This is a genomic window from Mangrovibacterium lignilyticum (assembly GCF_010882175.1).
GTDB lineage: Bacteria > Bacteroidota > Bacteroidia > Bacteroidales > Prolixibacteraceae > Mangrovibacterium > Mangrovibacterium lignilyticum.
On the sequence record NZ_WKLH01000002.1, the window covers coordinates 1,711,132 to 1,796,172 of the forward strand.

Consider the following 85,041-nt stretch of genomic DNA (forward strand, 5'->3'; position numbering starts at 1 on the left):
AATACCCCGGCCTGTGTTTTTGCAGCTGGAAATTCAACTCAGCCAAGGTAACTTATTTTGTCACCGCTCACGAAATCGGGCACAACTGGTTCCCCATGATTGTGGGATCGAACGAACGTCGCCATGCTTTTATCGACGAAGGCTTCAACACTTTCATCGACATTTATGCGCAGGATGATTTTAACAACGGCGAATTTGCCCCCAAACGAGATGGCGAATACGACCCGGAAGGTAAGAACCCGGCTCGCGACATTGTCCCGTACATGATTCGCCCGGATGCTGAAAGCCTGGCTAACCTTCCCGATGTGCTGCAACAGAAATATTCGCACACGCTCAGTTATTATAAATCGGCTCTGGGATTGGTGATTGCCCGCGAATACATTTTAGACACCGACCGTTTTGATTATGCTTTCCGCGAGTTTATCCGCCAATGGGCTTTTAAACACCCGGCTCCAAATGACTTTTTCCGACTCATGAATAATGCTGCCGGTGAAGATCTGAACTGGTTTTGGAATGCCTGGTATTACCAAACATGGACACTCGATCAGGCAGTGACCAAGGTCGAATATACGGAAGATGCACCAGCGAAAGGCGCAAAAATAACGCTGAAAAACCTGCAACAAATGGTGATGCCGGTCAAACTGAAGATCAAAGAGGAAAACGGAACGGAAACGGTTGTTGAACTGCCGGTTGAAGTTTGGCAAAAAGGAAGTCCTTATGTGTATCCGTTCGCCTCGAAAAGCAAAATTATTTCGGTTGATGTTGATCCCGACATGCAACTACCCGACATTGATGATAGTAACAACCACTGGCGCGCCGATGGACATTCACTAAGTAAAAAATAGATCGCAACAATCCATTCGAAATAGATAGAGGTAGCTTCCAAACGAGGCTGCCTCTTTTCATTTAATCGTTAGTTGTTCCGCTCAATGTATCTCTGAAACCAATACCGGATTTAATTTCAGTCGATTGCGCTCAACACCACGAGTTTCAAAAACCGCTGTAAACGAAGCATCACGCCCGTCGAAATAACGAGTGGCAAAAGCCTGCGCTGAATCTGCATTGGTGAAATATTCAACCGTCGCTTTCACGCCAATATCGTGATCGGAGAAAAACAGGAAACGAGCGGTCTGCTTGGGTCCGCTCATACGACTGACTATCGCATATTCAGAGACCAGCCCTTCAGTCGACAGGTTAAATTCCTGTTGTGGCTGAATGGAATCACCTGAAAACTGCAGTCGATTGCCCTGAAGGTTGAAGGCCCGATTGCCTTCATTAAAAAGACGAATAAACTTATTCTCGTTTTTCAGCGGCCCCACATAAATTGAGTTGCCCTCAATAATATCTGAGTAGCTTGAATTCGATGAGAAACGAATGGTAAAATCAGCTTCATTTCGCTGAAAAAGCGCGGCTAATTCTTTGGTTGCAAAGGCAGCCATGCCGGTTGTATAAAAATAATTGGCGGGCTCAACCTGATTCTTTAGCTCGGGATGTTTTTCCAGGAAAGCATACACTTCATCCAGACTGTTAATGTTGTAATCGCGAAACCAGCCGTGTGTTCCCGTTGCCAATTCGCCCATCAATCCATACGAGTCACCGATAACCAAACTGGTGGAAGCATCGTTATCGAAGAAGCCTTTCCAAAAAAATGGTGCCGGTTCCGGCCTGTTCACCAAGAAAAATATCAGCCACGAAAGCAATAAAGCAGAGAGCAAGATTGGCACTAAAAAACGCCTGCGATTCCGAACCGGTTTTTCAATTTTGTTTGGCACAAAATCCACCCGGTACTGCCCTTTTTCAATCACCATCCGCCAGGCATCTTCGGCCCCTTCATCCTCATAGTAATTGTCGAGCTTCTTGCGCAAATTGTAAATATTTACCCGAATACGCGCATTCCCACTTTCCGCGTCAAACTTATCACCAAGCAGATCAACCCCAATGCTGGTCTCCTTCAAATCGGCTCCGGCCAAGGTCGAATTAACCAGGTATTCGAGCAAAACACTACTTGTCGGCGACTTGGCAAAAGTGCTGGTCGACAAGACATGCTCCAGCAGCCTTTTTTTCGCTATATGATCAAGATCGTTCATTTCAAAAGAGTTGACTATCGAATTTAACCGTTTCAAGTACCGTTAAACGGACGTTAAAAGTACGATTCTGCGTTAAATTTACTTGCTTTAATCTAGAATTTGAGAACATTCATTTGTAAAAACCTGCATTGAAGCAGAAAACCAGTCAAACCGATTCTCAAAAACTCAAATAGTCGTTCCTTATATAAAACTGATAAAATGAAAACAAAGCTCTTTTTCCTGATCTTGATGCTGGGCAGTTTACTGACACAAGCCCAACCGAACTTCATCACCAATGTCAACAGCCGGACCAATACCAGTCTCGGCGGCAAATGGAAATACATCATCGACCAGTACAGCACCGGCGCCATCGGCTTTTCGCCTTTGTATGAAAACAAGAAACCGAAAGACAAAACCGACCGGGTGGAATACAGTTTCGACGATGCACAAAGCCTTTGGGTGCCGGGATCGTGGAATGCACAGAAAGATGAATTGTACTATTACGAAGGAAGCATGTGGTACCGCAAAACCTTCGTCTTCCAACCGAAATTGAAAAACTCACGGGTGTTTATTTACGTGGGGGCAGCCAACTATAAAACGCAATACTCTTTTAACGGCAAAAGACTGGGCGAGCACGAAGGCGGGTTCACACCTTTCAGCTTCGAGGTAACAGACCTGATTAAAGAAAAGGACAACTTTGTGATTCTGGGTGTGAATAATCGCCGTGAACCCGATTACATTCCGGGCATGGTGACCGACTGGTACAATTACGGTGGAATTACCCGCGATGTAAAACTGGTAGAAGTTCCGCAAACATTTATTGACGATTTTACGGTGTCGCTAAAAAAAGAAACCGTTGCCGCGAAAGAAAAAGAGATTGAAGGCGAGCTGACTTTAAACGGAGACCAGCTACCGGCTGAAGCTCGTGTTTCCATTCCTGAACTGGGACTGGAGCAAATGGTTCAAATTGGTGACAACGGAAAAGGAACCTTCAGTTTCAAATCAAAAAAGCTGGATTTGTGGAGCCCCGAAAATCCCAAATTATACACCATCACGCTGTCTGCCGGCGAGGACGAGCTGTCGGATCAGGTTGGCTTCCGTACCATTGAAACCAAAGGCAAACAAATTTTGCTGAACGGCCAGCCAATCTTCCTGCGCGGTATCTCCATTCACGATGAAAACCCGATCCGTGCCGACCGAGCTCATTCGGTTGATGACGCCAAACTACTGTTGGGATGGGCCAAAGAACTGGGATGTAATTTTGCCCGTCTGGCACATTACCCACATCAGGAAAACATTGTTCGCATGGCGGACCAACTGGGAATTCTGCTTTGGGAAGAGCTGCCGCTGTATTGGGGAATTAACTGGCAAAGCGAGTCGGTACTCGAAAATGCCAAGCGCCAGTATGCCGAAGTCATTCGCCGTGATAAAAACCGGGCCGCGACTATTATCTGGAGTATTGCCAACGAAACCACTCCGGGCGACTCCCGCAACAAATTTCTGGGTTCGGTTGCCGACTATGTTCGTGAGCTCGATTCGACCCGCTTGCTGAGTGCGGCCTGCAAAAAAGATTTAGCTGTTGACGGACATCCCGACAACGATTACCTGGTGAGTGACCCAATCGCTGAGAAACTGGATATCGTCAGTTTCAACGAATACATTGGTTGGTACGGTGGTGCTCCGGAAGAAAGCCGCAAGAAGACTTTCATTATCGCCTACGACAAACCGGTTATCATCAGTGAATTTGGCGGCGGTGCGATCCAGGGTTTCCATGCTGACTCGACAACCCGCTGGAGCGAAGAATACCAGGCCTATATGTACAAAGAAAATATTGACATGTTTGAGCGTGTTCCGGGCTTATCGGGAATGACCCCCTGGATTTTGGCGGACTTCCAATCGCCATTGCGCCAGTTACCCAATGTACAGGATGGCTGGAATAGAAAAGGCCTGATATCGGAAACCGGCCAAAAGAAGAAAGCGTTCTTTGTGCTGCAGAAATACTACGAGCAAAAGAGAGAAGCCGTGAAATAAATAGATCTTCCGGTGAACTAAAATCACCGTTAGGAAGATACCCCATTTGATGGCTGGCACCTTATTAATTATGGTGTCAGCCATTTTTCATTCAAAACAGGAGACTAACAGGCCACACAAAACCTGTAACCCAATCCCCTATTCCAATTTTTTCAGACTGGCAAATAGCCCGTCATCAAGCGCTTCCGGGTCTTTGCTGTATTTGACGACAAATTTCTGCAATTCCTCCGTCGATGCCGTCAACAGGTAGTTTCCATCTTCCACCTCATATTTTATATCCAACTCCCCTTTTTTTGCCAGATCCTCCAACCATCCGGGATCGAACCAACGAATTACAGCCTGTTCACCTGTCAAGTCCAGGCAAGCAAAACTATGGACCGGCACCACATGCAGATCAAAAAAATCAGGTCCGTTATCAGCTGAGCTTCGGTATTCTTGCAGAAAGAAATCAAGGAAATACTGTCCTTCCAGCTTAATCAAGTGAACTTTGAAACTGGATGCTGACAGCTCCGTTTCTCCTTTTCCGCTCAGTCGCAACAAGTACGCCGTGCTGTCCACATTTTCGGGAACAGCTTCTCCTTTAAAGTCAAAGGAAAATTGCCAAACCGTACTGTCATCTTCAAGCCAACTCCCCAACAACAGGTCGTTCGCAAATAAATCCTTCTCCGTGTACAAGGGGTGGTATGAAACGACAATGCACGAACAGACCAGAAACAGTAAAAAAACAGCGGAATACTTCGAGATTGTTTTCATGGCAAAACGATTTTAGTTAATAAACAGAATGTATATCCGGTCGATATTCCGAAACAAAAATGTACAGAACAGCGACCATTTGTGAACTTTCGATTATAGAAATAAAATCCATCCCTTCGATCAATCATCTAATATACGATCTTATCAATTGAAAATTAAATTTTAACAATCAATTGCTTACGATTTAAATTAACGCTCTCCCGTTTCACCCGAATGAAAACCCAAACAAGTTACTTGCACATTATCGGCTTAACATTTGCACGATTATTGTTCTAATGAATAACAAATAACTTATCTTTATAGGAATCGACCTAGAAACGCTTTTTCAAGCATCGTCGATTAACATTAACAGGCATTTTCGTTGCGTAAAAAAAGCCAACGATCTATTTATTCACCCTAAAACAAATCTTATGATTAGAGATTACAGATTCTACGCATCAGCATCAAACAACTACAAGGCGCCAATTCCGCAACCAACAGATGATGACGAAGATCCGGACACGGATACTGGTGATGGCGGTAAAAATTAATCCAAAGATGTAGAAGGGGAGTTCGATGAACTCCTCTTCTATTTTATACTCACCAAAAATCACTTCCGGTCATCACACGATCTGAAGAATCATAAATCTTCTCCTTCGGCTATTGAACTGCTTAGATTTTTGTATATTCAATTTTCAAAACCGTTTTCAACAAGCAGCCCCAATGTTCAAGTATCCCCCTGTACTTATTTTTTTACTTTTAACAATGCTCAGTCTGGCTTCAAAAAGCCAGGATATTAGAGATACTGCAGACTACCGGGCATTAGTAGAACAAGCCAATTCCATTGCCAATTCCAAACTCGACAGCGCACTTATCCTTTATCTGAACATCGCTAAAGACACAGAAAAAGCCGGCTACCAACAGCTGAACTGGGAGGCTAAGATGAAAGCCGGGGCAACCTATTCCGATCTGGGAAAAAAAGACAGCGCACTGCTGATTCTTCAGGATACCTATCGTGAAATTGCAGCACAGCGAGACAGTGCCTACCAACTGAAGGTGTTAATTAAACTGGCCGATTACTATGCTGATAATTACGAATTCGAACGGGCAATCATTCACTTACTGGACGCACAAAAGCTGATGACCAATTCGACGCCTTTTCCCCTCCGGTTCGACGTATTAAACACGCTGGGGCAGGTGCACAAGAAAATGAAGGACTACACTTCTGCATTGAAGTATTACAGACTATTGGAAACAGATTTCTTTTACCAGCTGAATGATTTTGATCGGTTCCTGGTATTTATGAACATCGGGAATGTTTATTTGGAGACGAAAGATTATGCCAAAACCGAAGAGTTATATTTAAAGGCCTATGCCGAAATTCAAAAGATCGACGACAGTGCAAATCTCGCTCTTATTACCTACAACCTAGGCAATCTCTATTTCAAACAACGGAAGAACATTCAAGCCACAAAATTTGCAGAAAAAGCACTGAAGAGTTACACCGTCATTGGCAATAAAGTCTATATCGAGTTCTGTTACCGACTTTTGGGAGCCCTGCAATATCGTTTCCGAAATTTTCAGGCTGCTGAAAAATATTACCTTAAAGCACTTCAAATCGCAAACGAAATTGACAACCGAAACTCGTTGATCGGCAATTACCTTAACCTGGCCATGAACTACCGGGCCTGGGGCAAGTCGACCGCCGATACCGCGAAATACGAAAAGGCCTGGAAGTTCCACAAGATGTGGGCAAACCTGAAGGACAGCCTCTACCAGTCAAATCTGGCTAACCAAGCATTGGAACTGGAAAAAAAATACGAAACGGAAAAAAAGAATGCGAAAATTACCATGCTGGAGAAAGACAACCAGCTACAGGCCGACGAACTCATACTGGAACAACAACAGCGCAGATTTATGTGGATCGTTATTGCCCTGATGACCATTATCATCGGCGTGGTGGTCTATTTCATGGTGTACTTCCGACGCGTGAACGACCAGCTAAAACGTCAGAGCCGGTTAATTTTCGACCAGAAAGAGCAAATCACCGACCAAAACATACAGCTTCAAAAAGCGGTTAACACGCAAAACAAACTGTTTGGTATTATTGCCCACGACCTGCGAAGCCCGTTGGTTTCGGTTAACAACTTTGTGCGTCTGCTGAACTATTACATTGCAGACGGTCGTTACGATAAGATTACCAGGATGGCGAAGGAAATGGATCGAAAAAACGATCAGGTTCTGGAATTGACCGACAATTTGCTGAATTGGGCCAGAAGTCAATCCGGAGGGCTGACTCCAGTCCTGCAACATATTAGCCTGAATGAAATTTTAGACGAATGCTACGAACTGTATCTTCCGGTTGCCGAGCGAAAGGAAATCAGTCTTGAACTGGAGGCAGAGGGGAACTGCCTGCTTTGGGCCGACCGCGATATGGTGCGCACCATTTGCCGCAACCTGATTAACAATGCGCTAAAGTTTACGCCTCAAAAAGGAACCGTCCGTTTGAACTACAGTTGCACCAAAACAGAAGCCCGGGTTTCGGTAAGCGATACCGGGATGGGTATCAGCCCCGACCGGCAAAAGCGCTTGTTTAACGTGAGTAAAGAAGACGTGCGCAACGGAACAGACGGCGAAAGAAGCAGTGGCCTGGGACTGTCGGTTTGTAAAGAGTTCTGCGAAATCCTGCACGGAAAAATCAGTGTTCGAAGTCAGGAAAACACCGGCAGCACCTTTACGTTCACGATGCCCTTGTATGCCGACGAATTGAAGGAACTGGCTGCTTTGGACATTCCGGACTAAGCCCGAAAAAGGATCACCGATAACTGAAAACCGATTCTCCGAATTCCGCAACAAAGTATCGTTCACCAACTTTGAGTTTGGAAATTTTGATACATCCCCATCATATTTCATATAATTTAACAGGTTAAATACCGTTTATTCTTTTAACAAAGTTTAATTTTAAGCTCATTTATTAAATATTTATTTATGAAGACTTACAAACCTTATCTTGCCCTAACCAAGGGCACCAGTGGTAACTATACGCTCGATGCCGTATTTCAATGCCCAAAAACGCAAAACATTGTCAGCATCGACCAACAAGCAATTACTACAAACGGGAAAACATACTGGGGTGTTATCGTCAGCGTTTCAAGCGACATCCAGCTGATGTGCGGGCCGGAGCTGAATGTACTGTTTACCTCAGTTGCTATTGATGCTTCCGCCAGCAGCTATGGAACCGTTAAATGCATTGTCCAGCAAACTAAGTCAGGAGAATTCGGAGACCCTGAAGATGAGGAAACCGATATCGACTTCGGAGACGGAAACTAAAGCATTCTATTCAAAATAGAGGTAAAAGGGAATTCATCGAATTCCTTTTTTACTTTCTACTAAACAGATTAATTCTCCATTAAGCCAACATTCTCAGTTTCCGATAAAATGAACTTAATTTGTTTTTGTATCTTCATGCTTTCATAATCATTCAACACAGTGTAAGCTATGTTTAGGTTCGCCACGATGCTAATCTTCTTTTTGCTCTCGCTTTCCTCCCAAAATATTCGTGCACAAGAAAGTATGTCGCCTGATAGCAGCATTTTGAACCAGCTAATCAAGCAAGCTGAGACATTGGCAGATACTCAATTGGATAGTGCTCTGATTTTAAATCGGCAAATCAGTATAGAAGCGGCCAAAGCCAACCTCGACCAGTTGGTCTGGGAATCACGCTACGAAGAAAGCGATCTTCTGAACAAACTGGGACATAAAGACAGTGCCTTGATTATTTTGGATGACCTGAAACGCGAAGCCGAAGCACTGTCGGATTCAACGAGGCAAATCAAAGCCCTGACAAGAATTGCCTCCATAGAACAGCTATCCTACGACTTCAAACCAGCTATTGCCAATTTACTGGAGGCTCAGAAATTTTTAACAAGATCAACTCCTTTCGATCTACGTTTCAATCTCATTAATACACTCGGCCAGACACACCGAAAAATGAAGGATTATGACAGCGCCCTAAAATATTACCAAATTCTGGAACATGACTTCTTTTACCAGCTTTCCACTCGGCAAAAATACCTGGTCTACATGAACAACGGGAATGTGTTTGCGGACCAAAAAGACTACGCAAAAACTGAAGAGTATTTCCAGAAAGCCTATCAAGAATGTATCCAGCTGAATGAACCAGAACAACTGGCCCAACTAACTTATAATCTTGGAGCTCTGTACTACCGTCAACAAAGGTACAAAGAGGCCTCAAGCTATAGCAACGAGGCACTCGAGGCATATGTTGAAATAGGTGATCAACTGCGCATCGAACGCTGCTATCGCGTACTCGGTGCAATTCAATATGACCAGGGAAACTACTCGGTCGCCAACCAATTCTATCTAAAAGCATTGGAGATTGCTCAAAAGATAAATAACCCAAAATCAGTGCTGGGCAATTACAAAAATTTATATCTCAGTAATTATCTGAAAGCTAAATCGGAAAAAGACACAGTAGCTTACCGGGAATCAATAGTCTATGCTTCAAGGCTAATGAACCTAAAAGACAGCCTCTATCAAACCGATTTAACCAACCAATTATTGGAACTGGAAAAAAAATACGAGACAGAAAAGAAGAATGCTGAAATTGATCTGTTAAGCAAAGAAAACCAGTTGCAGGCCGACGAGTTGCTGCTGGAACGCCAGCGCCAGCAATTCATGTGGATGGCCATCGGCCTGTTAACCCTCGTGGTATCGGTGGTTATTTATTTCATGTTTTACTACCGCAAGGTGAGCGCCATGCTGCAACGCCAAAGCCGGTTGATCTTCGACCAAAAAGAACAGATCACCTCCCAGAATGTGCAATTACAAAAGGCTGTCAATACCCAGAACAAGCTCTTCAGCATTATCGCGCACGACCTGCGCAGCCCGCTGGTGTCGGTGTCAAACTTTGTGCAATTACTGAACTTCTACCTGCGCGATGGCCGCTACGAAGACATTACCCGAATGGCGAAGGACATGGACCGGAAAAACGAACAGGTACTCGAGCTAACCGACAATTTGCTGCACTGGGCACAAAGCCAGTCGGGCGGACTAAAACCTCAATTGCAGCGCATTAATCTGAATGAGATCCTGGATGAATGCTACGAGCTATACCTGCCGGTTGCCGAACAAAAAGGAATTAAGCTTGACTTGAACAACGATGGCAACTGCTTACTTTGGGCCGACCGCGATATGGTGCGTACCATTTGCCGCAACCTGATTAATAACGCGCTGAAGTTTACCCACCAGGAAGGTAAAGTTGTTATTGCCTATTGCTATAACGATACGGAAGCCCGTGTTTCGATCAGCGACACCGGGCTGGGCATCAGCCCCGGGCAACTAAAGCGACTGTTTAGTCTTGACCAGGACGATGTGCGCTATGGCACCGATGGTGAAAAAAGTAGCGGACTTGGCTTGTCTGTCTGCAAAGAGTTTTGTGATATCATGCGTGGCAAAATTGAAGTAAGCAGTACCGAAGGGCTGGGTTCTACCTTCAGTTTCACCCTCCCTAAGTATTCGGACGAACTTCAGGAACTGGCTGCCGTGAAAGCACAACAAGCTGCGGCTCAGTCTGACCTTTAGTCCTCACCCCTCAGGCCGGCGTGAGCTTTCCGGCTGTTCTAAATCTGCAGAACCAGGACTATCCCATCACACACCATCATTATTCCATTGTGCTGCAAGAACATTCCAGAGGGCAGATTCCCTATTCCCTTTGGAATAATCGATATTCTCTATGGAATAGCTCTTCTGCTGTTTGGAATATCTATGGTTCCATGTGTCAGCAAGGCGATTCCATAGCTCACCATAGTGATTCTCGATGGAATACAATTGCGGCCTTCGAGAATATCTATTATTCCACGTGGCGCCAAGCCTCGGCGCAAAGGCAGAATGATTATTCCCGAACACTATATGCTTCCAAACAAAGTCATTTCTGTTCCATGGCGCAAAGGAGCAACCATGATCAGGCATTCATCTGCGAAGCGTAATTACTTGACCAAAAATCCATATTTTTCGCTGTAATGCAACATTTGCGCGGAATAATCCGACTGGTACTCCACGGCAACATCAGCAACTTGTCCGTTGCTGCCGGTCACCAGTTTCAGTTCGGGGTTCAGGAAACCGGCGTAGGGGGCAATATTCAGCTTTTTGAAACGCTCAAGCACTTCGCCATGTAGCTGGGGGTCTATTTTTACGGCATAGGCCTCAACCAAGGCTTTTGCGGCTTCGTAGTCGCCTTCCGACTTAATGCGCTGCACTTCGTTCAACAATTGTCCGAACAGTTCGCGCAACCGGGCATAGTCGTTAATCTGCACAACGGTTTTGCCATCCTTTTTTATCAGCTCCACCACCCCATCGGCTTTGCCATGCTCAAAAGCCCACCGGGTAATCAACTGCCGATTCCGCATGTGCGATTCTTCCAAATCTTTGCCTAGCTCAATACGCGTTAGCTGGGTAATCAAACCATTGCGCAAATAGGCATCATACTCTGCCTTGCCCGATTCAGCCGATGGAACCAGCCCCAACTGAAGCAGCTTTTCGTCGGCAATATAGTAGAGGGCAAACAAATCGGCCCGTGTTTCTTCCAGAGTCGAATAGTAATTCTTCAGATCTTCCGGTTTCACACCGGGCTGCATACGGCCCGAACCGTGCCCCAGGCACTCGTGCAGGTCGGTGTGCAGGTTGCCGGCCAATTGCCCAAACTCCCTGGCCCTTTGAATCTCCGCTTCCGAAGCGGCGAACTCCTCGAGCATGCCATTGCCCAGCGAATCCTGAAAATAAGCCTGCGTAATATTGTCGATGGTAACCGATTTGGAACCGAATTCCTCGCGAATCCACTCCGAGTTCGGCAGGTTAATCCCGATTGGTGTCGCCGGGTAACAATCGCCTCCCAGCATGGCCACATGAATCACTTTGGCACTGACGCCTTTCACCTCGGCCTTTTTAAATTTCGGATCGACCGGCGAATTGGCTTCAAACCAACCGGCATTTTCCGATAAAACAATCGCCCGCTTCGTTCCTTCCAGGTCCTTGTAATTCACAATCGACTCCCAACTGGCTTTGATGCCCAGCGGGTCGCCGTATATCTCAATAAAACCGTTCACAAAATCGACCAGCCCCTCGTTCTCATTGGTCCAGGCAATGCTGTAATCGTCGAACTGTTTCAGATCGCCACTCTCGTAATAAGCCACCAATTTGGCAATCACCTCTTTCTGCAAGTCGTTTTCAGCAAAGGGAGCGGCTTTCTTCAACCAGCCAACAATTTGTTGAATGGCCTTGCCGTATTTGCCGCCACAGTGCCAAACATCTTCCTTCAGTTCCCCGCCGTCTTTAACCAAGGTTGAATTCAGGCCGAAAGAAGGTGCATGTTCGGGAACGCTTTTGCGCTTCGCCTCATAAAAGGCTTCAGCTTCCTGCTGCTCCACCCCCTGATAATAGTTCATGGCTGAAGCTTTCAACAGGTCGCTGTTGCTGTCGAGGCTGATGCCTTTCGCATCCAGTTCCGGATTGAAAATCACATCCAACACGTGCGGTAATTCATCCTGAAAACTCAGCTCACTCAAATCCGCTTGCGCCAACAGTTGCTGAAACGCCTCTCGGCTCAGCGTTGGTTTAAACTTTTCGGTTGAATAATGATGATGAATGCCGTTGCCAAACCATACCTGTTTCAGGTAAAGGTGAAGGGCTTTGAATTCGTCCGAGTCCCTGTTCCCTGTAAAGCTCTTGTAAACTGTTTCCAGCAACTGGCGAATCTTCAGGTTCCAGCGGTTATTCTGGTCGAACAGAATATCGCGGCCACACAGCGCAGCCTGACTCAGGTAATAGATGTATTGTTTTTGCTGCAGGCTCAGCTTTTCGAAGCCGGGCAGTTCATAACGCAATATTTTTATATCGGCAAATTTTTCAACAAATACACTCATAATCAAATTCCGGGTTTCAAATTAAAAATTCGGGCTTTCGGGTTTGCAAGCCCTGACAAATACCCCACTACTTTTTCTCCATCTCCTCTTTCTGACGAGCCTGGTACTTTTCCTCAATTAAGCCTGACGATTTAATGCTTCGGCGCAACCATTCCAGCTTTATTGCGGCTCGTTCTTCTTTCGTCAAATGCCAGTCAATTTCTGGATCGTTCCGCAACTTCCACGTCAAATGATGTAGAATAACGGCTGCAGACACGGAAATGTTGAAGCTTTCAGTAAATCCGTGCATCGGAATTTTCAAAAACTCGTCAGCCTCGTTTTTTACCACATCCGAAATTCCGGTCAGCTCCGTTCCAAAGAAGAAAGCTGCTTTGCCTTTGCGCAGATCAAAATCTTCGAGGTTGGTATCGCCTTCATGTGGTGTTGTTGCCACAATGCGGTAACCATTGTCCCGCAACGCCCGAATCGCATCGAGGCTGTTATCGTCCTTTTTGCTATATGTTTTTACATTCAACCATTTGGTAGCTCCCATCGCAACCTCCCGATCAACCTCGAAGGTGTTGCTGTTTTCAATCACATGCGCATCCTGCAAACCGAAGCAATCTACCGATCGCATCGCCGCGCTGGCATTTTGCGGCTGAAAGATATTCTCAAGTACAATGGTAAGGTAACGGGTACGCTGATCCAGAACGCGGTCAAACAGGTCGTTTCGCTCGGGAGTGATAAATTCGGAAAGGTATTCAATGAGTTGATAATCCATTTTTAAAGCCAAGTTTGATAACGGCACAAAATTAAAAAAGGGAAGCTAAAATGCCTCCCTTTCCAATCTCTTTCTATCTAGAAAATCTTAGATTGCGTCTTCTAATTCAGCGCCAGGCTTGAATTTAACCACTTTCTTTTCAGGAATTTCAATAGGAGCACCTGATTGTGGGTTTCTGCCAGTTCTGGCACTACGTGTTGATACTGAGAAAGATCCGAAACCGATTAGGGCAACACGATCACCATTTTTCAATGCATCAGTAGTGGAAGCAACAAATGCATCAAGCGCTTTTTTTGAGTCAGCTTTAGTCAAACCGGCCTTTTCAGCGATGGCGTCAATTAATTGAGCTTTGTTCATAGGAAAACATGTTTAGGGTTAAAAAAATAAACTGATTATTATTATTTGTCTATTGACATAGTTACCATTATTTCTTCTATTATGCAACCCCCTCTTCTAAAACCTCAGTAAAATCAATGCTTTCAGTTGCTTTAATTTTAAGTTTCATAAAATTCTAAAATAAGATTTAAATATGCAAACCAAAAGAGGATTTTTTTTTTTTGAAAATGATACATTTTTTTTGGTCCAAATTTTTGCAGTTTAAAAATTTCGTCTACTTTTGCCGCCACAACCACGGAGAGATGGCAGAGTGGTCGAATGCGGCGGTCTTGAAAACCGTTGATCTTCACGGATCCGGGGGTTCGAATCCCTCTCTCTCCGCGAAACGAAACCGAAGCAAATTGCTTCGGTTTTTTTTGTTTTATCCCATTTGCAAGTCATATCTCTGATTTTTCTAAAAACATAATATACAACAGGTATTCGCCAATTCAAGCGCTAAAACGCCCTGTAAACACAAAAACAGGCTCTTTCCCTACCTGTAAGTTCAACTTAACTTTTCATATTGATACGGGGTCAGCAATTGCCGATTTGACGACATCCACCAATATTTACCATAAACATTCAATTCTTTGATCAATTCTCTGTCCGGAGGCTTGTCCCTGCAAAACCGATCCGGTTCCCACGAGAGCTTGCCGTGAAGGACTAATTGCTGATCATACGACGAAGATCTATGTACGAAAGCACCATTCTCCAGTTAATGCCGACAACTTCCCTTATCTGCCCTCTGGGCTTCCTAAACCGGAAAGTATAGGTCCGCATTCAAAACACGGCAACAAAAAGAAAGGCTGCCCTTTTGGGACAGCCTTCTGTATCGTGTGTTAGTCTTTAATCTTACTGCAAAAACGGTTCTCCGTTTACCATGACATTCTTCACAACTAAATTCTGAATTAATGACGTGTCAAGCGCTGCGCTTCCTGCTTCAATTTTCATATCTTCCAGTGTAATGTTGACCAAACGGTCGTATTCAGTAATTCCTACTTCCATGAATTTTTCGCACTTCAGATTGAAGTTCCGGAAAGTAATATTTTCTGATGACGAGATGGGAGGCGTCTCGCGTCCCTGCAAGTCAAAAAACTGACGCCAAGGGCGGATATAGATGGCCGTACGTGCCGTTCCCGAAATATTCTCCATCGTAATATACTCATATTTCTGAGGCGTATCGGGGCGCATTTTTAGGAAAATGATTCGGCTCACACCTTCAACGGTACAATTACGCACCAACACGTTTTTGGTATGAACAGACTCACTACCGCAAGTAAATGTTGAATGACAAAAGCCATAGGTGTTATCCTCAATCAGGATATTCTCATTCGGACCGTTGTTTGGATCTTCATCCGCCCAGGGACCTTTGCCGCCTTTCATGGCAATGGCATCATCGTTAACCGACATATAGCATCCTTTAACCAACACGTTAGAACAAACATCCAAATCCAAGGCATCTGAGCTAGGCGCAGGAACTGGTTCCTTCGGTGCAAAAATATTTAAGTTAAGCAACTTGGCATAGTTACACTGGTAAAGATGGGTCGTCCAGAAACCGGAATTGTGCAATTTGACATCCTGTAATTGAATACTGTCGCAACCCCAGATAAACACCAGGCGAGGGCGAGATACCTCCAGGTTAGTACATTTAGGATTTTCTTTCCGACGTTGCCAGAAAGCTTCCCAGTATTTCAAACCATTACCGTCAATTGTACCTTCTCCGGTAATTGTAAATCCGTCGACCTCGTATGCATTCACGAGCGCCGGAAAATAATCCAGGTTTTGACCTTCCATGCGTGACGGCATAATCGGATAATCGGCTATATCATCCGATCCCTTCAGCATACCACCTTTTTCAACATGTAAGTGCGTTCCGGGCTTAAAGAAAATGGCGCCACTTCGGAACGTTCCTTCAGGAACAACGATCACACCTCCGCCATTGGCCGAGACAGAATCAATCAGTTGTTGAATCGCAGCTGTGTTCAGGGTTGAATCATCAGCAATCGCGCCAAAATCGGCAATCGAATACATTTTACCCAATGTTGAAGGATCAATCTTGGTCGTATCTGAAAACCATTCGGGGATTGGAGTTCCATCAGGGAATACATCAGCGCTTACTGATTTTTTCTCCTGACAAGAGGAAAGGGACAAAGTCAGGCCAATAGCTAAAAAGCCAAAAAATGACTTGAAAGTCGATTTTTTCAAAATTCTCATCGTTTAAGTAATTGTAGTTAATAAGTAGTATCGTTGATACGATAGAAGCAAAAATAACAATACTTCTCAGTCTTTGAAAGAATTGGAGCCAATATCGACTCAAATTGCATTTTTGCAGCGACTATGCTCCCAATGACCAAACCGACAAATCGGCATCCACTTTCTCCTCAAATATTTAAACAGCCTTAAAATAAAGCTTCCTTCGATTTCGAACTAAAGCTGAATAACTGAATCAAAAAAAAGTTTCCAAAAGATAAATTGACTCTCAAAAACTTAAGGAAACCATCGAGCAAAATCCGTGTGATTTGGAATTATTTCTTAGGTTGTTTAGAACTTATTATTATATTTGCACTCGCAATTGAGAAACGGGTGTAGCTCAGTTGGTAGAGCACTGGTCTCCAAAACCAGGTGTCGGGCGTTCGAGTCGCTCCTCCCGTGCAAAAGCTGCTTTTTTAAGGCGGCTTTTTTCATTTAATATCCTCGCCATTTCGCTACATTGTTTCACAACATTTTTTAATCTTTCATAAACTACGTTTGACCAAAATTCGCTATAATTGCATAAAAGTATTTTTTACTTTTATAACGACTTGATCATTCGCAAAATTCAAACTATGAAACGAAACCAAATGACAAAATCACTCCTTTGCCTGCTAATGGCCATCACCTTTCATCAATACTCAAAAGCACAAAACCCGGTCATTACCGACAAATACACCGCCGATCCCGCCGCAATGGTTTATAATGACACCGTTTACTTATATGCTGGTCACGACGAATGTCCACCCGAACGCAATTTTTACGAAATGCACGAGTGGCTGGTCTACACATCAACGGACATGGTCAACTGGACTGAGCACCCTGTACCTTTGAAAGTTTCAGACTTTTCATGGGCCAAAGATGACGCCTGGGCAGCACAAGTGATTGAGCGAAACGGAAAATTCTATTGGTACATTACAACAACACACGCAACTATTCATGGAAAAGCAATTGGAGTTGCCGTATCTGACAGCCCTACAGGCCCCTTTCATGATGCGCTGGGCAAAGCACTCATCACAAACGACATGACCAAAGCCGCAACAATTAGCTGGGATGATATTGACCCAACGGTTTGGATTGATGACGATGGACAAGCATATTTGTTTTGGGGAAATACCGCCTGCTACTACGCCAAACTGAAGGAAAATATGATTGAGCTGGACGGGCCGATTCATACAATTGATTTACCAAATTACACTGAAGCACCCTGGATTCATAAAAACGGTGATAATTTCTACCTTTCATACGCCTATGAATTCCCCGAAAAAACAGCCTATGCTATGAGCAAGAGCATTGAAGGCCCATGGGAGTTTAAGGGAATTCTAAATGAGCTTGCCGGAAATTGCAATACCAACCACCAGGCTATTATCGATTACAAAGGAAAAACCTATTTCATCTACCACAACGGCGGAATTCCAACGCAAGGACAAAGTTTTCGCAGGTCGGTGTGCATTGATGAGCTTTTCTACAATCCTGATGGTACCATCAAACGCATTGTCATGACAAGCGAAGGCGTTCAGCCAGCCAAATAAGAAATCGTTATTAAATATTGAAAAGTGATCGGTTGATCACTTTTTTTTTGACCGTATTTCACATTATATTTACGAAAATTTTGGTACTCATGACTGTCGACTTGTTTATCCCCTGCTTTATTGATCAATTCTATCCTCAAACAGCATTCAACGTGGTTAAAGTTTTGGAAAAGGCCGGTGCTAAGGCCAATTACAATCCGGAACAAACCTGCTGCGGACAACCATCATACAACAGTGGTTATTGGGATGAAACCAAGACCTTGGCCAAAAAGTTTATTAAGGATTTTGACGGTACTCGCACCATTGTTAGCCCTTCGGCGTCGTGCACCGGTTTTGTGAAGAATTATTACGGACACCTTTTTCAAAATGGAGATCAGGAATTCGACGCGCAAAACCAACTTAAAGCCCGACTTTTCGAGTTCAGCGACTTTCTGGTTAACCAACTAAAATATATCGATTTCGGAGCCAGCTTTCCACACAAAGTTTGCTACCACGATGCTTGCACGGCACTGCGTGAATACGGAATTAAATCAGAACCGCGTCTTTTACTTTCAAAAGTGAAAGGTTTGGAGCTAGTTGAAATGGCCGACACAGAAATCTGCTGCGGCTTTGGTGGAACCTTCTCTGCGAAGTTTCATTCAATATCGACAGCAATGACAGAACAAAAAGTTGAACAAGCGCTGGCAACGGGCGCTGAATATATCATTTCAACGGAGTCATCATGCCTGATGAATATTGAAGCCTACATTGTCAAAAATAATATACCGATCACCCCCATTCATATTGCCGATATTTTAGCAAGTGGTTGGTAATATCCACCTTGTCCTGTCCAAACTACACGCGACATACAGATGCCCTAATCATAATAACTGACTAGGTGAATTCATGTGCTGAAATACATCGCTATGGAGGAAAAGTTCGCGATCAAAAAACCTCTTTTTTTTTAACACTACGACAGAACTTACGTAAACAAAACTGTGAGCTTGATCAAAATAAGCAGGCCTAATTAATATATAGGATTCGATAATGTGGCTTAGAAGAATTTGAATTGACGAACCTCACGTCTATGTCACCTTGGTAATAAAACAGCTGTTTAACAAAGCCCCAAGCTTAGGAGGAAGAATGAATTAAATGCACACTATTTTTTTACAACGTTGTTAACAGAAAAGAGCATCCAAATGAAACCCAAGATTAAAATAACAAAAGATCAGGAACCATTGAAGCATCATCGTGTTCACTATTTACATATGCAAACCAACAATTTGTATAAACCCTGCCGCGACAACAAAGGTATACATTGCACTGGAAACAAATTAGAGTATATTGTCGACTGGGAAATTACAACAAAGGAAAAGGTGAATTTTCTGAAAGAGAACTTTTAGATCTGTTCTCTATGCATAGCACACACTTCAAAACTATCCGATACGCAGGCAAACAACAATCTGCATAGCCGACTTTGCCAGCGATAAATTACTTTTATATTTCTAAATCGATAAACGTATCCTTCATTCAGTCTTCTCAACTAATAAGGAGCATTCTCTAGTCGTCACGACAATATCCGAGAATAAAAACCAAGTTTCGGTGAAATAACAGAAGCCAATATAAGCTCGACGAATTGCAAAATGTGTCATTCCAACAGGATTAAAAAAGAAACCATTTCGGCATCGCATATACACTAATTGTACGAATAACATATTGAAAGAATACACCTGGTATTTTCTTTATTTTGAAACAAAATACAGGCATATTATTTCTTTTTTTGTATTTTTGTCATTAAATATCTATTTTAATTTAACCGTCAATACTATAAAATTACTTGAAAATTGGTAACTTTAACGAACCATTGTTTAAGTACACCCTTGTCAGTTCTCTTTTTTCAAGTTTTCGATGGTCCCTACCGGGAAGAGACTATTAATATCAACTACTGAGCTAATTGAACATTAACCTTAAAGACCGAATTTAACATGAAAAAGCAATTTCAACCCAAGCCGAAACCAAGCATTCATTTTAATCGTCATGTTTCATATTTTAAATCTTCGACGCCTAAAGCAAACGATAATTCACATCCTTCAAAAAACAGTAACCCAGACAGTGATCGATTTGGATACATTGTCGACTGGCAAATCACTGAAAAGTCAGCAAGAAAAACGAATGCCTAACTAAAAATCAAACATAAAAAAAAGGAATAGGTGTTTCCCAAATGGGAAACACCTATTCCTTTTTAATCAACTATCCGATCCCTCCATCACCAAAGTCATTTGCAACAAAACCGACACAGCAACTTAAACTCATTAAGGCCCGCTAACCTGAAAAGCCCAGCCTTGCATTCTTTAGCCAGGAAAATAGAAACAACAAATAAAATGGCCGGCATTCTTCGCCCGATTGAGATATGAATGGTTCTATTTTCTGAATTGCTTGCTAAACCATCAGCCAGCCGGGAGCAGACTAACGAACACGAAAATGATGTACAGGAGTATCTGTTTCAAATGAATAAAAAAAGTTTGACAATCAATTCGACACCTTACTTTCATGAAACAGTCAATATGTTAAAATTCATAAGACACAGGACCTGATTTAGAAATCGCAAAACGTTACTTGCGTTCTATAATACCAATCCCTCTCCTCACTTTCACGCTCATATAGCTAGGGAAACAAATGAAAAGATACCAGAAAATTAATCGTGGCATCGAAACTCAGAGAGAGGAGTTTTCATCAATTTTCCCTAATTTTAAGAGAAGGAAGACAAACTTGGACTCGAGAACAATTCAAAAAGACTGATAACCAACCAATATCAAATTCACCATGAAAATATCCAAACGTCTAACTCAACTATTGATTTGTTTATTCCTGATGGCATTTGTCTCCACTTCGGCGGGACAGGATGGACACCATTGGACTGAACAATTTGGAGCAAGTTCCATGTTTTTGGGTGGTTCGGTTATTGGCGGTGTTTCGGATTTGGGGGCCGTTTATTATAACCCGGGACGCCTGTCTCAAATGGATCAACAAGTTTTTGTTTTTAGTGGAAATGCTTATGAAATAAGCTCCTTTAAGGTAAAAGACTTGGTTGGAGACAAAGGGTATTCCAAGTCCGATTTCAAGGGAGTTCCCAACCTCACCGCTGGTACTTTCAAAGTGAGTTTTCTGAAAAAACATTACTTTGCCTGGGCTGTATTAGTGAAAAGTAATTCCAATATCAATATTGCTATCCAGGATGACAGGTACGGGGATATTTTTACTACAACTCCAGGAAACGAATATTTCAACTCATCCTTAAATCTTATAAATAAATTGAAGAATACCTGGAGTTGTTTGAGTTGGTCGTACCCCCTAAATGACCACCTAAGTGTTGGAGCAACAGCTGCATATTCTCATATCAAGAACGAAAAGGGTTCCATGCTGGACATGGCTGCCTTAAATGAAGAAAATAAAAACGCGGCAACCTACAGCTACAACAAGAACTACAATTTTTCTTTCAATGGGCTCCTCCTGAAAACGGGTATTTCCTATCAATATGATGATGGATTATTAGGGATAACCTTTTTAACGCCCATCATGAAAATTAAAGGAAAAGGAAATTACACCAACGAAAATTATGCTTCGGGACTAGACAATTTTTCAACCAACCCAGACATATACGGATACACTAACCAAAAAGATTTAAATACAAATTATCGTTCTCCATGGGCTATTGGCTTGGGCATTTCGCAACATCTACAGAAAAATACCATTCATATCGGCGTTGAGTGGTATAGCAAAGTGGGAGCATATACAGTCATAAACCCTAACGATTATGTGACCCAGAGCTCTGGCACAACGGTGTTATATGCTGTTAGTGATAACCAAAAAAGCATTGTAAACTATGGGATTGGAGTCGAATTATATATTTCGGAAACATTACGATCGTATGCCAGTTTTTACTCCGATTACAGCAGCATTGAAAAGTACGCCGAAAATAGCAATATGTCTGTATTAAATCCTATAAATTCGAACTTCTTCCATATTGGCGGTGGGATTTTACTAGATCTTAAAGGTACGTCCTTATCGCTCGGACTTACGCATTCAGGTACAAAATCGGAATTATCCCGACCGCTCAACTTTCCCTCAATTGACCTGATATCACAGAAAGATGACAACACCACAATTGCCTGGAACAGGTGGCGGATCATGTTCAGTTTGTCTGTACCGCTTTTTAAAGACATCCAAAATAAACTCGGATTGTAAAAACTGTCTTTCACCGACTTATAAAACTTACACAAAATAAGGTCGGATGAATTCCACGAAATTCATCCGACCTTATTCAATTTTTCAAACCTCTGCTAGGTTTGATTTAAATTACTTTCTCACAATACCTTCTTCACGAAGCTCTTTCATCATAATTTTCGAGTATTCCGAAAACCAAGTGTCAAAATCAGTAGGTGCAAAAGCGTCTGACTGAAACGACCAAAGCAGCGCCTTCGAACCAACATCATAAAAATTTGATTCAAAATAATATGTCGTTTCCTTAGTCATATAGCCAGGCTGACTCGTTTGAGAATTCCGATACGAGAAATAACTTTGATAATCATTATAATACAAATAGCTAAATGGAGGCGTATAAACAGTTTTACTACCCGGCGTGTAACGGTCCTCTGTTTTAATGTCCAATAATGATATTGTCATCAATCCGTCACAACCCGTTTTCTCAAGCAACGCGGCCAACTCAGTTTTATTGATTTTTCGATATCCAGCTAGCGAGTCCGGTAAAATATCGAGACTTTTTACAGCGTCTAATTTTCTTTTCTTAATAAATTTGACAATGTGCTCTTCCACTTTATTTCTCATTTCTTCTTTGGGGATTATCGCAAGAACACAGACCTTTTTATAGGAGTCTTCAGGGAGAGCATCTCGGTCAACCCAGGAACTGGTAATTTTTTGAGTCGGAGAACAGCTGTTGACCAATACTGCTAAGAGCATTGTCATTACTGACAGAGTGAGAAATTGTTTCATAAAATTATTATTGGTTTTTAAATATAAATACAATTCGAAGACAAAGTCTTCAGTTAATCTGAAAGACGTAGCCAGTGCATAAAATAAAAGCAAATAACTAAAGGAGAAAAACTTTGGAATGCTACCTGAATAGCCATTTGGGCTCATACTCCTCGACAACAAAACAGAAATATATTTAAACTAAAAATATAGCTTAAATATTCTAACAGCAACTATTGAAGTCAATTTATTATCCGTATCAATAGTAATTTATATTCGTATATTTCCCAATTATTAGCGAAGAAGAGATAGTCCTCCAAAGCCATTTATTAACCCGCAATCTTAAAATTCCTACAAAAAAAGAACGGAGCACACCCCAAGGGCATAACTCCGTTCACATCGATCTGCAATCAACCAGATGGTTGTATCTTAAGCTAACTGTGCTTACTAATTTTCAGGTAGATCTCTCCCCAGGGTGGTAACCCACCATAGTTTCGATCATCGATATAAAGATCTGCAACAATTTTCCTGCTAAGCTCGTGGCCATCATAAACTTCATCCGGAAAACTTCGATTTACAGCATAAAACTCTAGTCCCCTATTTCTGCAAAAACCAAGCGCATCATCCAATTCTTTCCCGTTTCTCACGGTCCACAGAATCAATAGATGTCCTTCCCTTTGCAACAATTTCAAAGTTTGTATCGCAAAAGGAACTTCTCTTCCGATTTTCGGATATCTGTGTTCAACGATTGTCCCGTCAAAATCCACAGCTATGACCATACACTATATCATCTATAAAATTGTTTAGACTAGACCTTGTTTAACCTTAAGACTATCGTCAAAGTAACCTCCGCCAGACCGAAATAGACCTTTAGATGAAGTCATATAAGAATCGGCGTAGGAACCTGACTTTTTCGGGTTGATATCATTTATCACAATCCCAACCTTTTGCAAACCATATTGCTCAACATTGTAATTTAATAGGTCAATCAGTTTTTTGTGTGTAAAACCTTGCCGAACAACAAACAGATTTACCCCCGCATGCTTGCCAACAATTGCAGCATCTGAGACTAGTGTGAATGGAGAATTGTCGATTATGACAACATCATAGTGGCATTTTAATTCTTCAATCAATTTATCAAACTCTTCAGATGCAAGTAGATCTGAAGGATTTGGAGGTACAACCCCTGCCAATATAATATCTAAGTTTTCAATTCCTGAAGGCTTCACAATCTCGTCCAGCTTATGATGTCCTATCAGGTAGGTACTAAGCCCGACATCATTCTTTAAGTTGAAATAATAGTGAGTTGTGGGTTTCCGCATATCAGCTCCCAACAATACAACCTTCTTATTATTCATTGCCATTACTGCTGCAAGATTTGCAGCGACAAATGTCTTCCCTTCCTCGGGAACCGAAGAATGGACGGCAATAACATTTTTATTTTCGCCCTTCTGCAAATAATTTAGATTTGTCCTCAGTTTTCTGAAAGACTCTGCGACAACAGACCGGGTATATTTAACCACAGGAACAGCTTCCTTAAATTTACTATGGAAAATGTCAGCTAAAATTGGAAGGCTTGTCATTTGAGCCAACTGTTCATTCGAATAAATCTTATCATCAAAATAATCAATTCCCCAAATCACCATCAGTGGAATGAAAAAGCCCAACATACTGCCCATCAATAGGTTTACAAGAGACCTCGGGCCAACTTTGGTCTTTGTCACCAACTGGGCAGGATCAAGAACCTCAATTTCAGGCAAGTTGGCTGCTTTTGTTATTTCAGCTTCTGCGCGCCTCTGAAGAAGGAAATTATATAATTCATTATTTAAATCTACCAATCTTTTAATATTCACTAAGTCTTGTTCAGTGCGAGGTACATCGCTCAACTGAGCTTTTACTTCGTAGATCTCTCTGTTCAACCCATCCAACTCGCGTTGAGTGTTAAAAACCAGGTTATTCAAATTCTCCTGTAAACTTTTCCTTGTATATTCAAGTTCCCGGTCTACAATAACTAAACTGGGATTTTTATCTTGCAAACTATAAGAAAGCGCCTCCTTTTTGCTGTACAGTTCACTCAATTTAACAACCAAATTATTAAGACCGGAGTCAGTAATACCGACAACAGACGGAAAAGTAATATTTTGAATCTTATCACCACCTTCCATATATTTTTTTAGATCTTCATAATAACTCAACTGCATTTCTGCCATTGACCGTTTAGAATCAAGATCATTTAATTTTTGCATTATGATTTCTGCCTTCCGGCTTAAATCAAAAACGCCTTTATTGGACCTGTAGGCGGTAAACTGGGTGCTGGTCGTTTTCAACGTATCAACTACAGCACTCAACTGTTGATCAATAAAGTTAATTGTATTCTCTGATATTTGATTTTGCTCTTGAAGGGTATATTGCATATATACATCCGCAAGCATATTTACATAATCAACGTTTCTTAACGGATTATTACCAGTAATCTTTACAGTCAAAAGATTGGCATCTTTCTCCACGCTTGCAACGTCTATGTTTCCGACATAACCTAATGCTAACTGCGACAAATCATTGAATACAAAGTAGCAAGCACTCCCTGCTTCCGTTCCTGAATGATTCAGCGTGAAAGAAAAATAATTATTTTCAAACTTCTCACCATATCTCCCTTTACTTTCAAAATTGATCTGAAAATCTTCTCCAGCGATGTTAACAACTGCGTCTACTTTCGCAAAATAACTTGAATCATCGATTGGAGATATATAAATTGGGACCTGTTTGAGGTTTGAATCTTCAGGTAAAAAGGTAACATGAAAAGGCTCTCTGCCATACAAGTCTTCATCTCCTAATGGCAACTCTTTATACCAAGACACATACCATCCAAGTCTTTCAATAACTTCTAAATTAATATTGTAGGACTTTAGTATCCCGATGTGGTTTGCTAAAACGATATCGGGCTTTAACTTGTATGAATTAAAATCGCCCCCAAGTTTAACACTGTTTTCGCTATTCTCCTTAACTAACAATTTACTAGACACTTCATATTCCTGCAATGCAAACTTATTATACAAAAATGCAGCTCCTGCACCTAATATCAACGTAATCAAAAATATATACCAATAACGACCAAATTTCGCTATAAGCTCTTTAAGATTGAAAGACTTATTCTCGTCTTCCAATAATAGTTTTATAATTTCATCATTTTTTTCCATATCAATAAAATTGCAAATCGATTAAATACTAGAACGAATTATATCACTAATTTCGAATGAGAGTTATGACAACAACAGCAGTAGAAATTGTTGAAAGCATTAATGTATAAAGAGGTGCATTCAGCCTCGTATTCTTAAATGATTTATCAGGACTGACATAAATGACGTCGTTCGGCTGGATATAGTAAGCAGCAGAACTCAGTAATGATTTATCAGTTAAGTCAACTTCAATAGAATATTTACCAGCTTCATTTTCCCGGATTACCTTCGCCTTTTCAAGCTTTGAATAGTCTGTGGTTCCCCTTGCATTACTAATAGCTTCAAGTATAGTACAAGTATTGCTGTAATTATAGTAAACACCTGGCGTTGTCACTTCCCCAAGAACCGCATATTTGAAACTCAATAACTTAACGGTGACCATTGCTTCTTTAAAGTACTCACTCACTCGCTTATCAATAATCGTTTGAGCTTCGTCAATCGTCGCTCCTTGTAAAAACACATGACCAATAATGGGTAATTCGACATTACCATCCCCATCTAATTGGTAACCATACACATACTGTCCTGCAGGCGTCGAATACTGATTATTCCCTCCACCACTCGTCCCGGTGGACGTTGACGGGTTAAATAATTGGCTCACTTCCGGATTCATAGAACTCACCTGAATGTATAAATTATCACCAACCTTAAGTTCATAATCATTTGTTGAAAATGCAATTGACTGATGAATCTCACCTTCGGGCAAGTTTTGGAGATAAGTAATTTCCTTGGCTGATTTACAGGAACCCAGCAGACCAAGGAAAACAATAATTATTAGATTGCAAATCGATACTTTACTGTTCATAAAAATTAATATTAAATCATAAAAAATTAAATTGATTTCTATAGGGGTTTTGAAATAAAATCATGCCTATTCAACATGAATGGCTTAGAAAGATAACAGTCAGGAGATAAAAACATACTTGAATTTTGTGCGGGAATGTATTATGCAACGATTAGTTCCCCGAAGCAGCTCGTAATGAAGAGGATAAATTGTTTTCCCGCAATTCGATTAAAGTTAAGCGCAGGGTTAGTACCTGCGCTTAGGAATATATAACTAAAAGCAAACTAATTCTCTTAACGCATACATAATCAGCCGATAACAACAATGACAATAGTTCAATCGAATTGCGCTAAGATCAATAGGGATTTCGTAAAAGAAAAATGAAAAGGTATACATATGAATTGCATATGCGAAACAATGTTAAAAGACCGATAAGTCTCACACTGTAGATTAAATAACATTCCCATGTAGTTATTACAAATCTGGTATGAAATTAAATTTGACCGTTGAATGATTTTACGGCTTCGCCGACTCACCCACAGGAGGCAGAAGTTGGAAATGGTAGTGATAATGTTCTTGGTCAAAGATCAACTCTTCTGTCGAAATACACAAGAGGGCCATCGTTTATTTAGAATAAATTAAAATAGCACAATCAGAAAAAGATTATAATCAACTCAATTAAAGCCGTTTACACAAACACGACATCAAAAACCCAAAATCAGAGATCCCTATCATTTAACATCATTTTAACGTTAAACCGATAAATTTTGTAAAATAATTAACCCTTCCGAATACCTTAGTAACACTTAGCCTCGGTCTAATTTTGTATATTGTAGAAAGCGGACACACCTCAAAAACAGACTTAAATGAGACTCAACACCCCTATCCTTAAATACTCGGCGGGAACAGTCATTGTCCTCCTTATTGCTTTCCTTGTATTAAGTAAACTAATCCTACCTGCAATGGTCAAAGAAAAAATTGAAAATATTGGCACCGAGCACCTTTCAATTCAAGTCGGCCATATCAACACATCAATTCTTAGCCAGAGTATCTCTTTAAAAGATGTAGCTTTAATAGATCAAACGGGGAAGTTTGATGTTCAGTTGAAGAAAATAAAGCTGACAGGCGTGCATATTTTCGAATTGCTCATGCATAATACGATTGAAATTGGGGAAATAAGCATTCAATCCCCCGAAATAAAAATCAACCAACAAACTCCTCAACTTGTCGCTTCCAATAAAAAAGGCCTTCGTCGAAGCTTCCCAACACTTAAAATCCATGAATTGAATGTTGAAAATGGTACTTTCCTTTTACGTGACTCAATTTCGGGCGCAGACAGTATTTTCAGCTTTTTGTTTGATGCACAAATCAAAGACATCGATAGTCAATCGCAATCAGGTGATTCCTTAAATGAAATCCCAAAGTTCGAGAATATCACCATCAACATTAGTCGTTTAAATTATAAAGAACAATCGGGTAGTTACCGCTTTACAATCGATCAATGCCAATTAAACACATCGCTTAAACAACTTACAATCAATCAGGCAGAATGCACTCCAATCCTTTCAAAATATGAAATAGGCAGGAAAACCGGGGTTGAAACCGATTGGTTTAATATTACAATCAAGCAGATACGTCTAAATGGATTTAAAATTGATAATCTGATAAGACAAGAGTCGCTGAAACTTCAATCCGTTCAAATTGATCAATTTGTGGGCGAAACATTCATAGACAAAAGGCTCCCGTCCCCTCAAAAACCGGATTCTAAAATTCCTTCCGATTTATTTCGATTACCTTCAATCCCTTATTCATGTGATTCAATTATCATCAATCGCGCTAGCATTCGTTACTCCGAACGGGCGGAAAACTCCACTGAGGCCGGATTTATTGACTTCAATCAAATAAACGCAACAATCCTGAATATCACGAATAATGACAGTTTGCCAAATTTACCGATCAAAATGACCGCAGAAGCTAAAATCATGAATGAAGCAATCCTATCTGCTGAATTTCAATTTGCCACACCAGGTATGTCCCATCTAAATACAGTAAGCGGAAATCTGAAACCGATGCGCTTTCAATCGCTGAATTCGGTTGTGAAACCAAACATGGGAGCTCAGATACAAAGTGGAACCATCAACCATTTGGATTTTAAGTTTACCTACGATGATAATCATGCTAGCGGAAAACTTGTTATGGATTATGAGGATTTGAAAATTGTTTTTCTCAACCAAGAGAAGAAGCGAAAAAAGCAAGTCGAATCCCTTGTTGCCAATTCAATCATTATTCGCAGCCACAACATTCCAGATCAAAAATACTATAGAAAAGGAACAATCAATTTTGAGAGAGATAAAAAACGTTCATTTTTCAGTTTTTGGTGGAAATCAGTTCTTAGCGGGATTCAATCTATTGTTGTAAATTAAACCACAAAACAAGCCTTTCGAAAAGTCCAAACATTCAGCCTGAAGCAATGTTCTAAAATCGAACAGGTCTTACAAAAAAGACATGAAAACAAGCGCTCTCATTACCATATCTTTCTTTTGTCTACTATTTCAATTTCCGGACCAATTAGCCGCGCAGGAAAATTATGAAATTAGAAAGATTAAATTCGAGGGGAACGATACTATTCCTGAAAGCATGCTCTCGGATGCCATGGTATTGCATTCGGTAAGCTTCATGGAAAAACTATTCATGCAAAAAGAAGCCTCCCTCTATCACGATCAGCTAATCGAAACCGATATTGAAAGGCTTACCCGTTTTTATCATCGCGAAGGTTTTCTGGATGCTAAAATTGACTTACTGGATACTGAGATCAACGACAAAAAAGAACAAATAAACCTAATTTTCAAAGTTGAAGAAGGACAGCCTTTCCGAGTCGATTCAGTCAGTTTTACAACGACAAATAATCCTCCTGAAATTAATGCTAATTCTGTTTTTCGAACCGTCCAAAAAGACATTGTATTACACAAAGGAGCACGTTTTGTTGACGATGAGTTGGTAAACGACCTCAACCGAATACAAAATGAATTCAAAAACATTGGTTACGCCTATGCTCAAACAAGTTACACCCTTACACCGAAAGTTGCAACGCACCTGGTCAGCATTCAATTTGTTTTAGATGCCGGTCCCAAATGCTACTTTGGAGAAACAACATTGGATGGAAACATCCATGTGAAAGAAAAATTCATTCGAAAGCAATTAACTTACGAAAAAGGCGGTGTTTACAATTCCAGCCAATTGGACGAAACCCGAAAAAATATGTATAAACTCCAATTGTTTTCAGTACTCTCCGTTCGACCGCAAACAACAAAAGAGAAAACAACGCCAATCCCCATCAAATTATATATTGACGAAGCACCTCGTTTTACATCTAAATACGGGGTTGGTTATGGTACCGAAGACAAGTTCAGAGCGTTTACCGAGCTAAACTACAAAGGTTTCCCGAGTGGTGCCAACCGATTTAGCCTCCTGCTAAAACATTCAGCACTTACACCATACCAAGTCAACCTCAGCTATATTCATCCGCATTTTTTCGACCCCAAAATATCACTCACAATCAATCCTTTTATCAGTAGAAATAAAGAACCCGGATACGATATCCGGGATATCGGTTTTAACGTGAAAATATCCGATCAATTCACAGACAACTTTTCCGGTCATATTAATTACTACCTGGAAAAAGTAAAAAACTACGAAGCAGAAATAGATCCTGTGACCATGGAAGAAACCGACATTCCCTACAGCAAATCAGGGGTTCTTTTCAGTGTTTTGTTCGACGATTCAGAGCCAAAATTCTCCCCTTTAAAAGGACTCAACATTATGCTGGCGTACAAACTGAATGGCTATGCATTTGGAGGCGACTACAACTATTCGCGCATATGGACCGACATCAGGCACTACCAGGAACTGGGGAGCTTGGTACTTGCTTCTCGCCTGATGGTTGGAGGGATTCATTCGGGCGATCAGGATAAATACCTTCCGGCGGAAGATCGTTTTTATGCCGGGGGTAGCAACTCAGTTCGAGGTTGGCAACGATCGGAGTTAGGGCCAATACGCGATAACGGAAAGCCATTGGGGGGAAGTAGTGTCATTCAAGGATCTGCTGAGTTAAGAATCCCCTTAGTATGGAAACTTAGCGTGGTCAGCTTCCTTGATTTTGGTAATGTTTGGGTCGACGAATTTCATTACAAGTTGAACGATTTGGCCTATTCCGGAGGTGGTGGACTTCGTTTTGATACACCAATCGGTCCCATCCGTTTCGATGTGGGTGTTCCCCTTTGGAATGAAAAACGAAGTGCCGAGTTCTTTATCAGTGTTGGACAAGCTTTTTAAGTTATTATGAAGAAATTACTGATTATAACAATACGAATATTGGCTTGGATACTGGCTGTAGCACTTGCCTTACTGCTGGTCGTGATCGTTTTGATACAAACGCCCCCGATTAAGCAAAAAATCGCACGGGTGGCAGAAAAGCAAGCAGCAAATTATATTGACGGAGGGCTCACGATAGGCAAACTTGAAGGCAATTTATGGAACCATCTGCAACTGAATCATGTTTCGCTAAGTCAAAATAGCGACACCATTGCCAGCATTGAAACCATTGATTTAACCTACGATCTTTGGCCGCTATTAAAACATCAAGTTCAAATCAACACATTTGAATTGATAAACCCCCGGTTAAAATTGATTCAACTAAAAGACTCAAGCTGGAATGTTGAACATTTGGTAATGGAACAAAATACGCCCGCGGACACCGCTGACAGCACTTCTGACATGACATGGGCATTCAACCTTCAAAAATTGAACTTACAAAACGGATCTGCCCAATTTCTCAGCTCCGACAGAATCATTCCTGAACAACTAAACGGACTATACATTGAACTCGGTGCTTTCTACAGTGAACATCTCCAAGAACTGAACTTACAACATTTCAAGTTTCAGACTGCCAAGCCCAACTTTGTCTTAAATCAACTCACATTTCATCTTAAACATTCGGATGAAATAACTGAACTGAACAATTTTGTTCTCGAAACAGCCAAGAACCAAATTGATGCAGAAGCAACTTATACTGACGAAAAAGCGGAGACATCGTCGCTCGATTTGCAAACCAAACCGCTAAATACCGATGAGTTTTCCTTCTTTCTCCCTGACTTAAAGTTCAAGGTAAAACCGCAGATCAAATGGAAGGCCAAATTTAAAAATGAGCAACTCTCATCAACCATAATACTGACTAACGAGGAGCAAAATATTGACATCACAATAAAAGCAGATAACCTTTCAAGCTGGGTCAGGCAGCCCGATTCGACCGAATTAACTTACCAAATAGAAATTGATCTTGACAAGGTCAAATTGGATGAATGGAGTGGCCTCGCAGATTTAAATTACATATTGGCTGGTAACATCAATTTAGATGGAAAAGGAACTGACCCGAAAAAACTCCAGGCCGATTTGACAGCTGATTTCTTTGATTCGAATATTGCAGGCTACCTCCTGAAAAAATTGACCGTTACTACAAACTATCAGGCCGGAAACCTAAAAACAAATCTGTCCATGGTCGCTGCTTTCGGGGAACTGACAGCTAACTCCAACCTCAGGGATTTATTTGGCACACCGAAATACAAAGCAACGCTGAAATCGGAGCACCTCAACCTGGGACCACTGATGAACAACGACAGTTTGACCAGTAATATCAACCTCCGTTTGGATGCGGAGGGGAGCAGCTTTGATCCGAAAATACTGCAAGCCAAAGCCACACTCGTTTTGCAACCTTCCAACTTCATGGAAATTCCAATCGATACTGCCTATGCAGACCTAGCATACGCCAACGAAGAACTTATCATCGAAAACTTAAACATCAGGAACGCCTCAGTAAAAGTCGGGGCGAAAGGGAAATACAGCCTTACAGGCATCACCGGGTTAAACCTGAACGGGGAAATCTCTTCCCTCGAAGCATTCAAAAGCTTTCTCCCTGAAGCGATCATCAAAACTTCAGGCGAATTTAATGCGCAGCTTTCGGGGCCATCTGATTCACTAAAAATTGATTCGCAGCTAAATCTTCGTGATACAAAATACGATGATTTTCAAATTGAAAACGCCGCTATAACGGCCAATGGATTCGTCAGCTCGTCAATTCATTTTAACACTGAAATCAAGGCCGAAAATTTCAAAAGTAGTTTCATCGAACTTGATTCAATCAATTTGAAAAGTGAACTATTCCCGGACTCATTGGAATTGCAGGCATCAATTACAAATTCTGATCTTAACAGCCAGCTAACAACAAGCCTCAACTGGAAAGATCAAATAACTGTTTACCTGGGAACGTGGGACATCGGTATTCTCAACCAAAAATGGGCATTGGAATCTCCCTCAACCTTTACAATCGATTCCTCCGGATACAAAATTGACCAATTCAAATTGAGTTCGCTCGGCCAACAATCCATTAGCATGACTGGCGAAATCAGTCTTAAAGGCGAAGAAAATTTCAAACTCAATATTTCGAAAATTGATATCGGAGCGTTGCTCCAAACACTGGAAGTCGATCAGGGAGTTTCCGGCTTGCTAAGTCTAGACCTCCAACTGAGAGGAACCGCACAAGCGCCGGTTATTGAAAGTGATTTTAAAATTGACAGTGCGGCTTACAACGATTTTAATTTCAAAAAAGCGGAGGGAGAAATCAGTTATGCGTCCAATCTTTTAACACTCAATTCGGAGCTTTCGTTACAACGGCAAGGTCAATTTTTGGCAAAAGGGGAAATTCCCTATAAGCTCAATCTGGAGACTTTGCAAACCAGTTTTGACCAGGATAACGCCGTAGACGCTTCGGTTCGAATTGTTGATTTGCCATTAGCACTAATTAGATCTGCCATAAACGCAAAAGAGGTAAACGGGCTGATTAATGGTGAAGTGAAAGTAAACGGATCAGTTAAAGAACCGAACCCAACCGGAGAGTTGCGGTTGAAAGATGGGAAAATCAAAATACCCGAATTTGGTATTGACTATCGGGACATTCAGTTTGCAACCACTTTCGACAATGACATTATTCGATTGGACACGCTCGGAATCAGCTCAGAGGACGGGACAATAACCGGAGGAGGTAACGTCTTTTTCGACTCTGAATTCTACAAGGGGCAAATTAACAAATCAACCATCAAATTGAAGTTCAATAAATTTAATCCGATCAATCAAAAGCAAATAAACATGCAACTCTCCGGAGATGCAAGCTTGAATGGAGAAAAGGATTCCGTGATTTTTGATGGGAACCTGGAGATTCCGCAATCTGAAATTTATTTGCCGGCTGTGCTCAACCTCATGGGTAAAGTTTATACTGCTGAAATCCCAAAATCAATTCTCGTTCAGGAACTGGAAAAGCTCCAAAACAATGAAGACTCAATTCCCACCCCCCAAAAAACAATTGAACTGCAAGACAGCATTCGCAGCGCGTATTTCGATAACCTAACGGGAATAGTTAAAATTAAAATTCCGAGAAATACATGGGTTAAGAACCTCAATCTCCGCCTTGAACTCTCGGGCGATCTCGAGTTAATGAAGCATCGTGAATTTGTTGAGCTCTTCGGTTCTGTAAATATCATCCGGGGGCAATACGAGCTATTTGGAAGGACCTTTGTCGTCTCTGAAGGGGTAATCACCTTTGAAGGTGGTGAAGAAATAAATCCCAATATAAACTTCATCGCCAGCTACACCATCAAAAGCAGGAACAGCGCATCCCGAACGTTAAAATTATTTGTTGAAGGCGAAGCAATGGATCCGCGGATAAGTTTCACGCTTGACGACCAAAGCATTTCAGAAGGCGATGCCCTGTCTTACATCGTATTCGGAAAAAGTTTAAACGAATTGAGTGCCACAGAACAAGATAACGTGTCCGGCTCCTCCCAGGAAGCAATGGCCAAGTCAGCTGCGGCGTCGATACTCGCATCACAATTGACCAAAATTTTAGGTAAAAACCTGAATGTCGACTATATCAAAATAAATAGTGAAGATGATTTTGACAACGGAAGTCTTGAAGTTGGAAAGTACATTACAAACGACTTGTTTTTAAGTTATGAGCAACAATTTGGCGCTACCTCCGATCATGACTTGTCCCGTTACGAAGTGAAGCTTGAATATGAAATTCTCCGCTTCCTCTTTTTACAGCTCAATAACTCGACGAACGATAGTGGTTTTGACATTATTTTCAAAATCGATGCCGATTAAGGAATTTCATAATTGAAGAAATTAAATCAAACATTCGATTAAAAGGAGATATTTTACGTAAAATATTGACTTCAGTTATCAAAAAGCGTAATTTGCATGTTATAAACTCTTTTATAATTCTACATGCTGTCCAATCTCCCTAAAAATTCCGATTTCCTGATCAATGCACTAAACAGCGCTATGATAGGAGTTTGGCACGCCAATATTGGAGAAGGGCAAATTTTCGTTAACGACTCATTCGCCGCCATTCTCGGATACGAAACATCGGAATTAAATCCAATTCCAAAAGAAAGTTGGTTCGAATTGTGTGATCCGGCAGATCATCCTTTATTATATCAGTTAATGGAAAACGTTTCTGTCGGGACCAATAACTCCTTTTCAAGAAATTGCAGATTGAAACACAGGGCAGGCCAGTGGGTTGATGTGCAAATAAACGGTAAAATCACTGCCTTTAACGAATTAGGGAATCCAACTCAGGTAACAGGTACGCTCTTCGATATTTCCTCTTTGGCAAAATCCAAATTCGATCTCAACTACCGTTATCAAATTGAGAAACTGGTTGCGGGAGTCTCTTCCGATTTTGTCAAATTGCGGTTCGACTCGTTAGATAAAACCATCAACAACACCCTAAGAAAAATAGGTGAATTTTGTGAAATTGATCGAAGCTATCTATTTCTATTGCATTGGGACAAAAAAAAATTAGATAATACCCATGAATGGTGCGCCCCCGGGATTACTCCGGAAATAGACAATCTAAAGGATTTGCCTTGTTCTGTTTTTCCATGGTGGATGGAACAATTGTGGGATTCAAAACACATTTATATTTACGACGTTTCGCAAATGCCCGAAGAAGCGAGCACGGAGCAAGAGATACTTGAAGCACAAGATATCAAATCATTGTTGGTCGTTCCCATTCAAAACAAAGGGGAGTTAATCGGGTTTATGGGGTTTGACTCTGTAACAGCTCATAAAGATTGGTATCAATCAGATATTGAATTGTTGGAAACAGTTGGCAACACCATTGGCAATGCCCTAGCGGCCAAACACAATCACGACCTTCTGATTTTAGAAAAAGAAAAGGCAGAGGAAAGTAATCGTCTAAAATCAGCGTTCTTAGCAACGATGAATCACGAGTTGCGAACTCCGCTTCATCATATATTAGGCTTTAGCGATTTGATCAAAGGAAAAAGCATTTCCGATGAACAAACAAATTTGTATGCCTCAAAAATCTACGATAGCGGTCGAAATTTACTTCAAATTGTAGAAGACGTTTTAAGCCTTGCTACCGGAAATGAATCAGCTATAAAAATAAGGAAGGAAGTTGTTTCGGGAATTGACTTGTACGTCCAGCACAAGTCCTACATGAACGAAATTCTGACCACGATGAATCGCGGCAAGGAAATTTCACTGGAACTTAAACCGGATCCTGAATTTATGACTTCGAAGTTTCTGGCCGACAAAAATAAAATCAACCAAATACTGATAAACCTGTTTAAAAATGCGGTGAAATTCACGCATAAAGGGACCATTGAATACGGCATATCAGTCCAAAATAATTTGCTTACTTTCTACATGAAAGATGAAGGCCTCGGAATTTCAACTCAACAACGGGATTTAATTTTTGAGTTTTTCAGACAAGGAGAAGATACAACGACACGACGTTTCCACGGCATCGGAATAGGTTTGGCTATTTGTAAAAATCTCGTCGCTATTCAAAACGGCGACATTAGCCTAACTTCCCGAAGAGGACAAGGAAGTACATTCAAAATAACAATTCCGGTTGACCCAGTATCCCCGAATTTACCCAAACAGACGGAACACAAGTTCTTCCCTATACCCAATTATTCTTCTTCGCGCTTCTTATTGGTTGATGAAGATCCAAATAGTGCATTCCTGATAACAAATCTGCTGCATCAAACCAACGCAAATATTTTAACAACCGGCAATGATCTGGAGGCCCTTGCTTACATGGGAGAAAGCTGTTTTCTAGATGTCATTTTGTTGAATATTAAAGCCAGTTCGGAAGAAAGCTTACAACTCGTCCGGGAAATGCGCCGCCGCTGTAATAAATGTTCCATTATCGGACTGTCATCGCACTCATTGTTATCGGACAAAACCAGCGCAATAAAAGCGGGATGTGTTGACCTTATTAGCAAACCAATCGATACATTTTTGTTGTTTGAGGCCATTAATAAGGCTATTCTTAGCAAAAAACAAAGCTTCGTCCCTGAATTACCCTTTAAAAAATGCTAGAAATTAAAAGTCCAGCGAACCAGTTTCCCACTCCTGTATTGTCACTTCAAGAACCATTTCTAAGTTCGAATGATTCGGTTTGCTTCAAGTACCTTCTTTTTTTACTTCCCCACTGATGATTATTCAAAACGCTGGCTTTGCCTCAGCCTAAAAAATGTTTACTTTTGTCCGACTTTGAAACGAGCCTTCAGCTCAATTCAGTCTTATAGCGAATAAACTGAAGAACTTCAGCATAAAAACAATACGATGAATATATCATACAAGTGGTTAAAAGATTATATCAATACTGACCTCCGCCCGGAGGAACTGGAAAGCATCCTGACTCAAACTGGACTTGAAGTTGGAAGTATTGATGAAGTTGAAAGCATAAAAGGTGGGTTGCGTGGTTTGGTTATCGGCCATGTGGAGACTTGCGAAAAGCACCCTGACTCTGATCACCTTAGCAAAACCACCGTTGATGTTGGCAACGGACAAATTTTACCCATTGTTTGCGGTGCACCGAATGTGGCTGCCGGACAAAAAGTGGTTGTAGCCACTGTTGGTACAACGTTGTATGATGGCGACAAAGAATTTAAAATCAAAAAATCAAAAATCCGCGGAGAAGTCTCTGAAGGGATGATTTGTGCTGAAGATGAAATTGGACTGGGAACCGGTCATGATGGCATTATGGTTCTTGATGCAGATGCTGCTGTTGGTACATCAGCAAGCGAATATTTCGACGTTGAATCGGACTATTGTATTGAAGTTGATTTGACTCCGAACCGAATTGACGGAGCGTCACACATTGGTGTAGCAAGAGATTTGGCAGCCTTCCTAAGTAAAGAACAGGAAATCAACTACACAAAACCGTCGGTTGATTCATTTAAGGTTGACAATAACTCGCTGGAAATCCCGGTTGAGCTGGTCAACCCGGAGGCTTGTGCACGGTACAGCAGCCTCACCATCAGCGGTGTTGAAATAAAAGAATCGCCGGAATGGCTTCAAAACAGATTAAAAGCAATTGGTTTATCGCCCATCAATAATGTGGTTGATGCAACCAATTATGTTTTATTTGAATGTGGACAGCCTCTGCATGCTTTTGATGCGGATGAAATTACAGGTGGTAAAGTTTTTGTGAAAACCATGCCTGCAGGAACCAAATTCACCACGTTGGATGAAATCGAACGTGAATTACACGAAGACGACCTGATGATCTGTAACACCGAAGATGCCATGTGCATTGGTGGTGTTTTTGGCGGCATTAAATCAGGAGTGAAAAATTCGACCAAAAATATTTTTCTGGAATCGGCTTGTTTCGATCCCGTTTTTATCCGGAAAACAGCCCGTCGCTTTGCTTTAAGTACCGACGCTTCATTCCGTTTCGAACGTGGAACCGATCCCAACAACGTTATATACGCGCTTAAGCGAGCTGCCTTGCTGATTCAGGAGATAGCGGGCGGACAAATATCAAGCGATATTGTAGACCTCTATCCGACCCCGATTGAAGATTTCAAAGTTGATGTGACCTTTACCAACATCAAACGTTTGATCGGAAAAGACTTAGGTGCTGAGCTGATAAAGCGAATTCTGACATCGTTGGAAATTAAAATTGAAGCGGAAACCGAAACCGGTCTTTCTCTTGCCGTTCCTCCCTACCGGGTTGACGTGAAGCGTGAAGCCGATGTTATCGAAGAAATACTTCGTATCTACGGTTACAACAATGTTGAAATTCCAACCCAGGTAAATGCGTCTTTACAATATTCGGTAAAACCCGACCCGGTAAAAATTCGCAATATTGCGGCAGACATGCTTTCAGCATTGGGATTCAACGAAATTTGGTCAAACTCACTGACCAAAGCGTCATACTATGAAAATCGTGAAAGTATTTCAGGGGAAAATACCGTGAAGCTTTTTAATCCGCTGAGTGCTGATCTGAATTCGATGCGCCAAAACCTCTTGTTTGGAGGATTGGAAGCGGTTGCTTACAACGCCAATCGTAAAAATCCGGATTTAAGGTTGTATGAATTTGGAAACTGTTATTTCAAAACCGGATCTGAGTTGATCGAGAATCCGCTGAAAAATTATACTCAGGAAGAACACCTGGCACTTTTTATTTCCGGGAAAAAAGAACGTGAAAGTTGGATCATTCCACAGAGTGAAAGTACATTCTTCCAGCTTAAAACATATGTTGAAAACCTGTTGTTGAAATTTGGCTTGAAAACTGATCGCCTAAAATTTGAAGATTTCAGCAACGATTTGATTACCGAAGGATTGATCTATGCAACCTACAGTGGTCGCAAGATCGTTGAGTTTGGTCTTGTTTCCCGGAAGTTGCAAAAAGAATTTGATATTGAAAGCCCGGTTTACTTTGCCGATATCCTGATGGAGAATCTGATTCTGGAACAAAAAAATAACAAAACAAGCTTCTCTGAGCTTCCCAAATACCCTGAAGTACGCCGCGACCTGGCCTTACTTTTGGATAAATCTGTTCGCTTCAGTCAAATCAGCGACCTGGCATTTAAAATGGAGCGAAAGCTTCTGCGCGCAGTCGACCTGTTTGATGTGTATGAAGGGAAAGGTGTACCGGAAGGAAAGAAATCGTACGCCATCAGCTTTATTCTCCGCGATGATGAAAAAACACTCAACGAGAAACAGATTGAGAAAATCATGGACAAGCTGATTAAAACATTCGACAGGGAACTTGGAGCACAGCTTCGCTAAACAATATCGAAAGCCATCGGATGTTCCGGTGGCTTTTTTGATAGAAGCGGAATTCGTAATTCACTCAAATTTTAATCGGTCAGCCAAAAAATGACAAACAGCCAAAAGGGAATTCTATTTGCCTGTATTACGGCAGTATTCTGGGGCTTTTTAGCAATTTTCTTAAAGATTGCTGTTCAAAAAGTGGAACCACAAACCATTGTGTGGTTTCGTTTCACCATTGCTTTCAGTGTACTCTTCGCCTGGCACCTGATCAAAAAGCCACGCGACTTAAAGATTTTAGTTCGCCCTCCAATTTGGCTGGTTATTGCAGCACTCGCTTTAGCCTGGAATTACATTGGTTTTATGCAGGCGATCAATTACACCACCCCTAGCAACGCCCAGTTAATTGTGCAACTGGGCCCTGTTTTGCTGGCCTTTGCCGGATTGATATTTTTCAAAGAGACATTGCGCCGCATTCAGATCGTCGGTTTCATACTGGCAACAATTGGATTTTTCGTTTTCTACAGCCAGCAACTACAACAAATGGTTGGCCAGCAAAACCGATATAACATTGGTGTGCTGTTTGCGATTAGCGCCGCAGTTTCTTGGGCAATATACGCTGTTATGCAAAAAAAGCTGGTCAACAAATTTTCAACTGAAACCCTAAACCTTTTTCTTTTTGGTTTTCCGGTTATCGCGTACCTCCCGTTTGTCAATTTTGATAATTTTATCGGATTGAATCTCGCTTGGTGGATCTTATTAATCTTTCTCGGGTTAAACACGCTCATTGCTTACGGTTCGTTGGCTCTGGCACTCAAATATACCCAAGCGAATAAAGTCAGTATTATACTGTTGATGAACCCAACCATCACATTTGCAACAATGGCCATTTTAACCAGCCTTCAGGTGAGCTGGATTGCCGGTGAAAATTTCACATTCCTCACTATTATTGGTGCATTAGTTATACTAACGGGCGCCATCCTCGTAATCAAGCAAGCTCCCAAAACAAGCTGAAATAAACAAATTCAAGCTATTTCTGATAATCCCACTATCAAATTGAGAAATCAAAAATCAGAAACTGTGGCAAAAGTTCTACAACTCTAGCATTTCAGCCTAATCCGGCAAGACTCAAGAACCTCATTTTCAACTATTTTATTTTTCAACGTACTTAATTACTATTCTGGCAAGATTATTTCATGTAAAGGTGCAATAAACAGGAGGTAATAATGGAACAACTTATTCAATCAAGAGATGGTGAAAAGTTCGTTAGAGAACCACTGATCACCCAACATTTGAAGAAAAGATGGAGTCCCCGCAGCTTCATCAGTGAACCAATGAACTTGAAAACTCTGCAACAGATTTTTGAGGCAGCTGCAACAAGCATGTCGAGCTACAACGAGCAACCCTGGAATATTATCCTGACACAGAAAGGAAATCCGCTCTATGAAAAACTGTTCAATTGCTTAAGCGAATTCAACCAGGAATGGGTAAGTACAGCCCCCTGCCTTGGAGCTGTCGTCAGCAAAAAATATTTCACTCAAAGCAGGAAAGAAAACCGACACCGCTTTTACGATTCAGGTGCTTTCATGGCCTATGCAAGCCTTCAAGCCTGTGAACTGGGTTATCAGATACATCAAATGGCAGGCTTCTCGCCGGGCAAATTGATGATGGATCTGAAAATACCTCATACATATGAGGCGGCAACGATGTTTGTTATTGGAAAACCTGGCTCTCCGGATAAGCTGCCGGTTAACCTTCAAAAACAGGAAAAACAGAAGTCAAGTAGAAAAGCCCTTTCATCATTCATTTTTAGCACAAGCTGGGGCGAATCTTACAACTTTGAGGAAGACTAGAAAACATTAAATCACGAATCACCTTCACAGGAACGTTTACTTGAATAGCATTGTTTTGACGGGATGACAACTCCCTCGAATATAAGCCCTGTAAATGCCTATTAAGGAAAAGCGACTCGGTCGACTCTTGATAGTACAAATGGAGCCAACTAGATTTGATTCTTTATGAATCATGTTTGGCAAAGTAAGTTCAATAAAAAAGTTATTAAACTTCTCTAAAACAAAATACCCCATGAGAAAAACCAATTTAAAAAATGATTTGCAGCGCATTTTGGACACCTGCAAAGATTCGGCAAACGTATTCATTTCAGCAGCCGACCATGTAAAATCCGAAGACTTAAAGAATACCTTGCTATTAATCGCCCTACAACGGAAAAATTTTGTTGAGTTACTAATCCGTGAAAGCTGGAAATCAGGATACGTGTTAGCTCCTATTTCCAGCTTGGGACACATTCTTCAAAAATCATTTCGAGCTTTCATGCAACCGTTCGCATCACTTGATGATGAGAAACTCATTATTTCTTGTCGGGAAAGTGAGGAGAAGCTTGTTGAGCTTTATGACATTACACTGATGAATGAAGATATTCCGATAAACCTCTACCAGTTGATCGTTGAACATCAGCAATTGGTTCGAATTACCATTAACGAACATCTATTTGTACCCGCACATGTTTAAATTGTAATGCGATTCGATCTATTTTCATAGTGATTAGTTAAGCCATGATCTGAATAAAATTGTCCGATTCGGACAAAAACTTCAAGACTAGAGCGACTGAAATCAGGAAGGTTTCGGTTCGAACAAAATAGGCGAACTGAGATTGATCCCAATTTCAACTTGCATGGCTGAAAAATGATTAAAAATAAAAATCAAACTCCCTAAATGGGTGTGAAAACTTTTAGGCATCGGGGTAAAATCTCCACGCCAACTTCCTCCATTTGTCCAATAATTTCCCCATCAACCTGCGCAACATGCCCCCTGCTATTGCGAACATGCAATTGTCGACAAGGATAAACATCGACATAATCCAAATGGTGAATCTCCCTTGTAAAAAAAGAAATGATCATTCCGATTAAATGCCACAAGCGATACGGTCGAATTAAAATAACTTCAAACCAGCCATCATTCATTTTTCCGGTAGGATTAATAGAAGCACCGGTTCCATATTTAGTGGCATTAGCCATCACGACCATATAAGCCCGTTTGCGGATCTTCCGCCCGTCAATCGTTAGTGTGAAACGAATTGGGCGTGCTTGAAAAAATGCTTTTAAATATTGACGGCCATATCCCCACAAGCCCCGAATCTGCTCTTTTTCGAAACGTTCGATTACAGCTGCGTTAATCCCGATATCACTCAAATGCAGCGAAATATGTTCCTCATTGACCTTTAGAACATCCAGAACGTCTATTTTTCCAGTCAAAGCAATTCGAATCGCCTCTTCCGGATCCTCAGGGATATCCAATTCTCTGGCCATACCGTTGGCAGACCCCATCGGGATAATCCCCATCGGCAAATCTTGATTTAATAAAACTTTCGCAACCATATTACAAGTTCCATCTCCACCAACAGCCAACACCCGATCAGGCATCCGCTGTTCAATTACTTCAGCAAGTTTTGACTCGTCATCCTCGCCTGTTGTATAGAATACCGAATAATTAAAATGAAAATCCCGCTTCAAATCCTTTATCTTCCCTTCAAGATCATCTTTATCAATATCGCCTGAGATTGGGTTGATGACAAATAGTACATGTGTGTTTTCCTTACTTGTTGTGTTTGGCATATCTGTTGCATTTTACCCTGACATATACTAAAACTCATGCCAAAGCAAATCCGGAATGACAGATAAAAACGTGCCTCCAAAATACCGAATGAAGAAAGAAACTGGAATTTGGGGGAAATTGAAAATCAAAATAAAGAATCACTTGGGATGGCAGGGAACACCTCTATTAATTCCGTACCGCGGATATGTTACAGATAAGCACATCTACATAAGTGGCTACCTGACAGAAGAAAAAGGTTTAGAAAAACCTTCCCCGAACGATTCAACCTGGGAAAATGCGTTAAGCATGCTAAAACGATACGCTAGCGAAAATCTTCCGCAAGTCGCAGTGAATATCCGGATTAACAGCCAATCAACAACTGTCGAGACATCCAACAATGGCATATTTAAAAGTGTTTTACTCAACCATAAACTAAAAACAAAAGATCATAGCCGGTGGGAAACTTACACGGTTTCACTTACTCCAGAGTCAACTGAAAAGGGCATGCAGAAATATGAAAGTGGAGAGTTTCTCGTACCAGGTAAAAAAGATGAATTTGGAGTAATCTCAGATATCGACGATACAATCATTGTCAGCCATTCAACACGGATATTGCGTAAACTTTGGTTGTTACTTTTCCGAAATTCCCGTACCAGAAAACCCTTTCCCGGAGTGGACGCCTTTTATAAAGCACTGGCCAAAGGGCCTGATGGCCAAAGTAAAATTCCTTTTTTTTATGTCTCTAGCAGCGAATGGAATTTATACGATCTGCTTGACGATTTCTGCTCGTTCAATGGACTACCAAAAGGCGTATTTTTACTGCGTGATTTGGAAACCGGCATTTTCAGCTTTCGAAAATCAGGTGGAGGCAATCACAAACATAAATATCAAAAAATTAGACACCTGTTTGAAATTTACCCAACGATCAGTTTTATTCTAATCGGAGATAACGGGCAGCGAGATCCGGAAATTTATGCCCGAATTTCCAGTGAATTTCCCGCCAGGGTAAAAGCCATTTACATAAGAACAGTACGCAAGCACAAACATGCAGAACGAGACCGAAAAATTCAGTCTCAAATGCAAAAAATCGGGGTTCCGATGATCATCACAACAGACAGTACCGAGGCTGCCAAACACGCAGCTCTAAATGGATTAACTTCAACGGAAAGCATTTTTGAAATCGCCAGGGATGCAGAAAAAGATATGGAAAGTTTGCTACAAAAAAAGGTGTTTGAAAAGGAATAATCCCTTCACAAACACCTTCTCTGAAATTGAGCGCTTCGCGCTATTTTGTTGTCAATTCAACCAATACAAACGACTGAGGTTTCATTTCCAGGCTTAAAACATTTCCTTTCAAAGTTACCTTACTTTTTTGTGGTACAACCACATCCGGGTTAGCCAATGTATTGTACGCCATCAAATCAGGTTGAAACAACTCGGTTAAATCAGCCTCTTTTGAAGCTAATTTCCCGCCTTTCAAACTAACCTGAATAGATTTTGCCTCAACCGAGGAATTCACGACTTTCAAATAAACCTTTTGGGCTGTGTGATCAACCGAAGCACTTGCATACAAACTATCTTGTCCGGCCATCACATCGCCATCAGACAACACCGGTAATACATGGTCTCCACGGTGTGTTGAGTACATTTGCTGCACGTAATAGTTTGGTGTAGCAACCGACGCAAGGTTGTCGAACCAAATCAAGTCAGGACGCCATTGCCAAGCATCAACATGTGCAAACAAGGGAGCATACGATGCCATTGAAACAACATCAGCATTACGTTCCAAGCCGGTCATAAATGCAGCTTCTGACAGAGCAGCCAACCAGTTATTATTTGAAGTTGGATCTTGATTTTCGACGCGTGTGTGACTGGCATACTCTCCGGCAAAAACTTTAAGTCCTCCGCGCTCGTAGCTGTCATATCGTTTTGCACTGTTGAAAAACCAATCCGGATCTTTATAATAGTGTTCATCAACCAAATCAGCATTACGGGTCTTTAATTCTTTCCACAAATATTCAAAACGATCTCCGTCAGAAGAAGGCCCTGAGCCCGAAACCAATTTAATCTCCGGATATTTCTCGTGCACTTTATTCGCAATTACATCATAACGCTCCAAATATTGGTCGCCCCATTGCTCATTCCCAATTCCCAAAAATTTCAGATTGAAGGGTTCCGGATGTCCCATTTCGGCGCGAAGTTTTCCCCATTTTGTAGAACTGTCTCCGTTGGCAAACTCAATTAAATCAAGTGCATCAGAAATATACGGTTCCATTTCATCCAAGGGAACCAATTCACCCGTATTATACTGGCAAGCCATTCCGCAATTCAAAATTGGCAAAGCCTCAGCTCCTAGATCTTCAGCCAACTGGAAATATTCGAAAAATCCTAAACCAAAACTTTGGTAATAATCAGGCGTGTGGCGATGCAGAAATTCGGTATTCCAACGATTAATCAGCACTTCACGCTCTTCGACTTCGCCAACTGTTTTCTTCCATTGGTAACGCATATCCAGGTGATGTCCTTCAACAATGCATCCACCAGGGAACCGCAGAAACCCGGGATGAAGTTCAGCCAGTTTTTCGGCCAAGTCGGCCCGCATACCATTCGGGCGGTTTTTGAACGTATTTACCGGGAACAACGACACATATTTAAAATCAACAGCTCCGTCTCCCTCCAATGAAATCTTCAGACTTCCCTTGGCAGCAGTTGCGTTCGCTTTTAAAAGCAATTCAACCTTAGTCCAATCATTATCCGTCAATTTTACAGTACTCTCGGCAATGCAAGACTTGTCATCGCCCAACAGCTCAACTTTTAGGTTTTGAGCATTACCTGCAGCTAAACGAACATCAAGCGTCAGGCGATATTCTTCACCCTCGTGAATTCCCATTCCACGGAACCCGTCATTTTGAATGAAATTTGCTTTTCCTGACTTCAACGCAGGTAGGCGTATAAAACGTTTTTGTGTTCCTTCTGCTATTTCATTGATAATACGAATGGAATCTTTGTGTGAAGTTCTCCAGCCCATCATTGGGTCATCGAAACCAAAAGAGCGGTTTTTCACCAACTCGCCATATAATCCACCGTCAGCGCCAAAATTAATGTCTTCGAAGAAAATCCCCCACATAGTGGGCTCAATCGCCGGTCCCGGCTTATTCAATTGTAATTCGATTTTTGTTTGCGCCTGAACAAAAACCGAGCTCATTAATCCTAACACAAGGATACTTGCTTTCAGGTTTTTAAACATGATTTGATCGTTTATATAATTTGTTAATCGCGTGTTGTTCTGATGGTGAACATTCAGAAACGACCTCCAAGATACAAATAAAAGTAATAAATACTTTTAACTGCACTGTAAAAATTTCGAATAGTGCTCACCCCTTCCGGAAACGCCGATATTAAGAAATACAACCGCCTGTCGGGATACGCTCATACAAATCAGAAAATTTTGACTTTGACGAACGTACGAAGGGTGGATGCCCGATCCGAATTAAGGAATGATTAATCTTCCGGTAGATTTCAGACAATAGCGAGACATTCATCATAAAGCTTATAATTTTGTCCAAAATTTTGAGACGATGTGGGTAATTTTGGCTTTGATTTCAGCGGTGCTGTTGGGTTTGTATGATGTTTTCAAGAAGTTATCTCTGAATTACAACGCTGTATTACCGGTACTGTTTTTGTCGACGGTTACTGCCGCTGTCGCGGTTTCCCCTATCGTTATTGGCTCCGTCTATTTCCCCGAAGCTTTTCAAAAGGTTCACCTTTACGTTCCTCCCATAACGGCACACGAACACCTGCTTATTTTTATCAAATCAGTTATCGTTGTTAGCAGCTGGATTTTTGCCTTTCATGCCATGAAGCATCTCCCCATCACGCTGATTTCCCCTATTCGGGCTACCGGACCAATCTGGACGCTAATCGGTGCAATTCTGATTTTTCAGGAACGCCTGAATCTCGTGCAATGGTTTGGAGTTTTGGTTACGCTCTGTTTTTTTTACCTGCTATCAACAGCCGGGAAACTGGAAGGCATCAGCTTCCGCAAAAATGTTTGGATTTTCTGCATCATTGCAGCCACCTTACTTGGAGCAGCCAGTGGCCTGTTCGATAAATACATCATGCGGCAAATCGACCGTATTGCCGTTCAAGCCTGGTTTTCGTATTACCAAGTCGTGGTTATGCTACCCGCAATAGCCCTGTTTCGGTGGAAACGTCCCAAAGCCGAACGTCCGCCCTTTGAATGGCGTTGGAGCATTCCTCTAATTGCTATCTTCCTGCTTTTTGCTGATTATGCCTACTTCTACGCGCTCAGTATCCCCGACTCCATGATTTCCATAATTTCAGCCTTGCGTCGAGGAGGAGTCTTGGTTGCCTTTGCAACAGGAGCATTGCTCTTTCATGAACGCAACATCAGACGTAAAGGAATATACCTGTTGGGAATTCTGTTAGGGATTCTGATTATCAGTTTCGGGACACATTAAAACCTAATTCCCCAATAGTGTTTGGCGAAACAGGAATCCTCTAGTAAAGTCATCTTGAGCAAGCAGACGGACATGACGTTTTCGTTAGTGGCTTTAAATTCTTCGAACACATTCGGCGAACACCGATTTGAAATACACATCCTAAAAAATCAACTTTCATTTTTGATTCCATTGTTTTCGTTCTAATTTTAAAGGAAAAAATGGAACACATTCTGATATACCAGGGAGATATCACTGAAATGCACGTTGATGCTATTGTTAACGCTGCCAATAAAAGTTTACTCGGAGGAGGTGGTGTCGATGGAGCCATTCACCGGGTGGCGGGTCCTCGTTTGCTCGAAGAATGTCGAAAGTTGAATGGCTGTGAAACCGGTGAAGCGAAAATAACCCAAGCATATAAACTTCCCTGTCGCTTCGTCATCCATACGGTAGGCCCGGTTTGGTACGGCGGAGAGATTGGCGAAAAAGAACTGTTGACCAATGCCTACCTGAACAGTTTGAAGCTAGCGAAAGAATACAAACTCGCAACCATCGCTTTCCCAAATATCAGCACTGGTGTTTATCACTTCCCGAAAGAACTGGCTGCAAAAATTGCCATGAAAACAGTCCAGGATTTCTTGTCAAAAAATGAGTTTCCGAAAACGGTTACTTTTTGTGTTTTCGATCAGGAAAACTTCGAGATTTACGAGCAATTGCTTCACTAAGCAAACTGGCAGTAAAAAAAAGGCATTGCTTTTGCTGATGCGTAAATCAGCTGTTCATTTTGGAAATCCAACCTTCCCGTTCAGCTATATTTTTGTTTCATTAAAAAAGTAGCATCAACGATTCACACTCCAAAGAAAGCCATTAACTTGGGGGTGACAAAATGGTCGGAAAATAGGAAAACATGAAATTCTTCAAAATTGAAATTCAAATTACGATACTGACCCTCATTATCGGAGTTGCAGTAGTCGGATCTGGTTATCTTGTTTACAAAAGCCTTTCCGAAATCATCGACTCTATTCACCGGGAAGCGCGGCCGGACTATAAGCTATTGCTGATTAAGGATATCTCTGCAGAATTGAATGAGGTTGAAAATTCAGTTCGTTTGTACAGCCTCACAGGAAACGAAAACTACATTTACCGATTCCACAAACTAAACAATAGCGTACAGGAGAAGCTTACAAACCTTGAAGATTATGCTATCCCTGAATCAGAAGAAGTTCAAAAGATTGATTCTATCCAGTTGCTTTCGAACCAAAAACTGGTCATCTGGTCTCAAATCCGGAATCTGCACAAGCAAAAGATCCAGAAACAAACTGAAAAGCCGTTAACCGAACTGGTTTCTAAAATCGATACGGCAATTATACAACCCGACACCATCAAATTTGAGCAACCCAAGAAGCAAAGTTTTTTTAAACGCGTGTTTGGGAAACAAGATACGACAACCAAAGAACCGATTATTATAGACAAGACGGAAGAAAAAGAACAGTTGAAGCAAGAGATCGCTGAAATAGAGGAACAGATCAGCACCGATAACCTCGAGCTACAAAGCAAGGAAAGAACACTACTCGAGCGCAATATAAAAGTTACAGACCAGATTAACCGTTTGATCACAGCAATTGAGATTGTAGAACAAAGACGATTGGAAACAAAAACGCAGGAGGCCGATTTCATGGCGGCTCAGATTTACCGGCGACTGGTCATGTTCACCGGAACATCCATCTTACTTTTAATTATCGTACTCATTCTCTTTTTCCGCAATCTTCAGAAAAACAGGTCTTATCAAAATATTTTGAAGAAAGCCCGGGCCGACGCCGAAAACCTGGCTAAAGCAAAAGAGCGATTTGTCGCCACCGTTAGTCATGAAATGCGCACACCTGTAAACGCCATTTATGGGCTTAGTGAGCAAATGTTGCAACGCGTGAAAGAGCCTGATTTAAAATCGGATCTCAACATTGTGTACAAATCGGCCGACCACTTAATTACCTTGGTAAACGACACCCTTGACTTCTCGAAAATTGAATCGCAAAAAATGACTTTTGAAAAGATTGACTTTGTACCATCCGAGCTATTCAGCGAGATTATCACCTTGCATCAGGTACCGGCTCGTGCTAAAGGGTTGGAGCTCGTTTTGCAAAGTGATATTCCGGAAAACCGGGTGTATAAAGGAGATCCGGTTCGGCTGAAACAAATTTTAATCAACCTGTTTACCAATGCCATAAAATTCACCAACAAAGGGAAAGTCACCCTAGAAGCAACCGAAGAGAAAATGGCCGGTCACCATTACAAATTGATTGTCGATGTGGTTGACTCAGGAGTCGGGATTCCACAAAATAACCTACCAAAAATATTTGAAGAATTTGTTCAGCTTGACGGAGACAACGCCCAAAAACACCGTGGAGCCGGGTTGGGCTTGGCTATCGTTAGAAAGCTCGTCGACTTGCAAGGTGGGGAAATAAAGGTGAAAAGCCTGGTTGGGAAAGGCACACGATTTACAGTTGAAATACCTTACCCGGAAGGAGACCCTAAAGCCTACCAACCGGAGACCAAACAACCGGACGAAACACCGGCCTGGTTTAAAAACCTCAAACTACTGTTGGTTGACGATGAAGCTTTCAATTTGTATCTATTGAAAAACATCCTGAACAAATGGGGCATCTCATACAGCGAAGCACAAAATGGACTGGAAGCCGTAAACATGGCCCAAAAGGATCATTTCGATCTGATTTTAATGGACATGCGTATGCCCGTGATGGATGGTTTTGAAGCCAGCTCTAAAATTCTTCAACAAAATCCGGCAGCTGCGATTGTCGTACTCACAGCAACTAACCGAACCGAAGATGAAGAACGTTATAAATCAATTGGAATATGGGAATTCCTTCAAAAGCCTTTCCCTGAACGTGCCTTATTCAACTTGATTGTTCAATTGAAAGACAGGGATATCCCCGAAATTCTGCAAGCTCAGTTACCCATCGAACAAGATCGCCTCGATTTAGACGAGTTAAAAAACGTACTCGGTGGAGACGAAGCATTTTTCAAGGAAATGGTCGATCTGTTTGTAAGCTCTGCCCATAAATGCAGAAATTCGCTCGAAATTGCTATTCAAAATAAAGATAATAACGGCTTGGTTGAAGCTGCCCACAAGCTGGCTGCACCGGCAAAACACATGCTCGCGAACAAACTTTACAGCCTTTTGAAGGATTTGGAGAAAAAAGGAGCAGAAAATGAAGAGTGGACTATTTTGGAAAAACTGGTCAAAGAAGTAGACCATCAAATTGAAACTTTCCTGAATGTACTAAAGAGTGAAACACAAAATTGACAGGAACACGAGATGTTAAAATAAGCAAAAACTATTCTCAAAATGAGAATTACTATCATTATCTTCATTTTTCTTGCTACATTGCGCACACTTCCCTCAATGAAAAAGATCTAATTTTAGTTTTATGGCTGAAAAAGCATTCAAAATATTTGTAGTTGAAGATGACGAATGGTACCGCCGCTTATTGGTCCACAACCTCTCATTGAATCCGGACTACGAAATTCAAGCCTTTGCAACCGGCAAGGCATGTTTATCAAAACTGGATGAGCACCCCGACATTGTTACCTTGGACTATCGTCTGCCCGATATGAAGGGGCTGGAAGTTCTGAAGCAAATTAAAGAAGTCAATGATGACATTCAGGTCATCCTCATTTCGGAACAGGATGATATTGGCATTGTGGTTGAATTACTGAAAGAAGGCGCCTACGATTACATTGTCAAATCGCGCGACATTAAAGAGCGTTTGCTAAATACGGTTAACAACATCAGAAACCGGAACAAACTGAAAAAAGAAATTGTCAGTTTGCGCCAGGAGGTCAAGAAAAAGTACAGTTACCAAAATACCATCATCGGGAACAGTGCCGCAGCACAACAAATTTTCGAGTTGATTGACCGAGCTACGCGCACCAATATTACCGTGACTGTTACCGGGGAAACCGGAACAGGGAAAGAATTGGTTGCCAAAGCAATTCATTATAACTCAAACCGGGCCAAGAAGCCGTTTGTGGCCGTTAATGTCGCGGCTATTCCCAAAGACTTGATTGAAAGTGAACTTTTTGGACACGAGAAAGGCGCTTTTACCGGCGCCAACTTCCGAAGGATTGGAAAGTTCGAAGAAGCCAACGAAGGAACGCTGTTCCTGGACGAAATGGCAGAAATGGATATCTCCCTACAAGCCAAATTATTGAGAGCTCTTCAGGAGAAAGAAATCATTCGGGTGGGTAGTAACGCACCTGTAAAAACCGACTGCCGTATTATTATTGCCACCAACAGAAACCTGTTGGAAGAAGTGAAACTAGGCAACTTTCGACAGGACTTATATTACCGCTTGTACGGCTTGCCGATCGAACTTTCGCCACTTCGCCATCGCGGAAACGATGTTATCATGTTAGCCAAGCACTTCATGCAACAATTTTGCTCCGAAAATAAAATGGAAGCTAAAAATCTAAGCTCCGACGCCACAGCCAAATTACTGGCCTACTCGTTTCCCGGCAATATCAGAGAGTTGAAATCGATCATTGAACTGGCCGTTACTCTTTGCGACCACCAGGAAATTACAGCCGACCATATTGTCTTTGGCGGTGGTCACGATGCTATGGCTGACATCGCAACGCAGGAAATGACCCTCCGGGAATATGACATCCAAATTGTAAAAACATTCCTCAAGAAATATGAGAATAACACCAAACTGGTTGCTGAAAAACTAGACATAGGTGTAGCGACCATTTATCGGATGCTCAAAGAAGATAAAGTTTCGAGTTAGACCTTCGATCAACGAAAAAATCAAGCCATGAATTGATACGATCATATCAATTCATGGCTTTTTTGTATCCTCCAATTCCATTCCTGAAACTGAACGGGTTATCATTTTACAACTCAAATTGACATCTAGTGAATCATTTTGATACAGAATGGCTCAAAGACCAAATACAAAAAGCCTGTATTTCAGCAACTTAATCCAACACGTTCTATTTGGCACATAGATTGGCTATAAATGGTCGGTTACAAATTACAAAAAACCGCTTAAGAGGCGGAATGAAAGAAAAAATAAAACCCTAATTATGGAGGAACATTTATCATGGACAAAAAACAAATTAAGACGCTAGTTATTGCCGCTGTTGTATTCGTTGTAGCAATAATTGGCGGTGTATATGTTTACACACAAAAAGAAGCTCAGTTAAATTCGATGGCTTCAGAAAAATCTGATCTTTTCGAACAGATGCAAGTTAAAGATTCTCTTTTGAATGACATGGAAGACACTTTCGCCGAAATCGAAAACAACCTGACATTCATTAAGGAAAAAAGAAGTCAGCTTTCAATCCAGGATGCAGAAGGCGTACAAAATCAAAAGCAGGAATTAGTTGCAGACATCGCTTTGATGAATACGATGTTGGAAGAAAGCAGTAAAAAAATTACTGATCTGGAAGCCAAATTGAAAAAATCGGGCATTAACCTGAGATCTTTTGAAAAACGAATCGCTGCTTTGAATGAGAGCATCAACACGCAAAACACACAGATTGCCGAATTGAAGCAAATTATTGAGCAAAAAGATTTCCAATTGGCTGAATTCGATGCCAAAGTAACTGAATTGAATGATGCCATGATGGTTCAAAACGATTCACTTACCCACGAATCAGAACGTCTGGTTGAAAGAACCAACCAAATGAACACAGGCCATGTTGCTTACGGAACTTATAAAGAACTTAGAGATAAAGGACTTCTGACAAAAGAAGGTGGTATCCTCGGAATTGGAGCAAACAAAGTAATCAATGGCAGCTTTGATGAGGACTACTTCACAAGCCTGGATATCCGCGACACAAAAATTATCCCTTTGCATACCCAAAAAGCACAGGTAATTTCTGAACATCCAACAGATTCATATTCATTAGTTGAAGAAGACGGACAAATTGCTTACCTGCAAATTGATAATCCGGATGAATTCTGGAAAGTTTCGAAATACGCAGTTATTGAGGTGAAATAAAAAATCAGTCGTCTCAAAGTCATTTAGTTCTAAAAAAATATTCAAGATATCCCTTACCTCGAATAATTGCGTTAGACAAGTCAGAAGCCGTCACTGAATTTTCAGGACGGCTTCTCTTATTCTATCTATTTGAATTTCTATTCTTCAAAAAGCTGGTTCAACGCTAAATAATAATCTTCATTCCAACCTTCGACAATATTTTCGTAGGCTTCGTCCGGAATATTAGTCTGCTTCACTTCCATGCTTGTTCCACCTTTATGTGGATGGAATTTGATGGTGACAAGCGAATTCTCATCTTCACCAAAATACCATTCCTGAACGATTTTCTGATCTTTTACAAACTCGATGTTTTTCCCGCAAATACTTCCGTCCCACATTGAAAATTCAGTTCCCGGAACTTCTTCCATTTCGGCATCCTCTCCGGTCCAAATCTCAATCATAATCTTGTTGGTCATTGCATTGTACACATCCTTTGGATCCGCCGTAAAGTGGAAATATTGTTTGAATTCTTTCATGTTTCTTTTTTAATTAAGACGCTCCCTTTTGTATATGGGTTTGTTCAGTTTGTATGTAAAACCTATCGTAATAAATTCCTTAAACTGCCATTTGGCTTTATAAATTGTGTTCCCCTCTGCATCAACCCTACTCGTCGGGAAAGTCACATTATCGTCATATAACAAGTGAATCAACGCTTGCATATTGATGTAATTACTGAGCTGAAAGTTAAAGGTATTTTCCCAATCAACATCGTATTTGTTTAATGCCCCGTAATTCAGGAACATTTTATACTTGGTTTGCCAGCTAATATCGGTTGTGATATTCTTCTTGTACGCAATATCCATGTTTAAACCGGGCTCTCTAAAGCGCCTTTTGTTTTCCGCTACACCATAATTTGTTTGATCAATTCGAGCAGTATCTTTCACGAAAACAGACTTCAATGTTAAAGGTGAAATGAAGACTGACAGTTCTTTCTTCGGCTTATAGTCCATACCAAGTTTTATGAGCGTTTTTGCCGGCGACAAGAAGCCGGATAAAACCGTTGTTCGGTCCGGATAATCATAGCCTCTAAAAAGCTGTGTTTCAAAGTCGATCTCCGCCGAGTAATACCATTTTTTGTACGCCTGAATTCCGTACCGGGTGATAAACTCGAATTTATCGTCATTTTTTTGAATGCCATCGTCAGCCGGTTTCAACCATCCATTGCGCATCTCAATCGAATTTTCCCAAGTCGTTTTCTCCGACGTGTAGTTGGCGAAACCTTTAATTACCAGCAAGGTAGCCAGAGCACTTTTACCACCTTTCTTCCAGTTACTCAGGTACGTTTGTGTGAAACCAAAGTTGATGTCACTACCCAATACCCAAGGTGTAATCACATTGAATCGTTTGTCCACTTTATCTAACGATGAAGGAATACGAAGGGGCTCAAAACTGATATCCTTTTTTTGGCGTTGCGAGAATCGCGTAAGGGTAACTCCGTCGTCAATTAACATCCGTACCGAATTGCGATCCAAGGATTGAATCCGGATTCCCAGCGAATCGTTCTGTTCATTTTTTACAAACAAACGTGATTGGCCCGGATAAGAGTTGCTGAGCATAACCTGCACCGAATCCTGAGCTGAATTATGAAACCAGAATGAAAGCTGTTCCGCATTGATGTAATTTTTAAGAATCCGCAAACTACTATCAATTGAATCATTTACCTGTACAATCACTTGCTCATTATAATTGCTCAGCAACCGGTAATTTTTATATCGAATTGAATCGGAAAATTCACGCTGAACTTTCAACGAATATTGCTTGATGTATTCTTCCCGGTAAGCATCGCTTATGGAATCAACGAAATTCTTAATAACAAGTTGGTTATATTCTTGGCGGGCATCTTCAAGCAAAGCCCGTTTAGTACTATCCATCCGCTGAAGGCGTCTAAAATCGTCGGGACTAGTCATCACCGAATCCGGCAACGCACCAAAACTTGCCAAACTATCCGGGATACTAACATATTCAGTTCCCAATAAACGATAAGACTCTTCCTGAGACAACACATTAGCCCGGTCATCAATATTTTCGAGCAGTTGCTCCGGAACGGGAATTTGTTTCTTGATAATGCTACCTCTTACCGAACGATCAATACGCTTAAGCTGCTCCTGCACTTCCGGGTAAGCCGTGTAACCGGGTACACTCAAGCTATCTTCAACATTGTCCGGGGTTCTGAAAAAATACCGTTGCTGATTAGCCTGGTAATCCGAAAGATATTTCATCAGGCTATCAACTTTTTCATCTTCCAGGTAGTGAATCAGACCACGCATGCGATGTTCCATCTCATAACTTTGAGGGAACCAATGCCCCTTTCGGCTTAAGAAATAGTTGAGATAATCAATACTTGCTTTTACTGAATCTTGCTCCGCACCTTTTACGTCTTTTCGAACACTATCGAATGCAGTCGCATTTTGCACTCCTAAAACAATAAGAATTCCAAACAGAATAAATCTGACCTTCATAATTTTAATCCTTTATTTGGCTTTGAATTCGCTTCTTTGGCTTCATCTCTTCGACTATGATTTTCCTCCATGGATTAATCCTTCCATGTTTCATAGGGATTTTCAGCCAACCGGGAGTTATGATAGCGCAAATCACCCGTCACTTCCTCGCCAATCCAGTCAGGTAATTGAACTGTTTCATTGGCGTGTGAAAGTTCAATTTCAGCAATAATCAAGCCACTATTTGCCCCTTCGAACACATCCACTTCCCATTTCTTATCAAAGGCGTAAATTATATGACGTACCTTGTCAATTACCGGATAGACAGCTAAACTCAACATTTCCCTGGCATCCGGCACCGGAATTTCATACTCAAATTCAGGGCGACTAATGCCAGAAAGTCCTCCCTTAACAGTTAAATAAGCTTTTTCATCTGCGACACGAATACGAACTGTCCGATCCGGATCAGCACATAAATAGCCCTGAATCATATGAATTTGCTTCTCGCCTTGCGGCCGGAAAGCTTCGCGAACAAGAAACTTACGTTCTATTTCAACTGCCATTTTCCCTTTTTTAATGTCTGACAAAAATAACAGACTCCCTTCAATATCGATTTTTTGAGCGAATGAATTTCCAGGAATAAACACTCTTTTAATTCGTAATTGCTCAAGTCTTTAGTTTTCATCTATTAAGCCAATTTGTTTTCAACTTGAAGAATGCAACCAGACAGCCCGAAATTGGGAAACATATCATGCTTAATCTCAGCAAAGCAGAAAAGGAAGGCCATCAGAGTAAAATCCATCACAAAAACGCGCAACACCCTAGCTAACAGACAATTTCAATACACTACTAACCAAACCATAACAATTCGATTAAATAGAACGAGACTTTGGCTGCGAAAATACTTATCATATTACAGGCTTATTGTGCAGTTTTGAGGGCTCAAAAGTGAGTAATTCAAAGAACAACTGAGCCTATAAATTTTGCGAAAGCCCCTCCAACTATTTCATAAGTTTTAATCAAAATTTGATCTTTTTTGCTCACTCTTGTGTTATCTGTTTGTTAATTTAGCATCAATTAAATCATAAGCAGTTGAAAGAGCGATTTACTTATTATTCACCAATCGGCCCACTTTGCATTGAGACAGAAGAAGACTTGATTTGCTCTCTTTTGTTTTGTGACAAAGAATTGATGACCGAAAATTTCAATCCTAAACTTCAAAAGTTAATTACGGAACAGTTGGATGACTATTTCGGTGGCTACCTTTTTGAGTTTGATCTCCCCTTGAAGCCTTCAGGAACTGAATTCCAGAAAAAAGTCTGGAGTGAGTTGCAGAACATTCCCTATGCGCATCTGACTAGTTATGGCGAACTAGCAATGCTGCTTGGCGATAAAAATCTGGTTCGGGCAGTTGGTGGGGCTAATTCAAAAAATCCGATTGCTATCATCATCCCCTGTCACCGGGTAGTTGGAGCCAACAAAAAATTGGTTGGCTATGCAGGGGGGTTATGGCGAAAGAAATGGTTGCTCCAGCACGAACTCACGAATAAATCCGATTTGTCAAGTTTGTGGTAATTGCTGGCTGACGTGTCACTAATCTGTCTACTTCAATGTTTACCCATACAAAACTGCGAGAGCAGTTTTTCTTCAGTTTAAAATAATTATCTATTTTCGCATCGTCAAAAATGCGAATGATAAGGGGGATTATTTTAGAATTCAACAGAAGGATTATATTGAAGTTTTTACAGATTAGATTATGCAATTTAACGTAACAATCCGAGGACTAGCCATAGTTCTCCTCGCTATTGTGTTGTCCACTTCGTGCGAAAAAGAAGAAGGAGAAGGAGGAACCTCAACCATTCAGGGGAAAGTGTACGCCTTGGATTACACAAGTGACTTTTCGACTAAGTTGGGGGAATACTACGCTCCGGACGTCAACGTATTTATCATTTACGGGAATGACAGTATCCACTCGGATAAAACAGAAACCAGCTATAACGGGTGGTATCGGTTTGAGTATTTAAATAAAGGGACCTATACAATATATACACTTTCCAAGGACCCGGATCGCCTCTCACCATCCGGAGAGATCGTCGCAAAACAAACAGTCGTAATAACGGATAATCATTCATCAGTGATTCTGGACGACTTAATCATTTATAAGTAAATCAGCACCATTGAGGACAGTAATATCCAAATATAACCTCATTATTTTCGGAAGCGTTCTTTTAATGATGTTTTCGAAAGATATAGATGCGCAGGATCAGGATTTCGGCTTGTGGACAGGGTTAGCCATAGAACAAAAAATAACCAAACGCTGGGATATTGAGCTTGATGGTGGGTACCGTTTAAAAGACAACTTGATTCAACAGGATAAAACATTTATCGGCACAGAACTAAGCTGGTCCAAAAGGTTTTTCGAAGCGAGCGCATTGTATCGTTTTTCAACCGTTTTGAACAAAAACAGGTCAATTAACTCACATCGTTTTGGCTTTCAAACCCAGCTCAAAAAAGACATCAATCGCCTCACCTTCGTATACCGTGGAAGGATCCAATGTGATTATGCTGAGATTAGGTCCGCGAAAACAGAACGAATTCCAATAAGCTATTTTCGAAACCGGCTGAAAACAGCTTATAATATCAAAGGACTCCCGTTGGAACCCTTCCTCTGTTACGAACTATTTTGGCGTCTGAATGAGTATACAAGCCGTCAAATTGAAAAAACACGCTTGACAACGGGTTTAGATTATCGATTTAACAAACATCATAAAATTGGTTTCTCCTGGATGATAAATGACCAACGGAATGTCACGGATCCAACGAAATCATACATCGTATCAATTGACTATAAAGTAAAACTTTAACATCTATGCTAGTTAACGCAGCTCTGCCCCTGTTTGAAAAAATCAGCCGACAAATAGATAAAATGCCGGTAATTTCAATTGAAGAGCTGGAAGTAAACGGACAAATGAACCGATACGACAAAAAATTTCTATTTCACACGAATCGAATTTCCGAAATATTGCAGACCATCCAGCACCGATATGCAGTAATCGATCATCATGGAACAAAAATCAATGGCTACAAGTCGGAATACTTCGACACAGCCGATTTGACGTGTTATCTAGAACACCACAACCAAAGAAGTAAGCGGTTTAAAATCAGAATCCGAACCTATGAAAACTCAGGAAAACAGTTCCTGGAAATAAAGTCAAAAAACAATAAAAAACTCACAAAGAAGAAACGTCGTCCTTATAATAGCCAGCAGGGAGTAACGAAAGAAGATCATGAATTTTTGTTGGAGCATACCGGCATCGCAAGCTCCAAGCTAAAAACAACATTGCACACGGAATACAAACGAATCAGTTTGAGTAATCTGCTTAAAGGCGAGCGAGTCACCATTGATTTTGATTTAAAACTGACCCTGAATGGTCGTAAAATAGCATTACCAGACTTGGCCATCGCCGAAATGAAAAATAGCAATCGTCATACACAAACGGCGTTTGGACAGTTTCTGCACGACGAATATATTCAACCATCTTCCTTTAGTAAATATTGCATTGGAATGGCCTTGCTATATCCCGACATAAAAAAGAACAACTTTAAAGAGACAATCCGTAATTTAAATCCCGTTTCCTATGAATAATATTCTCTTGTCAGAACCACTACAAACACCTTTGTTTTTCGATTCAGCCGGATTCCTTGATCTACTGATACGATTCACGTTCAACTTACTGATTACCTTCGTAATTGTACGATTGATTTACTACCGAAAAACCAAACGTAAAGATTACCTGTTTACCTATTTTCTAATCAACACTATGATTTTCTTACTAGCCTATTTATTGTCTGGTGTTGAACTAAAATTAGGCTTCGCATTCGGACTGTTCGCATTATTTGGCATCTTGCGCTACCGAACTAACCCACTGCAAATAAAAGAGATGACCTATCTTTTCATCATCATTGGAATTGCCGTGGTAAACTCAATATCCGACGCGGATTTGCCTTACGCCGAAGTATTTATGGCCAACGCTCTCATTATAGGCCTATTGTGGGTTCTCGAATTTGCCTTTCGCTTATCTCACGAGTCGTCGAAAAAGATTCTTTATGAACGAATTGAGCTGATTAATCAAAACAGAGAAGAAGAATTACTAAAGGATTTAAGAATCCGAACCGGTATCAACATTCACCGAATAGAGGTTTCGTCGATTAACTTTCTGAGAGATACGGCGCGCTTAGTTGTTTACTATTATGAAAAAAATAAAATATTCAACGCTGAAGATCAAAACGATTCCAACGATTCCGACAATTAAAAATATTTCAGCCCCAAATGAAAAAATTTCTTCTCTCCCTCTGTTTACTGGTATTTGCATGGAATTCATTCTCACAACAACTAAGGATAAATGAGGTACAATCATTAAATTCCAGCACGTTACAAGATGAAGATGAAGACTATCCCGACTGGATTGAACTGATTAATTCAGGCGTGACAACAGTAAATCTTTCCAACTATTTCCTCACCGATGACGAAGCCAATTCTTCGCAATGGCAAATGCCGGAATACAATCTGAAACCAGGACAACTGGTTGTTCTTTTTGCATCAGGCAAAGACCGCAGAGTTGCTCCTACTCATTGGACAACAATCATCAAAAACGGTGACAGCTGGAAATACATCGTTCCCGAATCAGACATCCCGGACTGGACAACACCGCTTTTTGATGACAGCAAATGGTTAACCGGCAAAAGTGGATTTGGGTACGGCGATGGCGACGATAGTACTATCGTTGAAAATGCACTGAGCATTTTTTTACGCAAAGAATTCACAATTGAAGATCCATCGACAATTGGCCAGCTTGTTCTGCACATGGACTACGACGACGGCTTTGTTGCTTACCTCAATGGCACAGAAATAGCCAGAGCAAATTTGGGTACCGCAGGCATTCCGGTTAGTTACAACGACTTTGCAATTCAGGATCGGGAAGCAACGAACTATCAGGGTATAGCCCCCGATTCATTCAATATTGCAAACTTTTCAGAACTCTTACATGAAGGGAAAAACTATCTGGCCATCCAGGTTCATAATAATTATCGCGGTTCAAGCGATCTCTCAGCCATACCTTTTCTGAGTTACGCAGGCGCTGACTATCCCGCGGAGCAACCACCAACAATATTAGGTTTACAAGTTGTTGCCGCTCATACAAATTTTAAAATAAGCGCCGAAGGCGACAGCCTTTTCCTGTTCAATCAAAATCAAGAAAAAATATCAGAATTCGTGGTACCCGAAATTCGACGGGACTACTCAGCTGGATTTATCCAGGGAAACCCAAACCAGATTTACCATTTCCAAACACCAACTCCTTGGGCGAACAACACCACTGAGGCCTTAATTCAAGATGACAACCTGGTTCCTGTATTTTCAGTCACCGGAGGAATTTATGATAGCAACGTCAACCTGAAATTGAGCGGCCCAAGTCTGAATGACACTGTTTACTATACAAGCGATGGCTCTGATCCTGACAGCCTGTCGATGTTCAACTTCGCGTCAATCGCCCTTGAGCAACCAACGACAGTAAAAGCACGAATTATCAAACACGGGTATTTGCCCGGGAAGGTTATCACTCAAAGCTACTTCCCGAATTACAACAAAATGCTCCCCGTCGTATTCATCTCTACAACTCCTGAAAATCTTTGGGATTACGACGACGGTATTTACTCAACGGGGCCAAATGCTTCCGCAAACTTTCCCTATAGAGAAGCAAACTTCTGGATGGATTGGGAAAAGCCAGCTTATGTTGAGCTCTATTTTCCAACCGGAGAAGAAGGGTTATCCATGCCCGGCGGACTAAAAATATTCGGCAACTATTCTCGCGGCTACGATCAAAAATCCATGGCATTTTATGCTCGCTCCTCATATGGAGACGGAGATATTGACTGTAAATTATTCGAACAAAAGCCCATCGACAAATTCGAAAGTATTGTTTTTAGAAGCGGGGGAACCGACAGTTTCGGCGAAGTTCAAAGCTGGGGAACAACTATCCGCGATTTGTTTTTGACAGGTATTGGTATTGACATGAATTTGGATGCACAAGCGGGAAGACCTTGTATAATCTATTTAAATGGAGAATATTGGGGGATTTACAACATTAGGGAAAAGGTTAATGAACACTTTTTAGCTGACAATAACGGAGTTGACAAAGACGATATTGATATCCTCGAGTACGATTCTGAAGTTGTTGAAGGAACCAACGAAGACTATCTCGCGCTGTTGGATTTCATTACAACAAACGACCTGAGTGTGGAAACCAATTACAACTATATCGCCAAACAAATGGACGTTGATAACTTTATTCGCTATAATGTCGTTCAGCAATATGCTCACAACACCGACTGGCCCGGTAACAACATTAAATTCTGGCGGCAGCACGGAGAGACCGGCAAATGGCGATGGATTCTTTACGATGTTGATGCCACCTTCGGGATTTGGTATTTCGAAGAGGAACTGCACACCAACTCCATTGCGATGGCACTGGATCCGGACAACGACGACTGGCCCAATCCGGCCTGGTCAACCCTCCTATTGAGATCGCTAATGACCAATCAAGTCTTTAAAGAAAGATTCATCAACACCTTCGCCGATCACTTAAATACAACACTTTTACCCGATTCAGTAAACAGTCGGATTTCCGATTGTGCAACGACAATTGAAGATGAAATAACACCCCATGCAGAAAAATGGGGTGGTTATCCTGAATCGTGGGAACGAAATATTTCCCGGCTAAAGGAATTCGCTGAAAAAAGACCTTCTATCCTTCGTGAGTTTATGCTCGAACAATTCAAACTAACAGATAGTCTGGATGTACAACTAACAACCTCAGGATGCGATGGCGCGGGTATTCAGCTCAACACCATTCTTCTTGATCAGTTTCCCTGGCATGGCATTTACTTTGAAAACGTCCCCATTGTACTGACTGCAATTGCTCCAATGGGCTACACATTTGACCATTGGGAAGGAAGCGTCGAGTCGGATGAGGCAAACCTTACAGTGTCAATGGACAAAGCTCAACACCTGACCGCGGTATTCAAAGAGGACGAATCGGCCAAAAACATCGTGATTACCGAAATCATGTACCATCCATCAAAGGAATATGATAGTGATGACTGGGTTGAATTGTACAATAATAGTAACAACTATGTGAACCTATCCAATTGGATTTTGAAAGATTCGGATGACGATAACCAGTACAACATCAAGCCAGGCACACTACTCGGCCCGCATGAGTACCTGGTTGTCTGCCGCAACACCGACAGCTTCAAAACAATCTATCCGGATGTTGAAAACTACCAAGGATCACTCGGTTTTGGTTTTAGCAGTTCTGGTGAATGTGTTCGATTATACAATACAAACGATGAGCTAATTGATCAGGTTTGTTATTCTTCCGAATACCCGTGGCCAACCGAACCCAATGAGAATGGCAACAGTTTAATGTTGAAAAACCCGGAGGATGACAATTCGCTAGCTCAAAAATGGTATAGTTCCTCATCCGTGTCAGGCAGCCCGGGACAAGCTAACATCACAACAGCAATTCCAGAAATTGAGCAACAGGAAAAATCAGCTTATTTGCTGAAAAATTATCCAAATCCTTTTGGGAGAGCAACGACCGTTGAGTTTAGTATTTCTAAGCGGGAAGAGCTGTCAATTTGTATTTTCAATCTTCAAGGGCAATTAGAGAATGTTTTATTCACGGGAGAACTGCCTGAAGGAACCCACAGATTTGAATGGAATGCGACATATAAACAGCCTGGTATATACCTGGTTCGACTGAAAACACGGAATGGGACGAGCTACCTGAAGATGATTGTCCAACACTAAAACATATCATCAGACCGGCAGGATTTTAGGCTTCCTGCCGGTTCTTAAAATGTCGCGAATCTCCCCACTCACCATAGCCGATTTCGCTGCCGGCCAGTTCAATACGGGCTTCTAAACAATTGCGGCATTGATCGGCATCTTCATCCAGGCAAGGCTTATCCTCATACAGCTGATAATCTTTGCGAAAAGCGCTTGGCGTGAGGTTGGGCATAATAATATTGGCTCCAATTTTCACCGCCTTTTCCCGACCAGCCGGATCAATAGCCTGAAGTGCCGTAGCAGCTGCGATGTTAATATCAGGCATCAGCAATCGCAATGCAGCCACCATCCGCAGAGCCAAATCAAAGCGTTCCTTTTTACTTTTCAGCAGCGTTCGATATTCGTAAAGCGGCGTGTCTTCGTGCTCAATGTATGGTCCCATTCCAACCATGTCAACATCCAGCCTTTTTAGAAATAACAGGTCTTCAGCAAGATTTTCCATGGTTTGAAATGGCAAGCCAATCATGACGCCTGTTCCAAGCTGGTAACCGCATGCTTTCAACAAGCGCAAGCATTCCAGTCGTTTCTCAAATGAATGATGCTCATTGTTCGGGTGAATTTTATGATAGAGCTCGATGTTGGAGCTTTCAATACGCAACAAATACCGATGGGCGCCGCTCCTGAACCAACGCTGATACGTCTCGCGTGTTTGCTCTCCGCAAGAAAGCGTTATGCCCAGTTCACCGTTCGACAAGGCCTTTATTTGTTTCACCAAACGATCAACCCGATTGATAAAGCTGGAAGAAGACAATTCGCCTGACTGCAAAACCACTGAACCGAATTTATTATCCCACGCGAAACGACAGGCTGCCAGAATATCTTTATCGGCTGCCTCGTAACGAACAACTTTGGAATTGCTATGACGGATGCCGCAATACAGGCAATCCTTCGAACATTCATTCGAAAATTCAACCAGACCACGGAAATAGACTTTCTTCCCCACCACTTCTTCTTTCCGTGCGGCAGCTGCCGAAAAAAGAGCCGTCCGGTCTGCTCCTGCTGATTCCAGTAAACGCACTAAATCAGCACGCGAAAACTGGTCTTGCCTTAAAATTTCGTCCATCGGTTTCACGCTGCGAAGATAATCATTTCCTGCACCTTTACTTTTCACATCGAACGAGTCCACGAAAAAATTAATGAAGAACTGTATCCGAATTCTCCGTTTCCCGTCTACCAAAATGAATGCACCAAATCACCGTGTTATTTGTTTTTCTATTGATAATAGACGGCCTGTAAAAATGAACTATATTTAAAGAACATGGAAGCACAAATCAATGAAATATGGCAGGAACATCACGATAAACTGCTGGCTTTTATCCGCAAAAAAGTAGATGAGCCGGAAGTCGCCGAAGATTTATTGCACGATGTTTTCCTCAAGATCCGGGATAAAATCGGGCAATTGAGAGATCAGGATAAACTTCAAAGCTGGATGTTTCAGTTAACGCGAAATATCATCATCGACTACTTCAGGGAAAAAGCGAAACGCTCAGGGAAACAGCCGGAAGATAAGTTGAGCGCAACACCGGAAGATGAAAACCGGATGGCTGCAGCAGAAAACTGGATCGGTTCATATGTACAGGCTCTGCCCGAAAATTACCGGAACGCCGTCGTTTTATATGAACTGGAAGGCAAATCAATCGCCGATATCGCCGACAAATTACAAATCAGCTATACCAATGCCCGCGCACGTGTTCAGCGAGGACGCCAGGCTCTAAAAAAGAGTTTGCTGGATTGCTGCACGTTTCATGTTGATGTGTATGGAAACATCATCGACTATCACCGAAATAAAAAGAAAGAGTCAGCCTGCAACTGTGTCCGCACCGGCAAAACGCCGTCTACAGATCGAGAAAACTGATTAAGCAATCCTTCAAAAACAAACAAGATGGAGACAAAAGATCAACATGAAATACGCCAGGCTGTTCGCAAAAAGTACAGTTCCGTCGTAATGGCTTCAGAAAACGCATCCTGCTGCAGTCCCAATTCCAGTTGTTGCAGCGAACCAACAGACTTCGATTGGCAGTCGTTAAAAATCGGCTACAGCCCCGAGGAGTTGGCGGCCGTTCCCGAAGGGGCAAACCTCGGACTTGGGTGTGGCAATCCGCAAGCGATTGCAAAGCTAAAAGCAGGTGAAATCGTACTCGATTTGGGAAGCGGTGCCGGGTTCGATGCCTTTCTGGCTGCTCGTCAGGTTGGCAAAACAGGACAGGTCATCGGAGTCGACATGACTCCGAAAATGTTGATAAAAGCTCGTGAAAACCAAACAAAGTTACAGTTGACTCAAGTTGATTTTCGATTGGGTGAGATCGAACATCTGCCAGTTGCCGATCAAACGGTAGACGTAATCATCTCGAACTGTGTGATTAACCTTTCACCTGAAAAAGAACAGGTTTTCCGCGAAGCATTTCGGGTACTGAAACCGGGGGGGAGACTGGCCATTTCCGATATTGTAACCTTGGGAGAACTTCCGGAAGCAATCAAATCGGATATGGAATTGTACACTGGCTGTGTCTCCGGTGCTTCAACCGTCGATGAACTCAAAAACATTCTTCACCAAACCGGATTCATTCAAATTGAAATACGTGAAAAAGTCGGTAGTCGCGAACTAATCAACGAATGGGATCGCAAAAAAACATTTGCGAATCTGGTCATTTCAGCCAGCATTGAATCCATTAAGCCTATTCAACTTCAACATTCAGAACTATCGGAATTGCAGCCTTTGAAAGGTGATGAGCTGGGAAAAGCATCCGAAATACTCAAAGAGGCCAATCTGCCAACAACGGACCTAACGGAAGCACCTGTTCAACTATTCGGTCTTTACCGCAAAAACCAGTTAGTTGCTGTCGGCGGCTTAGAAATGTACGGCAAAAGCGCAATTTTGCGATCTCTGGCGATTCAAAAAGCCTTTCGTTCGAATGGTGTGGGAAGTTTGCTCCTGTCTAAAATTGAAAAAAAGGCAACGGAGCTACAACTCTCCGACCTGTATTTACTAACGACAACGGCGGAAAAGTTTTTCGACAGCCATCAATACAAAAAATGCCATCACGATTCTTGTCCGAAAGAAATTCAGCAGAGTCAGGAATTTGCCAGCATCTGCCCCTCAACAGCCATTTGTTTGCACAAAGCATTGCCAAAAGAATAAAATCTGCAGCTGTTTCAAAAAAGTATAAGCATGGTTGAGTTGAAAACCCGGGAAACTGATCAACCGGCTGAAGCCATTTTGCAGGCTGATATTAATCCGGAGCTCTTGGCAGAGATGATTTTTAAAGCCTTACATCGTTTTGAGTAAATGCGCCAAATAAAAGATCTATTCGTCTCATTTTCAAAGCTTAAATTTTAGTTTATCTTTCACTTTTTGGTGTAGAAATCATTCATCGCACCGTAAAGAATCGTATTTTTGCCGTGCAACCTGCGGGAAGGTCAACAGACTGACTTCAAGGGAAAGCATCCAGTTGATTATTGATTAATGCCTGTGACTTATTTTTGGTCAGGCATTGGTGAATAATACCAGCCTGCGCCTCCCGCAATAACCAAATAGCATGAACACCGATAAACGATTGGGTTTTGTGGGAATTATTCTGGAAGACCGCGAGCACGCTGCCCCGCAGGTCAACGAGCTTCTCTCGAAACATGCCAATATTATTTTAGCCCGAACGGGTATTCCACACATCAAGGGCGAAAATTCCGTCATCACTTTAGTTGTTGACAGCTCAACCGACGAGCTGGGAAAATTAACAGGCCGACTGGGTTCCATTCCCGGTGTTCAGGTCAAATCTGCACTTTCAAAAAAATAACCTCACCCATGATAAACACAAAAAGCGATTTTATCAACGATCAGTCAATAAGCGAAATACTGACGAACTATAGCAAACCGGAAGCAGCCCAGGTAAAAGATGTTTTGACCAAAGCACGCGAAATGAAAGGGCTTTCGCTCGAAGACGTCGCCGTCTTAACCGGAGCCAATGATCCAAGTCAGATACAGGAACTGTTTGATACAGCGAATGACATCAAAGACACCATTTACGGCAAACGGTTGGTGATGTTTGCACCACTCTACATCACAAACTTGTGTGCCAACGAATGCACTTACTGTGCCTTTCGCGCCAAAAATAAGGCCATCGTTCGGAAGGCGCTGAACCAGGAAGAAGTAAAACGCGAAACCGAAGCGCTGATCAAACAAGGTCACAAACGGGTTTTGTTGGTCGCTGGTGAAAGTTACCCAAAACAAGGATTTCAATATGTGCTCGATTCGGTTCGGGCAGTTTACGAAGCAAGTTATAATAATGACAACATTCGACGGGTCAATGTGAATGTTGCGCCATTGACTCTGGAGGAGTTCAAATTATTGAAGAATGAGAAAATTGGCACCTACCAGATATTCCAGGAAACTTATCACCGAGAGACCTATAAAAAGGTGCACATCGGTGGTAAAAAGATGGATTACGATTGGCGGGTAACAGCCCCTCACCGAGCAATGGAAGCCGGAATCGACGACGTCGGCATCGGTGTTCTTTTCGGACTGTATGATTATCGCTACGAATTGCTGGCGCTCATGCAGCACATTCAGGAATTAGAGCGTGTCTATGGCGTTGGGCCGCATACCATCAGTGTTCCGCGCATGGAGCCGGCAACCGGATCGGATATGGCTTCTCAACCTCCATTCCCTGTTTCAGACCTGGATTTTAAAAAGATTGTGGCCATCCTGCGCCTGGCAGTTCCCTACACAGGTATTATCATGTCGACCCGTGAAAGTGAACAAATGCGCCGGGATACGTTTGCACTTGGCGTGTCGCAAATATCGGCCGGTAGCCGAACCAACCCCGGTGGATATGAAGAAGAGGATGAAATCTCCGGACAATTCAGTTTAGGTGATCACCGCCCTATGGATGAGGTGATTCGCGATGTTGCTCAAATGGGTTATGTTCCCTCCTTCTGTACCGGCTGTTACCGCTTGGGACGCACCGGTCAGGATTTTATGGATATGGCAAAACCGGGAGCTATCAAAGCTCATTGCGGCCCCAATGCATTGAGCAGCTTCATGGAGTACCTCAACAATTACGCATCGCCCGAAACCTTTAAAATAGGAACTGAATTGATTGAAAAAACAATATCAGGGCTTGAAGGAGTTCCTGCTGACCGCGCCCGTAAACTAGTCGACCGGGTGAACAACGGGCATTCGGATGTATATTGCTAGAAATAGAGACGAAGACGCTGGATTTTAGACCAAGATCGTAGCTGGGAAAAAGGAACCCGGAAACTGATAAATGACAACTGTAAACTATGTCGGTAACACGCACAGAACACGACTTTTTAGGTGAGCTCGAGATTCCCGCTGAAGCACTTTACGGCATTCATACCGCAAGAGCGTTGGAGAACTTCCAACTGGCAGGACGCCCCGTGAATCAAAACCTGATCAAAGCTTATGGTTGGGTAAAACTGGCCTGCGTTCAAATTAACCGCGAACTGGGCTATTTCAAAGATGCGGTAAAAGCTGATGCCATTGAACAGGCGTGCCGCGAACTGGCCGAAGGAGAACTGAACAAGTGGTTCGTGGTGGACGCCCTGCAAGGCGGCGCAGGCACCTCAACCAACATGAACGTGAACGAGGTCATTGCCAACCGGGCACTGCAAATCATGGGAAAAGCGTTGGGTGATTATGTCACCGTTTCACCTCTCGACGACATCAATCTGCATCAATCCACCAACGATACCTACCCCACGGCGCTAAAACTGGCAGCCATCCTGCAATTACGAAATGTCGAACAGGCTGTTTTGCAATTACAGGAAGCTTTTCAGCAAAAAGAGAAAGAGATGGGCGATGTGGTGAAGATTGGACGCACCCAGTTGCAGGATGCGGTGCTGACAACCTTAGGCCGCGAAATGGCCGCCTATGCCGAAGCCTTTAACCGCGACCGCTGGCGAATCTACAAGTGTGAAGAACGTTTACGCGTTGTCAACCTCGGCGGAACGGCAATTGGCAGCGGACTTGGAGCCCCCCGGCAATTTATTTTCCGGGTAACCGATCGTCTGCGCGAACTCACCAATACCTCGCTGGCCCGGGCCGAGAACCTGATGGAATGCACTCAAAATACCGATGTGTTTGTGGAGGTTTCAGGCATCTTGAAAGCTTGTGCGTCAAACCTGTTTAAAGTAGCCAACGATTTGCGTCTGCTTTCCAGCGGGCCTGATGGTGGTTTAGGCGAGATCAATCTGCCTTCTGTACAAGCCGGTTCGTCCATCATGCCTGGAAAGATCAACCCGGTGATTCCGGAAAGTGTGGCCCAGGCAGCGATGCAAGTGGTAGCCAACGACCAACTGATCACCCAGGCCTGTATGAATGGCAACCTCGAGCTCAACCAGTTTATGCCCGTTGTGGCCGATTCCTTGCTAAACAGTTTGCAACTGCTGGAAAATGCATCCAACGCCTTCCGGACAAAATGCATCACCGGTATAACAGCCAATGCTGAAAAATGCCGTTCACAGGTGCTTAACTCAACGACAGTCATTACCGCTCTGCTTCCAAAGCTGGGTTATGAGAAATGTTCAGAGATCGCAGCTGACGTAAGTAGCCAAAATTGTTCCATCCGGGAGCTCGTTCTTCGGCAAAAACTGATGGATGAAAAGACCTTTGAGCAATTAATCAGTCCAGAAGCTGTCAATAAGTTAGGCTATTAGAAGAAAGAATTTCAATCTAAAATTCTTAAAATTTTGTTAACAGTGTTTTTATTTAGAATTATTCTCAATAAATTGTACCAGTTATAAATCCTAAAAATTGAATGAAATGAAAAAATTGGTATTGATGATGGCGATTGTTTTTGCTTGTGGTGTAACTTTTGCAATTCCTGTAAACACACCTGACGAAAAGCCAAAAACAGAGCAAACTGCCAAAAAAGAAAAGAAAGAAGGCTGCTGCAGTGAGAAGAAAGCATGCTGCGACAAATCAAAAAGCTGCGACAAAAAAGCAGAAAAAGCAGAAAAAACTGAGAAGGAATAGCAATTCCTCCTTCCAAATAAAAGAAGCCGGTAACCCCGGCTTTTTTTTATGCACGGTCCGCATCCCTACCGGGCACATACCTCAATTGCATTCCTTCCCTTTCTATCGTTTAGGCTTCAAGATTCTACGGCTTTGCTCTGCGCGTATTTATGAGTTGCTTCGATCCCCCCTCGCTAAAAGAAAAGGGCACATCCTCAAACTATATAATTTTCAATTCGTTTCTTATGGAAAGGAGCAAAGATGAGGATTACCGATTTCAACACCGGTTTATTTACAGATTATTACGAGCTAACCATGGCTCAGGGCTATTTCTTCCAGGGCCGCCAAAACGACTATGCCTGTTTTGATTACTTTTTTCGCAGCAATCCGTTTCAAGGTGGTTTTACTGTTTTTGCTGGTCTCGATGATCTTTCCGCGTTCCTGGAATCGTTCAAGTATACCAAAGATGACATTCAATTTTTGAGAGAATACGGATTTGATGATCAGTTTCTCGCCTACCTGGAGAACCTGCAGCTGTCCCTCTCAATCTACTCCGTTAGGGAGGGAGATGTCGTTTTCGCGAACGAACCGTTGGTGAGAGTTGAAGGAAAGATTATTGAACTTCAACTATTGGAAACGTTATTATTGAACGTATTGAATTTTGAATCGCTCATTGCCACGAAAGCCCGAAGAATTAAAATGCAGGCTGGCGATCGTCCGGTAATTGATTTCGGATTGAGAAGGGCGCAGGGATTAGGCGGATTACAAGCCACGCGGGCCGCTTACATCGGAGGAGTGGATAAAACCTCAAACGTCTTCTCATCCAAAGCGTATGCGATTCCTGCGACCGGCACCATCGCCCATTCCTGGATCCAGTCGTACGATGATGAACTGACTTCCTTCCGGGACTACGCGAGACTATTTCCGGAGAATTGCGTTTTACTGATTGATACCTACGACACCCTCAATAGCGGCTTGCCCAATGCCATGATCGTGGCGAAAGAACTTTTACGCAACGGACACCAGCTATTTGGTGTGCGTTTGGATAGTGGCGATTTAGCCGCGTTAAGCAAAGAAGTTCGCAAGATTTTAGATGAACATGATTTGGGTTTTGTGAAGATTGTTGCTTCAAACCAGCTGGACGAATATGCGATGCAGAAACTGAATGCCCAAAACGCCCCCATAGATTCATTTGGTGTGGGCACGTCATTGGTTACCGGGCAGGATGATCCCGCGCTGGACGGCGTGTACAAATTGTCGTACGCTGACCATCACCCCCGGATGAAGTTTTCCGAAAACCCGGCAAAAGCCTCTCTTCCCGGCGTAAAAATGGTCTATCGGTTTGTCGATGAGAACAAAAAATTTATTGGAGACGGCATCTGTTTCAATGATTACACCCCGAATAGGGAAACCACATTCTATCAGGTTCCCCTGGGAAAAGAATTAATTCGCTATAACCAGACCGGTTTTGAAAAACTTCTCTTCCCGTTTTGGATCAATGGTGTTCCGCAAAGAGCAAAAAAGTCCCTCGATTCAATCCGGGAATTTTCAGCACAACGGTTGGAACAGTTGCCGGATCAATATAAGCAACTACAGCAAACTCCCGACTACCCTGTTGGGATAGAGCATGATATTCAAAAATTGCAATCGAAAATTGTAGCCGAGAAAAAATTGAACTATCAATCTAAAAACATTGAATTATGAAAGCGTTACTAATTGTGGATGTGCAAAATGACTTCTGTCCGGGAGGTGCGCTGCCAGCACCCGACGGAAACAAAATAGTACCGGTAATTAATGCCTTGATGGATAAATTCAGCCTGATCTTTGCTTCGAAAGACTGGCATCCCGAAGAAACGGTGCACTTCGGAAAGTGGCCGGTCCATTGCGTACGCGAAACAGCAGGAGCTGCATTTCACCAGGATCTTCAGGCGCAGAAAATTGGCGAGATTTTGCTGAAGGGAACAGGGAATAAAGACGACGGCTATTCGGCCTTCGAAGCAACCAACATTGACTTCAAAGATTATCTGCGCCGGCACGAAATTAACAACCTTTACATTTGCGGGTTAACAACTGAATATTGCATCAAAGCGACTGCTGTCGATTCGCAAAGGTTCGGTTTTCAAACCTATGTCGTTGAAGATGCCATAAAGGGCGTGGAGCAAAATAAAGGTGATGCGGAAAAAGCCATCCAACAAATGAAAAATGAAGGCATCCAATTTATCAATTCATCGATGCTGTAAGGATCAATATTTCCATAATAAGTCTGTTTTGTGTTAACTTATTTCAGGACGGGACAGCTGGCAGCATCCGATCTTGCTTCCAAGCGAAAAGCTTTGTAATTTCGACCAAAATTTCCGTCTATGAAGTCACCCAAATCGTTTCGTTTACACATTGGTCTGTTCGGTCAGCGTAATGTCGGGAAATCATCCCTGCTGAATGCGTTGACCAGCCAGGAGGTTTCGATTGTTTCGGACATTGCCGGAACAACCACCGACCCGGTTGAAAAGCCCATGGAGCTGCTCCCGCTGGGACCGGTGTTGTTTATCGATACTGCCGGAGTAGACGACGAAGGTGCTTTGGGAGAACAACGGATCCGCAAAACCATGGCTGTGGTCGACCGTACAGACCTGGCGATAGTAGTCTCCAACACGGAAGTTTGGGGTCGTTTCGAAGAAAAGCTGATTCAACAGTTCAGCGAGCGGGAAATCCCGGTGCTGATCGTCTTCAACAAAACCGACCTCTACCCTTCCAGCACATGCATGCTCAACAGCCTGGCCGGCGAAAAACTGACATGTGTAGAAACCTCCGTAGCAACAAGATTGGGTATTTCTGACTTACGCGAGGCCATTCTGAAATCGGCGCCCGATGATTTTATCAACCGCCCGGCCATCGTCAGTGATTTGGTTGGCCCCGGCGAAATGGCCATGCTGGTGGTTCCAATCGATAAAGAAGCACCCAAAGGCCGACTGATATTACCACAGGTGCAAAGTATCCGCGATTTGCTCGACGGCGATTCCTTTTGCATGGTCGTGAAAGAACGGGAACTGCGGGAAGGCCTCAACCGGCTGAACACACCACCCAAACTGGTGATTACCGACAGCCAGGCTTTTTTGAAAGTTGCTGCCGACACACCGCCCCATATTCCACTAACGAGCTTTTCCATCTTGTTTGCCCGTCACCAGGGCGATTTGGCAGAGATGGTTCGCGGTGCAACAGCGATCGACCAACTGAAAGCCGGCGACAAAGTACTCATCGCCGAAGCCTGCTCGCACCACCCCATTGGCGAAGATATTGGCACGGTGAAAATCCCTCGCTGGCTGACGCAGTATGTCGGAGGCAAGCTGGAATTCGATAACGTGCGGGGACGTGATTTTCCCGATAATATTGCAGCTTATAAACTGATCATTCATTGTGGCGCCTGTATGTGGAACCGCCGTGAAATGCTCTCGCGCATCATGAAAGCCCGGCAACTGAACATCCCCATCACCAACTACGGATTGACCATTGCTTATTCGCTTGGTATTTTTGAACGGGCTTTGCAGCCGTTTCCCGCAGCATTGGAAGTATACAAAGAAAGCCTGGCGGCTTCAAATGAAAGTACTCTATAGGATACGCGATTTTCGGAGACCTTAAATGGCCGTTCTATGCAGCAGTTCCCCGTGCATTTAAAACCAATAGCCGAGATTAGCCGAGAAGGTTGGTTTAGCGTGATAATCGGAATAGCCAACGCCAACAACCAGCGGCCCGACAACTGTTTTGAGCGCATACTTGATGCCTCCTCCGTAAACCGCCAAATCGGGAAGAATCTGATTATATTCCGTTCCCTGCTGCAAGCTGTTAAACACGAAAGACAAATATTGGCTGGAAGACAAGCGAAAGCGCACACCAACCAAACCGATCGCCGAAAAACGCTCGGCCATTGAAACAGGAGGCATTCCTGTAAAAGGTAAATGGTAGTTGAAGTAGCGCGAATAAGCCTCTCCACCAATAAAAGTTGTTTTTATTTCCGGATAATTTTCACTTAAAATACCACGGCCATACAGATTAACCAGAAAAGCGGTTTTGCGACTTACCGGGAAAACATTTTCCATCTTAAATAAAAGGTATGGCGACGAATGTCCATCTTTTTTAAGTTCGGAGTTGACATTCAATTCGACATACAAACGCGTTCCTTTGCGCGGAAAATAATAATGATCCTGATTATCAAATGCCAGGTAAAACGAAGCGCCGCTCAACAAATAATTGGTTTGGGTCGACAGTTCATCCACACTCCTGTCCTTTCCTCCATAGATGTCGCCATCGAAATATTCTTCCTGAACGGAGAACCCCGTTCGAAAGGTATGGAAACGCTGCTCCAGGTATAACTTCGCGGAGGTGTAAAACAAATCCGCATCATACGCCTTCTCGCCGGAATCATAAATATTGTAATTCTGAAACTTGGCATTCACCTTAAAACCCAAATCAGGGAAATTGTGCCAGTTTGTTTCAGTCAAAAACTCCAATCCCGGGTTGGCCGATAATTCTGTGCTAATGGACAAGAGGCTGACCGTGCGTGAATAATTTTTCCAGGTCGCATTCAACAGCAATGCCGCCGCTTCGGTCGTGTTTACCCGAAATCCGATATTTTGAGATCGCTCATCCTGAACAGTCAAATGCACATTCAAAGTCTTGCCGACCGGATTATCACTCAAGTCAAAATAAACATTTTCGAAACCTTTAGTGCCATACAAACGGTCGACAGCACTTTTGATGTCCGCATAATTATATTGCTCGTCCAAAGGAAGATTCATTATTTTCAGCAAAAATTCCTGGTTAAGCTTATTATCACAATCCAAATTGATTTTTGAAATACGCCACCGTTGTTCCTCAACATAGCGGCGCGATATCGTTCCGGGCTGGAGCTGATATTTTTGCTTCAACTCGCGCAGTTGGGTGCGTAACGCAGCGGTTGCCTCCTCCCCGCGTTTGATCAGGGTATCGGTGGCTGCCCGTGTAAAACTGCCCCCCGAAAAGTCTGCAACATCCGGTTTGATAACCAAATCACACAAATCATGATTCTGCACATCCTTTTCTTTGGTATAGAAATTAATCAGATTGAGAAATATCTCATTAATCGATTTAATCTGATCCCGGCTATAATAATCGTCCCGAATATCAACGCCGATGATAATATCGGCCCCCATTTGTTTGGCCACATCAACCGGGAAGTTATTCACGACTCCTCCGTCAACCAACAATTTTCCGTCGTGCTCACCCGGCATAAATACAGCAGGAATAGCCATACTGGAATACATGGCCGTAGGTAGAAAACCGTGCGTAAGCACCTCTTCATTCCCATTTTCGATATTGGTTGCCACACAGGCAAATTCGATTGGAAACGTCGTAAAGTCAGCATCAGAAGGGACATTGGCCATCAATCCACAAAATATATTCAAGACATTCTGTCCCCGAATGACCCCCTGCGGCAAACTCAGCTTTCGCTGGTTATTAAAAGGAAGTGAAAATAAGTACCGTTGCTTGAGTGCCTGATCGGGCGGGGAAAGATAAAGCCGCGAAACATCGTCAGAAAGAACCTGCTCCCAGTTTTGCGACCGGACGATTTTCTCCAGCTCGTCAGACGTATAGCCAACGGAATAAATCCCGCCAATTAAACTACCGATACTGGTACCAACGATAATGTCAATTGGAATACCTTCTTCTTCGAGAACTTTTATCGCACCAATATGCGCAAAGCCTTTTGCCCCACCACCACTAAGCACCAATGCCACTTTAGGCCGTTTGGTTTCCTTTTGATCCTGAGCCTGAACCGGCGGCAGAATAATAACGAAGCAGACAAAACACAAAATAATGAAGGATAGGGCGCGCATTCTTGTTTTCATTAACTGAACATATCGACTACAAGTTATAATAAATTTTACGGATATTTTCCAGTCGAATGATTCAGCCATTTCGATTTCACATTGAAATGACCTACTCATTCCTTATTTCTGCTTCTTACAACAATCGGTCCTCTTTGCTCAAGCTGATCCGGACATCGACAGCCAACAACCGATCGCCTTCTGCCAAAATCGGATTCAGATCCATTTCACTTATTTCCGGCGCGATCCGCAGCAGTTCCGACAGCCGGCACAACAGATCAGCCAACATCGCAATGTCGACTCCTTTTTGCCCCCGGTAACCCTGTAACAACGAATAAGCTTTTAGCTGCTGAATCATTTGCAAGGCTTCATCAACTGTTAAAGGAGCCAATCCGTATTGAATATCTTTCATCAGTTCGAGCCAAATCCCTCCCATCCCACATAGGATGAGGTGACCAAAACCAGCTTCCTTCTTGGCACCCAGAAACAGTTCCATCCCGCTTGCCATTTGAGCAACCAGCACAGCATTGGCTCCCGGTATTTTCATCATCCGATGAAACTGACTTGAAACATCCGCTTTCGTCACTATATTCAAAGCCACGCCGCCCACATCGGTCTTGTGCAACGGACCAACAACCTTCAACACCACGGGGAATCCGAATTCATCGGCTGCCTGAAGTGCCGCAGCTTCACTTGTAACCAGCAACTCCTTCACGCGGGGAATACCCGCCGCGTCAAGCAGGCGATGAACCATTCCCGGATTTAAAAAGCCATCTGCAGATGCCTCCATAATTTTCCGAACCTCTAGCTCATTAAGCACCGGACAAGCAGAATCAGCAACGTTAAGTTTAGGCACCTGCCGAATTTTAAGCAATGCTTTTGCGAGTTCTACTTCGTCGGGGAAACAAACATGACCGGAATTTATAAAGCCTTGAATCGCGTCAGCAGCATTGACAACAGAAGGCAAAACCGCATAAATGGGTTTCCGGCAGCTTTTCATTTTGTCCGCAAGAACTTCATACACATCATCGACCGGCCACAAGCCCGGACTACCGAAAATAACCAGCATGGCATCCACGTCTGGAAATTCATTTTCACAGGCATCAATGATCTCGCCCAACTGATCAGCGTTACCCGTAGCCAGAAAGTCGATGGGATTTTCGACCGAAGAACCGGGGTACAATTTCGCTTTCAACTCTGCTTTGGCTTCTGAATCTGAAATGCGGGGAACCTGAAAACCTCCTTTTTCCAGTGCATCGGCCAGCATAACCGCCGGGCCACCGGCATGCGTGACAATCGCCAGTCTGTTTCCTTTTAACTCAGGAGAAAGTAAAAGCCCCGCGACCGTTGTCAGTTCTTCCCGCCCGTAACACCGAATGATTCCGGCTTTGCGGAATAACGCATCAACGGCCAGATCCGATGAGGCCATTGCCCCCGTATGCGACTGAGCCGCACGAACTCCGGAGCCCTCTGTTCCGGCTTTGATCGCAGCAATGCGACAACCTTTCAGCACCAACGACCGGGCATGTTTCAATAGCTTTTGAGGATCACGAATGTTCTCCAAATAGAGCAACTTTACCCGTGAGCTTTGAACGGGATCAAAGGTTTCATCCCAATATTCCAACACTTCCTCAACACCTATTTGTGTGGAGTTGCCAACCGAGAACACCGATGCAAAACGCAATCCCTTTCCCATACCGGATTCCAGGATAAAAACAGCCGTTCCACCGGAGCCGGTAACAAAATCAATTCCTTTCGGATCAAGCTTGGGGACGGGACTGGTAAACACGCCGGCAAATTGCGGATTCATCAGGCCAATGCAATTGGGACCAATCAAACTGGCGCCGTATCGGTTCATTAATTCCAACAATTCAGTCTCCATCACTTTCCCCCGGTCGCTGTCTTCAGCAAAACCAGCCGATATAATAATGAATGCTTTGGTCGCTTTTTCGGTAACCAACTGCTGAACCGCTTCAACGCAAGCCTCAGCGGGAATCGCTAAAATCGCCAGATCAACCTTCGGCAGATCGGCAATGGAGGCACAGGCAGGAATCCCCTGGATGGCCGCTTCTTTGGGATTCACCACATAGAGTTTCCCCTCGAACGAATGTTGTAACAAGTTGTGCAAAAGATGTCCGCCCGGTTTTGCCAGCTTATTGGATGCCCCGACAACAACAATTGATTTTGGATGCAATAAGGCGTGATTCAGCATGATTTCAATTTGGTTTTAACCAAAGATAACAAAGCCTCCAGCTTTTACCGATGATTTTAGTCATCTGCGCCAATCAGGCGCTTAGCGGTTCTAAACCGCTTAGCGCCTGATTGGCGGCTTTAAACCGCTTAGCGCCTGATTGATCTCCTTATTGGTAAATTAGCTCAATTCACCTAATTTTAATAATAAAATGCATTTCGAACCCAACGCACTATACCATATCTATAACCGTTCAAACGAAACCGTATTTTATTCCAGGGAGAACTATCTCTTTTTCCTGAAAAAAGATGAAAGAGCAGATTTATCCAATCTCCCATATTCTCGCCTGGGTTTTAATGCCCAATCACTTTCATCTGCTTATTGAAGCAACAACAGAAAGTTGTTCAAATACTCAGGAACTGCATCGACCGACAACTCAACAGTTATCAAAGAACATCGGTTCTGTCCTAAGCAGCTACACGCAAGCCCTCAACAAACAGGAAGGAAGAAGGGGAAAGCTATTTTCGCACAACACAAAAGCCAAAATGCTCAATTCGGCTTACTGTTTCCCCGAATCAGGAGATAACAAAGAGAATAACCGCCCCGATTATGCGACCACTTGTTTTCAGTACATTCATCAAAACCCAATGATCGCCGGATTAGTTGAGAAACCCGGAGGTTGGGAATTTTCTTCATTTCGTGACTATGTTGGCGACCGGAAAGGCAAATTAATCTCCCACGAACTTGCTGTAAACTATATCAATCTTGATTTCGAGAATTTTAGCTTACAATCAGAAATGCTTCTTGACGAGCTGTTGCTGAAAAATCTGTTTTGAGAATGATCACTGCCTTCCGCGCTAAGCGGTTTGGAACCGCTAAGCGCGGAAGGCAAGCTTCACCATATTTTATTGGGATTAGCGGAGTCCTTTTCAAAAAAATAAATAGTTTTGACTCTTATTATGAGCAGAGCTTCTGAACAACGGGTAATGGTTTTCTGCGACTTTTCGGAGTCGATGAATGATGCGATTGTCCACGGATTACGAATCAGCCAAATATTCAACAAGGAATTGTGCCTGTTTCATCCGTACGGCAATGGAAAGAAAAACAACAAACTGGGTGCCCAAAAGGGTTTGGGAATGATTATCCGCAAATTAAAGGATGACTTTCCCTCGGTCACTATTTCCAGTCTAACCTTGAAAGGCAGTCTATCGCAAACGGTTAACCGGATTGCTGAAGAGTACGATGGTATTATGCTGGTTTTGCCGGTGGAGAATCTGAAACCCAAAATTCAGGCCCTGCAGGAAAGTCAGATCCCCTTCTTGTTTGTGAATGGAAGTGACGCGGAAACCTTACGCTACGACCGTTTAGTTCTACCTGTTGATTTTCGGAAGGTGATGAAAGACACCTCCCTTTGGGCTTCCTACTTTGGACGCTTCAACCAGTCGGCTATTGAAGTGCTGACTTCCCGCGAAAAAAACGCATCCAACCAGGTTATGGTGAAGAAGAACCGGAAGTTTATCGAGCAGCTGCTGTTTAAGCTCCAGGTGAATGTCGTGTTTAAAGATGCACAAAAAGGAAGCTTTGGTCTCCCTTACGAAGCCCTGGATCGTTGTCTGTCGGATGCACACAACCTGATGATCATTCCGGCCAGTCAACACATCAGTTTACTCGACCTGATGGTTGGCCTCCCCGAAACCAAACTAATCAAACAAGCCGGCAAAATTCCGGTGATGTGCATCAATCCCAAACGCGATATGTACATCCTCTGTGATTAAATTGTACTTTCAAAAACAGCAATAAAGCCCAATCCATATCGTTTATCTCTCGCAAGAAAGACCATGTCATGACAAAACAACTTTACACCCTTCTTTTTCTGATCTTTTTAGCCCTGGGTAGTCAGGCACAAAAACTGGAATACCAGGTACAATTTCAGGGAATTGGCGATAACCGCGAATTCACCAGTGAATACAGTTACCCGCAAACGATTCTGGGCGAACGCACCAGCATTGAACTGGGAACAACCATCGACAGCCTGCACCGCTTTCGGTTTGGGATTAGCCACCTGTTTGAATTTGGGACCGAAGCCGACCGGGTTAAACCGAAGTTAACCGCTTACTACCGCTTCAGCGATCAAAAAAACACCTTCTACTTTGGTGCTTTCCCCCGGATGGAACTGATTGATTTTCCATTGGCCATGCTCACAGATACCTTCTTATACTACCGCCCGAATATTGAAGGATTGTATGGCAAGCACAACTGGAGCTGGGGACATCAGCTGGGTTTTGTTGACTGGACCAGCCGCCAAACGATGACGCAACGCGAAACCTTCATGGCCGGTATTTCGGGAGCAATGCAGTTTGGAAAATTCTATGTTGAGAATTACCTCCTGTTGTTTCACTATGCATTAACCGCAGCCGAAAACCCCGACGAACATATTACGGATAACATGGGCTACACCCTTTATTTGGGTTATAACTTTGCGGAACTCACCGGTCTGAAACAAGCTTACCTGAAAGTGGGCTACATGGGATCGTCGATTCGGGAACGCGGAATTGATGACGGGTTTAAAACGGGAGGTAGCTTTACCGGACAACTGTATGGCGAAGGCGGACGATTTGCCGTCCGTTCAACTTTCAGCTTCGGCGATGGCCATCATTTCATGAACGGAGATCCCTATTATGCACAAGACAGCTACGTGCGGACTGATGTGATCTGGAAATTCCTGCAATACAAAAACATCCAGGGACATTTCAACTTGTCCTTTCACCTGATTGACGGAAGCACGCTCGACCAGCAACAACAACTATCGCTGATCTACCGCTTCGGAAACGCCGATTAAATCGCAAGGATCCGAAAAGAGAAAATGCCAACTCCTGGATTGGCCTGCGGGGGTTTTGAATCAGAAAACAAGGGAAGGGAATTTGAACAGGCACTGGTAAGCGGCCCTGTTTGAGGAGGAACGACGAGTTGGGCCGTGTGGCATTCCCAATCCGTAGTTTTCGTTCAAAAGGACCGCCAGCCTTGATCTTTTTGGTTCGCTTTTTGGATCAAGCCAAAAAGGAACTCCTGTCCGGAAGGACACACAAACGCTAAAAGCATACGCTATACGACTATTATTCGAGCTGTAATTCCCATTATCTAACGTATTTAAAATCGCAAGGAACCGAAGAGAGAAAATGCCAACTCCCGGATTGGCCTGCGGGGGTTTTGAATCAGAAAACAAGGGAAGGGAATTTGAACAGGCACTGGTAAGCGGCCCTGTTTGAGGAGGAACGACGAGTTGGGCCGTGTGGCATTCCCAATCCGTAGTTTTCGTTCAAAAGGACCGCCAGCCTTGATCTTTTTGGTTCGCTTTTTGGATCAAGCCAAAAAGGAACTCCTGTCCGGAAGGACACACAAACGCTAAAAGCATCCGGTTCTAAACCGGTATGTTGGGCAAACCTTATCCCAATGATATTCGTTTTATGCTACGGAACGAATTTAAAATCAATCGAATCATGGAAAATAACCGTTTTATGGATTTTACGATTGACAAGATAAATGCCATCGTACATGTCAAGCGCGAGTTTAGAGCATCAGTTGCCCGGGTTTGGGCTGCTTGGTCTCAAGCAGAACTACTGGACAAATGGTGGGCTCCCCGCCCTTATGTGGCTATAACCCGAAGCCTTGACTTCCGGGAAGGAGGCCAGTGGATTTATTCAATGGTTGGCCCTGAAGGAGACGAACACTTTTGCCGGGTTGACTACAAGGCGATTCAACCGCTTCAGTCAATGAGCTGGCTCGATGCTTTTACCAATGCCGAAGGGGAACAAAATGTGGAGTTTCCCCGCTCCGACTGGCACATTGAATTCTCAGGCGAGCACGAGCTGACCATGATCCATGTGAAAATTAAACATGAAAAGCTGTCCGATCTGGAAAGGATCCTCGAAATGGGCTTTAAAGATGGGTTTACCATGGCACTGTATAACCTGGATGAGTTGCTGGAACAAAGCTGATCCGGGCACTTAGGCCGAAGCAGCCTCAACTACTCGGCAGCCAGTTTGCTGATAAAGCGGTCGAATTCCTGTTTAAAGGCTTCGTACTTATCGCCTGTAGCCGGACCATCGAAACCGGTGTGTATCCGGCGCACCTTTCCCTGCTTGTCGATATAAATGCTGGTGGGGAATGACATAATATGATTGAGCATGGGCAGTTTTTCCTGTGCCTGGTCTTTGTTGGTCGTACCATATTGCGCCAGTAAAACCGGGTATTCCACACCAACGCGCTCTTTTAACCGGCTGATGGCATGAAAAGCCGCCGAGTCAGTTTTAGCGTATTCAAAAGCCAGCCCTACAAAAGCCACCGGCATATCCGGATGAGCCTTGGCATATTCAGTGAAGAAGCGTGTTTCGTCCAGGCAATTCGGACACCAGCTTCCCATGATCTGCACAACAACAACTTTATTCCGAAACTGACGATCGGCCAGCGAAACCAGGTTCCCTTTTTCATCAGGAAATGAAAATTCAATCCGGTCATAGCCTTCCTTTAATGCCGTCAGGCTCTCAGCATCGGGCAACTCAAATGCATCGTTGCGCCTGGCGGTAAACGGTTCTTGCCAGGTATTGCGCGAATAAAACCGCCCGTTCATGGTGCTGTCGCTTACCGTGGCAGTGAATAAAAAGGCATGTGCCCCGTCAAACGTCGATAGTTTGAGCGTGTTGCCATCCACCACACCTTCGAGGTAGCGGTAGTCACCCGTTGTGGTGCGAAAGGTTCCGCTTACTTTCCCGTTGTTTTGCTCAAAAATACCTTTAGCCAGGCTACCGCCATCTGCTGCATCAGGACTAAACACCACTTCCCAACTTCCGCTGACATCAACCTTGGGCGCTTCTGTTACCGGGAAGCGCACCGAGTCTTGCACCGCCGTAAAAGGAACGGTATCGGTCGAGCCCGCTTTGGCATAATAGCCGTTCAGGCTGCCATCATCGGCTATCTTTGCGTTAATCCAGCATTCGAACACCGGCATCTGAATATGCACCGAATCATTTTCGTAGCTGATCTCATCAACCTGAATAAGCTCACCGGCATTATATACCTCCAGGCTTGCAGGTGAAGTCACCCGAAACACAAAAGGGATCTCCTGTTGATCCTGTGCCTGCAACACAGCGCGGTAAGTAGCCTCCGGCAATTGGCGGGGCGATTGAGTGCTGGTGCACGCAGTAAACAGTAAAGTCAGGCTAAAAACGAAAAGGCTCAAATATCTCATCACTTAATTGTTTCAATTTTGCTCCAAAAATAACAAGACAACCGCAAAATAAATACCCTTTTGTATTTTATCTGTCCACAGTTCTCCGAATGTTCACATCCCGGGGTTTCCCCCCGGGCTATTGCTTACGGCCCTTTGGGCCTCAACAAAAAGCCCAACGGGCTCACAGCAACAGCATGGGGCAACGCCCTGTGTTTACGAAACAAAATCCTTCTCTCTTTTAGTATATCGTCCTCTGGCCGGACGGGCCTATACTTTTCCATTCGATGAAAAGTATTCCAAAATCTTGTCAAAACGAACCCTCGCCCGGGCGTTTTGACGGCCAACGCACACGCTCCGATCAGCAACTGCGATGACCGGCCTCATTTAAGTTGCCTCTCAGGCATGCCGGCTCATCCCCTCTCTACTGGTAGACAGGGACGATAATGTCGTGGCCATTATCAGGGTGAGTTGATAAAAGCAGCTTCGCACCGGGC

Annotated in this window: 61 protein-coding genes and 2 tRNA genes (1 of these 63 only partly in view); 44 read left to right on the forward strand and 19 right to left on the reverse strand. The window is 42.6% G+C overall.

What is annotated here, in order from left to right:
* Positions 1-845, forward strand: the end of a protein-coding gene (locus tag GJV22_RS13975) for a M1 family metallopeptidase (protein ID WP_163714634.1). Its footprint begins 1,138 nt before the window's first position; the window shows 845 of its 1,983 coding nt (coding positions 1,139-1,983); its start codon lies beyond the left edge, outside the window; it ends in the stop codon at positions 843-845.
* An 81-nt stretch (positions 846-926) separates the two neighbouring features.
* Here the strand turns inward: GJV22_RS13975 and GJV22_RS13980 are convergent, their stop codons facing one another.
* Entirely contained in the window at positions 927-2,087 is a 1,161-nt protein-coding gene (locus GJV22_RS13980) for a helix-turn-helix domain-containing protein (protein ID WP_163714637.1), read from the reverse strand.
* Between the two features lie 198 nt (positions 2,088-2,285).
* On the opposite strand from GJV22_RS13980, the gene GJV22_RS13985 reads away from it, so the two are divergent.
* Positions 2,286-4,097 carry a glycoside hydrolase family 2 protein gene (locus tag GJV22_RS13985; RefSeq protein ID WP_163714640.1) on the forward strand — a complete coding sequence of 604 codons (1,812 nt, stop codon included), beginning with the start codon at positions 2,286-2,288 and terminating at the stop codon, positions 4,095-4,097.
* Positions 4,098-4,235: 138 nt separating this feature from the next.
* On the opposite strand, the gene GJV22_RS13990 is transcribed toward GJV22_RS13985, so the two are convergent.
* Complete coding sequence (locus GJV22_RS13990) at positions 4,236-4,850, reverse strand: hypothetical protein (RefSeq protein WP_163714643.1); 615 nt, start codon at positions 4,848-4,850, stop codon at positions 4,236-4,238.
* A 702-nt stretch (positions 4,851-5,552) separates the two neighbouring features.
* Between GJV22_RS13990 and GJV22_RS13995 the strand changes: the two genes are divergently transcribed.
* From GJV22_RS13995 to GJV22_RS14005, 3 genes are all read left to right on the forward strand, one after another.
* On the forward strand, positions 5,553-7,631 hold the full coding sequence (locus tag GJV22_RS13995; RefSeq protein WP_205461874.1) for a tetratricopeptide repeat-containing sensor histidine kinase: 2,079 nt from the start codon (positions 5,553-5,555) through the stop codon (positions 7,629-7,631).
* 186 nt (positions 7,632-7,817) lie between these two features.
* Positions 7,818-8,159, forward strand: a complete 342-nt coding sequence (locus tag GJV22_RS14000) for a hypothetical protein (RefSeq protein ID WP_163714649.1) — start codon at positions 7,818-7,820, stop codon at positions 8,157-8,159.
* Positions 8,160-8,327: 168 nt separating this feature from the next.
* Positions 8,328-10,433, forward strand: coding sequence for an ATP-binding protein (locus GJV22_RS14005; protein ID WP_163714652.1), 2,106 nt, complete (start codon positions 8,328-8,330; stop codon positions 10,431-10,433).
* A 404-nt stretch (positions 10,434-10,837) separates the two neighbouring features.
* Here the strand turns inward: GJV22_RS14005 and GJV22_RS14010 are convergent, their stop codons facing one another.
* The 3 genes from GJV22_RS14010 to GJV22_RS14020 form a co-directional block, all read right to left on the reverse strand.
* The gene (locus tag GJV22_RS14010; RefSeq protein WP_163714655.1) at positions 10,838-12,769 is read right to left on the reverse strand and encodes a dipeptidyl-peptidase 3 family protein; all 1,932 of its coding nucleotides are present in this window, start codon (positions 12,767-12,769) and stop codon (positions 10,838-10,840) included.
* Positions 12,770-12,836: 67 nt separating this feature from the next.
* On the reverse strand, positions 12,837-13,529 hold the full coding sequence (locus tag GJV22_RS14015) for a TrmH family RNA methyltransferase (RefSeq protein WP_163714658.1): 693 nt from the start codon (positions 13,527-13,529) through the stop codon (positions 12,837-12,839).
* 87 nt (positions 13,530-13,616) lie between these two features.
* On the reverse strand, positions 13,617-13,886 hold the full coding sequence (locus tag GJV22_RS14020; protein WP_163714661.1) for an HU family DNA-binding protein: 270 nt from the start codon (positions 13,884-13,886) through the stop codon (positions 13,617-13,619).
* A 275-nt stretch (positions 13,887-14,161) separates the two neighbouring features.
* Between GJV22_RS14020 and GJV22_RS14025 the strand changes: the two genes are divergently transcribed.
* Positions 14,162-14,246, forward strand: a tRNA-Ser gene (locus GJV22_RS14025).
* 510 nt (positions 14,247-14,756) lie between these two features.
* Here GJV22_RS14025 and GJV22_RS14030 read toward each other — a convergent pair.
* The gene (locus GJV22_RS14030; protein ID WP_163714663.1) at positions 14,757-16,118 is read right to left on the reverse strand and encodes a rhamnogalacturonidase; all 1,362 of its coding nucleotides are present in this window, start codon (positions 16,116-16,118) and stop codon (positions 14,757-14,759) included.
* Between the two features lie 365 nt (positions 16,119-16,483).
* Here GJV22_RS14030 and GJV22_RS14035 point away from each other — a divergent pair.
* From GJV22_RS14035 to GJV22_RS14055, 5 genes are all read left to right on the forward strand, one after another.
* A tRNA-Trp gene (locus GJV22_RS14035) sits at positions 16,484-16,556 on the forward strand.
* Positions 16,557-16,729: 173 nt separating this feature from the next.
* Positions 16,730-17,686, forward strand: a complete 957-nt coding sequence (locus GJV22_RS14040; protein WP_163714667.1) for a glycoside hydrolase family 43 protein — start codon at positions 16,730-16,732, stop codon at positions 17,684-17,686.
* An 89-nt stretch (positions 17,687-17,775) separates the two neighbouring features.
* On the forward strand, positions 17,776-18,498 hold the full coding sequence (locus GJV22_RS14045; protein WP_163714670.1) for a (Fe-S)-binding protein: 723 nt from the start codon (positions 17,776-17,778) through the stop codon (positions 18,496-18,498).
* A 366-nt stretch (positions 18,499-18,864) separates the two neighbouring features.
* A complete protein-coding gene (locus GJV22_RS14050) occupies positions 18,865-19,068 on the forward strand; it encodes a hypothetical protein (RefSeq protein WP_163714673.1) in 204 nt (67 codons plus the stop codon).
* A gap of 1,420 nt (positions 19,069-20,488) precedes the next feature.
* The gene (locus GJV22_RS14055; protein WP_163714676.1) at positions 20,489-21,910 is read left to right on the forward strand and encodes an OmpP1/FadL family transporter; all 1,422 of its coding nucleotides are present in this window, start codon (positions 20,489-20,491) and stop codon (positions 21,908-21,910) included.
* Between the two features lie 111 nt (positions 21,911-22,021).
* Here the strand turns inward: GJV22_RS14055 and GJV22_RS14060 are convergent, their stop codons facing one another.
* From GJV22_RS14060 to GJV22_RS14075, 4 genes are all read right to left on the reverse strand, one after another.
* The gene (locus GJV22_RS14060; protein ID WP_163714679.1) at positions 22,022-22,675 is read right to left on the reverse strand and encodes a hypothetical protein; all 654 of its coding nucleotides are present in this window, start codon (positions 22,673-22,675) and stop codon (positions 22,022-22,024) included.
* Positions 22,676-23,088: 413 nt separating this feature from the next.
* Positions 23,089-23,433: a BT0820 family HAD-type phosphatase gene (locus GJV22_RS14065; RefSeq protein ID WP_394367546.1), complete on the reverse strand. Its 345-nt coding sequence runs from the start codon at positions 23,431-23,433 to the stop codon at positions 23,089-23,091.
* A 24-nt stretch (positions 23,434-23,457) separates the two neighbouring features.
* Positions 23,458-25,851: a GumC family protein gene (locus tag GJV22_RS14070; RefSeq protein ID WP_163714686.1), complete on the reverse strand. Its 2,394-nt coding sequence runs from the start codon at positions 25,849-25,851 to the stop codon at positions 23,458-23,460.
* A gap of 46 nt (positions 25,852-25,897) precedes the next feature.
* Positions 25,898-26,695 (reverse strand): polysaccharide biosynthesis/export family protein, encoded by a 798-nt coding sequence (locus GJV22_RS14075; protein WP_163714689.1) that lies wholly within the window; start codon positions 26,693-26,695, stop codon positions 25,898-25,900.
* Between the two features lie 941 nt (positions 26,696-27,636).
* Between GJV22_RS14075 and GJV22_RS14080 the strand changes: the two genes are divergently transcribed.
* The 8 genes from GJV22_RS14080 (at position 27,637) to GJV22_RS14115 (ending at position 42,349) form a co-directional block, all read left to right on the forward strand.
* Positions 27,637-29,097 carry an AsmA family protein gene (locus GJV22_RS14080; RefSeq protein ID WP_163714692.1) on the forward strand — a complete coding sequence of 487 codons (1,461 nt, stop codon included), beginning with the start codon at positions 27,637-27,639 and terminating at the stop codon, positions 29,095-29,097.
* Positions 29,098-29,179: 82 nt separating this feature from the next.
* Positions 29,180-31,006 (forward strand): outer membrane protein assembly factor BamA, encoded by a 1,827-nt coding sequence (gene bamA, locus GJV22_RS14085; RefSeq protein ID WP_163714695.1) that lies wholly within the window; start codon positions 29,180-29,182, stop codon positions 31,004-31,006.
* A 6-nt stretch (positions 31,007-31,012) separates the two neighbouring features.
* Positions 31,013-34,885: a translocation/assembly module TamB domain-containing protein gene (locus GJV22_RS14090; RefSeq protein ID WP_163714698.1), complete on the forward strand. Its 3,873-nt coding sequence runs from the start codon at positions 31,013-31,015 to the stop codon at positions 34,883-34,885.
* A gap of 180 nt (positions 34,886-35,065) precedes the next feature.
* Positions 35,066-37,138, forward strand: a complete 2,073-nt coding sequence (locus GJV22_RS14095; protein WP_163714701.1) for an ATP-binding protein — start codon at positions 35,066-35,068, stop codon at positions 37,136-37,138.
* A gap of 246 nt (positions 37,139-37,384) precedes the next feature.
* Complete coding sequence (pheT, locus tag GJV22_RS14100) at positions 37,385-39,838, forward strand: phenylalanine--tRNA ligase subunit beta (RefSeq protein ID WP_163714704.1); 2,454 nt, start codon at positions 37,385-37,387, stop codon at positions 39,836-39,838.
* Positions 39,839-39,928: 90 nt separating this feature from the next.
* Positions 39,929-40,834 (forward strand): DMT family transporter, encoded by a 906-nt coding sequence (locus tag GJV22_RS14105; RefSeq protein WP_163714707.1) that lies wholly within the window; start codon positions 39,929-39,931, stop codon positions 40,832-40,834.
* A gap of 212 nt (positions 40,835-41,046) precedes the next feature.
* Entirely contained in the window at positions 41,047-41,673 is a 627-nt protein-coding gene (locus tag GJV22_RS14110) for a nitroreductase family protein (protein ID WP_163714710.1), read from the forward strand.
* A 232-nt stretch (positions 41,674-41,905) separates the two neighbouring features.
* Positions 41,906-42,349, forward strand: a complete 444-nt coding sequence (locus GJV22_RS14115) for a DUF2383 domain-containing protein (RefSeq protein ID WP_163714713.1) — start codon at positions 41,906-41,908, stop codon at positions 42,347-42,349.
* A 200-nt stretch (positions 42,350-42,549) separates the two neighbouring features.
* Here GJV22_RS14115 and GJV22_RS14120 read toward each other — a convergent pair whose 3' ends face one another.
* Positions 42,550-43,452, reverse strand: coding sequence for a diacylglycerol/lipid kinase family protein (locus tag GJV22_RS14120; RefSeq protein ID WP_163714715.1), 903 nt, complete (start codon positions 43,450-43,452; stop codon positions 42,550-42,552).
* Between the two features lie 55 nt (positions 43,453-43,507).
* On the opposite strand from GJV22_RS14120, the gene GJV22_RS14125 reads away from it, so the two are divergent.
* Positions 43,508-44,677, forward strand: coding sequence for an App1 family protein (locus GJV22_RS14125; RefSeq protein WP_205461875.1), 1,170 nt, complete (start codon positions 43,508-43,510; stop codon positions 44,675-44,677).
* 40 nt (positions 44,678-44,717) lie between these two features.
* Here the strand turns inward: GJV22_RS14125 and GJV22_RS14130 are convergent, their stop codons facing one another.
* Positions 44,718-46,679 carry an alpha-L-arabinofuranosidase C-terminal domain-containing protein gene (locus tag GJV22_RS14130; protein WP_163714721.1) on the reverse strand — a complete coding sequence of 654 codons (1,962 nt, stop codon included), beginning with the start codon at positions 46,677-46,679 and terminating at the stop codon, positions 44,718-44,720.
* 331 nt (positions 46,680-47,010) lie between these two features.
* Here GJV22_RS14130 and GJV22_RS14135 point away from each other — a divergent pair, with 331 nt between their 5' ends.
* The 5 genes from GJV22_RS14135 (at position 47,011) to GJV22_RS14155 (ending at position 53,915) form a co-directional block, all read left to right on the forward strand.
* Positions 47,011-47,913, forward strand: coding sequence for an EamA family transporter (locus GJV22_RS14135; protein ID WP_163714724.1), 903 nt, complete (start codon positions 47,011-47,013; stop codon positions 47,911-47,913).
* A 200-nt stretch (positions 47,914-48,113) separates the two neighbouring features.
* Entirely contained in the window at positions 48,114-48,617 is a 504-nt protein-coding gene (locus tag GJV22_RS14140; RefSeq protein ID WP_163714727.1) for an O-acetyl-ADP-ribose deacetylase, read from the forward strand.
* Between the two features lie 182 nt (positions 48,618-48,799).
* Entirely contained in the window at positions 48,800-51,214 is a 2,415-nt protein-coding gene (locus tag GJV22_RS14145; RefSeq protein ID WP_163714730.1) for an ATP-binding protein, read from the forward strand.
* Positions 51,215-51,338: 124 nt separating this feature from the next.
* Complete coding sequence (locus tag GJV22_RS14150; protein ID WP_163714733.1) at positions 51,339-52,697, forward strand: sigma-54-dependent transcriptional regulator; 1,359 nt, start codon at positions 51,339-51,341, stop codon at positions 52,695-52,697.
* A 315-nt stretch (positions 52,698-53,012) separates the two neighbouring features.
* Positions 53,013-53,915 carry a Cbp1 family collagen-binding glycoprotein adhesin gene (locus tag GJV22_RS14155; RefSeq protein WP_163714736.1) on the forward strand — a complete coding sequence of 301 codons (903 nt, stop codon included), beginning with the start codon at positions 53,013-53,015 and terminating at the stop codon, positions 53,913-53,915.
* A gap of 137 nt (positions 53,916-54,052) precedes the next feature.
* Here the strand turns inward: GJV22_RS14155 and GJV22_RS14160 are convergent, their stop codons facing one another.
* The 3 genes from GJV22_RS14160 to GJV22_RS14170 all read right to left on the reverse strand — a co-directional run bounded on the left by GJV22_RS14160 (position 54,053) and on the right by GJV22_RS14170 (position 56,955).
* Entirely contained in the window at positions 54,053-54,430 is a 378-nt protein-coding gene (locus GJV22_RS14160; RefSeq protein ID WP_163714739.1) for an SRPBCC domain-containing protein, read from the reverse strand.
* A gap of 9 nt (positions 54,431-54,439) precedes the next feature.
* On the reverse strand, positions 54,440-56,413 hold the full coding sequence (locus GJV22_RS14165; protein WP_163714741.1) for a DUF3078 domain-containing protein: 1,974 nt from the start codon (positions 56,411-56,413) through the stop codon (positions 54,440-54,442).
* A 74-nt stretch (positions 56,414-56,487) separates the two neighbouring features.
* Positions 56,488-56,955, reverse strand: a complete 468-nt coding sequence (locus GJV22_RS14170; protein ID WP_163714744.1) for a CYTH domain-containing protein — start codon at positions 56,953-56,955, stop codon at positions 56,488-56,490.
* A gap of 529 nt (positions 56,956-57,484) precedes the next feature.
* Here GJV22_RS14170 and GJV22_RS14175 point away from each other — a divergent pair.
* The 6 genes from GJV22_RS14175 to GJV22_RS14200 all read left to right on the forward strand — a co-directional run bounded on the left by GJV22_RS14175 (position 57,485) and on the right by GJV22_RS14200 (position 64,262).
* Positions 57,485-57,967, forward strand: a complete 483-nt coding sequence (locus tag GJV22_RS14175; protein WP_205461876.1) for a methylated-DNA--[protein]-cysteine S-methyltransferase — start codon at positions 57,485-57,487, stop codon at positions 57,965-57,967.
* A gap of 181 nt (positions 57,968-58,148) precedes the next feature.
* Complete coding sequence (locus tag GJV22_RS14180; RefSeq protein WP_163714747.1) at positions 58,149-58,559, forward strand: hypothetical protein; 411 nt, start codon at positions 58,149-58,151, stop codon at positions 58,557-58,559.
* Positions 58,560-58,569: 10 nt separating this feature from the next.
* A complete protein-coding gene (locus tag GJV22_RS14185; protein ID WP_163714751.1) occupies positions 58,570-59,256 on the forward strand; it encodes a DUF2490 domain-containing protein in 687 nt (228 codons plus the stop codon).
* 5 nt (positions 59,257-59,261) lie between these two features.
* Entirely contained in the window at positions 59,262-60,038 is a 777-nt protein-coding gene (locus GJV22_RS14190) for a VTC domain-containing protein (protein WP_163714752.1), read from the forward strand.
* A complete protein-coding gene (locus tag GJV22_RS14195; protein WP_163714755.1) occupies positions 60,031-60,705 on the forward strand; it encodes a DUF4956 domain-containing protein in 675 nt (224 codons plus the stop codon). Before GJV22_RS14190 ends, GJV22_RS14195 begins: the two co-directional genes overlap by 8 nt.
* 17 nt (positions 60,706-60,722) lie before the next feature.
* A complete protein-coding gene (locus GJV22_RS14200; protein ID WP_163714758.1) occupies positions 60,723-64,262 on the forward strand; it encodes a CotH kinase family protein in 3,540 nt (1,179 codons plus the stop codon).
* 25 nt (positions 64,263-64,287) lie between these two features.
* Here GJV22_RS14200 and hydE read toward each other — a convergent pair whose 3' ends face one another.
* Positions 64,288-65,412, reverse strand: coding sequence for a [FeFe] hydrogenase H-cluster radical SAM maturase HydE (gene hydE, locus GJV22_RS14205; RefSeq protein ID WP_238480334.1), 1,125 nt, complete (start codon positions 65,410-65,412; stop codon positions 64,288-64,290).
* 147 nt (positions 65,413-65,559) lie between these two features.
* On the opposite strand from hydE, the gene sigZ reads away from it, so the two are divergent.
* The 9 genes from sigZ (at position 65,560) to hydF (ending at position 74,879) form a co-directional block, all read left to right on the forward strand.
* Entirely contained in the window at positions 65,560-66,156 is a 597-nt protein-coding gene (gene sigZ, locus GJV22_RS14210) for an RNA polymerase sigma factor SigZ (RefSeq protein WP_163714760.1), read from the forward strand.
* Positions 66,157-66,183: 27 nt separating this feature from the next.
* Entirely contained in the window at positions 66,184-67,440 is a 1,257-nt protein-coding gene (gene arsN2 / locus GJV22_RS14215; RefSeq protein ID WP_163714763.1) for an arsenic resistance N-acetyltransferase ArsN2, read from the forward strand.
* 397 nt (positions 67,441-67,837) lie between these two features.
* Positions 67,838-68,092, forward strand: coding sequence for a TM1266 family iron-only hydrogenase system putative regulator (locus tag GJV22_RS14220; RefSeq protein ID WP_163714767.1), 255 nt, complete (start codon positions 67,838-67,840; stop codon positions 68,090-68,092).
* A gap of 8 nt (positions 68,093-68,100) precedes the next feature.
* Positions 68,101-69,492, forward strand: a complete 1,392-nt coding sequence (hydG, locus tag GJV22_RS14225; protein ID WP_163714769.1) for a [FeFe] hydrogenase H-cluster radical SAM maturase HydG — start codon at positions 68,101-68,103, stop codon at positions 69,490-69,492.
* Between the two features lie 86 nt (positions 69,493-69,578).
* Complete coding sequence (locus GJV22_RS14230; protein ID WP_163714772.1) at positions 69,579-70,973, forward strand: aspartate ammonia-lyase; 1,395 nt, start codon at positions 69,579-69,581, stop codon at positions 70,971-70,973.
* A gap of 97 nt (positions 70,974-71,070) precedes the next feature.
* Positions 71,071-71,292, forward strand: coding sequence for a hypothetical protein (locus GJV22_RS14235; protein ID WP_163714775.1), 222 nt, complete (start codon positions 71,071-71,073; stop codon positions 71,290-71,292).
* 240 nt (positions 71,293-71,532) lie between these two features.
* On the forward strand, positions 71,533-72,975 hold the full coding sequence (locus tag GJV22_RS14240) for a nicotinate phosphoribosyltransferase (RefSeq protein ID WP_163714778.1): 1,443 nt from the start codon (positions 71,533-71,535) through the stop codon (positions 72,973-72,975).
* Complete coding sequence (locus GJV22_RS14245) at positions 72,972-73,511, forward strand: isochorismatase family protein (RefSeq protein WP_163714781.1); 540 nt, start codon at positions 72,972-72,974, stop codon at positions 73,509-73,511. The genes GJV22_RS14240 and GJV22_RS14245 overlap by 4 nt, the downstream gene beginning before the upstream one ends.
* 120 nt (positions 73,512-73,631) lie before the next feature.
* The gene (gene hydF / locus GJV22_RS14250) at positions 73,632-74,879 is read left to right on the forward strand and encodes a [FeFe] hydrogenase H-cluster maturation GTPase HydF (protein ID WP_163714784.1); all 1,248 of its coding nucleotides are present in this window, start codon (positions 73,632-73,634) and stop codon (positions 74,877-74,879) included.
* A 57-nt stretch (positions 74,880-74,936) separates the two neighbouring features.
* Here the strand turns inward: hydF and GJV22_RS14255 are convergent, their stop codons facing one another.
* Together GJV22_RS14255 and GJV22_RS14260 are read right to left on the reverse strand one after the other, a co-directional pair.
* Positions 74,937-77,150 (reverse strand): patatin-like phospholipase family protein, encoded by a 2,214-nt coding sequence (locus GJV22_RS14255; protein WP_163714787.1) that lies wholly within the window; start codon positions 77,148-77,150, stop codon positions 74,937-74,939.
* 115 nt (positions 77,151-77,265) lie between these two features.
* The gene (locus tag GJV22_RS14260; protein WP_163714789.1) at positions 77,266-79,341 is read right to left on the reverse strand and encodes an acetate--CoA ligase family protein; all 2,076 of its coding nucleotides are present in this window, start codon (positions 79,339-79,341) and stop codon (positions 77,266-77,268) included.
* 287 nt (positions 79,342-79,628) lie between these two features.
* On the opposite strand from GJV22_RS14260, the gene GJV22_RS14265 reads away from it, so the two are divergent.
* The 4 genes from GJV22_RS14265 to GJV22_RS14280 all read left to right on the forward strand — a co-directional run bounded on the left by GJV22_RS14265 (position 79,629) and on the right by GJV22_RS14280 (position 83,315).
* The gene (locus GJV22_RS14265) at positions 79,629-80,156 is read left to right on the forward strand and encodes a transposase (RefSeq protein WP_163714791.1); all 528 of its coding nucleotides are present in this window, start codon (positions 79,629-79,631) and stop codon (positions 80,154-80,156) included.
* A gap of 123 nt (positions 80,157-80,279) precedes the next feature.
* The gene (locus tag GJV22_RS14270; protein ID WP_163714794.1) at positions 80,280-81,095 is read left to right on the forward strand and encodes a hypothetical protein; all 816 of its coding nucleotides are present in this window, start codon (positions 80,280-80,282) and stop codon (positions 81,093-81,095) included.
* Between the two features lie 68 nt (positions 81,096-81,163).
* Positions 81,164-82,159, forward strand: a complete 996-nt coding sequence (locus tag GJV22_RS14275; protein ID WP_163714798.1) for a hypothetical protein — start codon at positions 81,164-81,166, stop codon at positions 82,157-82,159.
* 658 nt (positions 82,160-82,817) lie between these two features.
* Positions 82,818-83,315 carry an SRPBCC family protein gene (locus tag GJV22_RS14280; RefSeq protein ID WP_163714801.1) on the forward strand — a complete coding sequence of 166 codons (498 nt, stop codon included), beginning with the start codon at positions 82,818-82,820 and terminating at the stop codon, positions 83,313-83,315.
* A gap of 29 nt (positions 83,316-83,344) precedes the next feature.
* Here GJV22_RS14280 and GJV22_RS14285 read toward each other — a convergent pair whose 3' ends face one another.
* Positions 83,345-84,565 carry a TlpA family protein disulfide reductase gene (locus GJV22_RS14285; RefSeq protein WP_163714804.1) on the reverse strand — a complete coding sequence of 407 codons (1,221 nt, stop codon included), beginning with the start codon at positions 84,563-84,565 and terminating at the stop codon, positions 83,345-83,347.
* Positions 84,566-85,041: the final 476 nt, after the last annotated feature.

What these genes read in the sequence shown, in the direction of transcription:
- GJV22_RS13980 (WP_163714637.1), bottom strand. Translation starts at nt 2,087, where the DNA reads ATGAACGATCTTGATCATATAGCGAAAAAAAGGCTGCTGGAGCATGTC.
- GJV22_RS13985 (WP_163714640.1), top strand. Translation starts at nt 2,286, where the DNA reads ATGAAAACAAAGCTCTTTTTCCTGATCTTGATGCTGGGCAGTTTACTG.
- GJV22_RS13990 (WP_163714643.1), bottom strand. Translation starts at nt 4,850, where the DNA reads ATGAAAACAATCTCGAAGTATTCCGCTGTTTTTTTACTGTTTCTGGTC.
- GJV22_RS13995 (WP_205461874.1), top strand. Translation starts at nt 5,553, where the DNA reads ATGTTCAAGTATCCCCCTGTACTTATTTTTTTACTTTTAACAATGCTC.
- GJV22_RS14000 (WP_163714649.1), top strand. Translation starts at nt 7,818, where the DNA reads ATGAAGACTTACAAACCTTATCTTGCCCTAACCAAGGGCACCAGTGGT.
- GJV22_RS14005 (WP_163714652.1), top strand. Translation starts at nt 8,328, where the DNA reads ATGTTTAGGTTCGCCACGATGCTAATCTTCTTTTTGCTCTCGCTTTCC.
- GJV22_RS14010 (WP_163714655.1), bottom strand. Translation starts at nt 12,769, where the DNA reads ATGAGTGTATTTGTTGAAAAATTTGCCGATATAAAAATATTGCGTTAT.
- GJV22_RS14015 (WP_163714658.1), bottom strand. Translation starts at nt 13,529, where the DNA reads ATGGATTATCAACTCATTGAATACCTTTCCGAATTTATCACTCCCGAG.
- GJV22_RS14020 (WP_163714661.1), bottom strand. Translation starts at nt 13,886, where the DNA reads ATGAACAAAGCTCAATTAATTGACGCCATCGCTGAAAAGGCCGGTTTG.
- GJV22_RS14030 (WP_163714663.1), bottom strand. Translation starts at nt 16,118, where the DNA reads ATGAGAATTTTGAAAAAATCGACTTTCAAGTCATTTTTTGGCTTTTTA.
- GJV22_RS14040 (WP_163714667.1), top strand. Translation starts at nt 16,730, where the DNA reads ATGAAACGAAACCAAATGACAAAATCACTCCTTTGCCTGCTAATGGCC.
- GJV22_RS14045 (WP_163714670.1), top strand. Translation starts at nt 17,776, where the DNA reads ATGACTGTCGACTTGTTTATCCCCTGCTTTATTGATCAATTCTATCCT.
- GJV22_RS14050 (WP_163714673.1), top strand. Translation starts at nt 18,865, where the DNA reads ATGAAACCCAAGATTAAAATAACAAAAGATCAGGAACCATTGAAGCAT.
- GJV22_RS14055 (WP_163714676.1), top strand. Translation starts at nt 20,489, where the DNA reads ATGAAAATATCCAAACGTCTAACTCAACTATTGATTTGTTTATTCCTG.
- GJV22_RS14060 (WP_163714679.1), bottom strand. Translation starts at nt 22,675, where the DNA reads ATGAAACAATTTCTCACTCTGTCAGTAATGACAATGCTCTTAGCAGTA.
- GJV22_RS14065 (WP_394367546.1), bottom strand. Translation starts at nt 23,433, where the DNA reads ATGGTCATAGCTGTGGATTTTGACGGGACAATCGTTGAACACAGATAT.
- GJV22_RS14070 (WP_163714686.1), bottom strand. Translation starts at nt 25,851, where the DNA reads ATGGAAAAAAATGATGAAATTATAAAACTATTATTGGAAGACGAGAAT.
- GJV22_RS14075 (WP_163714689.1), bottom strand. Translation starts at nt 26,695, where the DNA reads ATGAACAGTAAAGTATCGATTTGCAATCTAATAATTATTGTTTTCCTT.
- GJV22_RS14080 (WP_163714692.1), top strand. Translation starts at nt 27,637, where the DNA reads ATGGTCAAAGAAAAAATTGAAAATATTGGCACCGAGCACCTTTCAATT.
- bamA (WP_163714695.1), top strand. Translation starts at nt 29,180, where the DNA reads ATGAAAACAAGCGCTCTCATTACCATATCTTTCTTTTGTCTACTATTT.
- GJV22_RS14090 (WP_163714698.1), top strand. Translation starts at nt 31,013, where the DNA reads ATGAAGAAATTACTGATTATAACAATACGAATATTGGCTTGGATACTG.
- GJV22_RS14095 (WP_163714701.1), top strand. Translation starts at nt 35,066, where the DNA reads ATGATAGGAGTTTGGCACGCCAATATTGGAGAAGGGCAAATTTTCGTT.
- pheT (WP_163714704.1), top strand. Translation starts at nt 37,385, where the DNA reads ATGAATATATCATACAAGTGGTTAAAAGATTATATCAATACTGACCTC.
- GJV22_RS14105 (WP_163714707.1), top strand. Translation starts at nt 39,929, where the DNA reads ATGACAAACAGCCAAAAGGGAATTCTATTTGCCTGTATTACGGCAGTA.
- GJV22_RS14110 (WP_163714710.1), top strand. Translation starts at nt 41,047, where the DNA reads ATGGAACAACTTATTCAATCAAGAGATGGTGAAAAGTTCGTTAGAGAA.
- GJV22_RS14115 (WP_163714713.1), top strand. Translation starts at nt 41,906, where the DNA reads ATGAGAAAAACCAATTTAAAAAATGATTTGCAGCGCATTTTGGACACC.
- GJV22_RS14120 (WP_163714715.1), bottom strand. Translation starts at nt 43,452, where the DNA reads ATGCCAAACACAACAAGTAAGGAAAACACACATGTACTATTTGTCATC.
- GJV22_RS14125 (WP_205461875.1), top strand. Translation starts at nt 43,508, where the DNA reads ATGACAGATAAAAACGTGCCTCCAAAATACCGAATGAAGAAAGAAACT.
- GJV22_RS14130 (WP_163714721.1), bottom strand. Translation starts at nt 46,679, where the DNA reads ATGTTTAAAAACCTGAAAGCAAGTATCCTTGTGTTAGGATTAATGAGC.
- GJV22_RS14135 (WP_163714724.1), top strand. Translation starts at nt 47,011, where the DNA reads ATGTGGGTAATTTTGGCTTTGATTTCAGCGGTGCTGTTGGGTTTGTAT.
- GJV22_RS14140 (WP_163714727.1), top strand. Translation starts at nt 48,114, where the DNA reads ATGGAACACATTCTGATATACCAGGGAGATATCACTGAAATGCACGTT.
- GJV22_RS14145 (WP_163714730.1), top strand. Translation starts at nt 48,800, where the DNA reads ATGAAATTCTTCAAAATTGAAATTCAAATTACGATACTGACCCTCATT.
- GJV22_RS14150 (WP_163714733.1), top strand. Translation starts at nt 51,339, where the DNA reads ATGGCTGAAAAAGCATTCAAAATATTTGTAGTTGAAGATGACGAATGG.
- GJV22_RS14155 (WP_163714736.1), top strand. Translation starts at nt 53,013, where the DNA reads ATGGACAAAAAACAAATTAAGACGCTAGTTATTGCCGCTGTTGTATTC.
- GJV22_RS14160 (WP_163714739.1), bottom strand. Translation starts at nt 54,430, where the DNA reads ATGAAAGAATTCAAACAATATTTCCACTTTACGGCGGATCCAAAGGAT.
- GJV22_RS14165 (WP_163714741.1), bottom strand. Translation starts at nt 56,413, where the DNA reads ATGAAGGTCAGATTTATTCTGTTTGGAATTCTTATTGTTTTAGGAGTG.
- GJV22_RS14170 (WP_163714744.1), bottom strand. Translation starts at nt 56,955, where the DNA reads ATGGCAGTTGAAATAGAACGTAAGTTTCTTGTTCGCGAAGCTTTCCGG.
- GJV22_RS14180 (WP_163714747.1), top strand. Translation starts at nt 58,149, where the DNA reads ATGCAATTTAACGTAACAATCCGAGGACTAGCCATAGTTCTCCTCGCT.
- GJV22_RS14190 (WP_163714752.1), top strand. Translation starts at nt 59,262, where the DNA reads ATGCTAGTTAACGCAGCTCTGCCCCTGTTTGAAAAAATCAGCCGACAA.
- GJV22_RS14195 (WP_163714755.1), top strand. Translation starts at nt 60,031, where the DNA reads ATGAATAATATTCTCTTGTCAGAACCACTACAAACACCTTTGTTTTTC.
- GJV22_RS14200 (WP_163714758.1), top strand. Translation starts at nt 60,723, where the DNA reads ATGAAAAAATTTCTTCTCTCCCTCTGTTTACTGGTATTTGCATGGAAT.
- sigZ (WP_163714760.1), top strand. Translation starts at nt 65,560, where the DNA reads ATGGAAGCACAAATCAATGAAATATGGCAGGAACATCACGATAAACTG.
- arsN2 (WP_163714763.1), top strand. Translation starts at nt 66,184, where the DNA reads ATGGAGACAAAAGATCAACATGAAATACGCCAGGCTGTTCGCAAAAAG.
- GJV22_RS14220 (WP_163714767.1), top strand. Translation starts at nt 67,838, where the DNA reads ATGAACACCGATAAACGATTGGGTTTTGTGGGAATTATTCTGGAAGAC.
- hydG (WP_163714769.1), top strand. Translation starts at nt 68,101, where the DNA reads ATGATAAACACAAAAAGCGATTTTATCAACGATCAGTCAATAAGCGAA.
- GJV22_RS14230 (WP_163714772.1), top strand. Translation starts at nt 69,579, where the DNA reads ATGTCGGTAACACGCACAGAACACGACTTTTTAGGTGAGCTCGAGATT.
- GJV22_RS14240 (WP_163714778.1), top strand. Translation starts at nt 71,533, where the DNA reads ATGAGGATTACCGATTTCAACACCGGTTTATTTACAGATTATTACGAG.
- GJV22_RS14245 (WP_163714781.1), top strand. Translation starts at nt 72,972, where the DNA reads ATGAAAGCGTTACTAATTGTGGATGTGCAAAATGACTTCTGTCCGGGA.
- hydF (WP_163714784.1), top strand. Translation starts at nt 73,632, where the DNA reads ATGAAGTCACCCAAATCGTTTCGTTTACACATTGGTCTGTTCGGTCAG.
- GJV22_RS14255 (WP_163714787.1), bottom strand. Translation starts at nt 77,150, where the DNA reads ATGAAAACAAGAATGCGCGCCCTATCCTTCATTATTTTGTGTTTTGTC.
- GJV22_RS14260 (WP_163714789.1), bottom strand. Translation starts at nt 79,341, where the DNA reads ATGCTGAATCACGCCTTATTGCATCCAAAATCAATTGTTGTTGTCGGG.
- GJV22_RS14265 (WP_163714791.1), top strand. Translation starts at nt 79,629, where the DNA reads ATGAAAGAGCAGATTTATCCAATCTCCCATATTCTCGCCTGGGTTTTA.
- GJV22_RS14270 (WP_163714794.1), top strand. Translation starts at nt 80,280, where the DNA reads ATGAGCAGAGCTTCTGAACAACGGGTAATGGTTTTCTGCGACTTTTCG.
- GJV22_RS14275 (WP_163714798.1), top strand. Translation starts at nt 81,164, where the DNA reads ATGACAAAACAACTTTACACCCTTCTTTTTCTGATCTTTTTAGCCCTG.
- GJV22_RS14280 (WP_163714801.1), top strand. Translation starts at nt 82,818, where the DNA reads ATGGAAAATAACCGTTTTATGGATTTTACGATTGACAAGATAAATGCC.
- GJV22_RS14285 (WP_163714804.1), bottom strand. Translation starts at nt 84,565, where the DNA reads ATGAGATATTTGAGCCTTTTCGTTTTTAGCCTGACTTTACTGTTTACT.